This is a genomic window from Variovorax sp. Root473, assembly GCF_001426505.1.
GTDB lineage: Bacteria > Pseudomonadota > Gammaproteobacteria > Burkholderiales > Burkholderiaceae_C > Variovorax.
This window is the reverse complement of sequence record NZ_LMEV01000001.1, coordinates 264,994-378,492: the sequence shown is the minus strand read 5'-3', so window position 1 is coordinate 378,492 and position 113,499 is coordinate 264,994. Positions and strand designations below refer to the sequence as shown.

104 protein-coding genes (1 of these 104 only partly in view) are annotated in these 113,499 nt (G+C 67.9%); 49 read left to right on the top strand and 55 right to left on the bottom strand.

Annotated features, from left to right (window positions below):
* The 8 genes from ASD34_RS01785 to ASD34_RS01750 form a co-directional block, all read right to left on the bottom strand.
* Nucleotides 1–706 carry the 5' portion of an NADP-dependent isocitrate dehydrogenase gene (locus ASD34_RS01785; RefSeq protein WP_056572189.1) on the bottom strand. 1,529 nt of this gene lie to the left of the window's left edge, so the window shows 706 of its 2,235 coding nt (coding positions 1–706); its start codon is at nt 704–706; its stop codon lies beyond the left edge, outside the window.
* Between the two features lie 239 nt (nt 707–945).
* On the bottom strand, nt 946–2,268 hold the full coding sequence (locus tag ASD34_RS01780; RefSeq protein ID WP_056572188.1) for a CynX/NimT family MFS transporter: 1,323 nt from the start codon (nt 2,266–2,268) through the stop codon (nt 946–948).
* A complete protein-coding gene (locus ASD34_RS01775; protein ID WP_056572185.1) occupies nt 2,265–2,945 on the bottom strand; it encodes a FadR/GntR family transcriptional regulator in 681 nt (226 codons plus the stop codon). Before ASD34_RS01775 ends, ASD34_RS01780 begins: the two co-directional genes overlap by 4 nt.
* A 170-nt stretch (nt 2,946–3,115) precedes the next feature.
* A partial coding sequence (locus ASD34_RS01770) for a TPM domain-containing protein (RefSeq protein ID WP_235509939.1) occupies nt 3,116–4,528 on the bottom strand: 1,413 nt, incomplete at its 3' end.
* Between the two features lie 14 nt (nt 4,529–4,542).
* Nucleotides 4,543–6,807 (bottom strand): penicillin-binding protein 1C, encoded by a 2,265-nt coding sequence (gene pbpC, locus ASD34_RS01765; protein WP_056572464.1) that lies wholly within the window; start codon nt 6,805–6,807, stop codon nt 4,543–4,545.
* 88 nt (nt 6,808–6,895) lie between these two features.
* Nucleotides 6,896–9,325, bottom strand: coding sequence for an ATP-binding cassette domain-containing protein (locus ASD34_RS01760; RefSeq protein ID WP_056572181.1), 2,430 nt, complete (start codon nt 9,323–9,325; stop codon nt 6,896–6,898).
* Nucleotides 9,326–9,408: 83 nt separating this feature from the next.
* A complete protein-coding gene (locus tag ASD34_RS01755; protein ID WP_056572179.1) occupies nt 9,409–9,819 on the bottom strand; it encodes a VOC family protein in 411 nt (136 codons plus the stop codon).
* Nucleotides 9,820–9,850: 31 nt separating this feature from the next.
* Nucleotides 9,851–10,309, bottom strand: a complete 459-nt coding sequence (locus ASD34_RS01750) for a helix-turn-helix transcriptional regulator (RefSeq protein WP_056572177.1) — start codon at nt 10,307–10,309, stop codon at nt 9,851–9,853.
* Nucleotides 10,310–10,491: 182 nt separating this feature from the next.
* Here ASD34_RS01750 and ASD34_RS01745 point away from each other — a divergent pair, with 182 nt between their 5' ends.
* Complete coding sequence (locus ASD34_RS01745; protein WP_056572175.1) at nt 10,492–10,698, top strand: hypothetical protein; 207 nt, start codon at nt 10,492–10,494, stop codon at nt 10,696–10,698.
* Between the two features lie 180 nt (nt 10,699–10,878).
* Here the strand turns inward: ASD34_RS01745 and ASD34_RS01740 are convergent, their stop codons facing one another.
* From ASD34_RS01740 to ASD34_RS01720, 5 genes are all read right to left on the bottom strand, one after another.
* Nucleotides 10,879–11,169, bottom strand: coding sequence for a DUF2277 domain-containing protein (locus ASD34_RS01740; protein WP_056572172.1), 291 nt, complete (start codon nt 11,167–11,169; stop codon nt 10,879–10,881).
* A gap of 110 nt (nt 11,170–11,279) precedes the next feature.
* Nucleotides 11,280–11,645 (bottom strand): nuclear transport factor 2 family protein, encoded by a 366-nt coding sequence (locus ASD34_RS01735; protein ID WP_056572170.1) that lies wholly within the window; start codon nt 11,643–11,645, stop codon nt 11,280–11,282.
* 92 nt (nt 11,646–11,737) lie between these two features.
* Nucleotides 11,738–11,962 (bottom strand): hypothetical protein, encoded by a 225-nt coding sequence (locus ASD34_RS01730; RefSeq protein ID WP_056572168.1) that lies wholly within the window; start codon nt 11,960–11,962, stop codon nt 11,738–11,740.
* A 20-nt stretch (nt 11,963–11,982) separates the two neighbouring features.
* A complete protein-coding gene (locus tag ASD34_RS01725; protein ID WP_235509938.1) occupies nt 11,983–12,681 on the bottom strand; it encodes a hypothetical protein in 699 nt (232 codons plus the stop codon).
* 25 nt (nt 12,682–12,706) lie between these two features.
* Nucleotides 12,707–18,700 (bottom strand): alpha-2-macroglobulin family protein, encoded by a 5,994-nt coding sequence (locus ASD34_RS01720; protein ID WP_056572462.1) that lies wholly within the window; start codon nt 18,698–18,700, stop codon nt 12,707–12,709.
* A 183-nt stretch (nt 18,701–18,883) separates the two neighbouring features.
* Here ASD34_RS01720 and opgC point away from each other — a divergent pair, with 183 nt between their 5' ends.
* Entirely contained in the window at nt 18,884–20,026 is a 1,143-nt protein-coding gene (opgC, locus tag ASD34_RS01715; protein WP_056572165.1) for an OpgC domain-containing protein, read from the top strand.
* A gap of 124 nt (nt 20,027–20,150) precedes the next feature.
* Here opgC and ASD34_RS01710 read toward each other — a convergent pair whose 3' ends face one another.
* From ASD34_RS01710 to ASD34_RS01700, 3 genes are read right to left on the bottom strand one after another with little or no spacing between them, the layout of a single operon-like run.
* Nucleotides 20,151–20,912 carry an SGNH/GDSL hydrolase family protein gene (locus tag ASD34_RS01710; RefSeq protein ID WP_056572460.1) on the bottom strand — a complete coding sequence of 254 codons (762 nt, stop codon included), beginning with the start codon at nt 20,910–20,912 and terminating at the stop codon, nt 20,151–20,153.
* Nucleotides 20,913–20,957: 45 nt separating this feature from the next.
* Entirely contained in the window at nt 20,958–21,719 is a 762-nt protein-coding gene (locus tag ASD34_RS01705; RefSeq protein WP_056572163.1) for an anti-sigma factor domain-containing protein, read from the bottom strand.
* Nucleotides 21,720–21,735: 16 nt separating this feature from the next.
* Nucleotides 21,736–22,311: an RNA polymerase sigma factor gene (locus tag ASD34_RS01700; RefSeq protein WP_235509937.1), complete on the bottom strand. Its 576-nt coding sequence runs from the start codon at nt 22,309–22,311 to the stop codon at nt 21,736–21,738.
* A gap of 191 nt (nt 22,312–22,502) precedes the next feature.
* Here ASD34_RS01700 and ASD34_RS01695 point away from each other — a divergent pair, with 191 nt between their 5' ends.
* From ASD34_RS01695 to ASD34_RS01670, 6 genes are all read left to right on the top strand, one after another.
* Nucleotides 22,503–23,063: a DUF3455 domain-containing protein gene (locus ASD34_RS01695; protein ID WP_056572159.1), complete on the top strand. Its 561-nt coding sequence runs from the start codon at nt 22,503–22,505 to the stop codon at nt 23,061–23,063.
* A 97-nt stretch (nt 23,064–23,160) separates the two neighbouring features.
* Nucleotides 23,161–23,700 (top strand): hypothetical protein, encoded by a 540-nt coding sequence (locus tag ASD34_RS01690; protein WP_056572157.1) that lies wholly within the window; start codon nt 23,161–23,163, stop codon nt 23,698–23,700.
* A 25-nt stretch (nt 23,701–23,725) separates the two neighbouring features.
* Complete coding sequence (locus tag ASD34_RS01685; protein ID WP_056572155.1) at nt 23,726–25,027, top strand: hypothetical protein; 1,302 nt, start codon at nt 23,726–23,728, stop codon at nt 25,025–25,027.
* A 71-nt stretch (nt 25,028–25,098) separates the two neighbouring features.
* Nucleotides 25,099–27,291 (top strand): sensor histidine kinase, encoded by a 2,193-nt coding sequence (locus tag ASD34_RS01680; RefSeq protein WP_157609602.1) that lies wholly within the window; start codon nt 25,099–25,101, stop codon nt 27,289–27,291.
* Nucleotides 27,288–27,908 carry a response regulator transcription factor gene (locus ASD34_RS01675; RefSeq protein ID WP_056572153.1) on the top strand — a complete coding sequence of 207 codons (621 nt, stop codon included), beginning with the start codon at nt 27,288–27,290 and terminating at the stop codon, nt 27,906–27,908. Before ASD34_RS01680 ends, ASD34_RS01675 begins: the two co-directional genes overlap by 4 nt.
* 143 nt (nt 27,909–28,051) lie before the next feature.
* Nucleotides 28,052–29,398, top strand: coding sequence for an MFS family transporter (locus tag ASD34_RS01670; RefSeq protein ID WP_056572151.1), 1,347 nt, complete (start codon nt 28,052–28,054; stop codon nt 29,396–29,398).
* A gap of 53 nt (nt 29,399–29,451) precedes the next feature.
* On the opposite strand, the gene ASD34_RS01665 is transcribed toward ASD34_RS01670, so the two are convergent.
* Entirely contained in the window at nt 29,452–30,930 is a 1,479-nt protein-coding gene (locus tag ASD34_RS01665) for a rhomboid family intramembrane serine protease (RefSeq protein ID WP_056572149.1), read from the bottom strand.
* A 33-nt stretch (nt 30,931–30,963) separates the two neighbouring features.
* Entirely contained in the window at nt 30,964–32,361 is a 1,398-nt protein-coding gene (gene argH / locus ASD34_RS01660) for an argininosuccinate lyase (protein WP_056572148.1), read from the bottom strand.
* A 57-nt stretch (nt 32,362–32,418) separates the two neighbouring features.
* Between argH and ASD34_RS01655 the strand changes: the two genes are divergently transcribed.
* The 3 genes from ASD34_RS01655 to ASD34_RS01645 are packed head-to-tail and all read left to right on the top strand — an operon-like array spanning nt 32,419 to nt 35,503.
* Entirely contained in the window at nt 32,419–33,495 is a 1,077-nt protein-coding gene (locus tag ASD34_RS01655; protein ID WP_056572455.1) for a sensor histidine kinase, read from the top strand.
* Complete coding sequence (locus tag ASD34_RS01650) at nt 33,492–34,244, top strand: LytR/AlgR family response regulator transcription factor (RefSeq protein ID WP_056572145.1); 753 nt, start codon at nt 33,492–33,494, stop codon at nt 34,242–34,244. The genes ASD34_RS01655 and ASD34_RS01650 overlap by 4 nt, the downstream gene beginning before the upstream one ends.
* Nucleotides 34,241–35,503 carry an AI-2E family transporter gene (locus tag ASD34_RS01645; protein ID WP_056572143.1) on the top strand — a complete coding sequence of 421 codons (1,263 nt, stop codon included), beginning with the start codon at nt 34,241–34,243 and terminating at the stop codon, nt 35,501–35,503. Before ASD34_RS01650 ends, ASD34_RS01645 begins: the two co-directional genes overlap by 4 nt.
* A gap of 6 nt (nt 35,504–35,509) precedes the next feature.
* Here the strand turns inward: ASD34_RS01645 and ASD34_RS01640 are convergent, their stop codons facing one another.
* Nucleotides 35,510–35,968 carry a winged helix-turn-helix transcriptional regulator gene (locus ASD34_RS01640; protein ID WP_056572140.1) on the bottom strand — a complete coding sequence of 153 codons (459 nt, stop codon included), beginning with the start codon at nt 35,966–35,968 and terminating at the stop codon, nt 35,510–35,512.
* 114 nt (nt 35,969–36,082) lie between these two features.
* Between ASD34_RS01640 and ASD34_RS01635 the strand changes: the two genes are divergently transcribed.
* Nucleotides 36,083–37,012 carry a nitrilase family protein gene (locus ASD34_RS01635; protein ID WP_056572138.1) on the top strand — a complete coding sequence of 310 codons (930 nt, stop codon included), beginning with the start codon at nt 36,083–36,085 and terminating at the stop codon, nt 37,010–37,012.
* On the opposite strand, the gene ASD34_RS01630 is transcribed toward ASD34_RS01635, so the two are convergent.
* From ASD34_RS01630 to ppc, 5 genes are all read right to left on the bottom strand, one after another.
* Complete coding sequence (locus ASD34_RS01630) at nt 36,982–37,170, bottom strand: GNAT family N-acetyltransferase (RefSeq protein ID WP_056572135.1); 189 nt, start codon at nt 37,168–37,170, stop codon at nt 36,982–36,984. The two genes, ASD34_RS01635 and ASD34_RS01630, sit on opposite strands and share 31 nt — an antisense overlap.
* Nucleotides 37,171–37,242: 72 nt before the next feature.
* Nucleotides 37,243–38,502: an MFS transporter gene (locus tag ASD34_RS01625; protein ID WP_082548459.1), complete on the bottom strand. Its 1,260-nt coding sequence runs from the start codon at nt 38,500–38,502 to the stop codon at nt 37,243–37,245.
* Nucleotides 38,503–38,712: 210 nt separating this feature from the next.
* Nucleotides 38,713–39,258, bottom strand: a complete 546-nt coding sequence (locus tag ASD34_RS01620; RefSeq protein WP_056572134.1) for a hypothetical protein — start codon at nt 39,256–39,258, stop codon at nt 38,713–38,715.
* Nucleotides 39,255–39,656: a GFA family protein gene (locus ASD34_RS01615; protein ID WP_056572133.1), complete on the bottom strand. Its 402-nt coding sequence runs from the start codon at nt 39,654–39,656 to the stop codon at nt 39,255–39,257. Before ASD34_RS01615 ends, ASD34_RS01620 begins: the two co-directional genes overlap by 4 nt.
* Nucleotides 39,657–39,779: 123 nt before the next feature.
* Nucleotides 39,780–42,626 carry a phosphoenolpyruvate carboxylase gene (gene ppc / locus ASD34_RS01610; protein WP_056572131.1) on the bottom strand — a complete coding sequence of 949 codons (2,847 nt, stop codon included), beginning with the start codon at nt 42,624–42,626 and terminating at the stop codon, nt 39,780–39,782.
* 106 nt (nt 42,627–42,732) lie between these two features.
* Between ppc and hemC the strand changes: the two genes are divergently transcribed.
* Genes hemC through ASD34_RS01590 form a run of 4 tightly spaced genes read left to right on the top strand, consistent with a single transcriptional unit; the run spans nt 42,733 to nt 46,825 of the window.
* Nucleotides 42,733–43,638, top strand: a complete 906-nt coding sequence (gene hemC, locus ASD34_RS01605) for a hydroxymethylbilane synthase (RefSeq protein WP_235509935.1) — start codon at nt 42,733–42,735, stop codon at nt 43,636–43,638.
* 19 nt (nt 43,639–43,657) lie between these two features.
* A complete protein-coding gene (locus tag ASD34_RS01600; protein ID WP_056572127.1) occupies nt 43,658–44,428 on the top strand; it encodes a uroporphyrinogen-III synthase in 771 nt (256 codons plus the stop codon).
* Complete coding sequence (locus ASD34_RS01595) at nt 44,425–45,531, top strand: uroporphyrinogen-III C-methyltransferase (protein WP_056572125.1); 1,107 nt, start codon at nt 44,425–44,427, stop codon at nt 45,529–45,531. Before ASD34_RS01600 ends, ASD34_RS01595 begins: the two co-directional genes overlap by 4 nt.
* Nucleotides 45,532–45,538: 7 nt before the next feature.
* On the top strand, nt 45,539–46,825 hold the full coding sequence (locus ASD34_RS01590) for a heme biosynthesis protein HemY (protein WP_056572123.1): 1,287 nt from the start codon (nt 45,539–45,541) through the stop codon (nt 46,823–46,825).
* 394 nt (nt 46,826–47,219) lie between these two features.
* Here the strand turns inward: ASD34_RS01590 and ASD34_RS01585 are convergent, their stop codons facing one another.
* Nucleotides 47,220–50,438 (bottom strand): Rne/Rng family ribonuclease, encoded by a 3,219-nt coding sequence (locus tag ASD34_RS01585; protein WP_056572121.1) that lies wholly within the window; start codon nt 50,436–50,438, stop codon nt 47,220–47,222.
* 548 nt (nt 50,439–50,986) lie between these two features.
* Between ASD34_RS01585 and ASD34_RS01580 the strand changes: the two genes are divergently transcribed.
* From ASD34_RS01580 to ASD34_RS01565, 4 genes are read left to right on the top strand one after another with little or no spacing between them, the layout of a single operon-like run.
* Entirely contained in the window at nt 50,987–52,087 is a 1,101-nt protein-coding gene (locus tag ASD34_RS01580) for an RluA family pseudouridine synthase (protein ID WP_056572120.1), read from the top strand.
* Nucleotides 52,080–52,763, top strand: coding sequence for an HAD family hydrolase (locus tag ASD34_RS01575; protein WP_056572118.1), 684 nt, complete (start codon nt 52,080–52,082; stop codon nt 52,761–52,763). The genes ASD34_RS01580 and ASD34_RS01575 overlap by 8 nt, the downstream gene beginning before the upstream one ends.
* 10 nt (nt 52,764–52,773) lie before the next feature.
* The gene (locus tag ASD34_RS01570; RefSeq protein ID WP_056572116.1) at nt 52,774–53,142 is read left to right on the top strand and encodes a Rieske (2Fe-2S) protein; all 369 of its coding nucleotides are present in this window, start codon (nt 52,774–52,776) and stop codon (nt 53,140–53,142) included.
* A 1-nt stretch (nt 53,143) separates the two neighbouring features.
* A complete protein-coding gene (locus ASD34_RS01565; protein WP_056572114.1) occupies nt 53,144–54,184 on the top strand; it encodes a S49 family peptidase in 1,041 nt (346 codons plus the stop codon).
* Nucleotides 54,185–54,196: 12 nt separating this feature from the next.
* On the opposite strand, the gene ASD34_RS01560 is transcribed toward ASD34_RS01565, so the two are convergent.
* The 3 genes from ASD34_RS01560 to ASD34_RS01550 are packed head-to-tail and all read right to left on the bottom strand — an operon-like array spanning nt 54,197 to nt 56,711.
* On the bottom strand, nt 54,197–55,363 hold the full coding sequence (locus ASD34_RS01560; RefSeq protein ID WP_056572112.1) for an MFS transporter: 1,167 nt from the start codon (nt 55,361–55,363) through the stop codon (nt 54,197–54,199).
* Between the two features lie 2 nt (nt 55,364–55,365).
* Nucleotides 55,366–56,133 carry an SAM-dependent methyltransferase gene (locus tag ASD34_RS01555; protein ID WP_056572110.1) on the bottom strand — a complete coding sequence of 256 codons (768 nt, stop codon included), beginning with the start codon at nt 56,131–56,133 and terminating at the stop codon, nt 55,366–55,368.
* Nucleotides 56,130–56,711, bottom strand: coding sequence for a Maf family protein (locus tag ASD34_RS01550; RefSeq protein ID WP_056572108.1), 582 nt, complete (start codon nt 56,709–56,711; stop codon nt 56,130–56,132). The genes ASD34_RS01555 and ASD34_RS01550 overlap by 4 nt, the downstream gene beginning before the upstream one ends.
* Nucleotides 56,712–56,797: 86 nt before the next feature.
* Here ASD34_RS01550 and ASD34_RS01545 point away from each other — a divergent pair, with 86 nt between their 5' ends.
* The 22 genes from ASD34_RS01545 (at nt 56,798) to nagZ (ending at nt 76,339) form a co-directional block, all read left to right on the top strand.
* Nucleotides 56,798–57,355, top strand: coding sequence for a YceD family protein (locus ASD34_RS01545; protein WP_056572106.1), 558 nt, complete (start codon nt 56,798–56,800; stop codon nt 57,353–57,355).
* Nucleotides 57,356–57,528: 173 nt separating this feature from the next.
* Complete coding sequence (gene rpmF, locus ASD34_RS01540) at nt 57,529–57,711, top strand: 50S ribosomal protein L32 (protein ID WP_007830466.1); 183 nt, start codon at nt 57,529–57,531, stop codon at nt 57,709–57,711.
* 61 nt (nt 57,712–57,772) lie between these two features.
* Entirely contained in the window at nt 57,773–58,870 is a 1,098-nt protein-coding gene (plsX, locus tag ASD34_RS01535; RefSeq protein WP_082548458.1) for a phosphate acyltransferase PlsX, read from the top strand.
* Entirely contained in the window at nt 58,870–59,847 is a 978-nt protein-coding gene (locus tag ASD34_RS01530; protein WP_056572105.1) for a beta-ketoacyl-ACP synthase III, read from the top strand. The genes plsX and ASD34_RS01530 overlap by 1 nt, the downstream gene beginning before the upstream one ends.
* Before the next feature lie 51 nt (nt 59,848–59,898).
* Nucleotides 59,899–60,852, top strand: a complete 954-nt coding sequence (gene fabD, locus ASD34_RS01525; RefSeq protein ID WP_056572102.1) for an ACP S-malonyltransferase — start codon at nt 59,899–59,901, stop codon at nt 60,850–60,852.
* 32 nt (nt 60,853–60,884) lie between these two features.
* On the top strand, nt 60,885–61,628 hold the full coding sequence (gene fabG, locus ASD34_RS01520; protein WP_056572099.1) for a 3-oxoacyl-ACP reductase FabG: 744 nt from the start codon (nt 60,885–60,887) through the stop codon (nt 61,626–61,628).
* Nucleotides 61,629–61,728: 100 nt separating this feature from the next.
* Nucleotides 61,729–61,968, top strand: a complete 240-nt coding sequence (gene acpP, locus ASD34_RS01515; RefSeq protein ID WP_007830471.1) for an acyl carrier protein — start codon at nt 61,729–61,731, stop codon at nt 61,966–61,968.
* 96 nt (nt 61,969–62,064) lie between these two features.
* Nucleotides 62,065–63,309, top strand: a complete 1,245-nt coding sequence (fabF, locus tag ASD34_RS01510; RefSeq protein ID WP_056572097.1) for a beta-ketoacyl-ACP synthase II — start codon at nt 62,065–62,067, stop codon at nt 63,307–63,309.
* Nucleotides 63,310–63,340: 31 nt separating this feature from the next.
* Nucleotides 63,341–63,805, top strand: a complete 465-nt coding sequence (locus ASD34_RS01505; RefSeq protein ID WP_235509934.1) for a hypothetical protein — start codon at nt 63,341–63,343, stop codon at nt 63,803–63,805.
* A 9-nt stretch (nt 63,806–63,814) separates the two neighbouring features.
* Nucleotides 63,815–64,489, top strand: a complete 675-nt coding sequence (gene rpoE / locus ASD34_RS01500; protein WP_235509933.1) for an RNA polymerase sigma factor RpoE — start codon at nt 63,815–63,817, stop codon at nt 64,487–64,489.
* Between the two features lie 17 nt (nt 64,490–64,506).
* Nucleotides 64,507–65,175: a sigma-E factor negative regulatory protein gene (locus ASD34_RS01495; RefSeq protein ID WP_056572093.1), complete on the top strand. Its 669-nt coding sequence runs from the start codon at nt 64,507–64,509 to the stop codon at nt 65,173–65,175.
* A 23-nt stretch (nt 65,176–65,198) separates the two neighbouring features.
* Nucleotides 65,199–66,278 (top strand): MucB/RseB C-terminal domain-containing protein, encoded by a 1,080-nt coding sequence (locus ASD34_RS01490; protein ID WP_056572091.1) that lies wholly within the window; start codon nt 65,199–65,201, stop codon nt 66,276–66,278.
* Between the two features lie 108 nt (nt 66,279–66,386).
* Nucleotides 66,387–67,865, top strand: a complete 1,479-nt coding sequence (locus ASD34_RS01485; protein WP_056572089.1) for a DegQ family serine endoprotease — start codon at nt 66,387–66,389, stop codon at nt 67,863–67,865.
* 522 nt (nt 67,866–68,387) lie between these two features.
* Entirely contained in the window at nt 68,388–70,199 is a 1,812-nt protein-coding gene (lepA, locus tag ASD34_RS01480; RefSeq protein ID WP_056572087.1) for a translation elongation factor 4, read from the top strand.
* An 11-nt stretch (nt 70,200–70,210) separates the two neighbouring features.
* On the top strand, nt 70,211–71,176 hold the full coding sequence (gene lepB / locus ASD34_RS01475) for a signal peptidase I (RefSeq protein WP_056572085.1): 966 nt from the start codon (nt 70,211–70,213) through the stop codon (nt 71,174–71,176).
* Between the two features lie 41 nt (nt 71,177–71,217).
* Nucleotides 71,218–71,589 carry a DUF4845 domain-containing protein gene (locus tag ASD34_RS01470; protein WP_056572082.1) on the top strand — a complete coding sequence of 124 codons (372 nt, stop codon included), beginning with the start codon at nt 71,218–71,220 and terminating at the stop codon, nt 71,587–71,589.
* 20 nt (nt 71,590–71,609) lie between these two features.
* Nucleotides 71,610–72,296 carry a ribonuclease III gene (rnc, locus tag ASD34_RS01465; protein WP_056572447.1) on the top strand — a complete coding sequence of 229 codons (687 nt, stop codon included), beginning with the start codon at nt 71,610–71,612 and terminating at the stop codon, nt 72,294–72,296.
* A 7-nt stretch (nt 72,297–72,303) separates the two neighbouring features.
* The gene (gene era / locus ASD34_RS01460) at nt 72,304–73,269 is read left to right on the top strand and encodes a GTPase Era (protein ID WP_056572080.1); all 966 of its coding nucleotides are present in this window, start codon (nt 72,304–72,306) and stop codon (nt 73,267–73,269) included.
* 1 nt (nt 73,270) lies between these two features.
* Nucleotides 73,271–74,044, top strand: a complete 774-nt coding sequence (gene recO / locus ASD34_RS01455) for a DNA repair protein RecO (protein WP_056572078.1) — start codon at nt 73,271–73,273, stop codon at nt 74,042–74,044.
* Complete coding sequence (locus ASD34_RS01450) at nt 74,041–74,808, top strand: pyridoxine 5'-phosphate synthase (RefSeq protein ID WP_056572076.1); 768 nt, start codon at nt 74,041–74,043, stop codon at nt 74,806–74,808. The genes recO and ASD34_RS01450 overlap by 4 nt, the downstream gene beginning before the upstream one ends.
* Entirely contained in the window at nt 74,805–75,197 is a 393-nt protein-coding gene (gene acpS, locus ASD34_RS01445; protein WP_056572075.1) for a holo-ACP synthase, read from the top strand. The genes ASD34_RS01450 and acpS overlap by 4 nt, the downstream gene beginning before the upstream one ends.
* A gap of 44 nt (nt 75,198–75,241) precedes the next feature.
* Nucleotides 75,242–76,339 carry a beta-N-acetylhexosaminidase gene (gene nagZ, locus ASD34_RS01440; protein WP_056572072.1) on the top strand — a complete coding sequence of 366 codons (1,098 nt, stop codon included), beginning with the start codon at nt 75,242–75,244 and terminating at the stop codon, nt 76,337–76,339.
* Here nagZ and ASD34_RS01435 read toward each other — a convergent pair.
* The 6 genes from ASD34_RS01435 to ASD34_RS01410 all read right to left on the bottom strand — a co-directional run bounded on the left by ASD34_RS01435 (nt 76,309) and on the right by ASD34_RS01410 (nt 83,230).
* On the bottom strand, nt 76,309–78,201 hold the full coding sequence (locus ASD34_RS01435; RefSeq protein ID WP_056572070.1) for a glycosyltransferase family A protein: 1,893 nt from the start codon (nt 78,199–78,201) through the stop codon (nt 76,309–76,311). The genes nagZ and ASD34_RS01435 overlap by 31 nt on opposite strands.
* A complete protein-coding gene (locus ASD34_RS01430) occupies nt 78,198–78,752 on the bottom strand; it encodes a YgjP-like metallopeptidase domain-containing protein (RefSeq protein WP_056572068.1) in 555 nt (184 codons plus the stop codon). Before ASD34_RS01430 ends, ASD34_RS01435 begins: the two co-directional genes overlap by 4 nt.
* 7 nt (nt 78,753–78,759) lie before the next feature.
* Nucleotides 78,760–80,025, bottom strand: coding sequence for an Hsp70 family protein (locus ASD34_RS01425; protein ID WP_056572066.1), 1,266 nt, complete (start codon nt 80,023–80,025; stop codon nt 78,760–78,762).
* 222 nt (nt 80,026–80,247) lie between these two features.
* Entirely contained in the window at nt 80,248–80,874 is a 627-nt protein-coding gene (locus ASD34_RS01420) for a class I SAM-dependent methyltransferase (protein ID WP_157609601.1), read from the bottom strand.
* 47 nt (nt 80,875–80,921) lie between these two features.
* Nucleotides 80,922–82,460, bottom strand: a complete 1,539-nt coding sequence (gene lysS, locus ASD34_RS01415) for a lysine--tRNA ligase (protein ID WP_056572064.1) — start codon at nt 82,458–82,460, stop codon at nt 80,922–80,924.
* Between the two features lie 125 nt (nt 82,461–82,585).
* Nucleotides 82,586–83,230 carry an LON peptidase substrate-binding domain-containing protein gene (locus ASD34_RS01410; RefSeq protein ID WP_235509931.1) on the bottom strand — a complete coding sequence of 215 codons (645 nt, stop codon included), beginning with the start codon at nt 83,228–83,230 and terminating at the stop codon, nt 82,586–82,588.
* A 49-nt stretch (nt 83,231–83,279) separates the two neighbouring features.
* Between ASD34_RS01410 and ASD34_RS01405 the strand changes: the two genes are divergently transcribed.
* Nucleotides 83,280–83,840, top strand: a complete 561-nt coding sequence (locus tag ASD34_RS01405; RefSeq protein ID WP_056572059.1) for a YggT family protein — start codon at nt 83,280–83,282, stop codon at nt 83,838–83,840.
* A 76-nt stretch (nt 83,841–83,916) separates the two neighbouring features.
* Here ASD34_RS01405 and accD read toward each other — a convergent pair whose 3' ends face one another.
* The 18 genes from accD to ASD34_RS01315 all read right to left on the bottom strand — a co-directional run bounded on the left by accD (nt 83,917) and on the right by ASD34_RS01315 (nt 103,171).
* Nucleotides 83,917–84,789 (bottom strand): acetyl-CoA carboxylase, carboxyltransferase subunit beta, encoded by an 873-nt coding sequence (accD, locus tag ASD34_RS01400; RefSeq protein WP_056572057.1) that lies wholly within the window; start codon nt 84,787–84,789, stop codon nt 83,917–83,919.
* A gap of 24 nt (nt 84,790–84,813) precedes the next feature.
* Nucleotides 84,814–85,659, bottom strand: a complete 846-nt coding sequence (gene trpA / locus ASD34_RS01395; protein WP_056572055.1) for a tryptophan synthase subunit alpha — start codon at nt 85,657–85,659, stop codon at nt 84,814–84,816.
* Nucleotides 85,659–86,945 (bottom strand): tryptophan synthase subunit beta, encoded by a 1,287-nt coding sequence (trpB, locus tag ASD34_RS01390; RefSeq protein WP_056572053.1) that lies wholly within the window; start codon nt 86,943–86,945, stop codon nt 85,659–85,661. The genes trpA and trpB overlap by 1 nt, the downstream gene beginning before the upstream one ends.
* 47 nt (nt 86,946–86,992) lie before the next feature.
* Nucleotides 86,993–87,736, bottom strand: coding sequence for a phosphoribosylanthranilate isomerase (locus ASD34_RS01385; RefSeq protein ID WP_056572052.1), 744 nt, complete (start codon nt 87,734–87,736; stop codon nt 86,993–86,995).
* Entirely contained in the window at nt 87,733–88,557 is an 825-nt protein-coding gene (gene truA, locus ASD34_RS01380; protein ID WP_056572050.1) for a tRNA pseudouridine(38-40) synthase TruA, read from the bottom strand. The genes ASD34_RS01385 and truA overlap by 4 nt, the downstream gene beginning before the upstream one ends.
* 31 nt (nt 88,558–88,588) lie before the next feature.
* On the bottom strand, nt 88,589–91,348 hold the full coding sequence (locus ASD34_RS01375; protein ID WP_056572048.1) for a FimV/HubP family polar landmark protein: 2,760 nt from the start codon (nt 91,346–91,348) through the stop codon (nt 88,589–88,591).
* A 167-nt stretch (nt 91,349–91,515) separates the two neighbouring features.
* On the bottom strand, nt 91,516–92,661 hold the full coding sequence (asd, locus tag ASD34_RS01370; protein ID WP_056572045.1) for an aspartate-semialdehyde dehydrogenase: 1,146 nt from the start codon (nt 92,659–92,661) through the stop codon (nt 91,516–91,518).
* A 90-nt stretch (nt 92,662–92,751) separates the two neighbouring features.
* On the bottom strand, nt 92,752–93,840 hold the full coding sequence (leuB, locus tag ASD34_RS01365) for a 3-isopropylmalate dehydrogenase (protein ID WP_056572043.1): 1,089 nt from the start codon (nt 93,838–93,840) through the stop codon (nt 92,752–92,754).
* Between the two features lie 43 nt (nt 93,841–93,883).
* Complete coding sequence (gene leuD / locus ASD34_RS01360; protein WP_056572042.1) at nt 93,884–94,534, bottom strand: 3-isopropylmalate dehydratase small subunit; 651 nt, start codon at nt 94,532–94,534, stop codon at nt 93,884–93,886.
* A gap of 16 nt (nt 94,535–94,550) precedes the next feature.
* The gene (gene leuC / locus ASD34_RS01355) at nt 94,551–95,972 is read right to left on the bottom strand and encodes a 3-isopropylmalate dehydratase large subunit (protein ID WP_056572039.1); all 1,422 of its coding nucleotides are present in this window, start codon (nt 95,970–95,972) and stop codon (nt 94,551–94,553) included.
* Between the two features lie 46 nt (nt 95,973–96,018).
* Nucleotides 96,019–96,963, bottom strand: coding sequence for a LysR substrate-binding domain-containing protein (locus ASD34_RS01350; protein ID WP_056572037.1), 945 nt, complete (start codon nt 96,961–96,963; stop codon nt 96,019–96,021).
* A 180-nt stretch (nt 96,964–97,143) separates the two neighbouring features.
* Nucleotides 97,144–98,454, bottom strand: coding sequence for a citrate synthase (gene gltA, locus ASD34_RS01345; protein WP_056572035.1), 1,311 nt, complete (start codon nt 98,452–98,454; stop codon nt 97,144–97,146).
* 24 nt (nt 98,455–98,478) lie between these two features.
* Nucleotides 98,479–98,793, bottom strand: a complete 315-nt coding sequence (locus ASD34_RS01340) for a succinate dehydrogenase assembly factor 2 (protein WP_056572033.1) — start codon at nt 98,791–98,793, stop codon at nt 98,479–98,481.
* A gap of 20 nt (nt 98,794–98,813) precedes the next feature.
* Nucleotides 98,814–99,515 carry a succinate dehydrogenase iron-sulfur subunit gene (locus tag ASD34_RS01335; RefSeq protein WP_056572030.1) on the bottom strand — a complete coding sequence of 234 codons (702 nt, stop codon included), beginning with the start codon at nt 99,513–99,515 and terminating at the stop codon, nt 98,814–98,816.
* A 22-nt stretch (nt 99,516–99,537) separates the two neighbouring features.
* On the bottom strand, nt 99,538–101,346 hold the full coding sequence (gene sdhA, locus ASD34_RS01330) for a succinate dehydrogenase flavoprotein subunit (RefSeq protein ID WP_056572028.1): 1,809 nt from the start codon (nt 101,344–101,346) through the stop codon (nt 99,538–99,540).
* 6 nt (nt 101,347–101,352) lie between these two features.
* Entirely contained in the window at nt 101,353–101,718 is a 366-nt protein-coding gene (gene sdhD, locus ASD34_RS01325) for a succinate dehydrogenase, hydrophobic membrane anchor protein (RefSeq protein WP_056572026.1), read from the bottom strand.
* 13 nt (nt 101,719–101,731) lie between these two features.
* A complete protein-coding gene (sdhC, locus tag ASD34_RS01320; protein WP_056572024.1) occupies nt 101,732–102,178 on the bottom strand; it encodes a succinate dehydrogenase, cytochrome b556 subunit in 447 nt (148 codons plus the stop codon).
* Between the two features lie 234 nt (nt 102,179–102,412).
* A complete protein-coding gene (locus ASD34_RS01315) occupies nt 102,413–103,171 on the bottom strand; it encodes a GntR family transcriptional regulator (RefSeq protein WP_056572023.1) in 759 nt (252 codons plus the stop codon).
* 182 nt (nt 103,172–103,353) lie between these two features.
* On the opposite strand from ASD34_RS01315, the gene ASD34_RS01310 reads away from it, so the two are divergent.
* From ASD34_RS01310 to ASD34_RS01290, 5 genes are all read left to right on the top strand, one after another.
* A complete protein-coding gene (locus ASD34_RS01310) occupies nt 103,354–104,340 on the top strand; it encodes a malate dehydrogenase (RefSeq protein WP_042578072.1) in 987 nt (328 codons plus the stop codon).
* 15 nt (nt 104,341–104,355) lie between these two features.
* Nucleotides 104,356–105,144: a trans-aconitate 2-methyltransferase gene (tam, locus tag ASD34_RS01305; RefSeq protein ID WP_056572021.1), complete on the top strand. Its 789-nt coding sequence runs from the start codon at nt 104,356–104,358 to the stop codon at nt 105,142–105,144.
* A complete protein-coding gene (locus ASD34_RS01300; RefSeq protein WP_056572019.1) occupies nt 105,141–106,160 on the top strand; it encodes an HpcH/HpaI aldolase/citrate lyase family protein in 1,020 nt (339 codons plus the stop codon). Before tam ends, ASD34_RS01300 begins: the two co-directional genes overlap by 4 nt.
* A gap of 24 nt (nt 106,161–106,184) precedes the next feature.
* A complete protein-coding gene (locus ASD34_RS01295) occupies nt 106,185–106,730 on the top strand; it encodes a hypothetical protein (RefSeq protein ID WP_056572017.1) in 546 nt (181 codons plus the stop codon).
* A gap of 93 nt (nt 106,731–106,823) precedes the next feature.
* Nucleotides 106,824–109,409, top strand: a complete 2,586-nt coding sequence (locus ASD34_RS01290; RefSeq protein WP_056572015.1) for a bifunctional aconitate hydratase 2/2-methylisocitrate dehydratase — start codon at nt 106,824–106,826, stop codon at nt 109,407–109,409.
* An 85-nt stretch (nt 109,410–109,494) separates the two neighbouring features.
* On the opposite strand, the gene ASD34_RS01285 is transcribed toward ASD34_RS01290, so the two are convergent.
* From ASD34_RS01285 to ASD34_RS01275, 3 genes are read right to left on the bottom strand one after another with little or no spacing between them, the layout of a single operon-like run.
* On the bottom strand, nt 109,495–110,355 hold the full coding sequence (locus ASD34_RS01285; protein WP_056572013.1) for a hypothetical protein: 861 nt from the start codon (nt 110,353–110,355) through the stop codon (nt 109,495–109,497).
* Between the two features lie 36 nt (nt 110,356–110,391).
* Complete coding sequence (locus ASD34_RS01280; RefSeq protein WP_056572011.1) at nt 110,392–111,534, bottom strand: DUF2827 domain-containing protein; 1,143 nt, start codon at nt 111,532–111,534, stop codon at nt 110,392–110,394.
* Complete coding sequence (locus ASD34_RS01275) at nt 111,531–111,971, bottom strand: DUF4019 domain-containing protein (RefSeq protein WP_056572009.1); 441 nt, start codon at nt 111,969–111,971, stop codon at nt 111,531–111,533. Before ASD34_RS01275 ends, ASD34_RS01280 begins: the two co-directional genes overlap by 4 nt.
* A 306-nt stretch (nt 111,972–112,277) precedes the next feature.
* Between ASD34_RS01275 and ASD34_RS28020 the strand changes: the two genes are divergently transcribed.
* Nucleotides 112,278–113,499 (top strand): ESPR-type extended signal peptide-containing protein (locus ASD34_RS28020; RefSeq protein WP_268810565.1); only part of this gene is annotated, 1,222 nt, incomplete at its 3' end.

The window sequence follows — 113,499 nt, the reverse complement described above, 5'->3', positions numbered from 1 at the left end:
CCAGCAGGGCCTTCTTGCTCATGAACATGGAGTCGATGATCTCGCGGTCGAGCAGGGCGACCTTGGGCTTGAGCACGATGGTCTTGCCGCTCTTGGTCAGCAGTTCCATCTTGACGTTGCGCGCGCGGTCCAGGGTCATGGACTTTTCGCCGTGATAGAAGTCGCCGCCGTGCATGTGCGAGACGTGCGAGCGCGAGGCCTGGCTCCACTCGGCCATGCTGTGCGGGTTCTTGCGGGCGTATTCCTTCACGGCGCGGGGCGCGCGGCGGTCGGAGTTGCCTTCGCGCAGCACGGGGTTCACGGCGCTGCCGGTGCACTTGTTGTAGCGCGCGCGGATGTCCTTGTCTTCGTCCGAGGTCGGGTTCTCGGGGTAGTCGGGGATCTTGTAGCCCTTGCCCTGCAGTTCCTTGATGGCCGACTTGAGTTGCGACACCGAGGCGCTGATGTTGGGCAGCTTGATGATGTTGGCTTCGGGCTTGAGCGTGAGCTTGCCCAGTTCGGCCAGGTTGTCGGGCACCTTCTGGTCGTCGCTCAGGAACTCGGGGAACTCGCCCAGGATGCGGGCGGCCACGGAGATGTCGCTGGTCGTCACGTTGATGCCGGCCGGCGCGGTGAAGGCACGCACGATGGGCAGGAAGGCGTAGGTCGCCAGCAGCGGCGCCTCGTCGGTGAGGGTGTAGACGATGGTGGGTTGCTTCGTGCTCATGCGCTTGCTTCCGTAGGTTCTGGGTTGTCGAGGGGGTGAAATTTCACTGGGCGAAAGGGATTTTCGCCGAAACCCCCCATTGTCACCGCCCCGAGCCGGGGTCGGCTGCGAAGGCCCTGATGACCCCGCGGCTGTGGCTTCGAGCGATGGCGACCATGCCGCCGATCAGGAAACAGTTCCTCGCCGGGCTTCCCGTCAGGTTGCCCTGCAACGGAGCCCTGTACCGCTGAGGAAAGCCGTCAGTGGCGCGGCACCGTCACCGCGCCCACATGCAGCGTGCGCCCGGCGCCCAGTCCCGCGATGACCAGCACCACGCCCAGGCCGACGAACAGCCACGCCGAGGCGCCGAAGCTGCCGGTCCAGCCGTGCAGCAAGCCCGCCAGCAGCGGGCCGAAGGCCGCCACCATGTAGCCCACGCCCTGCGCCATGCCCGACAGGTGCGCGGCAATGTGCGAATCGGGCGAGCGCAGCACGATCATGGTGAGCGCCAACGCAAAGGTGCCGCCCTGAGAAATGCCGAGCACCACGGCCCAGGTCCACATGCCGCCGGGGGCGCCGAGCGGCGCGAACAGCATGGCCAGCATGGCCGCCACCGTCATCGCCGACAGCACCACCGCCAGCGCGCGCTGGTTGCGCAGCTTCACGGCCAGCGCGGGCACCACGAGACAGGTCACGACCTGCGTCATGACCGACAGCGACACGACGTAACCGGCCGTTTCGCCGCTGAGCCCGCGCTCGCGCAGGATCGGCGCGAGCCAGCCCATCACGATGTACGCCAGGGCCGATTGCAGCCCCATGAAGAAGGTCACCTGCCAGGCCAGCCGGTCGCGCCACAGGCCGCGCACGGTGAAGCCCGACTCGCTCGCCACCGGCTTGAGCGGCAGCGCCTGAGGTGCCCAGATGAACGTGACCAGCGCGGCCGGAGCGGCCCACATCGCGAGCGCCAGCGTCCAGCCGCCGCCCAGCGCGTGCTCCAGCGGCACGGTGAGGCCGGCGGCGCTGGCGGCGCCGCCGCACACGGCCATGGTGTACAGGCCCATCATCAGCGCGGCCTGCTTGGCGAAGTCGCGCTTCACCAGGCCCGAGAGCAGCACGTTCGACACCGCGATGCCGCTGCCCGCGATGGCCGAGGCCAGGAACAGCAGCGGGATGTTGCCGGTGCCGCGCAGCACCGTGCCCACGCCAATCAGCACCATGCAGCCCAGCAGCGTGCGCTCGGTGCCGAAGCGGCGCCCGAGCCAGGGCGCCATCGGCGCGAACACGCCCAGGCAGACGATCGGCAGCGTGGTCAACAGGCTCGCGGCCGTGGCCGACAGGCCGGTGGCACGGATGATTTCCGGCAGCACCACCGACAGGCTGGCGAACACCGGCCGCAGGTTGAAGGCGATGAGCACCACCGTCAGGCCCAGCAGCAGCTGGCGGCCCCGGCTGGGCGCGGGTGTGGGGCGCGGCGCGGGCAGGCTGTCGACCTCGGCGTCGATCAGCAGTTCTTCGGCGCCCGATGGCGCCGCCTGGGTGCGCGCGGCGGTGGCAGCACCCGGGGGCAAAGTGATCGAGTTCATGCCGTGCCCAATGCGAGCGCGTTGAGCGTCGGCGCCATCAGCTCGCGCACGGCGGCGGCGGCGCGCTCGGGGTCGCGGCTGGCAATGCCTTCGACGATGGCGCGGTGCGCCGCCTCGTCGGGCTCGGGCAGGCTGGCGCTCAGCGTGCTGGCGATGGTTTCCTTGATGTAGCCCGTGATGAAGCGGCAGGTCTCGACCAGCGCCAGGTTGCCCGACACATCGACGATGGCCAGGTGAAAGGCCAGGTCGCGCTCGATGAAGGCCGCGCCGTCGTCGGCCATGTCGGGCTGGCCGCGCTTGTCGAGCAGGGCGTGGAGCCGGCGCAGGTCTTTCGCGGTGTGGCGCACGGCGGCGAGCCGGGCGGCCTCGACCTCGAGCGCGCGGCGCACCTCGAACTGGTCGCGCAGGCTCGCCAGGCGCAGCTTCTGCAGGCTGGCCGAGGGGTCGAAGCCCGAGCGCACGTAGGTGCCCGAACCCTGCCGCACCTCGAGCAGTCCGCGCGACACCAGCGTCTTCACCGCCTCGCGCACCGTGCCGCGGCTCACGCCCAGCAATTGCGCCAGCTGGGGCTCGATGGGAATGCGCGAGCCGATGGGCCAGCGGCCCGCGGCGATCTCGGTGCGGATGCTGTTCGCAGCGGCGTCGGCCAGGGAGGTGCGGGGAGGTTGGACGAGCATGGTTCCGGTCGGCTTATTCATTGAATGATTGGATGAATTTAATCACGCGCGAAAAGCCGCGGTCGGTGGAAGGGGCATGTGGCCGAGACGCCTGGCGGCCGACCGAATCACCAACTGCCCGAGGCGCCGCCGCCGCTGCTCGAACCGCCGCTGTCCGAGGAAGATGAANNCGATGACGATGACGATGACGATGACGATGACGATGACGATGACGATGACGATGACGATGACGAACTGCTGCTGCTCCAGCCACTGTCGCCATCGCCATCGTCGTCGCCCGATTCCCAGACGCCGGGCGGCAGGAAGCCCAGCAGCATCGAGAAGAATGCGGCCAGCGCAATGGGAATCCACGAGGTGTCCGGCACCGGGCCGGGCGAGGTTTCATGGACCACGTAGCCGCAGATGCCTGCCACGATGACCAGGCGGACGAAGAAGCTGACCACGCTGCGCTGGAAGGTGCTGACCATGCAGCGCAGGATGATCACCGTGAACAGCGTCGCGCCGCCGATGCACAGCGCCCACAGGAAGCCCCACCAGAAGCGATCGGCGCCGACGGTGAACGCGATGGCGACCAGCGACGCGATCACGAGCACGAGGCCGCCCATGAAGATGGCGGCCGTGCGCGACATGCCGCAGAGAAAGCCCAGGCCGTAGCCAAAGATCGCCGGCATCGCCAGCACCAGTGCGATGGGCGGGTTCAGCAGCGCCGCGCCCGCGGCCAGCGGGCCGGCCCCGAGCAGGCCGAGCACCAGGCGCAGGTCGCGCGGGGCAGGGCGCGCACGCGTGGGTTCGGGCTTCATTGCCGCCAGCGCGTCGGCCCAGGGTTCCGGGCCCGCGCTGGCGTTGCGCCGGCCCTTGCCTTTTTTCTCCTGGGCGCGTCGCGAGGCCGAGGTGCCGCGCGGCGGGTCGCGCTCGATGCCGCGGCCGTGGTAGATGCCCAGGCCCAGGCCCCACAGCAGCACGCCCAGCAGGCCCCAGCCTTCAGGCGTGACGCGGCCGCCGCTCGTCAGGCTGGTGGTTTTCTCGTCGTCGGGTGCGCCGGCGTGATCCACGACGATCTGCTGCGACTCGGGTTCGATGACGCCCACCTCGCCCTGGAGCAACCGCGCAAGCGCGCCCACGGCCGACTGCACGCCGCCGGCGAAGTCGCCCTCGCGAAAACGCGGCGTCATCTCGCGGTCGATGATGTGGGCCGCCTGGATGTCGGTCACCGTGCCTTCGAGCCCGGTGCCGACCTCGATGCGCATGCGCCGGTCTTTCCGCGCCACGAGCAGCAGGATGCCGTCGTCGGCCTCGCTGCGGCCCAGCCGCCATTTCGCGAAGACGCGCGTGGCGTAGGCCTCGATGCTGTCCTCGCCCGTGGTCGGCACGATGAGCACCGCGAGCTGGGCCTCGGTGCGGCTCTGGATGTCGGCGATCTGTTGGCGCAGCGCGTCGGCCTCGCGGGGTGGCAGCGCCTGTGCGAGGTCGACCACGCGCGAGCTCATCGGCGGCACCGGCACGGGCTTGGCCTGCACGGCGCGCGGGCCGGCGAGGCACAGCACGAACAGCAAGGCGAAGCACAGCGACAGCCAGCGGGGCATCAACGTCCGTCTGTTCATCGGCGCGCCCCCCTTGCTGCCACGACGCCCGCACCGCGCACTTCGACGCGGCGCTGGTCGACGACCTTGCCGCTGGCGTCCACCAGCTCGATCAGGTGCCGGCCGGGCCACGGCAGCCATTGCGCGCTGTTGCCGCGTGCGTGGAACTTGCCGTCGATGCGCCACTGCACGCCGCGCCCTTCGGATTCGAAGCGCACGCGCTGGCGCTGTGGCGGAATGTCGGGGTCGAGCGCGAGGATCGTGCCGTCGGCCGGCGCGGTGATGCGCGCGGAGGCCGCATCGGTCGCCATGCCGGTGTCGAGCGCGAACAGCGGCTGCTCGGTGCCCTGCAGGAACCATTCGCTGCGCGCCGCTTCGAGCGGGCTGCCGTCGGCGCCGGGGCCGAAGCTCACGCGCGCCTCGACCAGGCCGGCGGGCGGCGTGGGCGCGCGGCTGGGTTCGCGGGCGTGCAGGAAGCGCATCACCTCGGCCCACACCGGCGCGGCGCCGCTGGTGCCGCTCACGTCCCACATCGAGGCGCCGCTCGCGTTGCCGACCCACACGCCGACCGTGTAGCGCTGCGACCAGCCCACGGCCCAGTTGTCGCGCATGTCCTTGCTGGTGCCGGTCTTCACGGCGGTCCAGAAGCGGGTGGACAGGATGCTGTCCAGCCCGAAGGTGCGCGTGCGCGCGTTCGGGTCGGACAGGATGTCGCCGACGATGAAGGCGGCGCGCGGGTCGAGCAGCGGCGCTGCTTCTGCCGGCTTGGCTTTGGTGGCCGGGGCTGGGCGCGGTGCGAGTGGCGTGAGCGTCGTCGCCCCCAAGCGTCCGCCGTTGGCCACCATGCGGTAGGCATTGGCCAGCGACAGCAGCGACACCTCGGCGCTGCCCAGCGCCAGGCTGTAGCCGTAGTAGTCGCCGCTTTCGCGCAGCGGCAGGCCGGCGGCGCGCAGCTCGCGCGCGAAGGCCTCGGGCGACACCATCACCAGCGTGCGCACGGCCGGCACGTTGAGCGAGGCGGCCAGCGCGGTGCGCGCCGACACCGGTCCCTTGAAGCGGCGGTCGTAGTTCTGCGGAATGTAGAGGCCGCTGGCGGTGCTGATCTGCGCCGACGAGTCCTCGATGAGCGAGGCCGCCGTGATGCGCTTCTCGGCGATGGCCTGCGCGTACAGCAGCGGCTTGAGCGTGGAGCCGGGCTGGCGCAGCGCGGTCACGCCGTCGACCTCGGCGGCCTGGCTCAGCGGGCCCGAGGAGCCGACCCAGGCCAGCACCTCGCCGCTCGCGTTGTCGAGCACCACGAGCGCGCCGTCTTCGACGTGGCGATCGCGCAGCTCGCGCAGGTGGCGCTGCAGGCTGTCCAGCGCGTAGCGCTGCAGCGGCGCGCGCAGCGTGGTGCGGACGCTTGCGGGGGCGGCGGCCCTGGTGGTGTCGCCCGCCGTGCCCGTGGCCTCACGCAGTTCGCGCAGCACCCGCCGCGCGGCATGTGGCGCGATGCCTTCGTTGGGCTCGAACGCGCGCCGCTGCACCACCGCGCTGGCGAACATGTCGAGCGCCTCGCAGTCGGCCTTGGCGCCGGGCTCCATCACGCGCAGCACCTCGCAGGCGCGCTGCGCCACCAGCGCGGGCCGGGCGTTGGGCGCGCGCACCAGCGCGGCGGCCACCGCGGCCTCGCGCGCGTCCAGGCCGCTGGGGGCCTTGCCGAAGAGCGTGCGCGAGAGCGCATCGATGCCGACGATCTCGCCCCGGAAGGGCACCGTGTTCAGGTAGGCCTCCAGGATCTGGTCCTTGCGCCAGCGGCGTTCCAGCTGCGTGGCCGCCACGGTCTGGCCGATCTTCTGCGTGAAGCTGCGCCCGCCTGCTGCGCGGCGCAGGTCGTCGTCGAGCAGGCCCGCCAGCTGCATGGTGATGGTCGAGGCGCCGCGCGTGCGCGTGTTCCACAGGTTGCCCCAGGCCGCGGCCGAGGCGGCGCGCCAGTCGACGCCGCTGTGTTCGTAGAAGCGCTTGTCTTCGCTCAGCAGCATGGCCGCGCGCAGCGCGGGCGACACGTCGGCCAGCGCGGTCCACTGGCCGCGCCGCACCGTGGGGTCGGTGCGCACGCGCTGCAGCAGTTCGCCGTGGCGGTCGAGCACCGCGGTTTCGGAGGAGCGGAAGTCGCGCTTCACTTCCTCGAAGCTGGCCAGCGCCCAGGCCGCCGGCGCGCTGGCCGCCGCGAGCAGGACCACGGCCAGGGTCAGCGTGCGGCGGGCGGTGGAAGGAAACGAAGACGAAGACGCAGGAGGCATCGCAGCGGACGGGGCCGCAGCGCGGCCGGCAAAGCGGAGACAGCCCATTCTCCGCCATGCCTTCGGCGGCCCTTCACACGCGGGCGCGTCAGGCGTCGACGTAGGCCGCGAGGTGCTGGCCGGTGAGCGTGGCGCGCTGGGCGACAAGGTCGGCCGGGGTGCCCTCGAAGACCACGCGCCCGCCGTTGTGGCCGGCGCCGGGGCCCAGGTCGATGAGCCAGTCGGCGTGCGCCATCACCGCCTGGTGGTGCTCGATGACGATGACCGACTTGCCCGCATCCACCAGCCGGTCGAGCAGGGCCAGCAGCTGTGCCACGTCGGCCAGGTGCAGGCCGGTGGTCGGCTCGTCGAGCACGTACACGCCGCCTTTCTCGGCCATGTGCGTGGCCAGCTTGAGCCGCTGGCGCTCGCCGCCCGACAGCGTGGTGAGCGGCTGGCCCAGGCTCAGGTAGCCCAGGCCCACGTCGGCCAGCCGTTGCAGGATGGCGTGCGCCGCCGGCGTGCGCGCCGGGCCCTCGCCGAAGAAGGCGGCAGCCTCGGTCACCGGCATCGCGAGCACCTCGCTGATGTCGCGCCCGCCGAAGCGGTGCTCGAGCACCGAGGCGTGGAAGCGCTTGCCCTCGCACTCCTCGCAGACCGTGGCCACGCCGGCCATCATCGCCAGGTCGGTGTAGATCACGCCTGCACCGTTGCAGGTGGGGCAGGCGCCTTCCGAGTTGGCGCTGAACAGGGCCGGCTTCACGCCGTTGGCCTTGGCGAAGGCATTGCGGATCGGGTCCAGCAGCCCGGTGTAGGTGGCGGGGTTGCTGCGCCGCGAGCCGCGGATCGCGCCCTGGTCGACCGACACCACGCCTGCGCCGGCGGGTATCGATCCGTGCACCAGCGAGCTCTTGCCCGAACCCGCCACGCCGGTCACGACCACCAGCACACCGAGCGGAATGTCGACATCGACGTTGCGCAGGTTGTGCGCCTTGGCACCGCGGATCGGCAGCGCGCCCGTGGGCTGGCGCACCTTCTTCTTGAGCGCGGCCCGGTCGTCCAGGTGCCGGCCCGTGAGCGTGCCGCTGGCCCGCAGCGCCTCGACGCTGCCTTCGAAGCAGACCGTGCCGCCCGCCGCGCCCGCGCCGGGGCCGAGGTCGACGACGTGGTCGGCGATGGCGATGGCCTCGGGCTTGTGCTCCACCACCAGCACCGTGTTGCCCTTGTCGCGCAGCCGCAGCAGCAGCTCGTTCATGCGCTGGATGTCGTGCGGGTGCAGGCCGATGGTCGGCTCGTCGAACACGTAGGTCACGTCGGTGAGCGAGGAGCCCAGGTGGCGGATCATCTTCACGCGCTGCGCCTCGCCGCCCGAGAGCGTGCCCGAGGGACGGTCCAGGCTGAGGTACCCGAGGCCGATTTCGACGAACGAGTCGAGCGTGTGCGCCAGCTTGGCGAGCAGCGGCGCCACCGAGGGTTCGTTCAGGCCGCGCACCCACACGGCCAGGTCGCTGATCTGCATCGCGCAAGCCTCGGCGATGTTGAGCTTCCTGATGCGCGACGAACGCGCCGCTTCGCTCAGCCGCGTGCCGCCGCAGTCGGGACAGGTGGTGAAGGTCACGGCGCGTTCCACGAAGGCGCGGATGTGCGGCTGCATCGCCTCGACGTCCTTGGCCAGGAACGACTTCTGCACCTGCGGAATGAGGCCCAGGTAGGTGAGGTTGATGCCGTCGACCTTGATCTTCGTTGGCTCCTTGTGCAGCAGGGCGTCGAGTTCTTTCTTCGTGAACTTGCGGATTGGCTTGTCGGGGTCGAAGAAGCCGCAGCCGTTGAAGATGCGCCCGTACCAGCCTTCCATGCTGAAGCCGGGAATCGTGAGCGCGCCTTCGTTGAGCGACTTGCTGTCGTCGTAGAACGCGCTCAGGTCGAAGTCGGTCACGGCGCCCCGGCCTTCGCAGCGCGGGCACATGCCGCCCGTGCGGCTGAAGGTCTGCTTCACCGTCCTGGCATTGCCGCGCTCCACGGTGATGGCGCCGGTGGCTTTCACCGAAGGCACGTTGAAGGCGAAGGCGCTGGGCGAGCCGATGTGTGGCTTGCCCAGGCGGCTGAACAGGATGCGCAGCATCGCGTTGGCGTCGGTGGCGGTGCCGACGGTAGCGCGCGGGTCGCCGCCCATGCGCTCCTGGTCCACGATGATCGCGGTGGTCAGGCCCTCGAGCACGTCGACCTCGGGCCGCGCCAGCGTCGGCATGAAGCCCTGCACGAACGCGCTGTAGGTTTCGTTGAGGAGCCGCTGCGACTCCGCCGCGATGGTGCCGAACACCAGCGAGCTCTTGCCCGATCCCGAGACGCCCGTGAACACCGTGAGCCGCCGCTTGGGCAACTCGACGCTGATGTCCTTGAGGTTGTTCACGCGCGCGCCCTGCACGCGGATGAGGTCGTGGTGGTCGGCGGCGTACCGGCCGCCGGTGTCCCTGGCGTCCTTCGTGCTGTTCGTGCGCCTGGTGGCTTTTGCGTCCTTCTTCGGGGCCTTGCTGCTCATCGGATCTTTCGTCTCTGGAAGGGGGCACGGGGCCGCCACGGCGGCGGCGCCCGTGCAGGTCAGTCAGGGGGCGGGGCGCCGGCTCAGCGCGTCTGCTGGATGCGGATCAGGTTGCCCGCCGGGTCGCGCACCGCGCAGTCGCGCACGCCGTAGGGCTGATCGGTGGGCTCCTGCACGATCTCGGTGCTGCGGGCCTGCAGCCGCTCGAAGGTGCCTTCGAGGTCGGGCGTGGCCAGCAGCAGCGAGGCAAAAGTGCCCTTGGCCATCATCTCGGCGATGGTGCGGCGTTCGTCGTCGGTGAGCCCGGGCGTGGCGGCCGGCGGGTACAGCACGATGGAGGTGCCGGGCTGGCCGGCCGGGCCGACCGTGATCCAGTGCATGCCGCCATAGGCGACGTCGTTGCGCACCTCGAAGCCCAGGGTGTCGCGGTAGAAGGCCAGCGAGGCCTGCGCGTCGGTGTGCGGGAGAAAGCTCGAATGGATGCTGAGATTCATGATGGCGAGGGTCCGTGGTTGTGTCGGGCCGTCATGCTAGGTGCGAGGCGGGGTTTCGCGCTTCTCGATTCCTGATCGGGCGCGTCACCTGTTTGGCGATGCACGCCGGCATGCCCTGCGTGGCCTGCGCCGCCTCGCGCCGGTAGACGCCGGGCGACACGCCGACCAACTCGGTGAAGCGCGTGGTGAAGGTGCCCAGCGAGGCGCAACCGACCTCGAAGCAGACCTCGGTCACGCTGAGGTCGCCGCGGCGCAGCAGCGCCATCGCGCGCTCGATGCGCCGCGTCATCAGGTAGGCGTAGGGTGACTCGCCATACGCGAGCCGGAACTGGCGGCTGAGGTGCCCGCCCGACATGTTCGCGTCGCGCGCGAGCGCTTCCACGTCGAGCGGCTGTGCGTATTCGCGGTCGATGCGGTCGCGCACGCGGCGCAGCCGTGCAAGGTCGGACAAGGAGGGCTGGGGCTGCGCGACAGAGGGGCTGCGGGTCATCGGCCGGATCGTGCCATGTCCTATAGGCGTGCTCAAGCGCACACGAAGGTTCCACATCCGGTAACGAACTTCACACAAGCCAGCGCATCTGGAAACCCGATGCGCACCCAGGTGGTCTTCAATACGGTACGGGCTCGCAGCAGGCGCGCCCGACCGTACCGCTCACCCAAGGAGAACTCCGCATGACAAAAACACTCGCGCTTCTGCTGGCCGCCTCGGCCATCCTGGCTGGTTGCGTGGTCGCCCCCTACGACCGCGGGCCGCCTCCGCGCGGCCATGGCTACGACCGCGACCGTGACGGCGTGCCCAACCGCTACGACCGCGATCGCGACAACGATGGCGTGCCCAATCGCTACGACCGCCGTCCGAACAATCCGTATCGCAACTGATACCGGAACTCAAACCCCAAAAAGAAAGACCGCGAGGCTGTGTGCCTCGCGGTCTTTGTTCTTGTGCGCTGCAGGTGTGCTCGGGCAGCGCGGCGAAGCGAGCAGTCGGCCGTCGAGCTCGCGAACATGGCATAGAGCGTGGCGTTGGGCGCGCCGTTCAGCGCGGCAACGAAGTCTTCTTCATGCGTTCGACGTCGATGTCGGCGTGCCGAAACGCAGCGCGGACCGCGCCTTGGCGCGCTCCGCCTCGACGGCACGGTCGCGCGGCTCGGCCGTGGTGACCAGCGAGTCGATCAGCCGCGCGGCGGTGGTGGCCACCTCGTCGACGGCGCGTTCGAAGGCCTGCTCGTTGGCGCGCGAGGGCACGCTGAAACCGCTGAGCTTGCGCACGAACTGCAGGGCGGCAGCGCGGATTTCCTGCTCGGTGGCAGGGGGCTCGAAGTTGTAGAGGGTTTTGATGCTGCGGCACATGGCCAATGCTCCGGTCAGGCGCGGCGCGGGGGCCGCGCGGGCCAGTCTAGCGAAACAGCATCTTTTTCGCAGCGCCCGTTGAAAGGCCTCCCGGAGGCCCCGGGCCAGGCTCAACTGCCTTCGTAGAAGAACTCTTCCCGAACGATCTTGCCGTCCTTGACGGTGTACAGCGTCATCTCTTCCATCGTGAAGCGCTGGCCGGTGGGCTTCATGGTCACGTCGAAGCGGAAGCCGACGATGAAGCGGTCGTCGTGCGGCCAGGGGCCGGCCACCTGGAACGCGTGCACCTCGTGGTTGGCGACCCACCATTCGCCCTTGGCGCGGATCGCCGACAGGCCCATCGATTCGCGCGACATGCCGGGCGGCGCACTCGCCTCGACGCTGACGGCCTCGGGCGCGTACAGCGCCAGCGCTTCGTCGAAGGTCCCTGCCTTGCACAGCGTCACGAGCTTCGCGGCGATTTCCTGGGTGTTCATGCATGCTCCTTTGAAAGGGAGGGGAGAAGACGGAGGCGGGAGTTTAGACCCGGGGCGGAGCGCGGGCCAGTGGGCGCAGGCTCGCGCACAAGCTACGAATAGAGAAACGTAACCACTGTGAAATACAGAATCAGGAGGCACGCCAGGATGCCCTTGGCGTTCTTCGCGACGACGTCAACGTAGCGCGAGATGGCCTCGTCAGTGAGCCGTGCCTGCAGCGCATGTTCCGCAGGCAGAACGGCGCGCAGGAGATAGCCGCCGAAGAGGACGACCGCCACGAGGACGACCATGAGCAACAGTGGCAGAAGAAGGACCATGCGGGCTCGTGCGCAACCGCTCAGCTGAAAACGATCGCCGTCCCGTGCGCAATGCTCAGCCGCGCCGATTCATACAGAAGCAGCCACGACTCGATCTCGCGGTAGAGGCCTTCGTCCTCGCCCATGTTGTCGGCGAGCCGCGCGGCTTCTTCGTTCGACAGCTCGCCGTCCGTGAGCGTGATGCCGAGTGCGGGCGCGACCAGCACCAGTTCTTCGCGCAGGCGGTATGAGGAGCCGAGCATGCCGCCGGGCAGGTCGGTCTCGTCTTCGTGGGCAAAGATCACGTCCTCGAAGTCGATCGGCAGGTAGAAACCCTCCGCGTCGGAGTGGCACAGCAGGTGGCTTTCGAACATGCCGGCCACGTCTTCGAGCGTCTCGTCTTCGGTGGGGTCGGTGTCTTCCGGCAGCGGGGTGGCGATCCATCCGGGCGACGTCACGCGGTGCGCGTAGGCGCGGCGCAGGTAGTGGATGAACGAATAGGGCAGGCCGTCGAGCGGCGCACGGGATTCGAGCGGTGGCAAGGTACGAGGCTCCACGTGCGGCGGCAGGCCGGCTTCGGTGAGCTTACGGTTTGCGGCGGCGAAATCCGCCTCGAAGTGTTCCGCGCTCTCTGGATCGTTCTCGATCAGGTCGGCGAGGATGCCGACGGAAATGGACAGGCCCATAGGGTCCTCCTTGTTGCAATGCGCCGGACAGCGAACGTGGCGCAGTTGCGGCACGCGCGTTCGCTGTGCGGGCTGATGGTTACTTCGCCGCCTCCACCTTCACCCGCGCATTCGGCGTCTCTCCGAACATCTCGGGTGCGTACAGCGCTTCCACGCGGCTGGGCGGCAGCGCGAAGTCGCCGACGTTGTTCAGGCGCACCGTGTACTCCAGCTTCATCACGCCCTTGGCCATGTACGCGTAGTAGCTGCGGAAGGCCTCGAAGCTGCGTTCTTCGAACGCCGGCAAGGAGCCGCTCCGCTTCTCGCCCTGCGAGGCGATCTCCGAGTCGCGGCCCAGGCCGCTGCCCAGGATGGTGGCGCCGCCCGGGACCGGGTCGCTGATGACGACCCAGGTCATGTCGGTGCTGGCGTTGACCTCGATGCTCACGCGCAGCACGTCGCCGCGCGTGTACTTGCCGGCCACGGCCTGCTCGACCGGCGTGATGGTCTTCTTGAGCGCGTAGCCCGCCGCGAATGGCGCCTTCAGCTGCACGGCAGCCAGCGACTGCAGCGTGAGCCACGGCTTGCCGGTGCCCTGCTGCGTCACCAGCAGCGTGTCGCGCACCGGTGCACCGGAAGGCGATGCCGCCCACGGCAGGAACATCGTGTTGTTGCGCAGGTTGCCCGGCGAGGCGGGCGCGCCGAACATGGTGGTCTGGTTCGGGGCTCCGGACGGGTCGCTGGCCTTCACGCGCTCGACCTTGCTCCAGTCGACCTGCGCCTTCACCGCGCCGAGCGTGGCGGCCGTGACGCCGGCCACCGGGGTGCTTTCGAACACCTTGCTGAACTTCTCCAGCGCCAGTCCGCCCCACAGGTTGGCGGTGGTGGTGTGCCAGGCGCCGTTCTGCTGGCGGCCGATGAAGCCGTTGGCGAGCTTGCCGATGTCGTCCTTCCAGCTCGGGTCGTCCATCACGCTGAGCAGCAGGCGCGCGGTGTTGACGTCGCCGTTCGTCATGAGCCACCACCAGTAGTCGTCCTGCTCGGTGCTGAAGATGAGCTTGGTGCCCTGGTAGGACAGGCGCGCCTTCAGCACGTTGTTGGCTTCGTCCAGGCGCTGCTGGCGCTGCGGCACGTCGTTCACGCGCTTCAGGATATTGAGCCAGTCGATCACCGCGCTGGTGGGCCACTGGTTCGGCGCGATGGTGATGCTGCCGAGCATGCTGCCCCTGGCCTTGCCGTAGCGCGACAAGGCTTCGAGCGCGGCGAGCTTGCGCACGTCCAGGTCCTTGCGCGGGCTCCAGAACTCGCGCGTGACACGGCCTTCGACGAACGCGATCAGGCCCGATTCCATCGGTGCGCGCGCGTCGTCGGCGAGCGCGAAGGCCGGGTTGAGCTGGGCCGCCTCGTGCGTGGCCGCGAGCAGGTACGACGTGAGGATGTCGCTGCCGCGGTTGGCTTCGCCGTCGCGCGGCGGGAAATAGCTGGCCAGGCCGTCGCCGTCCAGGTAGGTCGGCAACGTGGCCAGCACGCCTTGCCACATCTTCGCGTCGCGCAGGCCGACCGCTTTGCTGGTCTTCTGCTCGAGGCAGCTGAAGGGGTAGTTGGCGAACCAGTCGCGCACGCCCGGCAGGCCTTCGGCCAGCTTGGGCTGCACCGACATCTTCAGGCCGCCGCGGCCGGGCAGGGCGTCGGCGGGCGGTGCCACGTCGAGCGTGAACGGCCCGTCGACCTGCACCAGCGTGGCTTGCTGCACGGTGAGCGGCACGGCGGGCACGATGCGCTGGCGCACCTTGAGTGCGTCGCGCGCGCCACCGACCGTGTCTTTCGCCTCGATCTCCCACAGGATGGCTTCGGCACGCGTCTGCGCGAGCTGCGCGGGCGCGGTCACGTTCCAGGCCACTTCGCGCGATTCGCCGGCCGGGATGTCGACGGTCTGCGTTTCGAGCGTGAGCAGCGTGGCGCGCGGCGTGGCTTCCACCTTCATCGGCTTTTGCGTGGTGTTGCGCAAGGTGATCTGCGCGCGGAACTGGTCGTCCTCGCGCACCAGCGGCGGCAGGCCGCTGATGATCTGCAAATCTTGCGTGGCCTGGATGCTGGCCTGGCCGGTGCCGAACAGGCTGGTGCCCGCATCGGCCACGGCCACGATCTTGAAGGTGGTGAGCGCGTCGTTCAGCGGCACCGTCACCACGGCCTGGCCGTTGGCGTCGAGCACGATCTTCGGGTTCCACACGAGCAGGGTGTCGAGCAGTTCGCGCGTCTGGCCCTTGCCGCCGCCACCGCCGGCGGGCACGGCCTTGCGACCGTAGTGGCGCCGGCCGACGATTTCCATCTGCGCGGTGGAGGTGCTCACGCCCCAGCTGCGTCGCTGCAGCATCGCGTTGAGCAGGTTCCAGCTGTCGTTGGGCATGAGCTCCAGCAGGGCCTGGTCGACCGCGGCCAGTGCCACTTCGGCGCCGGCGGCCGGCTTGCCGTCGGGCAGCTTGGCGCTGATGGTCACCTGCGCCTTGCTGCGGATCGGGTAGCTGGGTTTGTCGCTGGTGACGGTCACGTCGATCTGGTGCGCGCGCGTGCCGACGCGGATCTCGGCCATGCCCAGGCGGTAGGCCGGCTTGCTCAGGTCGACCATGGCGGTGGGCGCGACGTATTCCTTGCCTTCGTACCAGAAGGCGGTCCACCACTCGCGCGGCGCCTTGAAGCCCCAGGTGAAGAAGCTGTACCACGGCACTTCGCGCAGGCGCCCGCGCAGCGCGAGCACGCTCACGTAGGCGTTCGGGCCCCACTCGGGCTTGACCTGCAGCGAGACCGTCGGGTCCTTGCCGTCGAGCTGCACCACGTGCGTCTCGATGATGCCTTCGCGCTCCACGGCCACCAGCGCGGTGGCAAAGCGGAACGGGCTGCGCACCTGGAACTTGGCGACCTCGCCGGGCTGGTAGCTCTTCTTCTCGGGCAGCACGTCGATGCGGTCGTTGTCCTCGCCGCCGAACCACAGTTCGCCCTGCCTGGTCACGTAGACCGAGCTCACGGCGCTGGCGCTGCGGCCGTCGCTGTCGGTGGCGCTGGCAATGAGTTCGACCTCACCCGCCTCCTTCAACTCCGACTCGCACAGCAGCAGGCCGCGCGAGTCGCTCTTGCCGGTGCAGACGGTGCCGATGTCTTTTGTCTCGGTCTTGTTGTCGTAGGTGTAGAAGCCGCCCACCATGCGCTTGCGGCTGGTGGTGGTGATGCGCGCCACGGCGCGCACGTTGAGCGTCACGCCGGCCTGGGGCTTGCCCGTCAGGTCGAGCGCGAGCGCCTGGAACTTGAGCTTCTGGCTGGTCGAGACCCAGCCCTCGGTCTTGATGCCGGCAATGACCGACGCGGGCCACAGCGTCTGTGTGCTGCGAATGGTCTGCACCTCGCCGTTCGGGTCGGCGTAGGTGGCTTCGAGCAGCAGCTCGCGCGCGGCCTTCACCTTGGGCACCTTGTCGATCGTGACCTTGCCGGCGCCGTCCTTGTTCAGCGTGAGCGGCAGCTTGTCGGCGATCACGCGGGTGTCGTTCACGCTGTTGAGGTCTTCCTCGCCGGCGCCCGTGTCGGCGGCCGTGGCGGCTTCGCTGCCGTCGGAAGCGCGCGGCGGGTTGAAGCTGAAGGCGTCGTAGTCGGAAAAACTCAGGCCCTTGCCGCGCACCATGGCCGACACGCGCACCGGCAGGTTGGCGGCGCCGCCGCCGGCCACGTAGTTGATCTGCACGTCGGTGGGCACGCTCGTGGCGGCCACCAGCGGCTTCTTCTCGGTGGGCGCGATGCGGCCTTCGAGCACGGGCAGGCGGAACTCCTCGACGCGGAAGATGCCGGTGGAGAAGCTGCGGTTGTAGCCCTCGTCGCTGCTCTCACCGTCCTTGTCGCCGCTGCGCAGTTCGACCTGGTACACGCCGAGCTTGGCGGCCGGCGGAATGGCAAAGCTGTTCTCGGCGCTCAGGCCGCCGGTGGCGGTCTTGCGCCAGGCCAGCGGCTGGGTGAAGCGCTGGCCGCTGCCCATGTGGGTCACGACGAGCGTGTCGGGCCGGTTCTCCGGCAGGCCGAAGCCCTTGCTGGTCTGCGTGCGCAGCAGGCTCTTCATCGACACCGTCTCGCCGGCGCGCAGCAGCGTGCGGTCGAAGATGGTGTGGGCGATGCCGTCGGGGCGCACGTCCAGGCTGGTGGGCACGTTGAAGCGCCAGGGCTCGATGCCGCGCTGCCAGTCGCTCCAGGTGAAGGCGAGGTCTTCCACGCCCTTGTCGTCCTTGGCGCGCGCGCTCACGAACCAGGCGCTGGTCTCGTACTCGTTCGGGCCGTTGCAGCTCGGTGCATCGGGCGACACGCCGTTGAGCATCACGATGCCGCTGGCGTCGGTGGTGCCGGTGGCCACGGCCTTGCCGTCGCAGCTGGACACGCGCACCTCGGCGCCCGCCACCACCTTGCCCTTGTCGAGCGTGGTGACCCAGGCCATCGAGTTCTCGCGGCCCAGCTTGAAGTGCACGGCCAGGTTGGTGGCCAGCGCGGTGGTGCGCACGTACATCGTGCGGCCGGCGTTGTAGCGCTCGTCGAGCAGGGCCTCGCCGAGCTTCTGCGACGCGATCTCCAGCACGTGGAAGCCCGGCGTCAGCGGAATGCCGATGACCTCGAACGGCCGCGGATCGCCGCTTTCGGCCTTGGGCATGTCCAGCGCCTTCACGCCCGGCTGGCCGCCGAGAAGCGACACCATGCGGGTCTGCACGTGCGTGCGTTCGTTCCTGTCGATGACCGGGGGCAGGGCGCCCTTCACGTCGCGGCGCGCGGTGTCGCGGCTGACCGTGTAGCTGTCGTAGCGGCGCACCTTGCGGTACCACGCGATGATCTCGGCGTCGGTCTTGGGGTTGAGGTCGCTCACCTTGCCGGGCGTGAGCGCCTGCACCATGAGCTGCGGCTCCACGCGGCGCACCGTGACCGGCATCATGGCCGGGGTGTCGGGCTCGGCCAGCCGCTCGATCACGCCGAAGGGCGAGGCCGCGAACTTGGCCAGCGGCGGCATGGCGCCAGTCGCGACCTTCAGCGGGAAACTGCCGGGCGAACCCAGCGCGCGACCCGAGGCGTCCTGGAAGCCGGAAGGCAGCTCGACGGTGAACTGCGAGCTCTCGGCCAGCGGCGGGCCGAAGCTCGCGCTGTTGACCACGTCGTCGTCGCTCTGCGAGCCGCCGTCGTTCTCCAGCGTGGCCTTGATCGTCTTGCCGTCGCCCTTGAGCACGATCTGCGAGGCCACCTTGCGCGTGACCGGGGCATTGAACTGCAGCTGCATCGGGCGCAGCGGCAGGCAGGCGGCCTGTGCGTTCTCGCGCTCGCAGCTGAACGACACCGCAAAGGGCTCGCGCACCTGGTAATCGAAACGGCGTTCCGTGGCATTGGCCACGCCCGACGGCGTGGCCACGCCCTTGCCGTAGACGACCTGCACCTTGGCGCCCGGCGTGAGCGTGCGGTTGCACTGCATCGTGATGAAGCGCAGCGGGTCTTTCGCGGCCTCCTTCTCGCGGTGGAAGGCCTTCAGCAATCCGGTGCGCGCCTCGCCCTCGAGCAGCCTGGCCGGAATGCGCTCGCCGACACCGTCGGCCGCGCACCAGACGTTCTGGCGCACGCTGTCGAGCGCGGCCGCGCCGTTGAGTTCGAGCACGAACATCTGCTGCTCGTCGATGCGGGCGTAGGTGCCCGGCATGTAGTTGCGCACGAACGGGCCGCCGCTGTTGAATTGATAGCTCTCGGGTCCGGTCAGCTCACCGCCACCCGCGGGCTTGAAGGTGGGGATGCGGGTGACCGTGCAGCGCACGCCGGGCGGCAGGTCGTTCTCGAAGTCGTAGACCCAGGCCTTGGCGTCGGTCCAGCGGCCGGTGCCCTTGCCGGCCTGCGCGTTGGAGCAGCTCACGGTGAGCGGGGGCGGCGCCTTGGGGTCGCCGAAGTTGACCGCCGCCTGATCGAATTTGGCGACGACCTGGCGCACGCGCGCCACTTCGCCCTGCGGGGTCAGGCTGGTGATCTGAAGTGCAAAGCCCGGGCCTGCCGCGAGCGTGCCGGCGGCCAGAAGCAATGTCGGAATGAAACGGTTCACGGAGTTCTCCACCTTGAGGCAGCGCGCAGGGTAGCCGATTTGCATGGCGTTTCGGGAGTGCCAAGGGTCATAGGCCGTCCGTGTTTGAAGCGTGCGTTCGGTCGACGTACGCCGGTCTTCTTACAATCGCTGACGTCGTGCGTGCGCTGCGCAGACCGCCACCAAGACCTCGCCGCCGACCGAATGAAACGCTACTGGGAAATAGACGCCTTGCGCGGGCTGATGCTCGTGCTGATGACCGTCACCCACCTTCCCACGCGGCTGACCGATCCGCTGGGTCAACCTTTTGGCTTCGTCTCGGCCGCCGAGGGCTTCGTGCTGCTGTCGGCCTTCGTGGCCGGCCTGGTCTACAGCCGCATCGGCCACGTGCGCGGGGTCGACTCGATGCGCCAGGCCTTCTGGCGGCGCGTGGTCAAGGTCTACCTGTGCCAGGCGGCGATCCTGCTGTTCCTGTTCACGGTGATCGCGGCGCTCGGCGTGCACATCGACCAGCCGGCGGTCAAGAACCTCGTGTCGTACTACCTGGCGGAGCCGCGCGACGGCTTCCTGTTCGGGCTGCTGCTGGTCTACGAGCCGCCGCTGCTGGACATCCTGCCGATGTACATCTTCTTCATGCTCATGAGCCCCTGGGTGCTGGCCTTCGCCATGCGCCACGGCTGGACGCTCGTGATGGTGGCCAGCGCCACGGTCTGGGCGATGGCGCAGTTCGGGCTCAGCGAGTGGGTCTACGGGCTGGCGGTGCGCTACCTCGGCGTGCCGGTGCCGTTCCACGAGATGGGCGCCTTCAACACCTACGCCTGGCAGTTCCTCTGGTTCGCGGGCCTGTGCCTGGGCGCCAGCCGCCACGCGCCCGATGCCGGGCCGCTGCGATTTCCGGCCTGGCTGCTGGTGCTGGCGGCCGGCATCGCGCTCTACGGTTTCCATTGGCGCCACACCGGCATCAACGGCCAGGCGCCATTCGGTGGCGACGTGGAACTGAACCTGCTGTTCGACAAGTGGCAGCTCGGCCCGCTGCGCATCGTGAACCTGGTGGCGCTGGGCATCCTGGCGGTGCGCTTCGGGCCGTGGCTCATGCGCAGGATCCCGCGCCTGCACTGGCTCGAAGCCATGGGCTCGGCCTCGCTGCCGGTGTTCTGCGCGCACCTCGTGGCGGTGCTGCTGGTGCTGGCCTTCTACGGCGACAACCAGATGGCGCGGCCCTGGTGGGGCGACGGCCTGCTGCTGGCGGCGGTGTTCGCGGGGATGTATTTCGTGGCGCGTTTCACGCGCGGCGCCGACGTGCCGCCGCCGGCGGACGATGTGCCGTCGCAGCCTGCGCCGGCGTGAAAGAACTCGCCCCCAGGCTTCGCGCACTTCGTGTCGCTTCTCCTACCCCCTACCGGGGCGACACCTGCAGCCCGGCAAAGCCGGTTCCGCGGTGTCTCCCGAATGAATCGCGTCGGCTGTCGGCTCAGGGCTGTACCGCAGGCGGCATCGGAAGATGCGGCGCCACCACCGACTGCCACAGGCGGTAGCCCTCGTCCGTCAGGTGCAGCCGGTCGCCACGGAACAGCTCCGGGCGTGGCCGTCCATCCGCGCCGAGCATCGGCGTGTGGATGTCGATGTACTCGCTGTTGGGCAGCAGGTTCAGGTAGGCCGAGATCACGTGGTTGGTCTCGCGGATCTGCGGCATGAGCTGCTCGCGCGACGGGCTGGGCTTGACCGAGATGAAGCTGATGCGCGCGTCGGGCAGCTCGGCGCGCACCGCGTTGGCAAAGCGCGCGAAGCTGTCCAGCACCTGCAGCGGCGTGCGGCCTTCGGCCAGGTCGTTGTCGCCCGCATAGAGCACCACCTGCCGGGGCTTGTAGCGCACCACGAGGTCGCGTGCGAACAGGGCGCAGTCGGCCAGCGTCGAGCCGCCGAAGCCGCGGTTGACGATGCCGCCCGGCACGCGGGAAAAATCCTGCGACAGGCGGGTCCACATGCGCACCGTGGAGCTGCCCACGAACACCACGCCGCCCGGCGCCGGAAAGCGCTCCTGGTCGGCGCGCGCGAAGGCGGCCAGTTCGTTGTGCCAGCGGGCCTTGGCGGCGAGGTAGGCGGAGGTGGTGTCGGCGGCCGCGGTGCCGTCGGCTTCGTAGGGGAAGGCGGCGGCTGCGGTCTGGGCCTGGGCGGTGAAGGCAGCGGTTGCAAGAAGCAGCAAGGCGGCGGTGGCCGCCAGTGCGGATTTCATCGAAGGCATCGGAAAGAAGACGAAAGCGGAGAAATCAGGACAGGGTCAGAGCGTTTTTTCGATCAGCGGGCCATGGAACAGCACCGGCCCGGTCGGGCCGCCCGCGCTGGGCACGCCGCCCTTGGGCTCCAGGCTGATCGCCAGCGCCGGCACGCGCACATCGGATTCCGAGGCGGCCAGCCGCAGCGCCGGTGCATTGTCGAGCACGCCGAGCGAGCGCGGCGCGCCGCCGGGCGGCAGGGCCCACAGCTGCAGCGACTTGTCGGTGCCTTCTCGGAAGTTGCCCACGCGCTGCAGCACGAGCTGCTTCTTCTTGGGATCGAAGGTCACGAGCATGGAGGCGGCGGCCTTGTCGTCGGACAGCACGGCCACGTACTGCACGGCGGGCGCGTTGATGAGTTGCTCGCGCAGGTTCACGCCCACGCCCACGGCCAGCACGGCCACGAGCGCGCCGGCCGCAGCCGCGCCGCGCCACAGCGCGAGGCTGCGCAGCCAGCCGCCAGTGGTGGTCGTCGACGGTGCGGTGAGGGGCATGGCGGCGTCGCGCTGCCGCGCAAGGGCCTGCTGCGCCTGCTCGGCGTCGATCAGGTTGCGGATGCGGGTCCAGACGGCCGGGTCGGGCGTGACGGGCTGCTGCAGTTCGGTCATGCTGGCCAGCCGGCCCTGCCAGACCAGCGCGGCGGCGCGCACGGGCGCCTGCTCGCGCGCCAGGGTTTCGAAGCGGCGGCGGGCGCCGCCGCGCAGTGTGCCGAGCGCATGGCTCGCGGCCAGCAGTTCGAGCAGCTCGGGATGGGCAAGGAGGTTCATGGGGCGGTCCTCGGGATCAGGCGAAACGGCCCATGCAGGTGCGCAGCTTGTCGAGCCCGCGCCGGATCCAGGTCTTCACGGTGCCCAGCGGCAGCTTGAGCTGTTCGGCCAGTTCGCTGTGGCTCAGCTCGCGCAGGTAGGCCAGGCTGACCACCTCGCGCTGGCGGCCCTCGAGCTGGCTCAGGCACTGGTGCAGCGCCCAGGCCTGTTCGCCCGCATCGGCCATGTCGGCCGGGTTGGGCGTGTCGGATTCGAAGGTGTCGGCCATGAGCTCGTCGAATTCCTGCGTGAGCTGGGCGCGGTCGGCGGTGCGTCGGCGCAGCAGGTCGAGCGAGCGGCTGCGCACGATGAGCCCCAGCCAGGCCATCGGCGGACTCAGCGAGGCGCGGTAGTCGGCGGCCACGCGCCAGACGGTGAGGAAGGATTCCTGCAGCACGTCTTCGGCCCATTCGCGCTGGCGCACCACGCGCATCGCCAGCCCCATGAGGCGGGGCGAGGTGCGGTCGTAGAGCTGCCGCAGGGCGGCTTCGTCGCGATGGCCGATCCGGTCGATCAGCGCCATCAGTTCGGCGTCGGGGCTGGGTGCGGTCATCGGCGGATTGTGGGGCATCGGTGCGCATGCCCAAGGTACGGCCCGACGGTGCGGGCGGATTCAATCGCACCCGGCGTGAATCCAACGGGCCTTGCGCTGCGTACAGGGGGACGGGGAGGCGTCGACATGCAGAACTCCAGACGGCGGCCCTTTCTTTTTTTCACCATCGATCAGACACCGAGGAAACGACCATGCACATCCGCACCCTGACCGTCCTGGCTTCCACCACCGCAGCGGCGCTTGGCCTGGCCGCCTGTTCCGGCATGGGCGCCAAGCCCCTGCCGATGTTCTCGCAGGCCAGCCTGCCCGACGCCGTGAAGGTGCCCGCTGGCCACCGCGTGGCCATGGAAACCGTGGGCGCGGGCGACATCACCTACGAATGCCGCGCCAAGGCCAACATGCCGGGCCAGCATGAATGGGTGTTCGTCGGCCCCGACGCCAGGCTGATGGACCGCGCCGGCAAGCAGGTCGGCAAATACTATGGCCCGCCCGCCACCTGGGAGAACGCCGACGGCTCGAAGGTCACGGCCACGCAGGTGGCGGTGGCGCCGAACGGCACCGGCAACATTCCCCACCAGTTGGTGAAGGCCAATCCCGCCACCGGCATGGGCGCCATGCAGGGCGTGAGCTACATCCAGCGCGTCGCCACGCAGGGTGGCGTGGCCCCCGCCGCCGCCTGTGGCGCCACGAACATGGGCCAGAAACAGGTCGTGAAGTACCAGGCCGACTACATCTTCTACCGCGCCGGCTGACGCGCCAAGAGCCCTCATCCCGCCGCCGTCTGGAAACATTCGGCAACGTATACTGCGCCGCAAAACGGAGCGGGACCGCGTGCGCGCGGGGGCGGGAATGAAGCAAATTGCGATCGTGATCGCGCTCTGCGTGGGCGCGTGGTTCTTCTTTGTCGGCGGCCGCAAGCTCGACGAGGCGATGGTGCGCGACTACTACCAGAAGGACGCCCACGCCATCTACTCGCGCGACGCCGACGCGATCTGCAAGAAGCTCAGCCGCAAGGCGGTGATCGAAAGCAAGGTCACGGCGATGGGCCGCACCGTCGAGACCACGCAGAACCGCGACGAAGCCTGCGACTCGGTGAAGGAAAACGTCGAGCTGTTTCGCACCGTCGGCGACCGCATGGGCGGCATCCTCACCATCGAGTACGACTACCACATCGACAGCATCGAGGTGGCGACCGACCGCAAGAGCGCGACCGTCACGGGCACCAGCGTGCTGAAGATGGGCGAGTCGGTGCTGCAGTACAAAAGCAATTTCACCCAGCGCCTGGAGCGCGAACTCGGCCAGATGCGCCTCGTGCATTCCAGCGGCGTCACCGTGGTGCGCCTGGGCGGCGCGGGCGCGATGAGCCAGAGCGATTTCTTCCGCAAGTAGCCGCAGCCGCAGAACAGGCCCCGCCATGATCGACCGCGACTCCCTGCCGCCGCCCCCGCCGTTCTGGCACCGCCTCAACAGTTTCTTCGCCTTTCCGCTCCAGCTGCGGCCGCTGGCCTACGGCCTGGTGCTGTCGTTCTGCAGCCTGCTGTTCGAGGCCGTGTTCTTCCTGCCCGATGCGCTGGCCTTCGTCGTCATCGAGGTCGGCATCATCCTGGCGGCCAGCCGCTACGGCTTCAAGGTCATTGCGCTGGGCGCGCGCGGCATCCGCGACTCGGCCGACTTCGGGCGCGAATCGAGCGACGAGTGGACCTACCTGCCGTGGAAGCTCTTCGCCATCTCGCTGGTGCAGACGATGCTCATCGGCTGGCTCGCCTGGTACGAGCCGGTGCTGGGCACGGTGGGCCTCTTCATCATGTCCTTCACCTTCCCGGCGGCGGTGATCGTGCTGGTGCAATCGGGCAGCTTCTTCCAGGCCATGAACCCGGGCTACGTGATGGACGCGATGCGCACCATCGGCTGGCCCTATGCGCTGCTGTGCTTCTTCCTGTTCCTGCTGAGCACGGGCGCGCAGGTGGCGATCTCGATGGTGCTGCCGGTGTTCGACGGGCGCATCGTGTTGCCGATCGTCAACTTCGCGTTCATCTACTTCGGCTGGGTGATGGCCAGCCTCCTGGGCTACGTGATGTACCAGCACCACGACGCCTTCGGCATCGACCTCGCGCCTGGTGCGGGCGCCGACGACGGCGCACCCGCCGACCGCCGCACGCCCGCACAGATCGCCGCGCAGCGCACCGACGCCGAGGTGGCGCAGTGCATCACCGACGGCGACCTGGCCGCCGCGCTGGGCATCGCCTACGAGGCGCAGCGCACCGCCGACGCCGACGACCTGGCCGCGCAGCGCCGCTACCACCGCGTGCTGGCGCTCATGCCCGACAAGAAGGACACGCTGTTCGACCATGCGCGCCGCTTCATTCCGCTGCTGATGCGGCGCGACCTCGCGTCGGACGCGCTGAAGGTCTTCAAGGCCTGCCGCGCCATCGACAAGAGCTTCGTGCTCGACGACCCGGCCATGGTCATCGCCATGGCCCGCGCCGAATGGCGCGGCGGCGACGCCCACGGCACGCTCGCGCTGCTGTCGGGCTTCGACAAGCGCTTCCGCGGCCACGCGGCGATTCCGCAGGCCTACGAACTCGCGGCCCGCGCGCTGGTGCAGGGGCTCGGCCGCACGGACATGGCGCAGCCGATCCTTACGACGCTCGAGGCGCGCTACCCCGAGAGCGAGCAGACACAGGAAGTGCGCTGGCTGCTGCGGCCGGCGGCCTGAGAGAGGGCCGGCCCGCGGATCAGGGCAAAATTCCGCACGCCGCGCCGGCCGGACCTGCGGACCTGCCTCCCATGCCGCCCCTTTCGCCCGAACCGTCTCTTCCTGCTTCCTCTTCGTCTGCATCGCCGGCGCGTTCCCGCCGCCGCGCGTTGGTGGCCTGGGCGGGCGCCGTAGCGCTGGCGCTGCTGCTGATCGCCGCGGCCGGCCAGTGGGCCGCGCGGCGCGAGGCGAACTTCCAGGCCGACTCGATCCGCCGCGCCATGGAAGTGCACGTGCTCGGCCTGCGCGACGCCGCCGGCAAGTACGGCTACCTGCCGTTCACCGCCGGCATGCATCCCGACGTGCTCGCCGTGCTGGCCCATCCGCAGGACCCCGCCGCGCGGCAGCGCGCCAACCACCACATCGAGGAAGTGAACCGCCTCGCGGGCTCCGACGCGCTGTACCTCACCGACCCGCAGGGCCTCACGCTGGCCGCGAGCAACTGGGCCACGCCGCAGAGCTTCGTGGGCGAGTCGTACGCCAACCGGCCGTATTTTCTCGACGCGCGCGCCGGGCGGCGCGGCCTGTTCTACGGCGTGGGCCAGACCACGGGCGAGCCGGGGCTGTTCATGTCGGCGCCGGTGCGCGCCGAGGGCGGAGGCGAGGTGCTGGGCGTGGTCACCGTCAAGGTCAGCCTGCGCCAGCTGCACGACGCCTGGGCCTTCGTGCGCGACCCGATCCTGCTGACCGACGCGCGCGGCATCGTGTTCCTGAGCTCGGTGCCGGGCTGGATGTACCAGGCCACGCGGCCGCTGAGCCCCGCCGACCTGGCCGGCATCGCGCACGACCAGCAGTACGGCACGCGCACCCGCTTCGCGCCGCTGCCATGGCGCGTCACGCACCTCGAAGATTCGCCGGGCTACCTGGTGCGCACGACGGTCGGCGGCAAGGCGCGCCGCTTCCTCGCGGTGGACGAGCCCTTGCCCGACCTGGGCTGGACCCTCACGGTGATGGCCGACCATGCCGAAGTCACCCGCGCGCGCGAGCGCACCTGGATGCTCGGCCTGCTGGGCGCCGGCGTGCTGCTGCTGGGCGCGCTGTACTGGCGGCTGCGCGAGCGCCGCTTCGCCGAGCAGCGCGACGCGCGGCGCGACCTGGAGCTGCGCGTGCGCGAGCGCACCCACGAGCTCGACCAGGCCCACGCCTTCCGCAAGGCGATGGAAGACTCGCTGCTCGTCGGCATGCGCGCGCGCGACCTGCAGGGCCGCATCATCTACGTCAACCCGGCCTTCTGCGAAATGACCGGCTACGGCGCCGACGAGCTGCTGGGCCGGCTACCGCCGTACCCCTACTGGCACCCCGACGACGTGACGCAACACTGGTTCCGCTACGAGGCCATGATGAGCGGGCAGCCCGCGCGCTCCGGCTTCGAGTCGCGCCTGCGGCATCGAGACGGACACGAGGTCATCACCATGGTCTACACCGCGCGGCTCATCGACGCCGACGGCCGCCACAGCGGCTGGATGAGCTCGGTGGTCGACATCACCGAGCAGAAGCGCGCCGAGCTGCGCCAGCGCCAGAACGACGAGCAGCTGCAGCACGCGCAGCGCCTGGCCAGCCTGGGCGAGATGGCGTCCACGCTGGCCCACGAACTCAACCAGCCGCTGATGGCGCTGAGCAATTTCGCCAGCGCCGCCAAGGCCTTCGCCGAGCAGGGCAACCAGCCGCTGCTGGCCAGCAGCCTCGACGAGACCGTCGCGCAGGCCAAGCGCAGCGCCGAGATCGTGCGGCGCATCCGCGGCTTCGTGCGCCAGCGCACCGCCGGCACCGAAGACTGCGCCGTGGCCGCGCTGGTGGCCAACGCGCTGGCGCTGCTGCAGGGCGAGATGCGCCAGCGGCAGGTGCGCGCCGAAGTGCGCGTGGCGCCCGCGCTACCGCCCGTGCGCGGCGACCGCGTGCTGCTCGAGCAGGTGCTGCTGAACCTGCTGTCGAACAGCCTGCAGGCGATGCAGCAAGGCACGCCGCCCGAGCGGCGCGTGGTCGAGGTCGAGGCCGAGCTGCGCGAAGGGCGCGTGCACATCCGCATCGCCGACCACGGCCCCGGCATCGACGCCGCGCTGGCCGAGCAGGTCTTCGCGCCCTTCTTCACCACCAAGGCCGGTGGCCTCGGGCTGGGCCTGAACATCTGCCGCACCATCGTGGAGGCCCACCGCGGCCGCTTGTCGTTCGCCGACCGACCCGGCGGCGGCACGGTCTTCACCCTCGAACTGGAGGCTTCCCCGTGAACGCACCCCTGCTTGCCAACCACCTGTGCGTCGTCGACGACGACGAGGCCGTGCGCCGCTCTTTGGGCCTGCTGCTGCTGTCGCGCGGCCACGCGGTGCAGGCCTTCGCCTCGGGCGAGGCCTTCCTGGCCGGCGCCGACCTGCAGCGCCCGGGCTGCGCCATCCTCGACCTGCGCATGGAAGGCATGAGCGGCCTGCAGGTGTTCGACGCGCTGCGCGCCCAGGACAGCCCGCTGGTCGTGATCTTCCTGTCCGGGCACGGCGACATCCCGATGGCGGTCGAGGCGGTGCAGAACGGCGCCTTCGGCTGGCTGGAGAAACCCTGCAACGACGAGCGCCTGCTCGACAGCATCGCCAAGGCGCTGCAGAAGGCCGAAGAAATCGCCGTGCGCCGCCAGGCCCGGCAGGCCGCGCAGGCGCTGTGGGCCAAGCTCACGCCGCGCGAGATGCAGGTCGCCCGGCTCGTCGCCGAAGGCCTGCCCAACAAGCGCATCGCCCAGGAGCTCGCGCCGCTGGAACTGCGCACCGTGGAAACGCACCGGGCCCACATGTTCGCGAAACTGGGTTTTTCGAGCAGCCTGGAGCTCGACCGCTTCCTGCGCGAGCATGGTCTCTAGAACTTAGGGTTTACCCCTGCGTACGGGTACGTAGCCCGGCGGCGGGGGCCTACGGACGACAGCGCGCCCCCGGCGGACCAGACTCCCCGGCACGGCTTTCCGCGGGCTTCGCGGGGGCTGCAGCCAGAGACAAGGACCCCCGCATGACCGCCATTGCCAGCAGCAGCACGAGCGCCGGCGCTTCCAGCCCGGACGCGACCCGCGACACCACCCCCTACACCTTCGAGGAAAAGCGCAAGCGCATCTTCGCGATCTTTGCCGCCTCGTCCGGCAACCTGGTGGAGTGGTTCGACTTCTACGTCTACGCCTTCTGCGCGATCTACTTCGCGCCCTCGTTCTTCCCCAAGTCGGACCCGACGGTCCAGCTGCTGAACACCGCCGGCGTGTTCGCCGCCGGTTTCCTGATGCGCCCGATCGGCGGCTGGCTGTTCGGCCGGCTGGCCGACCGCAAGGGCCGCAAGACGTCGATGGTGACCTCGGTCGTCATGATGTGCGTGGGCTCGCTGGTCATTGCCTGCCTGCCCACCTACGCGCAGATCGGCGCCTGGGCGCCCGCGCTGCTGCTGGCCGCGCGCCTGCTGCAGGGCCTGTCGGTCGGTGGCGAGTACGGCACCACTGCCACCTACATGAGCGAAGTGGCCATGCGCGGCCAGCGCGGCTTCTTCTCGTCGTTCCAGTACGTCACCCTGATCGGCGGCCAGCTGCTGGCCGTGGTGGTCGTGGTGGTGCTGCAGCAGGTACTCGACGAGGCCGAGCTCAAGGCCTGGGGCTGGCGCATTCCCTTCGTGCTGGGCGCTGTGGCCGCCATCGTGGCACTGATGCTGCGCCGCACGCTGACCGAAACCGCCAGCACGAAGACCCGCGCCGCCAAGGGCGCCGGCAGCGTCGCCGAACTGTTCAAGCACCACAAGCGCGCCTTTCTCGTGGTGCTGGGCTACACGGCCGGCGGCTCGCTGATCTTCTACACCTTCACCACCTACATGCAGAAGTACCTGGTGAACTCGGCCGGCATGTCGATCAAGACCGCCAGCAACGTGATGACGGCTTGCCTGTTCCTGTACATGTGCATGCAGCCGCTGTTCGGCGCGCTGTCGGACCGCATCGGTCGGCGCAGCAACATGCTGCTGTTCGGCGCCCTGGGCATGCTGATGACGGTGCCCGTGCTGAGCAACCTGCAAAGCGTGGGCAGCCCGCTGATGGCCGGCGTGCTGATCACGCTGGCGCTGGCGGTGGTGAGCTTCTACACCTCGATCAGCGGCATCGTGAAGGCCGAGATGTTCCCGCCCGAAGTGCGCGCGCTGGGCGTGGGCCTGTCGTACGCGGTGGGCAACGCCATCTTCGGCGGCAGCGCCGAGTACGTGGCGCTGGGCCTGAAGTCGATCGGCCACGAGTCGTACTTCTACTGGTACGTGACGGCGATGATGGGCGTGGCCTTCCTGGTCAGCCTGCTGCTGCCGAAGCAGGCGACGTACCTGCACAACGACAAGTAAGCGCAGCGCGCTTCACCCCCGAACCTGCGAACCCGGCCATGTGCCGGGTTTTTTCATGCGCGCTGCAGGGTGCGCGTGACCATGTCGTTGGGCGCCAGCCGCAGCAGGTGCGGCAGCAGGCCCAGGGCGCGATCGCGTTCGCCCGCATGCAGCAGGCCGTTGGCGCACACCGAGAGCGTGTCGGCCAGCTCGGGGTGGTCGGGCGCGGTCTTCAGCAGGATGCGGCAGAGCGTGTCGGCGTCGCCGAACTGGCGGATGCGCGCGAAGCGGCGCGCCAGCCGGGCCATGTCGTCGGGCTTCAGGCGCACGCCCGGCCTGGCCTGGTCGAGGTAGGTCGTGAAGCTGCTGTGCTGCAGTGCCAGCGTGTCGGCGTCGGTGGCGGGCAGGCGGAAGATGCGGCGCGCGGCCTGGTGGAAGTCGTCGCTGGCGGGCTGCAGGCGCGCGGTGTGGAACCAGGCGCGCAGCGTGTCGGTGTCGCCGGGGCGCAGGGCGGCGGCGGCGCGCCATTCGGCACACGCGGGCTCGAACTTCATTGCCGCCGACAGCTTGCGCGCGGCGGCCACGTGCTGCGCGAAGCGGTGGTCGTCGGTCACCATTTCCGACTTCACGGTCTCGGGCGTCTTCACGCGGCCCAGCCACATGGCGCCGGCCATCAGTGCGGCGCCTGTCAGCAGACCGCCCAGGTGGGCCATGTAGGCGATGCCCTGGCCGCCGATCCAGTGCTGCACCAGCTCGTTGGCGATCCAGGCCGGCAGCAAGAGCAGGGCGGGCGCCGTGACGTAGTTGAAATAGAAGAACAGCTGGTAGAAGAAGCGGATGCGCCGCAGCCGGTACATCACGGCGTACATGCCCATCAGCGCCGAGATCGCACCCGAGGCGCCCAGCCCGTAGCCGCCCTTGCCCGCGTAGGCCCAGCCGGCCAGCAGCGACGCGCCCACGGCGCCGAGCAGGTAGAAGCCCAGGTAGGTGCCGCGCCCCAGCGCCAGTTCGACCGAGAAGCCGAACAGGAAGAGGAACAGCATGTTGCCCAACAGGTGGCCGGTGCTGCCGTGCAGGAAGGCGGCGGTGAGCCAGGTCCAGGGCTTGAACTCGGCGTCCTTGCCGTAGTCCTGCGACCAGCGCGCAGTGAAAGGCGCGGGCAGCATCGCCTCGTACTGGCGCCGGTCGCGCTGCCACTCGGCGTACTGTGGGTTCGTGGGGGTGACGACCTCGTCGGCGCGCAGTTTCTTCAGGAAGGGCTTGTCGTTCTGCAGGCCTTCGAGCAGCTGCGGGTAGGCCTCTTCATGCCGCAACGCGCGGCGTGCCATCTTGCCGCGCTTGGGGTCCGTCTTTTCGAGCCATTCGACGAAGGGCGGCAGTTCCAGTTCGGGCAGCACGCTCTGCACATAGAACTGCGCAGCGCGCTCGCGCCCGTTCTCCTCGCTGCGCTGCGGCCCCCAGAACACGAGCATGTTCAGGAGGATCAGCAGCACCGTCATCCACGGCGGGTTGCGCCAGCTCGGCCTGTTTTCGAGCGGGATGGCGTAGAACATGAAGCGCGGCCCTCGGTGGTGCGGCCGCGGGCTTCAGCCGAGACGGGCGCGGTGGCGGGCGACCTGGGCCTTGACCTGCGCGGGCGCGGTACCGCCCAGCACGTTGCGCGCATTGAGCGAGCCGCGCAGGCTCAGCACGTCGTACACGTCCTTCTCGATGTTCGGGTTGAACTGCTGCAGCACCGACAGCGGCAGCTCCGACAGGTCGACCTGGTGCGAGGTGGCAGCCTTCACGGCGTGGGCCACGGTTTCGTGCGCGTCGCGGAAGGGCAGCCCCTTCTTCACGAGGTAGTCGGCCAGGTCGGTGGCGGTGGCGTAGCCGCGCAGCGCCGCGGCTTCCATGGCCTCGGGCTTGACGGTGATGCCGCCGATCATCTCGGCAAAGATGCGCAGGGTGTCCTTGAGCGTGTCGACGGTGTCGAACAGCGGCTCCTTGTCTTCCTGGTTGTCCTTGTTGTAGGCCAGCGGCTGGCCCTTCATGAGCGTGATCAGCGCCATCAGGTGGCCGACCACGCGGCCGGTCTTGCCGCGCGCCAGCTCGGGCACGTCGGGGTTCTTCTTCTGCGGCATGATCGACGAGCCCGTGGTGAAGCGGTCGGCGATGTTGATGAAGCTGAAGTTCTGGCTCATCCAGATGATGAGTTCTTCCGAGAGGCGGCTCACGTGCACCATGCACAGGCTGGCGGCGGCGGTGAACTCGATCGCGAAGTCGCGGTCGCTCACGGCGTCCAGGCTGTTCTGGCAGACGCTGTCCATCTTCAGGGTGCGCGCCACGAGCTCGCGGTCCAGCGGGTAGCTGGTGCCGGCCAGGGCGGCGGCGCCCAGCGGCAGGCGGTTGACGCGCTTGCGCACCTCGCCCATGCGCTCGGCGTCGCGGCTGAACATTTCCACGTAGGCCAGCATGTGGTGGCCGAAGCTCACGGGCTGCGCCACCTGCAGGTGGGTGAAGCCGGGCAGGATCACCTCGACGTTCTTCTCGGCGATGTCGACCAGCGCCTTCTGCAGGTCAACCAGCAGGTCGCCGATGAGGTCGATCTCGCCGCGCAGCCACAGGCGCACGTCGGTGGCGACCTGGTCGTTGCGACTGCGGCCGGTGTGCAGGCGCTTGCCGGCATCGCCCACGAGCTGGGTCAGGCGGGCCTCGATGTTCAGGTGCACGTCCTCGAGGTCGAGCTTCCACTCGAAGGCACCGGATTCGATCTCGCCGCGGATCTGCGCCATGCCGCGCTCGATGGCGGCGTGGTCCTGCACGCTGATGATGCCCTGGGCGGCGAGCATGCCGGCGTGCGCCAGCGAGCCCTCGATGTCGGCCTGCCACAGGCGCTTGTCGAAGAAGACGCTGGAGGTGTAGCGCTTCACCAGGTCGCTCATCGGTTCTGAGAACAGGGCCGACCAGGCTTCGGATTTCTTGTCGAGTTGGTTTTGGGTCATGGGAGCCGTCCAGGAAGGCAATAATGGGTTGGTCACCCGATGGATCTGATGTCTGCGATGCGCAACCCGGCGATTTTATCGGCCAGCTCTCCCTCCACGTCCGCTTCGTCGCCGGAACGCGCGCGCGCGTCCGTGCGCGGTGGCCCGGCGCTGTTCGACGCCTGCCAGATCGGCGTGGTGCTGCGCACCGTGGTGTTCGTCGAGGCGGTGGTGGCGGTGGCCACGTTGTTCGTGGTCGGCACGTTCGGCGAATGGCTGGTGCAGGCGGCCACGGTCACGGGCGGCGCGTTGCCCGCCACGCTGCTGTGGCTGGTGGCAGCCTGCGGCCTCAAGAAACAGTTGCGGCGCCTGCCGCCACCGGCCCAGTACGCCGCGGGCGCGGTGCTCGGCGCCGTGGCTTCGCTGTATGGTTGCGGCCTGCTGCGCCTCACCGGCGTGATCGCCAGCGCGCCGTGGCTGGCCAGTGCGCTGGCCGGCGCGCTGTTCGCGGGGCTGGTGATGGCTGCAATGGTGCTGCGCGCGCGCGGCCAGACGCCGGCCGCGACCACGGCCCGGCTCGAAGAGCTGCAGTCGCGCATCCGCCCGCACTTCCTTTTCAACACGCTCAACAGCGCCATCGCGCTGGTGCGCGAGGAGCCGGCCAAGGCCGAGACCATGCTCGAAGACCTGGCCGAGCTGTTCCGCCAGGCGCTCACCGTGCCCGGCGAATCGGGCACGCTGGCCGACGAGATCGCGCTGGCCGAGCGCTACCTGGCGATCGAGCAGGTGCGCTTCGGCGACCGCCTGCGCATCCGCTGGGACCTCGATGCCGCCGCGAGCGACGCGCGCCTGCCGCCGCTGCTGCTGCAGCCGCTGGTCGAGAACGCCATCAAGCACGGCGTGGAGCCCAGCCCCGACGGCGCCAAGCTGCGCATCCGCACCGAGCGGCGCGGCGGCATGGTCGTGATCGAGGTGGTCAACAGCCTGCCGCCCCTGCGCTGGGCCGACGAGCCGCTGCCGCGCGGCCACGGCATCGCGCTGGACAACGTGCGCGAGCGGCTGCGCCTGCTGCACGACATGCAGATGCAGTTCAGCGCCGGCATGGACCAGAAGAACTACCGCGTACGCATTGCCATTCCGGCCGAATCCCCATGAGCCTCAAGACCCTGATCGTTGACGACGAAGCCCTGGCCCGCTCGCGCCTGCGCACGCTGCTGCGCGACTGCACCTCGCCCGCCGCCGAGGTGACGGCCGAGGCGGCGCAGGGCGAAGAGGCGCTGGCGCACCTGGCCGCAATGGACCTCGACCTGGTGCTGCTTGATGTGCACATGCCGGGCGTCGACGGCATCGAGGTGGCGCGTGCGCTGCGCAGCCGGCCCGACGCGCCGGCCGTGGTGTTCGTGACGGCGCATGCCAGCCATGCGGTCACGGCGTTCGAGCTGGAGGCGGTCGACTACCTCACCAAGCCCGTGCGCGCCGAGCGGCTGCAGCAGGCGCTGCAGAAGGTCGAGCGCTTCCTGAAGGAACGCCGCGCCGCCGGGTCCGCCGCCGACGCCACGTCCGAGTGCGTGTTGATCCAGGACCGGGGCCGCGCCGAGCGCGTGCCGCTGTCCGAGGTGCTGTACCTCAAGTCCGAATACAAGTACCTCACGGTGCGCACCGCCACGCGCAGCCACATCCTCGATGGCTCGCTCAACGATTTCGAGGAGCGCTATCCGAACCGCTTCCTGCGCGTGCACCGCAACGCGCTGGTGGCGCGCGCGGCGATCCGCGCGCTCGAACGCTACGACGACGGCGAGGACGCCGACGGCTGGGCGCTGCGGCTGGACTCGGTGCCCGAGCCCGTGGCGGTGTCCCGCCGCCAGCTGGCCGCTGTGCGCGAGATGCTCAAGGAGTCGCGATGACCGATGAAACCCCGGCCGGCCCGAAGCCCGCACCCCCACGTCCCGCGGCCGCCGACGAACCGCCGCCTGCGCCCGCGCCGGTGTCGCCGGCTGCGCCGGTCGAACCTGTTGCGCCGGTCGCGCCGAAGGACGATGCGAACTCCGCGCTGCGCAAGCGCCTCGTGCTGCACATGCCGGTCGACGTGCGCAGCGCCTCGCTCGTGGTGCTGGCCGTGCTCGCCAGCGTGTTCGCGCTGCGCTGGGGCCAGGCCGTGTTCGTGCCGCTGATGCTGAGCCTGCTGCTGAACTACGCGCTGTCGCCGCTGGTCGAGCGCCTGCACCGCTGGTACCTGCCGCGCTGGATCGGCGCGGCGGTGATCCTGCTGGGCCTGTTCGGCGGGCTCGGGTGGACCGGCTATTCGCTGTCGGGCAGCGCCTCGCAACTGCTCGACTCGCTGCCGGTCGCGGCGCAGAAGCTCGGCCAGGCCATGCGCCGCAACAAGAACGCCAGCGCCACGCCACTGGACAGCGTGCAGCAGGCCGCCGCGCAACTCGAGAAAGCGGCCGAGGAAAACTCCGCGCGCGTCGCCTCGCGCAAGGGCGTGGCGCGCGTCGTCATCGAGCGGCCGGGCTTCAACGTGCGCGACTACCTGCTCAGTGGCACGGTCGGCCTGCTCAACGCCATGGGGCAGCTCACGCTGGTGGCCTTTCTCACCTATTTCGCGCTGTGCTCGGGCGACACCTTCCGGCGCAAGCTCATCAAGATCACCGGGCCCAGCCTGCAGAAGAAGAAGGTCACGGTGCACGTGCTGGACGACATCACGCGCAACATCGAACGCTACCTGCTGGTGCAGATCCTGGTGAGCGCGCTGGTGGGGCTGGCCACCGGCCTGGCCTTCTGGCTGCTCGGCGTGGAGAACGCGGCCGTGTGGGGAATCATCGCGGCCGTGACCAACCTCATTCCGTACATCGGCTCGGTGATCGTGCTGGTGGCGGCCGGGCTCATGGCCTTCCTGCAGTTCAGCAGCATCGAAATGGCGCTGCTCGTGGGCGGCGTCTCGCTGGCCATCCACACGGTGGTCGGCAACCTGCTGATGCCCTGGCTCACCAGCCGCACCAGCCGCATGAACCCTGTGGCGGTGTTCGTGGGCGTGATCTTCTGGGGTTGGCTGTGGGGCATCTGGGGGCTGCTGCTGGGCATCCCGATCACCATGGTCATCAAGGCCATCTGCGATCGCGTGGAAGACCTGCAGCCGATCGGCGAGTTGCTGGGCGAGTAGGGCCGATCAGGCGGCGGACGCGGGCAGCTTCTTCACGAAGGTCGCGCCGGGGTCGAGCGGCTGGCCGTCGCGCGTGCGCAGGTCGATCGGTGGCACGGGCTTGCCGCTTTCGCGCTCCAGCAGCACCGAATGCGGCTCGCCCGGCGCAAACAGGTTGGCTTCGCCCCAGTGACGCAGGCCGACCACCACGGGAAACAGGCCGCGGCCCTTGGCCGTCAGCACGTACTTCTGGTAGAGCGAACCATCCGACGCGGGCACGAGGTCGAACACGCCTTCCTGCACCAGCCACTTCAGCCGGTCGGCCAGGATGTTCTTCGCCACGCCCAGGCTCTGCTGGAACTCGCCGAAGCGCTGCATGCCGTCGAAGGCGTCGCGCACGATCAGCAGCGACCACTGGTCGCCGACGACCTCGAGGGCGCGCGCCATCGGGCAGGCGTCGAACCTCAGACTTTTTCTCCTGGCCATCGTGTGTTTCCTGTGCGTCCCCGGGATGGCGGGATTAGACCGTGGTGTTTGACGGGTTGCAAATTAAAACCAATAGGCCTAGCATCTGGTTTTAATTTGAAACCTAAAAAGACCATGACCGTCCCAGCCAACATCCCTTCCGGCGGCGACGCCGTGCCCGGCCTGCGCGCCAGCCCCCTGCGCGTGGCCGTCGTGCAGTTCGACCCGCAGGTGGGCGTCGAGAACCTTGCGCGCAATGCCGCCGCGGTGCGCGCACAACTCGAAGCGGCGGTGGCCGGCGGCGCGCAGCTCATCGTGCTGCCCGAGCTGGCGACCACCGGCTACTGCTTCAACGGCCGCGCCGAGGCCTTCGCCCATGCCGAGCCCGTGCCGCACGGCCCCACGGTGCAGGGCTGGGTCGCGTTCGCGGTGAAGCACGGCGTGTACCTCGTCGGCTGCCTGGCCGAGCAGGACGGCATGCAGCTGTTCGACACCGCCGTGCTCGTCGGCCCCGAGGGCTACATCGGCCGCTACCGCAAGACGCACCTGTGGAACAACGAGAAGCTGTGGTTCACGCCCGGCAACGAGGGCTACCCGGTGTTCGAGACGAAGATCGGCCGCATCGGTCTGCTCGTGTGCTGGGACATCTGGTTTCCCGAGACCGCGCGCATCGTGGCGCAGCAAGGCGCCGACATCATCTGCGTGCCGACGGGCTGGGTCTGGACGCCGCCGCCGCTGTACGACGCCAGCGGCGTCTGCATGGCGGCCTACCTGACGATGACGGCCGCGCACGCCAACAACGTCTTCATCGCCACCGCCGACCGCGTGGGCCAGGAGCGCGGCACGGGCTTCATGGGCAACTCGCTGATCGCGGGCACGAACGGCTGGCCGATGGGGCGCATTGCCGGGCCCGAGGAAGAAACCATCCTCTACGCCGACGTCGACCTGGGCGCCGCGCGCTCCGCGCCGATCTGGACGCCGCTCAACGACCTGCACCGCGACCGGCGAACCGATCTGTACGACGCGATGCTGGGCTATCGGGGCGCGCCGGCACTGCCGCGCTGACCGGCGCTGAGTAGTGCACGCTGCATCAGCACCGTGTCGACCCACTGGCCGAACTTGAAGCCGACGTTGCGCAGCACGCCGACGGTCTCGAAGCCCAGGTTCGCGTGCAGCCGCGGCGAGCCCACGTTGCCGCTGTGGCCGATGCCGTGGCCGTGCACGCCGGGCGCGACGTAGATCGAGTCTTCGCCGGTAGGCCGAGCGCGCGCGGTAGGGGCCGCCGTTGAAGGTTCTTACTCCGGAATGGCCGCCAGCGGCGCCGCACCGCCGCGTGCGCGGCCCAGCGTGCCGACGATGAGCGCGGCGATCAGCACCAGCACGCCGCTGAGCACCATCGTGGGGGAGATGCCTCGGCTGTCGACCATCAGGCCGCCGATCAGTGCGCCCGAGGCGATCGCCACCTGGAAGCCCGTCACCAGCAGGGCCTGGCCGGCTTCCTGCGCGTCGGGCACGGCTTCCATCATCCAGCCCGTGAGCGCCACCGGGATCAGGCCGAAGGCCACGCCCCAGATCACCACCACGACCGCGCCGGCCACCATGCCGGTGCCGATCACCGTGGTCAACAGCAAGGCCGTCGCGAGCATCAGCGCCGCCAGCAAGGTGGTGCCGCGCACACTGCGTGCCACCAGGCTGCCGCCCAGGAACGTGCCGATGAAGCCCACCGCGCCGTAGACCAGCAGCAGCGTCGAGACCGCATTGGCCTGCAGGCCGAACACCTGCTGCAGCAGCGGCTTCAGGTAGGTGTAGGCCGCGAAGTGGCCGGCGATGAAGAACAGCACCGCGAGCAGGCCGACCTGCGCCATGCGGCGCGTGAGCGGCGTGAGCAGGTCGCGCGCACCGATCGCGCGCTGCGGCGGAATGGCGGGCAGCAGCCACAGCTGCACCAGCAGCACCGCCGCGGCCAGCGCGCCGGTCACGGCGAACGAGGCGCGCCAGCCGAACATCGAGCCCAGCCACGAGCCCGCGGGCACGCCGAGCACCGTGGCGGCCGACACGCCGGCCAGCACCAGCGACATGGCGCGCGCCTTCGAGGCATCGGGCACCAGCTGCGTGGCGGCAGCGGGTGCGAAGGTCCAGAAGCCGCCCACGGCCAAGCCGAGCATCAGGCGCGCGACCAGCATGGTCGTGAAGTTGGGCGCGAACGCGGCCAGCAGGTTCGATCCGATCAGCAACAGCGTGAGCGCGATCAGCACCGTGCGCCGGTCGAGCCGGCCCGAGGCGACGATCAGCGCCGGCCCGGCGAAGGCAGCCAGCACGCCGGGCATCGTGATCATCAGCCCGGCCGTGCCGTCGGACACGTTCAGGCCGCGCGCGATGTCGGTGAGCAGGCCGATGGGCATGAACTCGGTCGACACCATCGCGAAGGTGCCGACGGCGATGGAGCCGACCGCGAGCCAGGCGGAGCGGGTGGGCGCGGCGTCAGAAGTGGCGGCCTCGCGCGCGGGCGCTGCCAGGTCGTCGATGCAGGGGTTGCTGCCGGAAGAATTCATCATGGAGATGCTGTCCTTGAACGCATCGGCGATGAAGGCGCCAATGCCGGTGAGGGGGCATTGGAGTGTGCGAGCGGGCCGCCTTGCGACCAAGGGGCGGTGGAGCAGTAGACAGTTTCCCTGAGGCGAACAATCGACCCCTTTGATGACTGGAACCGTCCAACGGCGCGGCGATGGCGCCTTTGACCCTCACCGTTTTTCGTGCCGACGAACTCAGGTGTGGGCGGGACGCAACTGCAGCGCCTGGCCGTCGGCCACGAACGACTCGTCGACCAGCACGCGGAAGGCCGTGCCCTGCGTGAACTTCGGTTGCGCGACGACCGGCGAGAGGAACTCGATGTCGAGCGCGACCGGCGTGCCGCGCGCGAGCGATGTGCCCGACGGCACGCGCCAGCGCGCCGAGAAGCCTTCGGTGCCGAGCACCAGCGCGCCCCGGTATTCGCCGGGGCCCAGCGGCACGTCCTGCGCGGGCACGGAAGGACGGCGGAAGGTGAGTGCCGCCTGCAGGTGCGGCGTGAACTCGGGCAGTGTGTCGAAGCCCGCGGGCGGGGCCGGCTTCGGCGTGCGCCGCGGGAGCTTGCCGATGAGCCACGCGATCACGTTGCCGATGATCGGCACCCACAGCACCATCAGCAGCGTGCCGATGTCGCGCGTGGTGGAGCCGGGCGCGGCGTAGTGGCGCACGAGGGCACCGCCGACGGCCACGCACAGCAGCACGGCGACGATGAGCTTGCGGCGGGACTGGATCTTGGTGCTCATGGCTTGGGCGCTGCCGCTTCGGGAAAGGAGGGAATGCCGGCGCCGTGGTCCAGCCAGGGCACCTCGTGCGAGGTCCAGATGTGCGCGCTCGGACGCGTGCCGGGATCGTCGTCGAGCGAGGCCACGCGCAGGATCACCTGCGGCTGCGTCACCCACTCGGCCACGAGGTGCGTGCCGCAGCGGGTGCAGAAGTGGCGCAGCTTGCCCGGCGTCGATTCGAAGGAGCCGAGGGCGTCTTCGCCCGCGGTCCAGCGGAACTCGGAACGGTCGGCGCGTGCGGTGCTCGTGAAGGCCGCGCTGTGGGCCTTGCGGCAGGTCTGGCAATGACAGTGGACGATGGGACCGGCGAGGCGCGTGGCCTCGTACCGGATGGTGCCGCAGAGGCAGGAGCCTTTCATGGCTTTTCCTTGTGGGGGTCGCGGGGGCGTGAGGCTGCGAGTCTATGCGCCTGTGTGCCTGTTCGCGCCGCGCATGAAAAACGGGCCCCGCAGGGCCCGTCGTCACGAATGCACGCCAGCGCATCAGCCCGTGTTGCGCAGGCCCGCCGCCACCCCGTTGATCGAGATGTGGATGCCGCGCTGCAGCCGTTCGCCGCCGTCGCCCGCGCGGTAACGCCGCATCAGCTCGACCTGCAGGTGGTGCAGCGGGTCGATGTACGGGAAGCGGTGGCGCACCGAGCGCTGCATTTCGGCATTGCCCTCGAGCCGCTGCTTGGCACCCGTGATGAGCGTGAGCGCGTCCGAAGTGCGCTGCCATTCGCTCTCGATCATCGAGAACACCTTCTGGCGCAGCTTGCGGTCGGTGACCAGCTCGGCGTAGCGCGAGGCCAGCGCGAGGTCGCTCTTGGCGAGCACCATGTCCATGTTCGACAGCAGCGTGCGAAAGAACGGCCACTGCGCGTACATGCGCTGCAGCAGCGCCTGTCGCTCCTTGCGGCCCGCGGCGTTGCCGGCGGCGGCCAGGAACTGCTCCACGCCCGAGCCGAAGCCGAACCAGCCCGGCAGCGTGAGGCGGCACTGGCCCCAGCTGAAGCTCCACGGCACTGCGCGCAGGTCGTCGATCTTGTGGCTCGGGTTGCGCGAGGCGGGGCGCGAGCCGATGTTGAGTTCGGCGATCTCGCGGATCGGCGTGGAGCCGAAGAAGTAGTCGCCGAAGCCCGGGGTCTCGTACACCAGCTTGCGGTACGCGGCCATGCTCGCGGTCGAGAGCTCGCCCGCGGCCGACAGGAAGGTGGCCGGCGCCGGCTTGCCCTGCGGCAGCAGCGTGGCTTCGAGGGTGGCGGCCACCAGCGTCTCGAGGTTGCGCCGGCCGATCTCGCGGTTGGCGTACTTCGAGCCGATGACTTCGCCCTGCTCGGTGAGGCGGATCTGGCCGCGCACCGTGCCGGGCGGCTGCGCCAGGATGGCCTGGTAGCTCGGGCCGCCGCCGCGTCCCACCGTGCCGCCGCGGCCGTGGAACATGCGCAGGCGGATCGGGTTCTTTTTCTTCTTGTTCAGCTCGTCGAACAGCGACACCAGCGCGATGCCCGCGCGGTACAGCTCCCAGTTGCTGGTGAAGATGCCGCCGTCCTTGTTGCTGTCGCTGTAGCCGAGCATCACGTCCTGCTCGCCGCCCGAGCGCTCGATGAGCGACTGGATGTTCGGCAGCGCGTAGAAGGCGCGCACGATGGGCGCGGCGTTGCGCAGGTCCTCGATGGTCTCGAACAGCGGCACCACGATGAGGTCGCAGGTCGCGTTGCTGTCCATCGCGCCGCGCAGAAGGCCCACTTCCTTCTGCAGCAGCAGCGCTTCGAGCAGGTCGCTCACCGTTTCGGTGTGGCTGATGATGTAGTGGCGGATGGCCGCCGCGCCGTAGCGCGCACGGGCCGTGCGCGCGGCGGCGAAGATGGCCAGCTCGCTCCGGGCGAGCGGCGAGTAGTCGGCGTCGGGCACGCGCAGCGGGCGCGCGTCGTCCAGCAGCTTGAGCAGCAGCGTCTGCTTGGCCTCTTCGGCCAGCGAGGCGTACGAGGGTTCGATGCGCGCGGTGGCCAGCAGTTCGGCGATCACGGCCTCGTGCTTGTCGGAACTCTGGCGCAGGTCGACCGTGGCCAGGTGGAAGCCGAACACTTCCACCGCGCGGATCAGCGGGCGCAGGCGCGGCGCTGCCAGCACGGTGCCGTGCTTCTCGACCAGCGATTCCTCGATGGTGCGCAGCTCGGCCAGGAACTCTTCGGCATTGGCATACGGGTTCTGCGGCGCGACCGCATGGCGCGCGGCCTCGCCGCCGCTGAGCTCGCGCAGCGTGGCGGCCAGGCGCGCGTACACGCCGGTGAGCGCGCGGCGGTAGGGCTCGTCCTTGCGGTGCTCGCTGGTGTCGGGCGAGCGCTCGGCCAGGGCCTGCATCTCGACCGACACGTCGACCAGCGTGGCCGACAGCGACAGTTCGCCGCCGAGATAGTGCACCTCCGTGAGGTAGTGGCGCAGCGCCAGTTCCGACTGGCGGCTCAGCGCGTAGTCGAGCGTGTCGGCCGTGACGTTGGGGTTGCCGTCGCGGTCGCCGCCGATCCACTGGCCCATGCGCAGGAAGGGCGCGACCGAGGGCGTGACGCCGCCCTGGACCAGCGCCTTCTCGAGGTCGGCGTACACGCGCGGAATTTCGCGCAGGAAGGTGGCTTCGTAGTAGCTCAGCGCGTTCTCGATCTCGTCGGCCACGGTGAGCTTGGAGAAGCGCAAGAGGCGCGTCTGCCAGATCTGCGTGACGCGGATGCGCATCTGGGTTTCGTTGTCGGCCAGCTCGATCGGCGAAAGTGCGTCTTTTCCGCCTGCATAGGCGTTCTGGCGCAGCTTGATCTCGTCGCGCGCCGTCAGCAGCAGGGCGATGGCGCGCTCGGCGTCGAGGATGCTCTTGCGCTGCACTTCGGTGGGGTGCGCGGTGAGCACGGGCGACACGTAGCTGTGGGCCAGCGAGGCGACGATGTCGTCGGGCTTCACGCCCGCCTTGCGGATGCGCACCAGGGCAGTCTGCAGGTCGCCCTCGGCCTGCACGCCTTCGCGTTCGGCTTCGGTGCGGCGGCGGATCTGGTGGCGGTCTTCGGCCAGGTTGGCCAGGTGGCTGAAGTAGGTGAACGCGCGGATCACGCGCACCGTTTCGGCAGCGCTCAGGCCCTTGAGCAGGTTCTTCAGCGCGCGGTCGGCGGCATGGTCGGCGTCGCGCCGGAACGACACCGACAGCGTGCGGATCTTCTCGACCAGCGCATAGGTTTCGTCACCCTCCTGCTCCCGGATCACGTCGCCGAGGATTCGGCCCAACAGCCGGATGTCGTCGATCAATGGCTGGTCTTCGGTCTGGCGACGCTTGGCGGGAGATGCAGGAGTCTTGCTGGCTTTCATTCGGTGTTGTTCCTGGGGACTTGAATGGACGCGCCGCCTCCGTTGCTGCGGCGCAACATGCTAGCATTCCGGAGGTCAGAAACCATGTACTTTTTTGGGAGCGATCTTGAGCAACATCGTGATCGCCACGCGCGAAAGCCGGCTGGCCCTGTGGCAGGCCGAACACGTGCAAACGCTTTTGCAAGAACGGGGCCACAGCGTCAGCCTGCTGGGCATGACGACCCGTGGTGACCAGATCCTGGACCGCACGTTGAGCAAGGTCGGCGGCAAGGGCCTCTTCGTCAAGGAACTCGAAGCCGCGCTCGAAGACGGGCGCGCCGACATCGCCGTGCATTCGCTCAAGGATGTGCCGATGGAACTGCCCGAGGGCTTCACGCTGGCCTGCGTGCTGGAGCGCGAAGACCCGCGCGACGCGCTGGTGTCGCCGCGCTACGCCTCGCTCGACGAACTGCCGCAAGGCGCGGTGATCGGCACCTCGAGCCTGCGCCGCGTGGTGCTGCTGCGCGCGCAGCGGCCCGACCTGCGCATCGAACCGCTGCGCGGCAACCTCGACACCCGCCTGCGCAAGCTCGACGAAGGCCACTACGATGCCATCGTGCTTGCGGCGGCCGGGCTCAAGCGGCTCGGTCTCGAAGACCGCATCCGCGTCGCCTTCGACCCCGACACCATGCTGCCGGCCGCCGGGCAGGGCGCCCTCGGCATCGAGGTGCGCGCCGACCGCCAGGACCTCATCGACCTGCTGGCCCCGCTGGCGCACCGCGGCGACTGGCTCTCGACCACCGCCGAGCGCGCCGTGAGCCGCGCGATGGGCGGCAGCTGCTCCATGCCGCTCGCCGCCCATGCGCGCCGGCAGGCCGACGGCACGCTGCGCATCGACGCCGCCTGGGGCGACCCGGAAGGCGATGCGCCCCTGGTGCGTGTGCAGGCCCAGGCCGAGGCCGCCGACTTCGCGACGGCCGACGCCCTCGGCCAGCACGCCGCCGGCCTGCTGCGCGACGCCGGTGCCCACTGACCCTCGGGGGCGCTGGGCGATGAGCGCAGGGCCCGTCATCGTCACGCGGCCAGCGCACGAAGCGGCGGCGTGGGTTCGCGATTTCCAGTCGGCCGGCCTTGAGGCCGTGGCGCTGCCGCTGATCGCCATTGCGCCGGCCCTCGATGTGGCACCGCTGCGAGCCGCGTGGGCGCGGCTCGCGGACTACGCGGCGCTGATGTTCGTGAGCGCCACCGCCGTCGACCACTTCTTCCAGCACCGGGGCACCTCGACCCTCGCCGGTTGCCGCTTCTGGGCCACCGGCCCCGGCACCGAGCGCGCGCTGCTGCGTGTCGGCGTGCCACCCGCCGCCATCGACGCGCCACCACCCGGCGCCACGCGCTTCGACTCCGAGGCGCTGTGGGCGCTTGCCCATGGGCAGGTGGCGCCCGGTGTGCGCGTGCTCATCGTGCGAGGCGGCGACGAGGCCGGCCAGCCCGCTGGCCGCCAATGGCTCGCCCAGGAGATCGATGCTGCCGGCGGCGTGCGCGACACCGTCGTGGCCTACCGGCGCCTCGCGCCCGCACTCGACGATGCGCAATGCCGCATCGCGACCAAGGCTGCTGCGGGGCACGGCATCTGGCTCTTCAGCAGCTCGGAAGCGATCGGCAACCTGCAGCGGGCACTGCCCGGCACCTCGTGGCAGGCCGCGCGCGCCATCGTCACGCACGCACGCATCGGCGAAGCCGCGCAGGCCGCGGGTTTCGGGGCGTTGCGTGTCTGCACACCCCTGCGGGAAGCACTGATCGCGTCGATAGAATCCTTTGCATGAGCGCCGCGTCCCCGTCCGACGACCTTTCTTCCCCTTCCGCCTCCACGGCGCACCCCACGGCGCATGTGCCCGCCACGGTGGCGCCGCACCAGACGCCCGCCGCACAAGCGGCCGCAGCCACCCTGCTGGCACGCATCGGCATGGGCCTCGTGGCTCTCGTGGCGCTGATCGCGTTGTTGTCGACGATCGCGCTGTGGCAGAAGGTCAGCGGCATGAAGGAACAGCTTGCGCGCCAGAGCGCCGAGGCCACCGCACAGTCGATGGAAGCGCGCACGCTGGCGCGCCAGGCCAGCGATACGGTGCGCGACGCCGCCGCCCGCGTGGCCCTCATCGAGACCCGGGTGGCCGAAGTCACGCTGCAGCGCTCGCAGCTGGAAGAACTCATCCAAAGCCTCTCGCGTTCGCGCGACGAGAACCTCGTCATCGACATCGAATCCGCCGTGCGCCTCGCGCTGCAGCAGGCACAGGTCACGGGCAGCCTCGAACCGCTGCTCGCCGCGCTCAAGGCAGGCGACCTGCGCATTGCACGCGCTGCGCAACCGCGGCTCGCGCCCGTGCAGCGCGCCATGCAGCGCGACGCCGACCGCCTGCGCAGCAGTGCCAGCACCGACAGCGCCGAAGCCCTGCAAAAGCTCGACGAGCTGGTGCGTAGCGTGGACGACCTGCCAACGCTCAACGCGGTGGCCGTGCGCGGCACGGGTGTCAACGCCTGGCGCCCCGAACCCATTCCTGCCGACGCGCCCTGGTGGCAGCGCCTGCTGCTCACCGTGCGCGGCGAGGCCCGCTCGCTGGTGCGCGTCGGCCGCATCGAGAGCCCCGAGGCGGTGCTGCTGGCGCCCGAGCAGTCGTACTTCCTGCGCGAGAACCTCAAGCTCAAGTTGCTCAACGCGCGTCTGTCGCTGCTGTCGCGCCAGATGGAGGCCGCACGCGGCGAGCTGGGCCAGGTGGCCACGTCGCTCAACCGCTATTTCGATCCGGCCTCGCGCCGCACGCAGGCCGCCGCCACGCAGTTGCAGCAACTGCAGCAGCTCGTGCGCAGCACCGAGCCATTGCGCATCGATGACACGCTCGCGGCCTTGACCACCGCGGCAGCCGGGCGCTGATCCGTTCATGCGCGCTGCAATCTGGCTCCTCGCGCTGTTCGCTGTCGCCGCGGCGGTGGCGCTGTTCGCCGGCAACAACCAGGGCACGATCACCGTGTTCTGGCCGCCGTGGCGGGTCGATCTCTCGCTGAACCTCGTGCTCGTGATCCTGCTGCTGACCTTCGTGCTGCTGCACGTGGCGTTGCGCGCGCTCGCGGCGCTGTTCTCGCTGCCCACGCAGGCGCGCCATTGGCGGCTGCAGCAGAAGGAACGCATGCTGCACTCGGCCTTGCTCGACGCGATGGTGCAGCTGATTGCCGGCCGTTTCTCGCGCGCCCGCAAGGCCGCGCAGGCCGCGCTCACCCAGGAAAAGACACTGGCCGCACTCGGTGCCGACCTGCCGCAGGCGCAGCAGGTCCGCGTGCTGTCGCACCTGCTGGCCGCCGAAAGCGCGCAGGCCCTGCAGGACAAGGCGGCGCGCGACGCCCATCTGCAGCAGGCCCTGAACGAAAGCGCCGACCGCACCGTGCTCGCGAGCCCGGAAACCCGCGAAGGCGTGCAATTGCGCGCCGCACGCTGGGCGCTCGACGACCGCGATCCCACGGCCGCGCTCGCACGCCTCGAAGAACTGCCGCAGGGCGCGCAGCGCCGCACGCTGGCGCTGCGGTTGCGGCTCAAGGCCGCGCGGCAGGACCGCCGCACGGTCGAGGCGCTCGACACCGCGCGCCTGCTGGCCAAGCACCGTGCCTTCTCCGACGCCGCGGCGCAAAGCATCGTGCGTGGTCTCGCGACCGAGCTGCTGACCGGCGCACACGACCCGGCGCAGCTGCTGCGTGCATGGTCCGAACTCGATGCCGCCGAGCGCCAGATGCCCGAGGTCGCCATCCACGCGGCGCAGCGGATGGTCGCGCTGCGCGGTGATCTGGCATTGGCACGCGGTTGGCTGCTGCCCGCCTGGGAGCGCATGGTGGCGAACCCGCGCGGCCTCGGCGATGCGCTGCGCGTGAAGCTCACGCGCGCGCTCGAAGCGGGGCTCGACTCGGTCGATGCCGACTGGCTCGCGCGCATCGAGAGCGCACAGCGCAACAACCCGCGCGACGCCAACCTGCAGTACCTCGCCGGCATGGCCTGCATGAAGCGCCAGCTGTGGGGCAAGGCCCAGCAACTGCTCACGCAGGCCGGACTCGGTCTGCAAGACCCCGACCTCTATCGGCGCGCCTGGCTCGCGCTGGCCCAGTTGGCCGAGGCGCGCGAAGACCACGCGCAAGCGGCCGACGCGTGGAAGCGCGCGGCGCAGATCGACAACACTCCCTGATTGCTTTTTGGATTCCCGGTGTGCCCTGGTTTCATCAGGGGCGCGCGGATTCCTTGGCAGCTGTCACGCCCTCGATCTGAATCGACGGCTTCCCGTTGCCGAAGATCAGCAGGCTGAAACTGCGGGGCCCGCAGTGACGGTGCTCACGCGAGAGGAAGGGCAAAGTCGGGCACGAAGATCGTTGATGGCCGCTGTGGCCTGCCGCCGTTGCCGGGCGTGAACTTTTCGCTGATCTGGCGCGAGAGCGGCAAGACGCTTTGCCGCTTCGGGCAGCTGATCCTGGAGCTGCCGGACCTGCCCGGCGTCGAGGCACTGCCGCAGCCGGCTTGAATTCGGAAGCAAATGAAAACGGCGCCACGAAGGCGCCGTTTTCATTTGCGAGGAAGCAGTGAACTCAGAGCGAGCGCTGCTGTTCCTGCGGCTGCTGCTGTTGCTCGAACGGCAGCGCCATCGAACCGAGGTCGCGGCGAGTTTCGACCAGCACCAGCGGACCTTCGTCCAGCACGATCACCGGCGGGCGTTCGCGCGGCACGTGCACCGGCTTCGGCTCGGCGGCGATCGCGGTGCGTGCCTGGGCGATGCGTTCGGCGTCCGAGTTGACCCACTGCAGGCCCGAGCTTTCGGCGATTTGCGCGAGTTCGTTCAGCGGCAGTTCGAAGGCCTGCACCTTGGGCAGTGCGCGGCCGTTGCCGGCGGGCGCTGCTGCTGCGGGCTTGGCTGCGGCTTCGACCACGATGGGCGCTGCGACGGGGGCCGGCGCGGGGGCGGCGGGGCGCTCGAAGCGCGGCTGCTCTTGCACCTGCGGTGCGGGTTCGCGCACTTCGACAGTGGTGGCCACCACCGCCACGGCAGCGGCTTCCGCCACCAGCGGCAGTTGCTGCTGGGGCTGGCGCTCGGCCTGGCCTTCGGCAGCAGCCACGGCGCCTTCGGCGACCGGTGCGGCTTCCGCGCCGTTGGCTTCGCTGCCACCGTTGCCGGCATCGTCACGCGGACCGCGTTCGCGGCGGTCACGGCCGTAACGGTCGCGCGAACGGCCGCGGCGCTCTTCGCCTTCGCGGCGCGGGGCTTGCTGCTCGTTGCCTTCGTTGTTGCCTTGCTCGGCATCGCCGGCGGCAGCCGATTCGGCCACGCGTGCGTCGCCTTCGTTGGCGGCAGGCGCGTCGTTGCGGCGCTCGCGGCGGCCGTCGTTGCGCTCACCGCGCGGGCCGCGCGACTCGTCGCCACGGCCGTTGCGGGGCTGGCGCTCGCCGTCGCCGGCGGTGGCTTCATCGCGCGGCTGTTGCTGCTGCGCGTCGCCGTTGCGCTCACCGCGCTCGTTGCGTTCGCCGCCACGTTCACCACGCTCGCCACGTTCACGGCGCTCGCCGCGAGCGCGCGGTGCGCGTTCGGCTGCGGCATTGCCGTTCTCGTCGCCGCCGGGTGCCGGCTGCTGTTGCTGCGCGTCGAGGTTCAGGTTGCCGTCGAGCAGGGCTTCGGCCGGCGCGTTGCGGCCTTCGCCACCTTCGCGGCGCTCGCCGCGACCGCCACGGCGTTGTTCGCCATCGCGCGGTGCGCGTGCTTCGCGGGGCTCACGTTGCTCGCGTGCCGGGTTGGTGCTGTCGTTGCGCTGCTCGTTGTTGCGAGCCTCGCCGCGGCGTTCGCCACCGCCGCCTTCACGGCGCTCGCCGCCGCGTCCGCCACGGCGGTCGCCGTCGCGTCCACCCGAACGGCCGCCGCCTTCGCCGCCGCGTCCGCCGCGGCGCTGTTCGCCGTCGGCGCCGCGCGCACCGCGCGCTTCGCCGTCACGGCCCGGGCGACCGCCTTCGCGGCGGGGCTTCGGTGCTTCGACCGGAATGGCGCTGGGGGCCGGTGCCGGTGCGGGCGCCGGCGAGGCGCCGCCGAAGAAGCTCTTGATCCAGGCCATGAAGCCGGTCTGTGCCGGGGCCGGAGCGACCACCGCGGGCGGGGCCACCGGTGCGGGAGCGGGCGCAGCGCGCACCGCTTCGGGCTTGGGCGGCACCACGGGCGCGGGTGCGTCGGGCAGCACGCCCTTGATGACCGGCGTCTGCTTGTTGGTGGGTTCTTGCGAACGGCGCGTGACCGAGGTCGGGTCCTCGATCTCGTCGGCCATCTTGTAGCTGGCTTCGATGTGATCGAGGCGCGGGTCGTCGTGCTTGAGGCGCTCGAGCTTGTAGTTCGGCGTTTCGAGCGTCTTGTTGGGCACCATCAGCACGGTGACGCGCTGCTTGAGCTCGATCTTGGCGATTTCGGGGCGCTTCTCGTTCAGCAGGAACGAGGCGACTTCCACGGGCACCTGCACATGCACGGCGGCCGTGTTGTCCTTCATGGACTCTTCCTGAATGATGCGCAGGATCTGCAGCGCGCTCGATTCGGTGTCGCGGATGTGGCCCGAGCCGCCGCAGCGGGGGCAGGGGATCGACGAGCCTTCGGACAGGGCCGGCTTCAGGCGCTGGCGGCTCATTTCCATCAGGCCGAACTTGCTGATCGAGCCGAACTGCACGCGGGCGCGGTCCTGGCGCAGCGCGTCGCGCAGGCGGCTTTCGACTTCGCGGCGGTTCTTCGACTCGTCCATGTCGATGAAGTCGATGACGATCAGGCCGCCCAGGTCGCGCAGGCGCATCTGGCGGGCCACTTCATCGGCAGCTTCGAGGTTGGTGCGGGTGGCGGTCTCTTCGATGTCGCCGCCCTTGATGGCGCGGGCCGAGTTCACGTCGACCGAGACCAGCGCTTCGGTGTGGTCGATCACGATGGCGCCACCCGAGGGCAGCTGCACGGTGCGGGCGTAGGCCGACTCGATCTGGTGCTCGATCTGGAAGCGGCTGAACAGCGCCGCGTCGTCGCGGTAGCGCTTCACGCGGGCGGCATGCTCGGGCATGACGTGCGCCATGAACTGTTGCGCCTGGTCGTAGATGTCGTCGGTGTCGATCAGGATGTCGCCGATGTCGTGATTGAAGTAATCACGGATGGCGCGGATGACCAGCGACGATTCCTGGTAGATCAGGAAGGCGCCCTTGCCGCCCTTGGCCGCCCCGTCGATGGCGGTCCACAGCTTGAGCAGGTAGTTCAGGTCCCACTGGAGTTCGGGCGCCGAGCGGCCGATGCCGGCGGTGCGCGCGATGATGCTCATGCCCTTCGGGTACTCGAGCTGGTCCATCGCCTCCTTGAGCTCGGCGCGGTCGTCACCCTCGATGCGGCGCGACACGCCACCACCCCGGGGGTTGTTGGGCATCAGCACAACGTAGCGGCCGGCCAGCGAGATGAAGGTGGTGAGGGCGGCGCCCTTGTTGCCGCGTTCTTCCTTTTCGACCTGGACGGTGAGTTCCTGGCCTTCACGGATCACGTCCTGGATGCGGGCCTGGCTGGCCGACACGCCTTCGGCGAAGTACTGCTTGGAGATTTCCTTGAACGGCAGGAAGCCGTGGCGGTCTTCGCCGTAGTCGACGAAACAGGCTTCGAGCGACGGCTCGACGCGGGTCACGACCGCCTTGTAGATGTTGCCCTTGCGCTGTTCGCGCCCTTCGATTTCGATTTCGTAGTCGAGCAGTTTCTGCCCGTCGACGATGGCCAGGCGGCGTTCTTCGGCCTGCGTGGCATTGATCAGCATCCGCTTCATGATGCGTTGTCCTTCTATGTATCGTTCTACCGGCTCATGACGAGCCAACGATGCACGGACGACGCCCGCGAAACCAGGGAATTGCCGCTTGGCCCCGGATGCTGTGACTGCCGCGCCAGGCGCGAGCAGGCCTCTCGAGCGCTAGCTCAAGAAGACAGCCGGGGTGGGGGCGCGTGGATGGGCGCGAGCCAGATTCGGTGTTGGGTGGCTGCCTTTTTGACAGCCGGTTGCGCAAGGGTGGCGCGCACTGCGGGCGATTCAATGCCTGAGGCGACTGGTCGAAACCAGGTCGACCAGCGCAGGCATATTTGAATCAGCAGCATCAACACAACAAGGGACTCGCTTCGATCCGCCTGCAGCTTGGAAGCTGCAGGCTGGGTATTCCGTATCGGTGTTTCGTGGGTGTCGGCTTGACTTGGGTGCCTGGCCTGCCACTTTGCGCGATTGCGCGGGGTTTGCGGGCTGGACGCCAAAGCGGCATCGACCTCACAGCATGGTCGTCAGTGCTCTAAACTTCTGTCTAATCAAGCACTTACACGACCGCGCTGGTGAAAAACATTATAGGTGCGAAGAAATACCCCGCGGGGGCTCCAAATCCCGCGGATCGGCCCGCAGAAGTCGACGCCGGCTCGCCGCACGCTGCCATCCACTTCCTGGCCGTCGACGCCGAATCGGCAGGGCAGCGGCTCGACAATTTCCTGTTTCGCCATCTGAAAGGCGTGCCGAAGACGCATGTCTACCGGATCATCCGGTCGGGCGAGGTGCGCATCAACAAGGGCCGCGCCCAGGCCGACACCCGCATCGAAGACGGCGACCTGGTCCGGATTCCGCCCGTGCGGATCTCGCCACGCGCCGAAGAGGGCGCCACGCCGCCCGCGCCGGCGCGCGAGTTTCCGGTGTTGCTCGAAGACGAGGCCGTGCTGGCCATCGACAAGCCGGCCGGTGTCGCGGTGCACGGCGGCAGCGGCGTGAGCTTCGGCGTGATCGAGCAATTGCGCACCGCGCGCCCGGGCGCCAAGTTCCTGGAGCTGGTGCACCGGCTCGACCGAGAAACCTCCGGCATCCTGCTGGTCGCCAAGAAACGCAGCGCGCTGGTGGCATTGCAGGACCAGTTTCGCGAGCGCGAAACCGGCAAGACCTACCTGGCGCTGGTCGAAGGCGACTGGCCCGCCAACAAGAAGGTGCTCGACGCGCCGCTGGCCAAGTACCTGCTGCCCGATGGCTCGGGCGCCGGGGCCGGCGAACGCCGCGTGCGCGTGGTCGCCAAGGACCATCCCGACGCGATGCGCGCCATCACGCTGGTGCGCGTGCTGGCCCGCCTCAGCCTGCCGAGCGACGCCACGCCGCTGTCATTGCTGGCGGTGACCATCAAGACCGGGCGCACCCACCAGATCCGCGTGCATCTGGCCTCGGCCGGGCATCCGATTGCCGGCGACGACAAGTACGGCGAGTCCGACCGTCAGCGCGCGCTTCACAAACTCGGCCTCAAGCGCATGTTCCTGCACGCGTGGCGGCTGCAATTCAACCACCCGGCCAGCGGCGAGCGCATCGCGCTGCAGGCCGGGCTGCCGCCCGAACTGCAGGCGCTGATGTCGCCTGCAGCGCTCGAGGCGATGGCGCAACACCCCACACCCACGGCCCATGACTGATTCTTCCGCCAGCCCTGCACGTTCCCCTCGCTTCGATCTGATCGCCTTCGACTGGGACGGCACGCTCTACGACTCCACCCGCCTGATCGTGCGCTGCATCCAGGCGGCCGTGGTCGATGTCGGCGGCGCCAAGCCCAGCGAGGACGATGCCGCCTGGGTGATTGGCCTGGGCCTGGCTGAGGCGCTCGCGCGCGCGGCGCCCGACGTGCCCAAGGAAAAGTACCCTGAGCTCGGCGCCCGCTACCGCTACCACTTCCTGCAGCACCAGGACGACCTCGTGCTGTTCGACGGCGTGCTGCCGATGCTCGATGCGCTGCGCGCGCGCGGCCACAAGCTGGCCGTGGCCACGGGCAAGTCGCGCCGCGGCCTCAACGAAGCCTTGAAGACGGTGGCGTTGCGCGACCGCTTCGACGCCTCGCGCACCGCCGACGAAACCTTCGGCAAGCCGCATCCGCGCATGCTGCGCGAACTGATGGAAGAGCTCGACGTGCCGGCCGAGCGCACGCTGATGATCGGCGACACCACGCACGACCTGCAGCTCGCGCAGAACGCCGGCTGCGCCAGCGTGGGCGTGGGCTTCGGGGCGCATGCGTCGTCGACCTTCGATGAATTCAAGCCGCTGTACGTGGCGCAGTCGATCGCCGAGCTGCAGGCCTGGCTGCTCGACAACGCCTGAGGACGGCAGCATGAGCAACCAGCGCATTCCGCTGTGCAACGCCTCGGACCTGGTCGAGGGCGGCAACGCCGTGCCTTTCGACGTGGTCCACGGCGGCGAAACCTGCCGCGCCTTCGCGGTGCGCTTCGAGGGCCTGCCGCATGCGTACCTCAACCGCTGCAGCCATGTGGCGATGGAGATGGACTTCCAGCCCGACCGCTTCTTCGACGACAGCGGCCAGTGGCTGCTGTGCGCCACCCACGGCGCCGTCTACAAGCCCGACACCGGTGAGTGCGCGGGCGGGCCCTGCCGCGGCGGGCTCGTGAAGATCGCGCTGAGCGAAGAAGACGGCGTGGTGCACTGGCATACTGACTGGAACCTCCAACCTCTTTCCTTCTGACATGACCGATCCGAACCGCAGGGAACCCCAGGGTTTCGAACCGCTGGAGCCGGCCGTCCCCCTCACGACATCCCAAGACAGCCCCCGCACCATGGCCCAAGACCCCACGCAGCGCCCCGGGTGGGAGCGCGCCACGCTCGAAAAACTCGCGTTCGCCTCCCTGAATGAGCAGAAGGCCACGCGCCGCTGGAAGACCTTCGTGCGCCTGGGCTGGCTGGCTTTCTTCGTGTTCCTGGCCTGGTTCGCGTTCTCGCGCAGCACGCCCAGCACCGCCAAGACCACCGCCCACACGGCCGTCGTCGAGATCAAGGGCGAGATCGCCAACGGCGGCGACGCCAGCGCCGAGTTCGTGATCGCCGCCATGAAGACGGCCTTCGAGGACGAGGGCGCCAAGGGCGTGGTGCTGCTGATCAACTCGCCCGGCGGCAGCCCGGTGCAGGCCGGCATCATCAACGACGAGATCAAGCGCCTGAAGGCCAAGCACAAGAAGCCGGTCTACGCGGTGGTCGAAGAGACCTGCGCCTCGGCGGCGTACTACATCGCCGCCGCCGCCGACAAGATCTTCGTCGACAAGGCCAGCATCGTCGGCAGCATCGGCGTGCTGATGGACGGCTTCGGCTTCACCGGCGTGATGGAAAAGGTCGGCGTCGAGCGCCGCCTGCTGACAGCCGGCGAGAACAAGGGCTTCCTCGATCCGTTCAGCCCGATGAACGACGCGCAGCGCGCGCATGCCCAGTCGATGCTCAACCAGATCCACACGCAGTTCATCAACGTAGTGAAGACCGGCCGCGGCGACCGCCTCAAGCTCGACACCCCGGGGCTGTTCAGCGGCCTCTTCTGGAGCGGCGAGCAGGCCGTCGAGTTCGGCCTGGCCGACCAGCTGGGCAACGTCGACTTCGTGGCACGCGAGGTGATCAAGGCCGAGGAAGTCATCGACTACACGCGCCGCGACAACGTGGCCGAGAAGCTGGCCAAGAAGTTCGGCGCCGCCATGGGCGCGGCCTCGGTGAGCGCGCTGAAGACTTCGCCGGCGCTGCGCTGAGCGCAGCCTTTTTCAGGCGGCGCTGCTGTCGCCGCTGCCGGTGAACCGGGCCGAGGCTGCCAGCGCAGCGGCAAAGGCCACCACCACATAGAGCGCGGCGGTCAGCGAGCTGACCCGCGCCAGCAGGCCGATCACCGCGGGCCCTGCCATGAACCCCAGGTACGCGATGGCCGACACGGCGGCGATGCCGTTGGCAGGCGCCACGCCCGGCACGCGGGCCGAGGCGCCGAACAGGATCGGCACCACGTTCGCAAAACCGACGCCGACGCCTGCAAAGCCGAGCAGTGCGAGCCAGGGTAGGTCGGTCAGCAATACCAGCGTCATCGCCCCCGCCGCAAGGAGGCCGCTGCCGCGCAGCAAGGCCGTGGGTGAGAAGCGGGCGCGCATCGCGTCGCCACCGAAACGCGCAGCCGCCATCGCGGCGGAGAAGCTCGCATAGGCCAGCGCGGCCTGCTGTTGCGGGCTGCCCAGTTCCTGCTGCATGTAGAGCACGCTCCAGTCGTAGATGGCGCCCTCGGCGATCAGCCCCAGCGCGGCCAGCACGCCGAGTACCGCGAGCACGCCGCGCGGGAGGCGAAAGCCGTGGTCTGCCGCGGCCGCGCCGTTGGCGGGGGCAGCCGGTGTGGGCAGCATGCGCGTTGCCGCAATCGCGACCACGCCGATCATCACCACGGCCACCATCCACAGGTGGGTCTGCGGCGCCATGCCGGCGGCGAGTGCCGCGCTGCCGCTCGCGGCGCCGACCATGCCGCCGAGGCTGAACATGCCGTGCATGCCGCTCATCAACGGCTGGCCGCCGCGCAACTCGAGCTGCGCGGCCTCGGTGTTGATCGCCACGTCGAACACGCTGGTGACCAGGCCGAACACTGCGAGCAGGCCCAGCAGCGCGGCATAGCCTGGCATCGCGATCAGGCCGGCGATCAGCAGTGCGTAGATGCAGCCGCACAGCGCGGCCATGCGGCGCGCGCCGTGGCGGCCGATCCAGCGCCCGGCGCTGGTCAGGCCGACCATCGCGCCGGCGCCCGCTGCGAGCATGGCGAGCCCGAGTTGCGCCTCGTCGATGGCGTAGTGCGCCTTGACCGTCGGCACATGCACGCCCCAGGTCGCGAAGATGAACCCCGACGCGAAGAACTGGGCGCGCGACGCCCAGCGCGTGCCAGTGGTGACGCCCGGCCCCACCGTCAGCGCCCGATCGCGAACACGGCGGGCAGGCGTTCGTCGGTGTTGGATTGCGGCTTGGCGGCGCGCCAGGCTTTCACCGTCTCGCTGCGCACCTGTGCGGTCGCCAGCGTCAGGCCGCGCGCGACGGCCAGCCGGGTGTTGTGCTGCAGCGTCTGCACCAGCGCCTGCAGCAGAGCGGCGTTGCGGTACGGCGTCTCGATGAAGAGCTGGGTCTGGCCGGTCTTGAGCGCGAGCGCCTCGAGTTCGCGGATGCTCGCCTGGCGCTCGCCGCCGTCCTGCGGCAGGTAGCCGACGAAGGCGAAGTTCTGCCCATTCAGGCCGCTCGCGGCCAGCGCCAGCAGCAGTGAGACCGGGCCGATAAGCGGCACGACGGTGATGCCCAGGTCGTGTGCGGCGCGGGCCACCGACGAGCCGGGATCAGCCACCGCAGGCATGCCGGCTTCGCTCAGCAGGCCGATGTCGTGGCCTTCGAGCGCGGCGGCCAGCAGCGGGCGGGCGTCGAACTGGCCGGCGTGGTCGCCTTTCTTGTGCACTTCGCGCGGCAGTTCCTGGATGTTCTGCGCCTGCAGCGGTGCGGCCAGCGGGGTGACTGCATCGATGCGCTTCAGGTAGGCGCGGGCCGATTTGGCGTTCTCGCAGATCCAGTGCGTGATGCCGGCGGCCGTCTGCAGCGTGCCCATCGGCAGGGCGTCCTGCAGCGGTGCCTGGAGATCGCAGCCGAAATCGAGCGGCGCGGGGACGAGGTAGAGCTTGCCTGGGGTGGTCACAGCAGGTCGACCCCCGCGGCGCGCAGCATCCGGCAGGTGCGGATCAGGGGCAGGCCGATCAGCGCGGTCGGGTCGTCGCTGTCGATGGCGTCGAGCAGTGCGATGCCGAAACCTTCGCTCTTGGCGCTGCCGGCGCAGTCGTAGGGCTGCTCTGCTAATAGGTAGCGCTCGATGGCGGCGTCGGAAAGGTCGCGGAACACCACGCGCACGGGGGCGATGTCGCGCTGGACGAAGCCCGTCACATGGCAGACGACGGCCACGGCGGTCTGGAAGATCAGCGTCTGGCCACGCATCCGGCGCAATTGGGCGGTCGCCCGTGCGTGGTCCCCGGGCTTGCCGAGCGCTTCGCCCGCCAGGTCGGCGACCTGGTCGGAGCCGATTACCACGGCGTCGGGAAAGCGCGCGGCCACGGCGTTGGCTTTTTCCAGCGCCAGGCGCTCGGCCAGCGCACGGGGCGTTTCGCCTGCGTGCGCGGTCTCGTCGACGTCGGGAGCGTGCACTTCGAAGGGCAGATGGAGGCGGGTGAGCAGTTCGCGGCGGTAGCGCGAGGTCGAGGCGAGGATCACGGTGCGTTGCATGAAGCGATTGTGCGTGAGCGACCGGACTCGACCCGTCCGGTGGGTTGCTCGGCAGGGAAGCCGGCCGGCGCGCTAGACTGGGGCGGATGAAGAGAGAATTTGCCCCCGAAAGGCTCAATGTGCCCGCGTTCACCGCGGCGGCCGCCACCCTGGAAGGCGACGATCCAGTCCCGGGCTTTGCACGCCTCGTCGCCGAACTGGCCACGCCGGCCACCGACGCCGTGGTCCGTTGGGAAGCGACCGGCGAGGAGCGCCCCGGCGCCGACGGCAAGGCGGCGCCCTGGCTGCACCTGAACGTCGAAGCCATCGTGCCGCTCGTGTGCCAGCGCTGCCTGTCGCCGGTCGACACCGAACTGTTCGTGGACCGCTGGTTCCGCTTCGTGGCCGACGAGGCCACTGCCGAGGCGCAAGACGAGGAATCCGACGAAGACCTGCTGGTGATCAGCCGCGATTTCGATCTGCGCGGGCTCATCGAGGACGAATTGCTGATGGAAATCCCCGTCATGCCCGTCCACGACGTGTGTCCGACGCCGGTGCGCCTGTCTTCGAGCGACGACGATTTCCAGGCGGCCGAGGAGGCCAAGCCGAACCCCTTTGCCGTGCTCGGCGCGTTGCGTCCGCGCAAGCCCGAAGAGGGCAAGTAGCCCTTTCTCTTCGGCTGGGCTATAATCATGGGCTTCGCGCGCGCCGCCGTGAGCAGCAATGCATACAAGGCAAAGGCAGAACGTGGCATTCCATGCATGCCGCCGGAGCTTTCGCCTCATTGCCACCGCTTGAGCCCGCATCCAGTCACCCACCTAACCGTCCAGGAGCCATCATGGCCGTCCAGCAAAACAAAAAGTCGCCTTCCAAGCGCGGCATGCATCGTTCACACAACGCTCTGGTTGTTCCCGGCATCGCCGTGGAGCCGACCACTGGCGAAACGCACCTGCGCCATCACATCAGCCCCAACGGTTTCTACCGTGGTCGTCAGGTGCTCAAGAACAAGTCCGAAGCCTGATCTCCAACCCCAAGGCCAAGGCCCGAAGCTACTTTTGCTGTAGCGTCGGGCCTTTGTTTTGATGGCTGCGCCTTTTTCTCCCGAACTCACTGCTGCGCCCGCCGCAATCACGCTCGCCGTGGATTGCATGGGGGGTGACCATGGGCCGCGTGTCACGCTCGCGGCCTGCCGCGCTTTTCTCGAGCGGCACAGCGACGCGTCGTTGCTGCTTGTCGGTGCGCCGGCCGCGCTGGCGGCGTTTGCCAATCATCCGCGCGCGCGCATCGTGCCGGCCAGCGAAGTGGTCGGCATGGACGATCCTATTGAAATCGCCCTGCGCAAGAAGAAGGACTCTTCGATGCGCGTTGCGATCCAGCAGGTCAAGGATGGCACTGCGCAGGGGGCCGTATCTGCCGGCAACACGGGCGCGTTGATGGCAATTGCACGCTATCTGCTCAAAACGCTCGATGGCATCGACCGTCCTGCCATTGCGCCCCAGTTGCCCAATGTGAAAGGTGGGGCGACCACCGTGCTCGATCTCGGTGCGAATGTCGACTGTGATGCGGAAGACCTGCTCCAGTTCGCGGTGCTCGGCTCGGCGCTGGTGTCGGCGCTGACCGGCAATGAATCGCCTTCGGTCGGCCTGCTTAATATTGGTGAAGAAGCCATCAAGGGCAGCGAAACCATCAAAAAGGCGAGTCAACTGCTGCGTACGGCTGCCAACTCCAAGGATCTGAACTTCTACGGCAACGTGGAAGGCAATGACATCTTCAAAGGCACGACCGATATCGTCGTGTGTGACGGATTTGTTGGCAACGTGGCCCTGAAGGCCAGCGAAGGCGTGGCCTCGATGATCGGCGAGTTTATTCGCGTCGAGTTTTCGCGGAACATCTTCACCAAACTGGTTGCAGTTGTTGCCTATCCGGTCCTAAAAGCCTTCAAAGGTCGCCTGGATCACCGCCGCTACAACGGCGCAGCGCTGCTGGGCCTGCGTGGGCTGGTATTCAAGAGCCATGGCTCGGCCGATGAAGTGGCTTTCGGTCATGCGTTGGATCGCGCTTATGATGCCGCTCGCAACAACCTGCTCGATCGCGTGCGGGCCCGCATTGCCCACGCCGCGCCTTTGCTCGCTCGGCAGGAGTCGGCGGTGCCGGCCGACGCGACAGCCCTTCACGCTTGATGACCCCTTTTTCGCGCATCACCGGCACCGGCAGCTACCTGCCCCCGCGCCGCGTCACCAATGACGACCTTGCCAAGGAACTGGCGACACGCGGCATCGAAACCTCCGATCAGTGGATCGTCGAGCGCACCGGCATTCACGCGCGCCACTTTGCGGCGCCCGATGTCAGCAGCAGCGACCTCGGCCTCGAAGCCGCGAAGCATGCGCTGGAAGCCGCCGGCCGCAAGGCCAGCGATGTCGACCTGATCATCGTCGCGACGTCGACGCCCGACATGGTGTTCCCGTCGTCGGCCGCGATCCTCCAGCACAAGCTCGGCATCGCCGGCTGCCCGGCCTTCGACGTCCAGGCGGTCTGCAGCGGTTTCGTCTACGCACTGACGGTGGCCGACGCGATGATCCGTACCGGCACCGCGCGCTGCGCGCTGGTGATCGGCGCCGAAGTGTTCTCCCGCATCCTCGACTTCAACGACCGCACCACCTGTGTGCTGTTCGGTGACGGCGCGGGCGCGGTGGTGCTCGAGGCCTCCGACGAGCCCGGCATCCTGGCCAGCGACCTGCATGCCGACGGCAAGCATGTCGGCATCCTGTGCGTACCCGGCCACGTGTCGGGCGGCAACGTGCTCGGCACGCCGCTGCTGCACATGGACGGCCAGGCCGTCTTCAAGCTGGCGGTTCGCGTGCTCGAAGACGCGGCGCGCGCGACGCTGGCCAAAGCCGGCAAGACCGAGGCCGACATCGACTGGCTGATTCCGCACCAGGCCAACATCCGCATCATGGAAGGCACGGCCAAGAAGCTGAAGCTGCCGCGCGAGAAACTGGTCGTCACGGTCCACGAGCACGGCAACACCTCGGCCGCCTCGATCCCGCTGGCGCTCGACGAAGCCGTGCGCTCGGGCAAGGTGAAGAAGGGCGAGACCCTCATGCTGGAAGGCGTGGGCGGTGGTTTCACCTGGGGCGCGGTGCTATTGAATCTGTAGTGCGTCGCGGCGCTCCGGAGCGGGCGTCGGCGCGGTGACGAAGAAACAACAATGAAATTCTTTGCTTTTGTCTTTCCGGGTCAGGGCTCGCAGGCGGTCGGCATGCTCGACGCCTGGGGCGATCACCCGGCCGTGGCCGAAACCCTGCGCGAAGCCTCCGAAGCGCTGGGCGAAGACATCGGCGCGCTGATCAAGAACGGTCCCAAGGAAGAGCTGGCGCTCACCACGAACACGCAGCCCGTGATGCTGGTGGCTGGCGTGGCTGCCTGGCGTGCCTGGCTGGCTGAAGGCGGCGCCACGCCGTCCGTCGTCGCCGGCCATTCGCTGGGCGAGTATTCGGCGCTGGTGGCCTCGGGCGTGCTGACGCTCGCGCAGGCCGCGCCGCTGGTGCGTTTCCGCGCGCAGGCCATGCAGCAGGCCGTGCCGGTCGGCGTCGGTGCGATGGCGGCGATCCTCGGCATGGTGTCCGACAAGGTGGTCGCCGGCTGCACCGAAGCCACCGCCACGTTCGGCCCCGGCAGCGCCGAAGTGGTCGAGGCCGTGAACTTCAACGATCCGATGCAGACCGTGATCGCCGGCAGCAAGGCCGCGGTGGACAAGGCCTGCGAGCTGCTGAAGGCCAACGGCGCCAAGCGTGCATTGCCGCTGCCGGTGTCGGCGCCGTTCCATTCGAGCCTGATGAAGCCAGCGGCCGAAGCCCTGCGCGAGAAGCTTGCGAGTGTGACGCTGGCTGCGCCGCAGATTCCGGTGCTCAACAACATCGACGTGGCGGTCGAGACCGATGCCGACCGCATCCGCGACGCTCTGGTGCGCCAGGCCGCCGGTCCGGTGCGCTGGGTTGAGAGCGTTCAGGCCTTGAAACTGCGCGGTGCAACCGCCATCATCGAGTGCGGTCCCGGCAAGGTGCTGGCTGGCATGGTGAAGCGCATCGCCCCCGAACTGGAAGCCGCGTCGGTGTACGACCCGGCCACCCTCGCGGACGTCCGACAATCGCTCGCCGGCTGAACGCCGCCAGGTCCCGATACTTTTTCTCTTTTATGAGCACTCCCAAATTCGAAGGCCAGGTGGCCCTGGTCACCGGCGCAACGCGCGGCATCGGCGCTGCCATTGCGCTCGAACTGGCGCAACGCGGCCTCAAGGTTGTGGGCACCGGCACCACCGATGACGGCGCCGCCAAGATCACGCAGGCCCTGAGCGCGTTTGACGGGCGCGGCCGTGCGCTCGACGTGAACGACGGCGCGGCTGTCGAAGCCCTCATCGACGAGATCGTCAAGGCTTACGGCGCGATCCACGTGCTGGTCAACAACGCCGGCATCACGCGCGACACGCTCGCCATGCGCATGAAGGACGACGACTGGGACGCGGTGCTCGACACCAACCTCAAGGCCGTGTTCCGCCTCTCGCGCGCGGTGATCCGCCCGATGATGAAGCAGCGCTACGGCCGCATCATCAGCATCACCAGCGTGGTGGGCGCGTCCGGCAATGCCGGCCAGGCCAACTACGCGGCCGCCAAGGCCGGCGTGTCGGGCATGACCCGTGCATTGGCCCGTGAACTCGGCAGCCGCAACATCACGGTCAACTGCGTCGCGCCGGGCTTCATCGAAACCGACATGACGGCCAGCCTGCCGGAAGCCCAGCAACAGGCGCTGCTTTCGCAGATCCCGCTGGGCCACCTGGGCAAGCCGGCGGACATCGCGCATGCGGTGGCCTACCTCGCATCGCCGCAGGCCTCGTACGTGACGGGGCAGGAACTGCACGTCAACGGCGGCATGCACATGTAGCCGAAAGGCGCAATCTTTTTCCGTACCGGAGCGCGGGGCAAATGCCTCGGGCCGCCCGGCTAAAATCCACCAGTTACCTACAACCCTTAGAGGGAATCAAATGAGCGATATCGAAGCACGTGTCAAGAAAATCATCGCCGAGCAGCTCGGCGTGGAAGAGTCCCAAGTGACGAACGAAAAGGCTTTCGTGGCCGACCTCGGCGCTGACTCGCTCGACACGGTCGAACTCGTGATGGCACTCGAAGACGAGTTCGGCATCGAGATCCCGGACGAAGACGCAGAGAAGATCACGACGGTGCAAAACGCCGTCGACTACGCCACCAAGAATCAAAAGGCCTGATCGGCCAGCTGACACTGCAACGACGGCCGGCGGCTCCTTTTTCAACCGCCCGCGCCGATCGGCAGCTGTCCAGCGCTTCCAGAAAGGTTTGCCGGCATGACCAAACGCCGCGTCGTCGTGACCGGACTCGGTTGCATCGCTCCTGTCGGAAACACTGCCACCGAATCCTGGACCAACCTGTTGGCCGGGAAGTCGGGCATTGCGAACATCACCGCGTTCGATGCAAGCGCCTTCGCCTGCAAGTTCGCCGGTGAGGTCAAGGGTTTCGACATCACCCAATACATCTCGGAGAAAGAAGCGCGTCACATGGACCGCTTCATTCATCTGGGACTCGCCGCCGCCATCCAGGCGGTGCAGGACAGTGGACTGCCGACCGGCGACGCACTGTCCTATGAAAAGGCCGTGCGCATCGGCTGCAACATCGGCTCCGGCATCGGCGGTCTGCCGATGATCGAGGAAACGCACGGCGAATACGCGAGCCGCGGCCCGCGCCGCATTTCGCCGTTCTTCGTGCCGGCGTCGATCATCAACATGATCTCGGGCCACGTCTCGATCAAGTACGGCTTCAAGGGTCCGAACATCGCTGTCGTGACCGCCTGCACCACTGGGTTGCATGCCATCGGCACGTCGGCGCGCATGATCGAGTACGGCGACGCCGACGTCATGATCGCGGGCGGTGCTGAGTCGACCATTTCTCCGCTCGGCATCGGTGGCTTTACCGCGCCTCGGGCGCTGAGCACGCGCAACGACGATCCCGCCACCGCCTCGCGCCCGTGGGACAAGGACCGCGATGGCTTCGTGCTGGGCGAGGGCTCCGGCGTGCTGGTGCTCGAAGAGTACGAACACGCCAAGGCGCGCGGCGCCAAAATCTACGCCGAAGTTTCCGGCTTCGGCATGACCGGCGACGCGTACCACATGACCGCGCCCGACGTCGACGGCCCGCGCCGTTCGATGGCGATGGCGCTGGCCAACGCAGGTGTCAACGCCGACGAGGTTCAGTACCTGAACGCGCACGGGACCTCGACGCTGATCGGTGACCTCAACGAAACCAACGCGGTCAAGCTCGCCTTCGGCGATCACGCGAAGAAGCTCGTCGTGAATTCGACCAAGTCCATGACCGGCCACCTGCTGGGCGGCGCGGGCGGCATCGAATCGGTGTTCACGGTGCTGGCGCTGCATCACCAGAAGAGTCCCCCGACGATCAACATCTTCAACCAGGATCCGGAGTGCGATCTCGACTACTGCGCCAACGAGGCGCGCGATCTGAAGATCGATGTCGCGGTCAAGAACAATTTCGGCTTCGGCGGTACCAACGGTACGCTGGTGTTCAAGCGCGCTTGAGCGTCGCTCTCTCATGCACGGCGCACCGTCGGTGACCTATCCGGTGGGGCGCACCCGCGGCGCGACCCGGATTCTTCTGGCCCTTTGGACCTTGGGCGTTTGCTGTGCTGGCGCGGCGTGCTATCTTTTTGATGGCAACGGCTGGCGCCAGTTGCTGCTGCTCCTCAGCGTGGTCTTTTCTGGTGTCGCTGCAGGTTTCGGCTTGCGGCGGGACGGCGCGGCGACGCTGCATTTCGACGGATTGCACTGGTCGCTGACCGGTACCGATCCTTCGCGCGGCGTGCTTGCTGCACGGGCCATCGTGGCGCTCGATTTCCAGTCATTGCTGCTGATCCGCCTGGCCGAAACCGGCCGTGCGGCGCGCTGGGTCTGGCTCGAGCAGCGGGCCATGCCCGAACGCTGGCGCGACGTGCGCCGTGCGGTCTATGCGCGGCCCCCGGCGGCCGAACCGGCCGGTGACCCCTGGCGCGCGACCGCTCCGGCCGACGCGCCCTGACCCGTTTCGATGACCACTTCCTTGCCGCCCGTGCCCCCGGAGTCCGTGCTGCCCGACGGGGCGGCGCAGGCGCCGCGCCCGGGTGAGGTCGACTTCCAGTTGGTCCAGCGCACCGTCGCGGGCGACCAGAAGGCGTTCGAGCTGCTGGTCATCAAGTACCAGCGCCGCATCGAACGGCTGATCGGGCGGATGGTGCGCGATGTCGACCTGGTCGAGGACATCGCCCAGGAAACCTTCATCCGTGCCTACCGCGCGCTGCACCAGTTCCGCGGCGAGGCGCAGTTCTACACCTGGCTCTACCGGATCGCGGTGAACACCGCCAAGAAGGCGCTGGTGGACATGAAGCGCGATCCGACCGTCTCCGAAAGCGCATTGCGTTCGTCCTCGGACGACGAGGATGAAACTTACCGCCCCGGAAACGAACCAACCACCGATGAAACCCCCGAATCGGTCATGGCAGCGAACGAAATCGCCAGCGCCGTCGAGGCTGCCATGGAAGCACTGCCTACCGAGTTGCGCCAGGCAGTCACGTTGCGCGAGATCGACGGGATGAGTTACGAAGAGATTGCCGAGGTCATGGATTGTCCGATCGGCACGGTGCGCTCGCGTATTTTCCGGGCGCGTGAGGCCATTTCGGCCCGGGTCAAGCCGCTGCTGGACAACCAGTCCGGCAAGCGTTGGTAGATCAGCAGGTGAATGACATGAATCAGACGATGACGGTTCGGGAACAGGTGTCCGCGCTCGCGGATGGCCAATTGCAGGGCGAGGCGTTCGCGCGTGCGATCGAATCCGTCTGCGCTGAAGACGACTCGCGCGACGCCTGGCACGCCTACCACGTGGTGGGCGACGTGCTGCGCTCGTCGGCGCATGCGCGCTGCACCGACACCTCGGCTTTTCTGGCGCGCTTCCAGCAGCGGCTTGCACAAGAACCCGTCGTGATCGCGCCGTCCGTGACCGTGGCGCCGCTGGCCGCCGTGCCGGTCGCGATGCCTGTGCGGCAACGCGCCGAAGCGGCCAACGAGCCTGTGTTCCGCTGGAAGCTGGTGGCCGGCGCCGCGTCGCTGATGGCCGTGGCGGCCATCAGCTGGACGCTCGTCGGCAATGGCGCCGCAGTGCCGAGCGGCGGCGCACAACTGGCCGTGGTGCAACCGTCCGTGGCGAATTCGGTTCTCGCAGCGGGTGGCAGCGCGTTGGCGGGCAACGGCGCCTTGACGCCGTCCCGTGTGCTGGTCGGCAACGGCAATCCGCAAGTCATGCTGCGCGATCCGCGCCTTGACCAGCTGCTCGAAGCTCACCAGCAGGCGGGCGGCGCATCGCAAATGCCGTCCGGTTTCCTGCGCAACGCCACCTTCGAGGGCCCCACGCGCTGATTGCGCGCCCGTCGCCGCCTGCAATGACCGTTCAAATGCCGATTTCCGCACGTACCTTCGTGCTCGTGCTCGCTGTTCTTTGCCTGGGACAGATGGCCGTCGCGCAAACCCGCTACGGTGCGGCGAACACGAAGAGCGTGCCCTCGGCGCAGAACGACGAGCCGCCGGCCATGGGCGTCACAGAGTGGCTGCAGCGCATGCATGCGGGCGCGCGGCAGCGCAGCTACGTGGGCACCTTCGTGGTGTCGGCCCCGGGCGGCGACCTGTCGAGCGCGCGCATCTGGCATGTGCGCGACGGCGAGCACCAGCTGGAGCGCATCGAAGCGCTGTCGGGCCCGCCGCGCTCGACCTTCCGGCGCAACCGCAACGTGATGACCTTCCTGCCCGAGGCAAAGCTCGTGAAGGTCGAAAAACGCGAGAACCTCGACCTGTTCCCCAACCTGCCCGACAAGCCCGATTCGTCGGTGGGCGACTACTACGACGTGCGCGCCATCGGCAAGGACCGCGTCGCGGGCTTCGATGCCGACGTGGTGCAACTGGTGCCGCGCGACGGCCTGCGCTTTGGCTACCGCATCTGGAGCGAACGCCGCTCCGGCCTCGTGGTGAAACTCCAGACCGTCGACAGCGACACCCGCGTGGTCGAGCAGTCGGCGTTCTCCGAGCTGCAGCTCGACGCGCCCGTGAAGGCTCAGGCACTGGCGCAGATGATGGCCAACACCAGCGGCTACCGCATCGAGAAGCTTGAACTCGAACGCAGCACCGCGCAGGACGAAGGCTGGATGCTGCGCACACCCGTGGCCGGATTCAAGCCCCGAAGCTTCTTCCGGCGCCCCGCGCTGCCCGCCGGCGACGGCAAGCCGTCCAAGCCCGAGGCGACCACCGTCCAGTGGACCTTCTCCGATGGCCTGGCGACGGTCTCGCTCTTCATCGAACGCTACGATCCCACGCGCACGCCGGGCGACGGCGTGCTGACCATCGGCGCCACCAACGCGATCCGCCGGCGACTGCCCGCACCGGCCAGCGACTGGTGGCTGACCGCGGTCGGCGAGGTGCCGCAGCAGACGCTCAATGCCTTTGCCCAGAGCCTCGCGCGCACGCGCTGACGGGCGATGGGCTGACGCCGTGCAGGCGTTCGGGCTGAACCAAGCCGGCGCCGGAAACTCATAACCTCTGTCGTTATTTGCAGCTCTGTTCTTTTGGAAAGACAACCGATGATGTTCAAAGTCGAGGGACACAAGCTTCGTTCCGGTCTGCTGGCCTTTGCGCTGGCGCTGACGGCCGGCGCCACTTTCCTGCCGGTCGAGTCGGTGCATGCGCAAACGCGCACGCTACCCGACTTCACCGACCTGGTCGACCAGGTCGGTCCGTCCGTGGTCAACATCCGCACCGTCGAGAAGGTCGCGCAACGCGGCGGCGGCAACGGCGAGATGGACGAGGAAATGCAGGAGTTCTTCCGTCGCTTCTTCGGCCAGCCGCTGCCGGGAACGCCACGCCAGGGGCCGCGTCCGAACCGTCCGCAGCAGGAGGAAGAGCGTCCGCGCGGCGTGGGCTCGGGCTTCATCCTGACGGGCGACGGCTACGTCATGACCAACGCGCACGTGGTGGAAGACGCCTCCGAGGTGCTGGTCACGCTGCCTGACAAGCGCGAGTTCAAGGCCAAGATCATCGGCGCCGACAAGCGCACCGACGTGGCCGTGGTGAAGATCGAAGCCACGGGCCTGCCCGCGGTGAAGGTGGGCGACATCTCCAAGCTGCGCGTGGGCGAGTGGGTGATGGCGATCGGCTCGCCCTTCGGCCTGGAGAACACCGTCACGGCCGGCATCGTGAGCGCCAAGCAGCGCGACACGGGCGAGTACCTGCCGTTCATCCAGACCGACGTGGCCATCAATCCCGGCAACTCGGGCGGTCCGCTGATCAACATGCGCGGCGAAGTGGTGGGCATCAACAGCCAGATCTATTCGCGCTCGGGCGGCTTCATGGGCATCTCGTTCTCGATCCCGATCGACGAGGCCATCCGCGTCAGCGAGCAGCTGCGCACCTCGGGGCGCGTGTCGCGTGGGCGCATCGGCGTGCAGATCGATCAGGTCACCAAGGACGTGGCTGAAGCCATCGGTCTGGGCAAGGCGCAGGGCGCGCTGGTGCGCGGCGTCGAAGCCGGGTCGCCGGGCGAGAAGGCCGGCGTGGAGCCGGGCGACGTCATTACCAAGTTCGACGGCAAGGCGATCGAAAAGCCGAGCGACCTGCCGCGCCTCGTGGGCAACACCAAGCCGGGCACCAAGAGCACGCTCACCGTGTTCCGCCGCGGCAACTCGCGCGACCTGAGCGTGACCATCGCCGAAATCGAGCCGGACAAGCCCGCCAAGCGCGCGACCGACCGCGACGAGCCGGCTGCGAAGCCGTCTGCTTCCGCGGCACTCAAGTCGCTCGGCCTCGCGGTGAGCGATCTCACCGACGCGCAGAAGAAGGAACTCAAGCTGAAGGGCGGCGTGAAGGTCGATGCCGCCAACGACGCCGCGGCGCGAGCCGGCCTGCGCGAGGGCGACGTCATCCTCGCAGTGGGCAATCTCGAGGTGGCGAATGCCCGCGAATTCGAGGCGGCGGTCGCCAAGGCGGACAAGGCCAAGTCGTTGAGCGTGCTCTACCGCCGGGGCGACTGGGCGCAGTACGCCCTGATCCGACCCGCACGCTGATACGGCGTCGGCGTCAAGTGGCCCCACCCGGCAGTCGGGTTTGGGGCCATTTTTTCGAGGTGTTTACGACGCTTCGGCGCCGGCCTCTAAAAAAATCCGGGGCCTTGAAAACGCGAAGATTTGTTTGCAATCACTAACTTATAAAAGGGCTAAGGACGAATTTCGGTAGAATAGACAGCTCCTGGCGGCCAGTCAGCGCATAAAGAGGGCGAAGGCCTTCACGATGCGAGATGTCAGACAGCCGTCCACCGGTGCTCCACAGATCGCCCACAAGTTGTTCAGCTACTGCTCCACCGATCCTGTTGATAAGTTGTGAGTATCTTTGATGTTGTGGACCTGCAACGAGCCCTTTGGACCCTGTTCCCGGATGTACGTGCCTCCCTTTTTGCCTACAATGAAGTTCCAACTACTGCAGTTGCCATTGCTTGTTGGTTCAGGGCGCGTCTCCAGAAGACGCGCCCTTTTTTCTTGGCCGCGCCCCTCGGCGCCCGAGCCAATTCAAGTACTTAAGCGTTCCCGTTGATGAATCACATCAGAAATTTTTCGATCATTGCGCACATCGACCATGGCAAGTCGACGCTCGCAGACCGTTTGATCCAGCGTTGCGGCGGTCTCGCTGAACGGGAGATGGAAGCGCAGGTGCTCGACTCGATGGACATCGAAAAAGAGCGTGGGATAACCATCAAGGCACAGACCGCTGCGCTGCACTACAAGGCACGCGATGGACAGGTCTACAACCTCAATCTGATCGATACGCCGGGCCACGTCGACTTCTCGTACGAGGTGAGCCGCTCGCTGTCGGCATGCGAAGGCGCATTGCTCGTCGTCGACGCATCGCAAGGCGTCGAAGCGCAGACGGTGGCCAACTGCTACACCGCGCTCGACCTTGGCGTCGAAGTGGTGCCGGTGCTCAACAAGATCGACCTGCCGAACGCGGACCTCGACAACGCGCGCACCGAAATCGAAGACGTGATCGGCATCGACGCGACCGACGCGATTCCGTGCTCCGCAAAAACCGGTGTCGGCATCGACGACATCCTCGAGACCATCGTCGCGCGCATGCCCGCGCCGCGCGGCAATCCCGACGGCCCGCTGCGCGCGATGATCATCGACAGCTGGTTCGACCCGTACGTCGGCGTCGTGATGCTGGTGCGCGTGGTCGATGGTCGCCTCGTGAAGGGTGAGCGCATCAAGATGATGGCCTCGGGCGCCATGTACAACGCCGACAGCATCGGCGTCTTCACGCCCGCCAACGAAGCGCGCGCGTCGCTCGAAGCCGGCGAGGTGGGCTACATCATCGCGGGAATCAAGGAGCTGCAGGCGGCCAAGGTCGGCGACACGGTCACGCTGATCCGGCCCGGCACCGGCGGCGCGGCCGCCACGGCCACCGAGGCGCTGCCCGGCTTCAAGGAAATCCAGCCGCAGGTGTTCGCGGGGCTGTACCCGACCGAAGCCAGCGAGTACGACTCGCTGCGCGACGCGCTCGAGAAGCTCAAGCTCAACGATTCGTCGCTGCGCTACGAACCCGAAGTGAGCCAGGCGCTGGGCTTCGGCTTCCGCTGCGGCTTCCTGGGCCTGCTGCACATGGAGATCGTGCAGGAGCGCCTGGAGCGCGAGTTCGACCAGGACCTGATCACGACCGCGCCGAGCGTGGTCTACCAGGTGGTGCGCAACGACGGCGAAGTCATCATGGTCGAGAACCCGTCCAAGATGCCCGACGTCGGCAAGATGGCGGAAATTCGCGAGCCCATCGTCACCGTGCACCTGTACATGCCGCAGGAATACGTCGGCTCCGTCATGACGCTGGCCAACCAGAAGCGCGGCGTGCAGCTGAACATGGCCTACCACGGCCGCCAGGTCATGCTGACCTACGAGATGCCGCTCGGCGAAATCGTGCTCGACTTCTTCGACAAGCTGAAGTCGGTGAGCCGCGGCTACGCCTCCATGGACTACGAATTCAAGGAATACCGCGCCTCCGACGTGGTGAAGGTCGACATCCTGCTCAACGGCGACAAGGTCGATGCGCTGTCGATCATCGTGCACCGCAGCCAGTCGCAGTACCGCGGCCGGGCGGTGGTCTCGAAGATGCGCGAGATCATTTCGCGCCAGATGTACGACGTGGCGATCCAGGCGGCCATCGGGGTCACGATCATTGCGCGTGAGACAATCAAGGCACTTCGCAAGAACGTGCTCGCCAAGTGCTACGGCGGCGACATCTCCCGCAAGAAGAAGCTGCTCGAGAAGCAGAAGGCGGGCAAGAAAAGAATGAAGCAGATCGGTTCCGTCGAAGTCCCGCAAGAGGCCTTCCTCGCGATTCTGCAGGTCGAAGACTGATCACCACGAACATGGCATACCTCACCACCCTGGTTCTCGCGGCGTTCGCCAGCTACGTCGGCGCCTGGTATTTCGGCGCGCTCGAAGGCAACTTTGCGCTGCTGCTGTTCGTGGCCACGGTGGTCACCGGGGTCTACTGGCTGGCCGAGCGCTTCTACTTCCTGCCGCAGCGCGAACGCGCCGCCGCCACGCTCGAGAGCTCCATCGCCGAACGCAACACGCGGCTGGCGGGGCAGGGCATCACCCAGGTCGACACCACCGACGCCAAGGCCAGCGAGCGCCTGCTGATGCAGCCCTGGTGGCTCGACTGGACCGCGGGCCTGTTCCCCGTGATCCTGGTGGTGTTCCTGCTGCGCTCGTTCCTGTACGAGCCCTTCAAGATTCCCTCGGGCTCGATGATGCCCACGCTGCTGACCGGCGACCTCATCCTGGTCAACAAGTTCACCTACGGCCTGCGCCTGCCGGTCGTCAACACCAAGATCACCGACGGCACGCCACTGGCGCGCGGCGACGTGGTGGTGTTCCGATACCCGCCCAAGCCCAGCATGGACTACATCAAGCGCGTGGTCGGCATTCCGGGCGACGAGGTGGCCTACCTGAACAAGAAGCTCACGATCAACGGCCAGCCGGTGGGCAAGGCCCCGATCGCCGACTACCTCGACGGCGAGTCGATGCGCATCCTGAAGCAGTTCGACGAAGACCTCGGCGGCAAGCAGCACAAGATCCTCAACGACGAGAACGCCCCCGCCTTCGTGCCGGGCGCCAGCGATTTCCCGTTCCGCGAGAACTGCCGCTACTCGGTCGAAGGCGTGGTCTGCAAGGTGCCCGAAGGCAACTACTTCATGATGGGCGACAACCGCGATAATTCGGCCGATTCCCGTTTCTGGGGATTCGTACCGGACAAGAACATCGTGGGCAGGGCCTTCTTTGTCTGGATGAATTTCGGCGATCTCGGTCGCATCGGTCCGTTTCAATAATTAATCAGCAGTCAACGACACTGTTCGAGGGGTAAGAGGGCATGAGAACCAACAGTCGGTCCGTCCGTGGCAGCGCTGCGCGCCAGCGCGGTATCTCGTTCATCGGCCTGGTGTTCGTCGCGGCGGTGCTGGGCTGCCTCGGCGTTGTCGTCGCGCAGGTCATTCCGACGCTGATCGAATGGCAGGCCATCGACAAGGCCGCCAACAAGGCCAAGGAAGGCACGACAGTGCCCGAGATCCGCGCGATCTTCGACCGCGCCCAGGCCATCGACGACTTCAAGTCGGTCAGCGGCCGGGACCTCGAGATCAAGAAGGTGGGCGACAAGGTCGTCGTGGGGTATGCGTACGAGCGCGAGATTCCGCTGTTCGGGCCGGCCTACCTGACGCTCAAATACAAGGGCGAGTCCCGCTGACCGCGGTGTCGAACAAGAAGGTGGACGGCAGCCTCGTCGCGCTGCAGGCGCGCCTTCAGTACACGTTCTCGGACCCGCGGCTGCTCCAGCTCGCGCTCACGCACCGCAGTTTCTCGGCCGACCACAACGAGCGCCTCGAGTTTCTCGGCGACTCGGTGCTGAACCTGGCCGTCTCGCACCTGCTGTACATCCGTCTCTCGGAACTGCCGGAGGGCGACCTGTCGCGCGTGCGGGCCAACCTGGTCAAGCAGGACACGCTGCACCGGCTCGCGCTGGGGCTGGCGCTGTCGCCGCTGCTGCGCCTGGGTGAAGGCGAGGCCCGCTCGGGCGGCCCGAACCGCCCCTCCATCCTGGCCGACGCGCTCGAGGCGCTGATCGGCGCGGTCTACCTGGACGCCGGCTTTGCCGCCGCACAGGCGCTGGTGCACCGGCTCTACGAGGCGGTCGAGATCAATCCGCGCATGGAAGCCGCAGCCAAGGACCCGAAGACCGAATTGCAGGAATGGCTGCAGGGCCACAAAATGAAGCTACCGGTGTACCGCGTGGCAGCGACGCTGGGTGCAGCGCACAAGCAGACCTTCGATGTCGAGTGCGAGGTGCCCGAGCTGGGCCTTCGTGAGCGCGGCATCGGCGGCTCGCGCCGCGCCGGCGAGCAAGCTGCCGCGGCCGCCATGTTGATCCGGCTCAAGGCACGCGGCGCCGCGTGAAATCAGAATGAACGATGTAACCAATCCCGCAGCGGGACCCGAAGACACCGCAGGCGACACGCCTGCCACCGGGCCGCAGCACTGCGGCCTGATCGCCATCGTCGGCAAGCCCAATGTGGGCAAGTCGACGCTGCTCAATGCGCTGGTCGGCCAGAAGATCAGCATCACCTCGCGCAAGGCGCAGACCACGCGCCACCGCATCACCGGCATGCGCACGCTGGGCGCCACGCAGTTCGTGTTCGTCGACACGCCGGGTTTCCAGACCCTGCATGCCAACGCACTGAACAAGTCGCTCAACAAGACCGTGCAGGGCGCGGTCGGCGATGTGGACCTGATTCTTTTCGTGGTCGAGGCCGGCAGCTTCACGCCGGCCGACGAGCGCGTGCTCAAGCTGCTGGGCAAGGGCATCCCCACGGTGCTGCTGGCCAACAAGCTGGACAACGTGCACCGCCGCGGCGACATCGCGCCCTGGCTGCAGACGATGCAGGCCAAGCACAGCTTCGCCGAGTTCGTGCCCATGTCGGCCAAGAACGCGAAGGACGTCGAGCGCCTGTTCGGCATCTGCGAGAAGTACCTGCCCGAGCAGCCCTGGTTCTACGACGAAGACGAACTCACCGACCGCAGCGAGAAATTCCTCGCCGGCGAGCTGGTGCGCGAAAAGCTCTTCCGCCTCACGGGCGACGAGCTGCCCTACACCTCGACCGTCATCATCGACAAGTTCGAGGAAGAGCCGCCCCAGAAGAAGGGGCAGAAGCGCCTGCTGCGCATCGCCGCCACCATCGTGGTCGAGCGCGACGGCCACAAGGCCATGGTGATCGGCGACAAGGGCGAGCGCATCAAGCGCATCGGCATGGAAACCCGCGTGGAGCTCGAGAAACTGGCCGACGCCAAGGTGTTCCTCGAGTTGTGGGTGAAGGTGCGCTCGGGCTGGGCCGACGACGAGGCGCGCGTGCGCTCCTTCGGCTACGAATGAAGTGGCTGCCGCTCATCGCGTTTCGCATGAACCGGCCTACGTGCTCCATCGCTACGACTGGAGCGAGTCGAGCCTGATCCTCGAGGTCTTCACCCGCCACCACGGGCGCATCGCGCTCGTGGCCAAGGGGGCGAAGCGGCCGAGTTCCAATTTCCGTCCCGTGCTGCTGCCGCTGCAGCCGCTGCAGCTGAACTACGGCGGCGACGCCGAGATCCGCACGCTCAAGGGCGCCGAATGGATGGGCGGCCACGTCATGCCGACCGGCGAGGCGCTGCTCTCGGGCTACTACGTCAACGAACTCCTGCTGCGCCTGCTGGCACGCGACGACGCGCACGAGGCGCTGTTCGACGCCTACGCCGGCGTGGTGCAGGTGCTGGCCGGCGACCATGCGGGCGCCCAGGCCGCGACGCAGGCTGCCGCGCTGCGTGCCTTCGAGCTGCTGCTGCTGCGTTCGGTCGGCCTGCTGCCCTCGCTCGACGTGCAGACGCTCACCCTGGAGCCGCTGGCGGCCCGCACGCGCTACACCCTCGTGCCCGAAGCCGGCCTGCGCCAGGCGACCAAGGACGAGGCCGCGCTGGCCGGCGCCGACTGGCGCGCGCTGCAGGATGTGCTCGACGACCGCACCCCGTTCACCGCCACGCTGCGCGAAGTCGCGACCATGAACGCGGGCAGCAACAGTGCCCTGCGCAACCAGCTGCGCACTTTGCTCAACTACCATTGCGGCGTGACCACGCTGCGCACGCGGCAAATGATGAGAGATCTGCAAGCACTATGAGCACTTCTTCGGGCGAAGCCGGTACCACGGCCCTGTCAGTCAATCTCAACAAGGTGGCCCTGGTGCGCAACACGCGCCACCTCGGCATCCCGAGCGTGGTGGGCGCTGCCCAGGCCTGCCTGGCGGCGGGCGCGCAGGGCATCACCGTGCACCCGCGGCCCGACGCGCGCCACATCCGCGCACACGACGTGAGCGACCTGTCGGAACTGCTCGCCAAGGACTGGCCGGCCATCGAGTTCAACATCGAAGGCAACCCCTTCCACAACCTGATGGACTTCGTGCGCGACCTGAAGCCGCACCAGGCCACCTTCGTGCCCGACAGCGAAACCCAGTCGACCAGCGACCACGGCTGGAGCTTTCCGGAAGACGCCGAGCGCCTGCGCCCGCTGGTCGCCGAAGCCAAGGCACTGGGCGTGCGCGTGAGCCTGTTCATGGACCCGATTCCCGAGATGATGGCCGCCGCCCGGGCCGTGGGCGCCGACCGCGTCGAGCTCTACACCGAAGGCTACGCCGCCGCGCGCGGCACGCCGCAGGAAGCCGCCGTGCTCGCGCGCTACGTGGCCGCGGCGCAGGCTGCCCACGCGGCGGGCCTGGGCGTCAACGCCGGCCACGACCTGAGCCGCGACAACCTCACGCCGTTCCTGCGCGCGGTGCGCGGCGTGCACGAGGTGTCGATCGGCCATGCCTTCGTCGCCGATGCGCTTGAACTCGGGTACGCCGCGACCACGCGCGACTACCTGCGCTGCATCGCCGACGCCGCATGATCTACGGCATCGGGACCGACATCTGCGACGTGCGCCGCATCGCGGCCACCTTCGAGCGCCAGGGCGAGCGCTTCGCCCGCCGGGTGCTGAGCGACGCCGAGTTCGCCATCTGGCAGGCCCGCGCCGCGCGCTGGCCCAAGCGCGGCCTGAGTTACCTCGCCACGCGTTTTTCCGCCAAGGAAGCCTTCAGCAAGGCCATCGGCCTGGGCATGCGCATGCCGATGAGCTGGCGCCTGTGCGAGATCGCCAACCTGCGCAGCGGCAAGCCGGTGATCGTGCTGCACGGCGAGCTCAAAGACTGGTTCGAGGCGCAGGGCCTGACGGCGCACGTGACCGTCACCGACGAAACCGAGTACGCCGCCAGCTTCGTGGTGGTGGAAAAGGCCTGAACGAATCCCCGGCGCCGCTGCGCCTTGCCGACCGATCGACCGACATGACCGAACTGAACCACGCGCCGCTCCTCATCGATGTGGCCGGCACCGAACTCACCGCCGCCGACCGCCGTCGCCTCGCCAACCCGCACGTGGGCGGCGTGATCCACTTCACCCGCAACTGGCAGGACCGCGCGCAGATGACCGCGCTGAACGCCGAGATCAAGGCGATCCGGCCCGACCTGCTGATCTGCGTCGACCACGAAGGCGGCCGGGTGCAGCGCTTTCGCACCGACGGCTTCACCCGCCTGCCTTCGATGCGCAGCCTGGGCGAACTGTGGATGCGCGATGCCCTGCGCGCCACGCAGGTCGCCACCGCCGCCGGGCAGGTGCTGGCCGGCGAGCTGCGCGCCTGCGGCGTCGACTTCAGCTTCGCGCCGGTGCTCGACCTGGACTACGGTGGCAGCAGCGTGATCGGCGACCGCAGCTTTCACCGCGACCCTCGCGTGGTCGCGCTGCTCGCCAAGAGCGTGATGCACGGCATGCTGCAGATGGGCATGCGCAACTGCGGCAAGCACTTTCCGGGGCATGGCTTCGTGCAGGCCGATTCGCACGTCGAGATCCCGGTCGACCGGCGCAGCCTGAAAGCCATCCTGGCCGACGACGCACGGCCCTACGACTGGCTGAGCGGCACGCTCGCGGCCGTGATGCCGGCGCACGTGATCTACCCGAAGGTCGACAAGCGCCCGGCGGGTTTCTCCGAGAAATGGCTGAAGGACATCCTGCGCCAGCGCTTCGCCTTTGGCGGCGCGGTGTTCAGCGACGACCTGAGCATGGAGGCGGGGCGCTACATCGACGGCGAGCTGCTGAGCTTCACCGACGCCGTGTTGGCGGCGCTTGCGGCAGGCTGCGACCTGGCGCTGCTGTGCAACCAGAGCATCGGCGAAGGCCGGCCGCTGGACGAGATGCTCGACGGCTTCACCGCCGCGGCGGCCGACGGCCGCTGGCAGGGCGATGCGGCCAGCGAAGCGAGGCGCCGGTCGCTGCTGCCGGGCGAGGAGGCGCTGGACTGGCCGGCGCTCACGGCCTCGCCGCGCTACGTGCAGGCGCAACGCCTGCTGGCTGGCGCTCAGTCCCGGAAGGGCCGCACCGGCAGCTGATTCGCCGCGGGGCCGAGCCAGGCGGCCACCTCGGGCGTTTCGAACAGCGATTCCAGCCAGGGCTTGTCGGCCAGGCCGGCCTGGAAGAACACTTGCAGCACCCGCAGGGATTCCTTGCGCAGCGCGCGCGTCAGCATTTCCGCGTCGATCCGCGGCGTGCTGTCAGGCGCGAGCGCGGCGCACGCGTGCGCCACGGTGCGCAGCAGCTGTTCGGCAAAGTCGCGCTGCGGCGGCCACAGATGGGCGTAGAGCTGGGCGATCCGATCGATGTCTTCCACGCGGCTGCGTGGCAGCAGGTGGCGCAGCACCGCGCGCCGCGCGCGCATCGCGAGCGAGGCGGCGTGCGCGGGATTTGCGGGCGGCTCGACCGGTACCGCGCGGTGCAGCAGCTCCGGAATGACCGCGAAGCGCGCGCCGGCCACGATGCAGCGGCAGAGCATCTGCAGGCCGTCATGCACCGCGAACTCGGGGTCATGACGCACGCCGGTGCGGTCCAGGAAGCTGCGACGGACGAGGCAGGCCGACAGCCGCAGCGGCTCGGAACCCAGCGCCTCCGCCACGATCTCGTCGTGCCGCTGGGCATAAGTCAGCAGCCCAGCGGGTGTCTCGCTCCAGCAACCGACGATGTCCAGATCCGGGCGGGCAGCAAGCAGCGCGGCTTGCCACTGCAGGCGGCCGGGCAGGGCACGGTCGCCCGCATCGGGGAAGACGACGTGGTCGCCGGTGGCCTGCGCGAGCGCGAGGTTGCGCAAGGTCGCGCGGTCGCAGGCCACGGGCAGTGCGATCCAGCGCAGGTTTGGAGCGATGGCGCGCGCCTCGTCCTCAGCGGCTGCAGACAGGCCTGCCGCAACCACGACCAGTTCCAGCGCCACATCGGCCTGCAGGGTCCAGTCGCGCAGGTCCTGCAGCCAGTCGTCACGGGTGCCGTCCGGTGCCAGGCAGACCGTCACGCGCGGCATGGCCACGGATGGCACGCGGTCGGGTTGCTGGGCGCGCCAGGCGAAATAGCGATCGAGCGCGGGACCGATGTCCGGCGGCGCGAAGGTCCGCTGGAGCGTGTCGAGCCCGTCGCGTTCGAGTTGCGCGCGGCGCGGTGCATCGGCGAGCAGCGCGACCACGGTGTCGACCAGCTGGTTGTAGGGCACGCCCACCACGGCATCGCGAAAGGCGGGGTCGATCTCGCTGTCGGGGTAGAGCTCGCAGACCACGGCCTTGCGGTGGCGCAGCAGGATCGACAGGCGTGGCGTCTCGACCACGCGGGACTCTTCCCAGTTGTGCAGGTTCAGCATGACCTTGGCACGGCGGATGCGGTCTTCGCGCTCGGCCTGCGTCCAGGACCTCCCGCGCGTCACTTCGACGCGCAGGCCGCGCGCCATCAGCGCCTCGAGAATGTCGATCCGTCGCCGCGTGAGCGAGCCGAAGAAGCAGACGTCGATGTCACGCGCCTCTTCGGGCAGGACTTCCGGCAACGGCAGGATGCGCGCCGCGTCGGGTTCCCAGCCGAGCGGCACGTAGTCTGCGTTCTGGTAGCCCAGCTCGCGGTGGCGCTGGAAGTTGGTCTTGCTGTACTCCCACAGGTAGCAGCGCGGGATCAGGTCGCGGTAGTTGGCGTTCCAGGCATGCGTGCCTTCAACCATCGGCTCGTAGTTGACGACGATGCAGTTCGGATGGAGCGATGCGAGGCTCTCCCAGGGAACGTCCCAGAAGAAGAACAGGATATTGATCGCACTCGAATCGATGGCGGCCGGTGCGTAGGTCGTCGGGTAACCGAGTCGTTCGGCTGCCAGCCGGTAGGTACGCACGATGTCGCCGCAGACCGCGTCTTCGGACAGTGACGTGAAGTGCAGCCGTGGCAAGGTCATGGCGACGACTGTAGCGGGTCGGGTCCGTCCGAGCCTGGTGCGCCCACCGCCGCGGGCCACAGCGGCGCGCCGCCTGCTTCCAGGTGCGTCAGGTACAGGCGCAGCTCGAACTCGAAGCGGTGGTACTCGGGCTCCATGTGCGTGCACAGGGCGTAGAAGGGCTTGTCGTGGTTCTTCTCGCGGCTGTGGGCCAGTTCGTGCACGACGATCATGCGCAGCCATTCGAGCGGCACGGTCTTGAACAGGCTGGCCACGCGGATCTCGCGCTTGGTCTTGAGCTTGCTGCCCTGCACGCGCGCAATGGTGGTGTGGGTGCCCAGCGCATGGCGCACCACGTGCAGCTTGTTGTCGAACACCGCCTTGGCCAGCGGCTCGGCCTTGCGCATGTACTCGCCCTTGAGCTCGCAGGCGTAGTCGTACAGCGCGCGGTCGGTGCGGATGTCGTGCAGGCCGGCGTAGCGTCCACGCAGCAGGGCGCCGAGCTTGTCGGCCGCCATCAGCTCGCTCACCTGCGCCAGCAGCGCGGGCGGGTACGCGGACAGGTACTTCATCTCTTTCCTATCCCGACGTGCGCGCAGCGTAGGCGAGTCCCGCAGCCACGCCGCCGAGCAGGTCGCCTTCGATCAGCGGCACGCCCGCGAAGCTTGCGCGCAGCGCGCGCTGGAACGGGCGCAGCGCTGACGAGCCGCCGGTGAGATAGATGGCGTCGAGGTCGCCGCTGCGCAGGCCGGCGCGCTTCACGCAGGCGTGGGCGCAGGCCACCACGTTCTCCAGTGGCGCCGCGAGTTGCTGCGCCATGTCGGTAGGCGTCAGCGCGGAAACCAGCCCCGGTTCGATGTACGACAGGTCGATGCTCACCTCGGCGTCGCTGACCGAGCCGTTGATCTTGGCCTGTTCGACTTCGCTGGCGATGCGGTGGCCGTCGCGCTCCTCGAGCACCGTCATCAGGCGGTCGTGCAGCTGCCGGTCGCTGTAGCTGGTGCGCAGCTCGCGCGCCTGGCGCACGGCCTTCGGAGCGTAGAGCCAATTGATCAGGTGCCAGGACGACAGTTCGAAGAACACCTTGCTGGGCACCTCGCGCCCGCTCGGGCCGAGGTGGCGCAGCCCTAGCAGCGGCATCACGCGCTCCAGGTTCAGGCGCTGGTCGAAGTCGGTGCCGCCGATGTGCACGCCGCTGGTGGCCAGCACGTCGTCGGCGCGGTCGGCGCGCGCCATGCGCTCGGGGCCCAGGCGCACCACGGTGAAGTCGGAGGTGCCGCCGCCGATGTCGACGATCAGGATCAGTGACTCGCGCGTGACGCGCTGTTCGTAGTCGAAGGCCGCGGCAATGGGCTCGTACTGGAACGACACGTCGCGCAGGCCGGCCGCGCGCGCGGCGTGGCGCATGCTTTCTTCGGCGCGCTGGTCGCGCTTGGCGTCGTCGTCGACGAAATGCACCGGGCGACCGATGACCACGCGCTCGGGGCGCTGGCCCAGCTCGCGTTCGGCGCGCGTCACCAGCTCGTGCAGGAAGCGCGCGATGATGTCCTCGAAGCTGACCAGGCCGTCATAGACGGCGGTCTTCTCCTGCATCAGCGGACTGCCGAGCAGGCTCTTGAGCGAGCGCATGAGCCGGCCCTCGACGCCGGACAGGTACAGCGCGATGGCGTCGCGACCGAAGTGCGTGCTGCGGTCCTCGGCATTGAAGAAGAGGGCAGTCGGCAGGGTGGTGGCGCTGCCCTCGATGGGAAGCAGGCGCGCGGCCTCGCTGGGGGAGGCAAAGGAAACCGCGGAATTCGAAGTGCCGAAATCGATGCCGATGGCCGGGGTGCGTAGGGGATTCATTCAAGCAGGAAATCGGAGGGCCCAAGAGTGTAGAGGGTCGGCCGGAGCGCGCGAGGGGCGGAACGCCGAGATCCCACGCCGCCTGCGGCGATCGTCGCCGACCTGCTGAGCACCCACACGTCGATGTGCGGCCTCAAGAAATCGCGCTCGCGCAGGCCTGGCCTTGCGCGCCGATGGGGTTGCAGACAGGGTCGACGCCGTCGAGGCAGCGACCCCTCCGGATCAATAGAGCCCCAGGACGTTCACGCGGTGGTAGTGGTCCTTGAAGGCGGATGCCAGGTGCCGCGCCTGCGCCTGAACTTCTTCGGACGCCTGCTTGCCCACGCCAAAAAAGTAGAGGTCGCGGCTGCTGAAATCCTGATAGAAGCCCCAGACCGAGAACCACGCATCGTGATTCACCAGAGCCTGGAAGTCGGCTGCGACCAGGTTCTGGTAGTGCTCCTGGCCTTGGCCCGTGGTGAGTGGGGAAGCCGTCGGATCGAACGCCGTGGTGCCGTGCTGGCGACGCCCCTCGGTGGCGCAGGTCATGATGAGCAGCCCGTCGGTTTTCACCAGGCGCAGCATGTTGAGCCATGTCTTTGGCCACTGCGGGTTGTGCTCCATGGCTTCGCAGGAGATGACCACGTCCACGCTGCTCGCTTCACCGCCGTAGTTCTCGCCGTGGCAGACGAGATCGACGCCCGGCCCCTCGCCCACGTCCAGTCCGAGGTAGGTGCAGTCGGTGAAGGTCTCGCGCACCGAGCCGTTGATGTTCAGGCTCCCGATCTCAAGGACCGACCGCTGATTGAAGTAGGCGGGCAGCAACTGCTTGACGCCGTTGACGAAGAAGGACTGCTGAGGATGAGCCATGCGATTTCTTGTGAACGGAGAACGGGCGGTCGCCAAGGAGCGGGATGTCAGCCTTCGCGGCGCAGTGCCGGGAAAAGAATTACGTCGCGGATGCTCGGCGAATCGGTCAGCAGCATCATGAGGCGGTCGATGCCGATGCCGCAGCCGCCGGTGGGCGGCATGCCGTATTCGAGCGCGCGCACGAAGTCGTGGTCGTAGAACATGGCTTCGTCGTCGCCGCTGTCCTTGGCGGCCACCTGTGCGTTGAAGCGCGCGGCCTGGTCTTCGGCGTCGTTCAGCTCGCTGAAGCCGTTGCCGAATTCGCGGCCGGTGATGTACAGCTCGAAGCGCTCGGTGACCTCGGGGCGCTCGTCGTTGGCGCGCGCCAGCGGCGAGATCTCGGTCGGGTGCTCCATGATGAAGGTCGGCTGCCAGAGCTTCTCTTCGACCGTCTCTTCGAAGTACATCACCTGCAGGCTGGCGAGGCTGCGCTGTGAGAGCTTGTCTTTTTCTTCGCTCAGGCCGAGCTTGCGCAGGGCGTTGATGAGCCAGGTGGTGTCATCGACCCCGTCACCGGCATCGGTGTGCTTGAGGATCGCTTCGCGGATCGTCAGGCGCTCGAAGGGCTGCGTCAGGTCGACCGGCTTGCCGCCGTAGGTGAGCTGCTGCGTGCCCACGGCCTTGTCGGCGATGGTGCGGATCAGCGTCTCGGTGAAGTCCATGAGGTCGCGGTAGTTCCAGTAGGCCGCGTAGAACTCCATCATCGTGAACTCGGGGTTGTGCCGCACCGAGATGCCTTCGTTGCGGTAGCTCCGGTTGATCTCGAACACGCGCTCGAAGCCGCCGACGATCAGGCGCTTGAGGTACAGCTCGGGCGCGATGCGCAGGAACATCTCCTGGTCGAGCGCGTTGTGGTGCGTCTTGAAGGGCTTGGCGTTCGCGCCACCCGGAATGGGGTGCAGCATGGGCGTCTCGACCTCGAGGAAGTCGTGCGACACCATGAACTCGCGCAGCGCGCTCACGGCCTTGCTGCGCGCGGTGAAGCGCACGCGGGCCGACTCGTCGGTGATCAGGTCGACATAGCGCTGGCGGTACTTCTGTTCCTGGTCGGCCATGCCGTGGAACTTGTCGGGCAGCGGGCGCAGGCTCTTGGTGAGCAGGCGAAGGCGGGTCACCTTGATCGACAGCTCGCCGGTCTTGGTCTTCATCAGCGTGCCTTCGGCGCCGAGGATGTCGCCGAGGTCCCAGCGCTTGAAGTCGGCATACGCTTCTTCGCCGATGGCGTCGCGCGTCACATAGAGCTGGATGCGGCCGGTGGCGTCCTGCACGGTCGCGAAGCTGGCCTTGCCCATCACGCGCTTGAGCATCATGCGGCCGGCGACGCTGACGGCCACGGCCTGCGCTTCGAGCGCCTCGGCCTCGGTGCCGTCGTGCTGCGCGACCAGCGCCGCAGCGCGGTGGCCGGGTTTGAAGTCGTTCGGGAACGCGACCCCCTTGCCTTCGGTTTGCGCCGTGCGCAGCAGCTTGAGCTTTTCGCGGCGTTCGACGATGAGCTGGTTGTCGTCGACGGCGGGCGTGGAAACGGGGGGGGTCTGTGGGTCGGACATGGGAGGCGGATGAGGCGCAACCGGGAGCGTGCGCGAGGGTTGGCATTTTAGCCGATAGGCCTTGCGCAAAAGCTGCAGCGAGCGCCCGTCAATCCTGCGCGAAACGCTATGAAAAAAGAAGCAAACTATTCGGTGATGCCGGTGCGCGCCAGCAGGTCGCTCACCAGTTCGAGGCGCATCAGCGGGCTGTCGAGTTCCATGAGGCGCTGTTTCAGCGCCAGCTGCATCGGCACCAGTTCGCACCAGCGATTGGCGACCCAGCCGCAGTCGTCGAAGCGGTAGGGCGCGCCGATCGGCAGGCGCACCGTGTCGCCCTGCGCGCGGCGGCGCGCTTCGAGGGTGTCGACGAGGCGGCGCAGCGCGGTGGCGGTGTGGTGCAGGTCGTCGGGAATGTCGAGCGCGACGTCGTCGGCGACGGCTTCGACTTCGGCGACCCAGAGGCCGTTCTTCTGCAGCGCGCTGTGGCGCACGCGAAAGCGCGTCGTGCCGACGCATTCGATCTGCAACAGGCCGCTTTGCGGGGCGTCGAACGCGTGGATGTCGGCGAGCGTGCCGACATTCGCAAAGCTCTCGGCTTGCGCGCCGGCCTTGCGCACCTCGGCGCCGCTGGTCAGGCTGACCACGCCGAAGGGGACGCCGGCCTTGCGGCATTTGCCGATCATGTCGAGGTAGCGGACCTCGAAGATGCGCAAGGGCAGCAGCCCGCCGGGGAAGAGCACCGTACCGAGCGGGAACAATGGCAGTGAATGCAGAAGGGGTTGTGTCGTCATCGAAGAACCTTGCGTGGCTATCATCGCATTCCGCTCACGGCTGCGACCCATGCTCTATCAGATTCCTTCGTTTCTTCTCGACGTGATCGTCGGCCTGCTTGGCGGCGCCTGCCTGCTGCGCCTGTACATGCAATACCACCGCGTGCCCTTCGGCAATCCGCTGGGGCGTTTCGTGTTTGCCATCACCGACTGGATCGTGCTGCCGCTGCGGCGCATCGTGCCCGCGGTGAAGCGTTGGGACCTCGCGAGCCTGATCGCGGCCTGGCTGCTGGTGATGCTCAAGTTTCTCGTGCTGTGGCTGCTGGCCGGCAGCCTGGCGCGGATCACGGCGCTGCCGCTGGTGTCGCTGGTCGGCCTGCTGCAACTGGCGGTGTCGGGCCTGACGGCACTGCTGGTGGTGTATGCGGTGCTGTCGTGGATTCCGGGTGCGTCGCCGATGCTGCTCGACCTGATCTCACGCCTGGCCGAGCCGCTGGTGCGGCCCTTCCGGCGCTTCATTCCGCTGATCGGTGGGGTCGACCTGTCGCCGCTGGCCGCCATCGTGGTGCTGCAGGTGGTGGCGATCGTGCTGGGCAACCTGCTGGTCTTCGCGTTCCGGCTCGGCGCCTGAGGGCGTTCACTCCAGACGGCAAAACGCCCGCACCGCCTTCGCGGCGTGCGGGCGTACAGGCCGAAGCCTGAAGCGGTCAGAGCACCGCGTCGGCTGGCTGGCGCAGCAGCATGGCCAGCGTGCTGGCGATGGTCTTGCGCAGTTCGCGGCGGTCGCTGATGAAGTCGATCGCGCCCTTGGTCTGCAGGAACTCGGCGCGCTGGAAGCCCTCGGGCAAGGTCACGCGCACGGTCGATTCGATCACGCGCGGGCCGGCAAAGCCGATCAGCGCCTTGGGTTCGGCGATCACCACGTCGCCCACGAAGGCGAAGCCGGCGCTCACGCCGCCCATGGTCGGGTCGGTCAGCACGCTGATGTAGGGCAGGCCCTTCTTCGCCAGGCGCGTGAGCGCGGCGTTGGTCTTGGCCATCTGCATCAGCGAGAGCAGGCCTTCCTGCATGCGCGCGCCGCCGGTGGCGGTGAAGCAGATGAACGGCACCTTCTGCTCGATGGCCGTTTCGACGCCGCGCACGAAGCGCTCGCCGACCACGCTGCCCATGGAGCCGCCCATGAACTCGAATTCGAAGCAGGCCACGACCACGCTGATGCTGTGGACGGAGCCGCCCATGACGACCAGCGCGTCGGTCTCGCCGGTGTTCTCCAGGGCTTCTTTCAGGCGCTCGGGGTACTTGCGGCTGTCCTTGAACTTCAGGGCATCGACCGGCAGCACTTCCTGGCCGACTTCGTAGCGGCCTTCGGCGTCGAGGAACGCATCCAGGCGCGCGCGGGCGCCGATGCGGTGGTGGTGGCTGCAGCTTGGGCAGACGTTCTGGTTGTGCTCGAGGTCGGTCTTGTACAGCACGGTCTCGCAGGCCGGGCATTTGATCCACAGGCCCTCGGGCACCTGGCGGCGCTCGGACGGGTCGGTTTGTGCGATCTTGGCGGGTAGCAGTTTTTCAAGCCAGCTCATGGGGGCTCCTTGTGAGGGCAGTGATTATCGACCAGCTGCGTTCTTGGCCGTGGCGGCCGGCAGGGCGTCGAGCGCCTCGCGGATGCCGGCCAGGAATTCGCGCACCGTGGGCACCACGTTGTCGCGGGGCTGGTCTTCGATGAGTTGAATGATCTTGGTGCCGATGACCACGGCGTCCGCCGCAGAGCCGATGGCCTGCGCCGTGCGCGCGTCGCGGATGCCGAAGCCCACGCCGACCGGAATGCTCACGTGCTCGCGGATGCGCGGGATCATGCGCCCGACCGCTTCGGTGTCGAGGTGGCCGGCACCCGTCACGCCCTTGAGCGACACGTAGTACACGTAGCCGCTCGCGATGCGCGCCACCTGCGCCATGCGCTCGGCGGTGCTGGTGGGGGCCAGCAGGAAGATCAGGTCGATGCCGGCGGCCTTCAGGTCGGCGGCGAAGTCCTCGCACTCCTCGGGCGGGTAGTCGACGACCAGCAGACCATCGACACCGGCCGCGGCCGCGTCGCGGATGAAGGCCTTCTTGCCGTGCACGAGGTCGTAGCGCTCGACCGGGTTGGCGTAGCCCATGAGCACGACCGGCGTGGTCGTGTCCTTCGTGCGGAAGGCGGCCACCATGGCGAGCACCTGCTTCATGCCGACGCCCACCGCCAGCGCGGCCTCGCCGGCCTTCTGGATCACGGGGCCGTCGGCCATCGGGTCGGAGAAGGGCACGCCCAGCTCGATCACATCGGCTCCGGCTTCGACCATGCCGTGCATGAGTTCGGGCGTGATGTCGGCGAAGGGGAAGCCGGCGGTGACGTAGGGGATCAGCGCGCGACGGCCTTGCGCCTGCAGGGCCCGGAACTTGGCAGCAATGCGGCTCATCACTTGCCTCCCTTCACGCTCAGACCGCGCATCGAGGGCCGGTCGTAGAAGTCGACGCCCGACAGGTCGGCGACGGTGCCGATGTCCTTGTCGCCGCGGCCCGAGAGATTCACGAGGATCGACTGGTCGGGGCGCATGGTCTTCGCGAGCTTCAGCGCGTAGGCCACGGCGTGGCTGGATTCGAGTGCGGGAATGATGCCCTCCGTGCGGCACAGGTAGTGGAAGGCTTCGAGCGCCTCGACGTCGGTGACACCGACGTATTCGGCGCGGCCGATGTCGGCCAGGTGCGCGTGCTCGGGGCCCACGCCCGGGTAGTCGAGGCCGGCGCTGATGCTGTGCGTCTCGGTGATCTGGCCGTCCTCGTTCTGCAGCAGGTAGGTGCGGTTGCCGTGCAGCACGCCGGGGCTGCCGCGCAGGATCGAGGCGGCGTGCTTGCCGCTGTCCAGGCCTTCGCCGGCCGCTTCCACGCCGATGAGACGCGTGCCTGCGAACGGAATGTAGGGGTGGAAGATGCCGATCGCGTTGCTGCCGCCGCCCACGCAGGCGACCACGACGTCGGGCTGCTTGCCCTCGGCTTCACCGGTGATGCCGTCGGCTGCCAGCATGGCGGGCATCTGGTCAATGCATTCCTTGCCGATCACGCTCTGGAAGTCGCGCACCATCGTCGGGTAGGGGTGCGGGCCCGCCACCGTGCCGATGATGTAGAAGGTGTTTTCGACGTTGGTGACCCAGTCGCGCATGGCCTCGTTGAGCGCGTCCTTCAGCGTCTTGCTGCCCGACTCGACGGGCACCACCGTGGCGCCCAGCAGGTTCATGCGGTAGACGTTGGGGCTCTGGCGCTTCACGTCCTGGCTGCCCATGTAGACCACGCATTCGAGCCCGTAGCGGGCGCAGATGGTGGCTGTGGCCACGCCATGCTGGCCGGCACCGGTCTCCGCAATGATGCGCGGCTTGCCCATGTGACGCGCGAGCATCGCCTGGCCGATCACGTTGTTGATCTTGTGCGCGCCGGTATGGTTCAGGTCTTCGCGCTTCAGGTAGATCTGCGCGCCGCCCATTTCTCGGCTGGTGCGCGCGGCGTGATAGATCGGCGAAGGCCGGCCGACGAAGTGCTTCAGCTCGTAGTGGAACTCGGCCAGGAAGGCCGGGTCGTCCTTGAACTTCGCATACGCGTCGCGCAGTTCGTTGATCGCGTGGGTGAGCGTCTCGCTCGCGAAGGTGCCGCCGTAGGGGCCGAAGTGCCCGCTGGCGTCGGGTTGCTGGTAGTCCTGGAATTGGCTTTGCATGGTTCTCGATCGATGGGCCGCAGCCCGAGTGCGATCGGGTGCGGCGGCTAACTGGAGAAGGACGAAGCGTCGGCAGCCGAGGCTTTGACAGTGTTCGCCGCATCTGCGGCTCTCACGGCGGCGACGAATGCCCGGATCTTTCCGGCGTCCTTGAGGCCCTTGTGCCCGGGACCGTCGATTTCGACGCCCGAGCTCACATCAACGGACAGCGTCTTGCAGCGCGTCCGCAGGCTGTGAATGCCATCGCTCACGTTTGCAGGTGTGAGCCCACCACTCAAGACGAGGTGAGCGTCGACGGCGGGTGGAAGAAGTGACCAATCGAAAGCCTTGCCGCCTCCGCCATAACCTTCGACATGGGCGTCGAGCAGGATGGCCTGGGCGTGGGAGTAATCGGACGCATATTTTACGAGGTCGAAGCCGGCCCCGGCCGCGCCGAGTGGAATGCGGGCGGCGCGCAGGTAGCGAAAGCGGCCATGGCCGGTGGATTCTTCGCACTGTGCGTGCGTCTCTTCGCCGTGGAACTGCGCCATGGCGCCCGGCACACGGGTCAGGGATGCTATGACTTCAGGAGCGGCCTCGTTCACGAACAGCAGCACCGGCGTGATGAAGGGCGGCAGGCGCGAAGCCAGTTCGGCGGCGCGCTCGGCGCTCACGGCGCGCGGGCTCTTCGGGTAAAGCACGAAACCGATCGCGTCGGCGCCGGCCTCGACCGCCGCGTCGACGTCGGCCTCACGCGTGAGGCCACAGATCTTGATGCGGGTGCGCGGCGTGAGGGGAGCAGGGGATGTCATGGCGGGCCATCATACGAAGCCCGCTCGCCCTGGAACGTGGCCTCGGCCGGCAGACCCCACTTGGCGTCGTACAACGGGCCGAGGAAATACAGGCCGTCGGCGGAAAAGGTGGGCGCCGCGACCTTGCGGCTGCGCGCCTCGAGCACCTTCGTGATCCATTCGGGCCGCTCGTCGCCGCGGCCGATGCGCACCAGGCTGCCCATCAGGTTGCGGATCATGTGGTGCAGGAAGGCGTCCGCCTCGAACTCGAAATGCCACCGGCAGCGTTCGCCGTCGCCCACGCGCGTGATCTCCAGGCGCCGCAGGTCCTTGACCGGCGAGAGGGCCTGGCAGGCCGAGGCGCGGAACGAGCTGAAATCGTGCCGGCCCACCAGCAGCGCCGCCGCGGCGCGCATCGCGTCGCCGTCGAGCGGGTACATCGACCAGCCGACCCGGCCCGCGTCGAGGCTCGGCCGCACGGGTGATTGGGAGAGCACGTAGACGTAGCGGCGTGCCAGGGCGCTGGCGCGGCAATGGAATTCGGCGGGCACCGGGTGCGCCCACTGCACCGCGATGTCGTCGGGCAGGTAGCGGTTGGTGCCGCGCATCCAGGAGAAAGGATCGCGCTCAATGGCGGTGTCGAAGTGCACCACCTGCATCAGCCCGTGCACGCCGGCGTCGGTGCGGCCGGCGCACAGCGTGCTGACCCTGCTGCCGGCGGGCAGGCCGGCGAACTTCGCGAGGGCGGCTTCGAGCTTGTCCTGCACCGTGCGGCCCGAGCGCTGGCTTTGCCAGCCCTCGTATGCCTGGCCGTTGTAGCGGATGCCGAGTGCCAGCCTCACGAAGCGATCAGAAGGGCAGTCGGCAACCGGCTCAGCGCAGTTCGGCGAGCAGTTGCTTGGCTTGCGATTTGAGGTCGCCGGCGCTTTCGGCTTCGACTTCCTCGACCAGCGAGCGCGCACCTTCGACGTCGCCGATGGCCTGCAGTTCACGGGCCAACGAGAGCTTCACGGCGTGCGGGTTGTCGTCGCCGTCGTCGTCCAGTGCGGACGGCGAGGTCGCCACGGCCGCGGAACGCGGTGCTTCAGCGGCAGCGGAGCGGGCCGGCAGGCCGGCGAGGGCGCTCATGTCGAACTCGATGAAGCCCGAATCGGCGGGCAGCGCATCGCGCAGCATGGCCGGACGGGTGTTGTGCTCGGCGTCGTTCAGCGACGAGGGGCGGGTGTTCGCGGTCAGCGCGCCGGGTGCCGTGTCGAAGTCGTTTTCGAGGTCGACAGGCGCTGCGGCGTGGCCGTTGCTCAGCGGGGCCGGTGCGGGCGCTGGGGCATAGACCGACTTCGGCAGGCTGGCACCCACCGGGGCGGGCGTCGGAGCTGGCGGCTGGGTCAGGTCGAGGTCGAAGTCCAGCGGTGCGACCGATGGCATGAAGGCCGGCGGGGCCGATGCGACGGGCGGTGCAGCCGGGGGCGGCGGCGCCACGACGGGTGCGGCGGCCGGCTTGGCGGCTGCTGCCAATACGCCAGCGAACGCGGCGGTTTCGGCCTGGCTCGCACCACGCGCAGTGCCCGTGCCCGATTCGTACAGCGGGTTGCCCGGGTCGAGGTCCTTGCCCATGTCGACCACACGGTTCCATTCGGAGCCGGCGCCGTTGGTCAGCTTGTGCACTTCGGTGGCCAGGCCGTCGAAGGCGCGCACGTCGCGGCGCTTGGCGTGGATTTCGAGCAGCTTGAGATGGATCGCGGTGCGGTCCGGGTTCAGGCGCAGCGCTTCACGCAGGATTTCCTCGGCCTGCAGGTCGCGGCCGTAGGCGAGGTACACGTCGGCTTCGGCGACCGGGTCGACGTCGCCCGCGTCGAGCTGGCTCGGCGAGTACGACAGCGACGACACGGTGGAGTCGCCGCGGTTCTTGGTGTCGACCGATTCGCCGCCACTGGCGCCGAAGAACGAGTCCTTCGGAATGCGGCTCTCGAGGAACACGCTTTCGCTCATCTCTTCACGGCGGCGGCCCAGCACGCGGTACAGCAGGAAGCCGATCAGCAGCGCGATCAGCGCGGCACCGGCAAGCATCAGCGGATTGTCCAGCAGCTCGTCGAGGAAGCTGCGCTCCGGCGGGGGCGGCGGCGGAGCGGCCTTGACCACTGGCTTGGGCGCGACGACAGGCGCGGCGGCGGCCGCAGCGCTGGCAGCGGCTGCCACGGGGAGGGCGGCCGCGTCGGTGGCGGAGGGGGCGGCTGCTGCGGCGGGTGCAACAGCGGCAGACGCGGCGGCGACAGGCGCGGTTGCAGCAGCCACCGGTGCAGCGGCGGGAGCCGGCGTTGCCGGTGCGGCGACGGGGGCAGGGCTGGCCGTGGTCGTCGGCGTCGGCGTCGTGGCACCCGTCAGCGGTGCAGGAACAGCAATGCCGGGTGTGGTGGCCGACGCTGCAGGCGCAGCAGCAGCGGACGATCCGGTGCCGGTGCCAGCACCGGCCTTGAGCTTGTTCAGCTCGTTGATGTTCTTCGTAAGTTCGGCGACGCGGTTGCTGCTGTCCTGCGCCTGGCGGGCCTGCGCGACCTTTTCATCGGCGGCGCGCGCTGCGGCGTTGCCTTGCGACACCGTGAGCTTGTCGGCCGCGCTGGCGGCGGCATTGCGGTCTTCCACGCTGGCCTGCAGCTTGCCCGAAGCCTGGCGGCTCGCGGCGGCCACATTGGTGGTTGGAGCGTTTTCCGCAAGGCGCTGTCGGTAGCTGCCGAAGTCGCGGCTTTGCGCGGTGATCGTGCGGCGCGCTTCGGCGGCCGGCACGGCGGCCGCTGCAGCGGCGTTCGGCAGGTCGAGCACGGCACCGGCCTTCATCCGGTTGACGTTGCCACCGATGAAGGCGTCGGGGTTGGCGTTCAGCAGCGCGACCAGCATCTGGTCGAGCGAGACATCGGCAGGCTTGTGGGCCGCGGCGATCCTGCCGGCGGTGTCGCCCCGGCGCACCGTGAGCTGTTCGCCACTGCCACCGCTCGGGGTGGCGACGGCAGCGCGTGCGGGCGCGGCAGCCGCAGGAGCTGGCGCAGCCGCAGCGGGCGTTGCCGCAACCGCGGGTGCGGGTTCACGGCGCACGCGGGGGGCGGGTGCGGGACGCTCGACCGGCGTCGCGATCTGCGGTGCGATGGGCGCCACCGGCGCAGTGGCCGCCTGGCGCGTGACCGGCGGATCGAGCAGAACGGTGTAGTCGCGCACGATACGGCCCGAGGCGCCATTGGCTTCGAGCAGCAGGTCGATGAAGGGGTCGTTGAGCGGGCGGTTGCCGGCCAGGCGCACGACATACTGGCCGCCAGCGCGGCGTTGCAGCGTGGCTTTCACGTCGCCAAGGGCTGCGTTGTACGGGATGCCCGCGTTCTTGAAGGCCTCGGCCGTGGCGATGTTGATCTTCAGGCCGTCCGCTTCATTGGCGGCGATTTCGGTGACATCGATCTCGGCGCGCAGCGGTTCGCCCAATGCGGACTGCACGCGCAGCGGTCCCAGTGTGAACGCGCTGGCGTTGGCGCTGGCAAGCCCCAGCGTCAGGGCCGCAGCGGCACCCAGGAGGGAGAGGCGCCAGCCATTCGACGGCAGGGCGGGGCGGGCGGCCGAAGGGCGGGCCGCGGGCAACAGATGTCTTGTCATGCTGATAGGGGCGGCTCAGGCCCTGAATTTGTAAGAGGACGTTAGCATCATCACCATGCACTGACAAGGCAATGCGCCTGATCTACCCAGTGCGCGCATACTTCCGATGACATCCTTCGTTGCCTTTCGGCAACATTTTTGTATTTCAAGGCCCTGAGCTGCCCGCATCAGGCTTCGAGCAGGATGCGCAGCATGCGGCGCAGCGGTTCGGCGGCGCCCCACAGCAGTTGGTCGCCAATGGTGAACGCGCCGACGTACTCGGGGCCCATCGCCAGCTTGCGGATGCGACCGACCGGGATGTCCATGGTGCCGGTCACGGCCACCGGCGTCAGGTCCTTGACCGTGGCTTCGCGCGTGTTCGGTACGACCTTCGCCCAGGGGTTGTCGGCGGCGATCATCGCTTCGATGTCGGCCAGCGGCACGTCCTTCTTGAGCTTGAAGGTCAGCGCCTGGCTGTGGCAGCGCATGGCGCCGATGCGCACGCAGAAGCCGTCCACCGGCGTGGCGGCGGTGCCGAAGCCCGCGCCCTGGCCGAGGATCTTGTTGGTCTCGGCGCCGCCCTTCCACTCTTCCTTGGACATGCCGTCGCCCAGGTCCTTGTCGATCCAGGGGATCAGCGAGCCGCCCAGCGGGGCACCGAAGTTGGCGATTTCGGAGGCGCTCAGGTTCTGTTGCTTGTGCAGCACCTTGCGGTCGATTTCGAGGATGGCCGACTTCGGGTCGTCGAGCAGGGCACGCACTTCGGCGTTCAGGGTGCCGAACTGGGTCAGCAGCTCGCGCATGTGCTGGGCGCCGCCGCCCGAGGCCGCCTGGTAGGTCATGCTGGTCATCCACTCGACCAGGCCGGCCTTGTAGAGGGCGCCCACGCCCATGAGCATGCAGCTCACGGTGCAGTTGCCGCCGACCCAGTTCTTGCCGCCCTTGGCGAGCGCGTTCTGGATCACGGGCAGGTTGACGGGGTCGAGCACGATGATCGCGTCATCGTTCATGCGCAGCGTGGAGGCCGCGTCGATCCAGTGGCCGTTCCAGCCGGCGGCGCGCAGCTTGGGGAACACCTCGCTGGTGTAGTCGCCGCCCTGGCAGGTGATGACGATGTCGCACTTCTTCAGTGCCTCGATGTCGTTCGCATCCTTCAGCGCGGTTTCGTTCTTGGCCATCGCCGGGGCCTTGCCGCCGGCGTTGGAGGTCGAGAAGAAGACCGGTTCGATGAGGCCGAAGTCGCCTTCGGCCTGCATGCGGTCCATGAGGACCGAGCCGACCATGCCGCGCCAGCCCACGAGGCCGACCAGAGGTTGCTTGGATGCGTTCGCCATTTCAGTTTGCCCTTAGTGAAGAAAGAAAAAATCAGTCTTTTTTGCCCCCGACTCGTCGGCCGGGGGAGGGCGTGACGAAGCGGGCTGCGGTTAGCCGGTAATCGTCTTTTTGGTGATGGCTGCTACGACCGCGTCGCCCATTTCGCGGGTGCCGACGCGCTTCGTGCCTTCGGACCAGATGTCGCCCGTGCGCAGCCCGGAGGCGAGCACGTGCTTGACCGCCGACTCGATACGGTCGGCAGCTTCGGGCTGGTTGAGGGAGAAGCGGAGCATCATGGCAGCGGACAGGATTGTAGCCAAAGGATTGGCAACCCCTTTGCCAGCAATGTCGGGGGCGCTGCCGTGGCTGGGCTCGTACAGGCCCTGGTTGCTCGCATTGAGCGAGGCCGAGGGCAGCATGCCGATCGAGCCGGTGAGCATCGCCGCCTCGTCCGAGAGGATGTCGCCGAACATGTTGCCGGTGACCACCACGTCGAATTTCTTGGGCGCCTTCACAAGCTGCATGGCCGCGTTGTCGACGTACATGTGGTCGAGTTCGACGTCCGGGTACTCCTTGCCGACCTCGGTCACGATGTCCTTCCAGAACTGGAAGGTCTCCAGCACGTTGGCCTTGTCCACGCTGGTCACGCGCTTGCTGCGCTTGCGGGCCGCCTCGAAGGCGACGCGGGCGATGCGCTCGACCTCGGGGCGCGAGTAGCGCATCGTGTCGAAGGCTTCCTCGGCGCCCGGGAAGTGCCCGTCCACTGCTGTGCGACGGCCGCGCGGCTGGCCAAAGTAGATGTCGCCGGTCAGCTCGCGGATGATCAGGATGTCCAGGCCCGCGATCAGCTCGGGCTTGAGGCTGGAGGCGCCCACCAGCTGCTCGTAGCAGATCGCCGGACGGAAGTTCGCGAACAGGCCCAGGTTCTTGCGCAGCCCCAGGATGGCCTGCTCGGGACGCAGCGGGCGGTCGAGCTTGTCGTACTTCCAGTCGCCCACCGCGCCGAACAGCACCGCGTCGGATTCCTTGGCGAGCTTGAGCGTCGACTCGGGCAGCGGGTGGCCGTGGGCCTCGTAGGCCGCACCGCCGACCAGGGCCGATTCCATCTCGAACTTCAGGTCGAGGACTTCGAGCACCCTGACGGCTTCCGCCACGATTTCGGTGCCGATGCCGTCACCCGGGAGAACTGCGATTTTCATAAGTTGGTCTGAGGTTTTTTCTTGAAAACGGAAATGCCGCCGATCACGAGATCATCGTGTGCGCGAGCCAGGGCTTCTGCGCCAGGCGCTCGGTCTCGAAGGCCTTGATCTTGTCCTTGTGGCGCAGCGTGAGGCCGATGTCGTCCAGCCCGTTGATCAGGCAGTACTTGCGGAAGGCCTGCACGTCGAACGCGAACTCCTGGCCGTCGGGCTTCACGACCACCTGGCGTTCCAGGTCGATGGTCAGTGTGTAGCCCGGGAAGGCGAAGGCTTCGTCGAACAGCTGCGAGACCTGCGCCTCGGGCAGCACGATCGGCAGCAGGCCGTTCTTGAAGCTGTTGTTGAAGAAGATGTCGGCGTAGCTCGGCGCAATGATCGCGCGAAAGCCGTACTGGTCGAGCGCCCACGGCGCGTGCTCGCGCGACGAGCCGCAGCCGAAGTTCTTGCGCGCCAGCAGCACCGAGGCGCCGGCGTAGCGCGCCTGGTTCAGCACGAAGTCGGGATTCGGCTTGCGGCTGGCCGGGTCCTGGCCGGGAAAGCCGGCGTCCAGGTAGCGCCACTCGTCGAACAGGTTCACGCCGAAGCCGGTTTTCTTGATCGACTTGAGGAACTGCTTGGGAATGATCGCGTCGGTGTCGACGTTCTCGCGGTCCATGGGGGCCACGAGGCCCTTGTGCACGGTGAATTTCTGCATGTGAATCTCTCTGGGTTCAGGCGAACGTACGGACGTCGACGAAGTGGCCGTGCACCGCGGCGGCGGCGGCCATGGCCGGGCTCACGAGGTGGGTGCGGCCACCCGCGCCCTGGCGGCCTTCGAAGTTGCGGTTGCTGGTCGATGCGCAGCGCTCGCCGGGCTCCAGCCGGTCGGCGTTCATCGCCAGGCACATCGAGCAGCCGGGCTCGCGCCATTCGAAGCCTGCGGCCTTGAAGATCTGGTCGAGGCCTTCGCGCTCGGCCTGTTCCTTCACCACGCCCGAGCCGGGCACGACCATCGCGAGCTTCACGTTCTTGGCGACCTTCTGGCCGAGCTTCTTCACCACCGCGGCGGCTTCGCGCATGTCCTCGATGCGGCTGTTGGTGCACGAGCCGATGAACACCTTGTCGATGAAGATGTCATTCATCGCCTTGTTCGGCTCCAGGCCCATGTAGACCAGCGCGCGCTCGATGGCGCTGCGCTTGCTGGCGTCCTTTTCCTTGTCGGGATCGGGCACGCGGCCGTTGATCTCGACCACCATTTCTGGCGACGTGCCCCAGGTGACCTGCGGCTGGATCTGCGTGGCATCGAGCTCGACCACGGCGTCGAAGGTCGCGCCGGGGTCGGACTGCAGCGTGCGCCAGTAGCTCACGGCCTGGTCCCATTCGACGCCGGTGGGCGCGAGCGGGCGGCCCTTCACATAGCTGATGGTCTTCTCGTCGACCGCCACCAACCCGGCGCGTGCGCCGGCTTCGATGGCCATGTTGCAGACCGTCATGCGGCCTTCCATGCTCAGGTCGCGGATGGCGGAGCCGGCGAATTCGATCGTGTAGCCCGTGCCGCCGGCGGTGCCGATCTTGCCGATGATGGCCAGCACGATGTCCTTGGCCGTGCAGCCCAGCGGCAGCTTGCCTTCGACCTTCACGAGCATGTTCCTGGCCTTCTTGCCCAGCAGCGTCTGCGTGGCCATCACGTGCTCGACCTCGCTGGTGCCGATGCCGTGCGCCAGCGCGCCGAACGCGCCGTGCGTGGAGGTGTGCGAGTCGCCGCAGACGACCGTCATGCCCGGCAGCGTCGCGCCGCTTTCCGGGCCGATCACGTGCACGATGCCCTGGCGCTTGCTCAGGAACGGGAAGAACGCGGCGGCGCCGAATTCGGCGATGTTGTGGTCGAGCGTGGTGACCTGCTCCTTGCTGGTCGGATCGGCGATGCCTTCATAGCCGCGTTCCCAGCCGGTGGTGGGTGTGTTGTGGTCGGCGGTGGCCACCACCGAGCTGATGCGCCACAGCTTGCGGCCGGCCTCGCGCAAGCCTTCGAAGGCCTGCGGGCTGGTCACTTCGTGCACCAGGTGGCGGTCGATGTAGAGGATCGCGGTGCCGTCTTCCTCGGTGTGGACGACGTGTTCGTCCCAGATCTTGTCGTAGAGCGTGCGTGCCATGTCGGTCTCTTCTTTCGTGGGGAAATGGATTGTCTGTCGGTGCGGTCTAGGCCGCGAGTCGTTCGGTGGCGTCGGCCGCTGCGTGCAGGTGGTTCACCAGCGTGCGCGCCGCCACCGGCAGGGTAGAAAAGTCGCGCGCCACCAGCTGGATCTCGCGCGCCGCCCAGGCGTCGTTGAGCGTCACGCTCACGAGGCCGCGGCCGATGCCGTTGTGCATGAGTTCGAAGGCGCGCTGCGGCATCACGCCGATGCCCAGGCCGTTGTCGATCATCCGGCACATGGCGTCCAGGCCCGTGACGTGGATGCGCAGCTTCACGCTGCGGCCGGCGCTCAGCGCCGCTTCGTGCATCGCCACGTAGATCGAGCTGTTGGTGTGCAGGCCCACATGGTCGAAGGCCAGCGAGTCGACGAAATCGATCGCTTCGTGCGCGGCCAGCGCGTGCCCTTCGGGAACGATCAGCGCGAGGCGGTCGTGTCGATAAGAAAGGCTCTGCAGCTCGCCCGCGCCGCCGGCGACGTGGCACACGCCGAGGTCGGCCGCGCCCTCCTGCACCGCGCGGATCACTTCGCTGCTCAGGTGCTCCTCGAGGTCGATCTTGATGGCCTCATGGGCTCGCGAGAACACGCCCAGGTCTTCTGGCAGGAACTGCACGATGGCCGAGATGTTGGCGTGCACCCGCACATGGCCGCGCACGCCGTCGGCGTACTCGCTGAGCTCGCCCTGCATCTTCTCGAGGCTGTAGAGCACTGAGCGGGCGTGGTGCAGCAGGCTTTCGCCGGCGGGCGTGAGGTCGACGCCGCGCGCATGGCGGTAGAGCAGGGCGGTGCCGAGCGTGGCCTCCAGGTCCGACAGCCGCTTGCTCACGGCCGAGGCCGCGATGAACTCGCGCTCCGCTGCGCGCCCGATGCTGCCCAACTCACACACGGCCACGAACAGCTGCAGCGACGTGAGGTCGATGCGGCGGGCGAAGTTGCGTTCGGACGTGCTCATGGGGTTTTGGCATCGCGATTGGCGATGAGTTGACTATTTTCTTCCTGTTTTTATGCCCTTGCCATCGCGATGCGCGATGACCTCGCTGCCGGCTGGCGAGGAGGGGCATGCCGAACGGCCAATAAAAAAGCTGCCCGGAGGCAGCTTTTTCAGGGGAGCGGAGGTTCCGCAGCCGGTCGATCAGCGGGCCGAGATCGGCTTCACGTCACGCTTGGGCGAGCCTTCGAACAGCTGGCGCGGGCGGCCGATCTTGTACTCGGGGTCGCCGATCATTTCGTTCAGCTGGGCGATCCAGCCGACCGTGCGGGCCAGCGCGAAGATCGCGGTGAACAGCGGCACCGGGATGCCGATGGCGCGCTGCACGATGCCCGAGTAGAAGTCGACGTTCGGGTAGAGCTTGCGCGACACGAAGTACTCGTCTTCCAGGGCGATCTTCTCGAGTTCCTTGGCGAGCTTGAACAGCGGGTCGTTTTCCAGGCCCAGCTCGGTCAGCACTTCGTTGCAGGTTTCCTGCATGAGCTTGGCGCGCGGGTCGTAGTTCTTGTACACGCGATGGCCGAAGCCCATCAGCTTGACGTTCGAGTTCTTGTCCTTGACCTTCTTGATGAACTCGCCGATCTTTTCCACGCCGCCTTCGCGCTGGATGTCGTACAGCATGTTCAGCGCCGCTTCGTTGGCGCCGCCGTGGGCCGGGCCCCACAGGCACGCCACGCCGGCTGCAATGGCCGCGAAGGGGTTGGTGCCCGACGAGCCGCACAGGCGCACGGTCGAGGTCGAGGCGTTCTGCTCGTGGTCTGCGTGCAGGATGAAGATGCGGTCGAGCGCGCGCTCGAGCACCGGGTTCACCTTGTACTCTTCGCACGGCGTGGCGAACATCATGTGCAGGAAGTTGCCTGCATAGCTCAGTTCGTTCTTCGGGTACATGTACGGCTGGCCGACGGTGTACTTGTAGGCCATGGCCACGAGCGTGGGCATCTTCGCGATCAGGCGGATCGCGGCGATCTCGCGGTGCTCGGGATTGTTGATGTCCGTGCTGTCGTGATAGAAGGCCGACAGGGCGCCCACGAGGCCGGTCATGATGGCCATCGGGTGGGCATCACGGCGGAAGCCGCGCAGGAAGAACTGCATCTGCTCGTTGACCATCGTGTGGTTGGTCACGAGCTTCGTGAAATTGGCCTTCTTGCCGGCGTCGGGCAGTTCGCCGTACAGCAGCAGGTGGCAGGTCTCGAGGAAGTCGCAGTTGGTGGCGAGTTGCTCGATGGGGTAGCCGCGGTACAGCAGCTCGCCCTTGTCACCGTCGATGTAGGTGATGGCCGACTGGCAGGCGGCGGTCGACATGAAGCCCGGGTCGTACGTGAACATGCCGGTCTGTGCATACAGCTTGCGGATGTCGATCACGTCGGGGCCGATGGTGCCCTTGTAGATCGGCAGTTCGACGTTGTCGCCGCCATTGCTGAACGACAGCGTGGCCTTGGTATCGGATGCTTTCATTTCGGTTTACTTTCAGAGGAGGATTCAGGACGAAGGAGAGATTGCGGGACGCTGCGCGCCATCGGTACGCATCAGATGCAGCAATGCGACCACCTCGGCGCCGGCCCATTCGGGCTCGGGCTCCTTTCTGCACAGCAAAAGGTCCAGGAGGTCGTTGTCCGACAGGTCCATCAATGTCTCCATCGCTCCCGCCTGACCGTTGGTCATGTGGGATTCGTGCCGCTCGAAGAAGCGGGCGATGAACAGGTCGTTCTCGAGCAGGCCGCGCCGGCAACGCCATTTCAGCTTGCTCAGCGCACGTTCGCTGAGCGGCTGCTGGAGTTCGTCGGCGGTTTGCATGATGGTGTCTTGAAAGAAGGTCAGATGGCGCGACGCACCATCAGTTCCTTGATCTTGCCGATGGCCTTGGTGGGGTTCAGGCTCTTCGGGCACACGTCGACGCAGTTCATGATCGTGTGGCAGCGGAACAGGCGGTACGGGTCTTCCAGGTTGTCCAGGCGCTCGGCGGTGGCTTCGTCGCGGCTGTCAGCGATGAAGCGGTAGGCCTGCAGCAGGCCGGCCGGGCCGACGAACTTGTCGGGGTTCCACCAGAAGCTCGGGCAGCTCGTGGAGCAGCTCGCGCACAGGATGCACTCGTACAGGCCGTCGAGTTCTTCACGCTCTTCGGGCGACTGCAGGCGTTCCTTCTCGGGCGGCACGTTGTCGTTCTGCAGGTACGGCTTGATCGAGTTGTACTGCTTGAAGAACTGGGTCATGTCGACGATCAGGTCGCGGATGACGGGCAGGCCCGGCAGCGGCTTGAGCACGACGGTGCCCTTGAGCGTGTTCATGTTGGTCAGGCAGGCCAGACCGTTCTTGCCGTTGATGTTCATCGCGTCGGAGCCGCAGACGCCTTCGCGGCACGAGCGGCGGAACGACAGCGTGGGATCCTGCGCCTTGAGCTTCATCAGGGCGTCCAGCAGCATGCGTTCGTGGCCGTCGAGTTCGACCTCGACCGTCTGCATGTAGGGCTTGGCGTCCTTGTCCGGGTCGTAGCGGTAGATCTGGAATGTGCGCTTCATCGTATGGACCTTGTAAATATTCTTAGAACGTGCGGACCTTGGGTGGCACCGAAGCCACCGTCAGCGGTTGCAGCTTGACGGGCTTGTACGAGAGGCGGTTGTCCGCGCTGTACCAGAGCGTGTGCTTCATCCAGTTGGCGTCGTCGCGGCCCAGCGGTGCGACCGGATCGTCCGCGGGACGCTCGTAGTCTTCCACCGTGTGGGCGCCGCGGCATTCCTTGCGGGCGGCGGCCGAGACCATGGTGGCCTGCGCCACTTCGATCAGGTTGTCGACTTCCAGCGCTTCGATGCGGGCGGTGTTGAACACCTTGGACTTGTCCTTCAGGCCGATCGACTTGACGCGCTCGCGCACGGCGGCGATCTTGACCACGCCTTCGTCCATCGAGGCCTGCTTGCGGAACACGGCGGCGTGCTGCTGCATGACGGCGCGGATCTCGCCGGCCACGTCCTGGGCGTACTCGCCGCCGGTGGAGGCTTCGAGTTCGTTCAGGCGCTGCAGGGTGCGGTCGGCCGCATCCTTGGGCAGTTCCTTGTGTTCCTTGAGCTTGTCGTTGAACTCGACGATGTGGTTGCCGGCCGCGCGGCCGAACACCAGCAGGTCGAGCAGCGAGTTGGTGCCCAGGCGGTTGGCGCCGTGCACGCTCACGCAGGAGCATTCGCCCACCGCGTACAGGCCGTTCACCACGGCGCTGTTGTCTTCACCCTTCTGGATGACGACCTGGCCGTTGATGTTCGTCGGGATGCCGCCCATCTGGTAGTGGATGGTGGGCACCACGGGAATCGGTTCCTTGGTGACGTCGACGTTGGCGAAGTTGATGCCGATCTCGTAGACCGACGGCAGCCGCTTGTGGATGGTGTCGGCGCCCAGGTGGTCCAGCTTCATGTGGATGTAGTCCTTGTTGGGACCACAGCCACGGCCTTCCTTGATTTCCTGGTCCATCGAGCGCGACACGAAGTCGCGCGGTGCCAGGTCCTTCAGCGTGGGCGCATAGCGCTCCATGAAGCGTTCGCCGTTGCTGTTCAGCAGGATGGCGCCTTCGCCGCGGCAGCCTTCGGTCAGCAGCACGCCCGCGCCGGCCACGCCGGTGGGGTGGAACTGCCAGAACTCCATGTCCTGCAGCGGGATGCCCGAACGTGCAGCCATGCCCAGGCCGTCGCCGGTGTTGATGAAGGCGTTGGTGGACGCACCGAAGATGCGGCCTGCGCCGCCGGTGGCCAGCAGCACGGTCTTGGCCTGCAGGATGTGCAGGTCGCCGGTTTCCATTTCGAGCGCAGTGACGCCGACGACGTCGCCTTCGTCGTCACGGATGAGGTCCAGCGCCATCCATTCGACGAAGAATTGCGTACGCGCTTCGACGTTCTTCTGGTAGAGCGTGTGCAGCATCGCGTGGCCGGTGCGGTCGGCCGCGGCGCAGGCGCGTTGCACGGCCTTCTCGCCGTAGTTGGCGGTGTGGCCACCGAACGGACGCTGGTAAATGGTGCCGTCGGGGTTGCGGTCGAACGGCATGCCGAAGTGCTCGAGCTCGTACACGACCTTCGGGGCTTCACGGCACATGAACTCGATCGCGTCCTGGTCGCCGAGCCAGTCGGAACCCTTGATCGTGTCGTAGAAGTGGTAGTGCCAGTTGTCTTCGCTCATGTTGCCGAGCGAGGCGCCCACGCCGCCCTGGGCAGCGACGGTGTGCGAGCGGGTCGGGAACACCTTGGAGAGCACGGCCACGTTGAGGCCGGCACGGGCGAGTTGCAGCGAGGCGCGCATGCCGGAGCCGCCGGCACCGACGATGACGACGTCGAACTTGCGCTTGGTGATGTTTTCTTTTGTGTAGGTCATGGTGGGTCAGATCTTCCAAAGCACTTGAATGGCCCAACCCGCACAACCGACAAGCCAGACGATGGTGAAAACTTGCAGCACGAGACGGATGGCGACAGGCTGGACGTAGTCCATCCACACGTCGCGCATGCCGACCCACACGTGATAGAGCAGGGCAACGATCACGGAGAAGGTCAGGACCTTCATCCACTGGGCGGCGAAGATGCCGGCCCACAGGTCGTAGCCGATGGGGCCGCGCGAGAAGATCACTTGCGCGAGCAGGATGATGGTGAAGAGCGCCATCAGGGCGCCGGTGATGCGCTGGCTGAGCCAGTCGCGCAGACCGTAGTGCGCGCCGACAACGATGCGCTTGGAGCCGTAATTCACAGACATGGGGAGCTCCTTCTCAGTACAGGCCGAACAGCTTGGCGCCGAGCACCAGCGTGAGGATGACGCTCGCGGCCAGCGTGAACATGGCCGAGCTGTGACCGAATTCCTTGGTCACGGCGGCGTGGCTCACGTCCATCCAGAGGTGACGCAGGCCGGCGATGAAGTGGTGCAGGTAGGCCCAGATGAGCGCCAGTGCCACGAGCTTGAAGAACCATCCCGGGGCAAAGCCGATGCCGGTGTTGAACGCGGCCTTGAATTTCGCGAACGAATAGTCAGATGACAGCGAGGTGTCGAACATCCAGATGATGAAGGGCATCAGCAGGAACATCAGCACGCCGCTCACGCGGTGCAGGATCGACACGATGCCGGCCGGCGGCAGCCGGTAGGTCGTGAGATCGGTGAAGGCATTGATGTTCCGGAATTCGCGACGCGGCGGCCGGGGAGGGGTTGCAAGCTCTGTCATGGGGAGGTGGCTTTCGTGGCTTTGTGACTTGTTGGCTTGTTCTGAGAGCGAACGCTTTTGTTTCTTCTGCGGAATGCAAACAACGCAAAATTCTATTGCAATGCACCATCGCGCACCGGACGCACAGGAGTCAACGCACTGCGGCAGTCGGATGCTCGTGATGCGGGGCTGCGTTGCGCGGGCTGAGTGTGCGCGTTTGTGCCCGCGCGGGCGAGGTTCTTCGGCGCCATCGGATCAGCCCAGCTGGTTGCGGTAGTGGTGGGTGTCGGTGCGGTACAGGCCGCGGCGCAGTTCCATCGGCATGTCGTGGTACGTGTGCGCCACGCGCTCCACGCTCAGCAGCGGCATCTGCAGCGGCACGTCGAGCAACTGGGCCTGTTCGGCATCGGGCAGCACGGCGCGGATCTTTTCTTCGGCGCGCACCATGCGCACGCCGAACTCGGTTTCGAACATGGCGTACATCGGGCCGGGCCAGGCGCGCAGCCGGTCGGCCGTGAGTCCCTTGAACGGCGCGCCGGGCAGCCAGAGGTCTTCGAGGATGGTCGGCACGCCCGCATAGGCGAGCACGCGGCGCACCTGCAGCACGGCGTCGCCGGTACGCAGGCTCAGCGTACGCGCCACGTCGGCCGAGGCGCGCAGGCGCCTGCAGTCGACGATGGTGCGTTCGGCCGGTCCTTCGGCACTGGGGCTGCCGGCATCGGGCACGAGTTTCAGGAAGCGGTACTGCACATGCTGCTCGGCATGCGTGGCGACGAAGGTGCCCTTGCCCTGGCGGCGCACCACCAGGTTTTCGGCCGCCAGCTCGTCGATCGCCTTGCGCACCGTGCCCTGGCTCACGCGGTACCGCACGGCCAGGTCCATCTCGCTGGGGATGGGCTCGCCCGGCTTCCACTCGCCGGCCTGCAGGCTCTGCAGGATCAGGGTCTTGATCTGCTGGTAGAGCGGACTGAAGGACGGCGTCGTGGGCTCGTCGAGGGTGGAGGGCGTGTTCATGGCAGCGGTGGGGTGCGCCGTGGCGGACCCCCAGAGGATATCTTATATAAGACATAAGACGGCCTTTGTCGATTCGGCTTAAAATGCGGGCCGGTCCCGCGCCGCGGGAAAGCTTCCCCCCGCAGGACCGCTGGCGCCGCACGAGAGCGCTGCCCCGTTTCACCACCTTCTGGAGTCTTCCCATGAGCAAAAAGCCTGTCCGCGTTGCCGTTACCGGTGCCGCCGGTCAAATCGGTTACGCCCTGTTGTTCCGTATCGCATCCGGCGAAATGCTCGGCAAAGACCAGCCGGTCATCCTGCAACTGCTCGAAATCCCCGACGAGAAGGCCCAGAAGGCGCTCAAGGGCGTGATGATGGAACTCGACGACTGCGCCTTCCCGCTGCTGGCCGGCATGGAAGCCCACGGCGATCCGATGACCGCCTTCAAGGACGCCGACTACGCCCTGCTGGTTGGCTCGCGCCCCCGTGGCCCCGGCATGGAACGTGCCGAACTGCTGGCCGTCAACGGCGCCATTTTCACGGCACAAGGCAAGGCGCTGAACGCCGTGGCCTCGCGCAACGTGAAGGTGCTGGTCGTCGGCAACCCCGCCAACACCAACGCCTACATCGCCATGAAGTCGGCACCGGACCTGCCGCGCAAGAACTTCACCGCCATGCTGCGCCTGGACCACAACCGTGCTGCCAGCCAGATCGCCGCCAAGACCGGCAAGGCCGTGGCCGACATCGAGAAGCTCACCGTCTGGGGCAACCACTCGCCCACGATGTACGCCGACTACCGCTTTGCGACCATCAACGGCGAAAGCGTCGCCAAGATGATCAACGACCAGGAATGGAACGCCAACACCTTCCTGCCGACCGTCGGCAAGCGCGGCGCGGCCATCATCGAAGCGCGCGGCCTGTCGTCGGCTGCCTCGGCCGCCAACGCCGCCATCGACCACATGCGCGACTGGGCCCTGGGCACCAACGGCAAGTGGGTCACGATGGGCATCCCGTCGGACGGCCAGTACGGCATTCCGAAGGACGTGATGTTCGGCTTCCCGGTCACCTGCGAAAACGGTGAGTACAAGCTGGTCGAAGGCCTCGAGATCGACGCATTCAGCCAGGAGCGCATCAACAAGACGCTCGAAGAGCTCGAAGGCGAACGCGCCGGCGTTGCCCACCTGCTGTAAAGCAAGCCCGCCCGCATGCTCGACTGGAACCCCGCGCTCTACCGTCGCTACGAGGACGAGCGCACCCGGCCCGCACAGGAACTCCTGGCGCGGGTCCCGCTTGCCGAGGCCGCCCGCGTGGTCGACCTCGGATGTGGCCCGGGCAATTCCACCGAGCTGCTGGCCCATCGGTTCCCGACGGCGCAGGTCACGGGCACCGACAACTCCGAAGCCATGCTGGTCAGCGCGCGCGAGCGCCTGCCGGCGGCGCGCTTCGAGTTGAGTGACATCGCGACCTGGGCGCCGCGTGAAAAAGAAGCGCCCGATCTCATCTATGCCAACGCGTCCCTGCAATGGGTGCCGGATCATGAAACACTGATCCCCCGCCTGTTCGATGCGCTGGCCCCGGGCGGCGTGCTCGCCGTCCAGATGCCCGACAACCGCCAGGAGCCCACGCACCGCCTGATGCGCGCGGTGGCGGCCGAAGCGCCCTGGGCCGAGCCCATCGGCGACGCCGACAAGCTGCGCACCTTGCTGCTGCCGCTCGGCGGCTACTACGACCTCTTGGCCGCGCGTGCGGCCCATGTCGATGTCTGGCACACCATCTACCAGCACCCGATGGCCAACGCCGCGGCCATCGTCGAATGGGTGCGCGGCACGGGCCTGAAGCCCTTCGTCGACCGGCTGCCGCCCGACCTGCAGGCGAGCTACCTCGCCGAATACGAACGCTGTGTGGACGAGGCCTATCCGGTGCGCACCGACGGCAAGCGCCTGCTTGCCTTCCCGCGCATGTTCATCGTGGCGCACAAGAAAAAAGACGCATGACCACCCAAATCGCCACCGCCGCCCATCCTGCGGACGTGCTGCTCGGCGCCCAGGCCGGCGCCGTGACCCTGCCGGTGTGCGACCACTACAGCGGCGTCGAAGCCCGCATGAAGAAGAGCCTCGCGCTCCAGGCCGAGATGGCGCAGGAGTTCGGCGCCTGCGTGTTCGACGTCACCCTCGACTGCGAAGACGGCGCCCCGGTCGGCGGCGAGGCGGAGCACGCCGCGCTCGTCACCGAACTCGCGCTGGCCGCGAAGCCCGGCATGCGCGTCGGCGTGCGCGTGCACCCGGTCGACCACCCGGCCTTTGCCGGCGACGTGGTCACCATCGCTGGCCGTGCGGGCGATCGCCTGAGCCACCTGATGGTGCCCAAGGTCGAATCCGTGGCCGATGTGTTGCAGGCTGTTGCGGCGCTCGACGCGGCCGATGCCGGGGCGCTGCCGCTGCATGTGCTCATCGAATCGCCCCTGGCGGTGCACAACGCCTTCGAAATCGCCGCGCATCCGCGCGTGCAGTCGCTGAGCTTCGGTCTCATGGACTTCGTGTCGGCGCATGCCGGCGCCATTCCCGCCGACGGCATGGGCGCGGTGGGGCAGTTCAGCCATCCGCTGGTCGTGCGCGCCAAGCTGGCGCTGGCCTCGGCCGCGCATGCCTACGGCAAGGTGCCTTCGCACTGCGTGGTCACCGAGTTCAACGACACCGATGCAATGCGCACCGCGGCCCGCAAGGCGGCCACCGAATTCGGCTACACCCGCATGTGGAGCATCCACCCGAACCAGATCCGGCCGATCCTCGAGGCCTTCGCGCCTGACGAGGCGCAGATTCAAATTGCCACAAAAATCATTACAAAAGCCGCCGACGCGGATTGGGCACCGACACAAATTGATGGCACATTGCACGACCGCGCGAGCTACCGCCATTTCTGGCAGGTTCTGACGCGTGCCCACGCAACAGGGCGCGCGTTGCCCTCCGAGGCGAAAGCCTGGTTTGCATCGCGGTCTCCTGAAACCCACTGAATCCAGCCTCAAGGAACCCCGCACATGAAGAAATTTGCACTGATCGCCGCCGTTGCGCTGGCCCTGCCGTTTGCCGCCGTGGCGCAGAGCGCCACCGCCGCCAAGTCCGAAGCCAAGAAGAAGGCCCCGCCGAAGCGCCAGGTCACCCGCAAGGCGGCCAAGGCCGTCGAAGAGGTCACGCCGATTGCCGACGACAGCAACATCGTGCTGTCCGAGGCCGACCTGGCCGTGGCGCAGCGCGTGTCCATCGGCAAGGCCCAGTGCGAACTCGGCGCCGACGTCACCGTCACGCCCGACGAGAAGAAGCCCGGCTTCTTCACCGTGACCACCAAGGGCCTGAAGTACCGCATGCACCCGGTCGAAAGCCGCACTGGCGCCATCCGCCTCGAAGACCCGCGTGCCGGCGCCATGTGGCTGCAGCTTGGCAACAAGTCGATGCTGATGAACCAGAAGGCCGGCCTGCGCATCGCCGACGAATGCCAGACCGCCGCCCAGGTCGCCTTTGCCGACGAGATGAAGAAGAACCCGCCGAAGGCCCTTTTCGAAGGTGCTGACGCAGCCAAGAAGTAAGAAGAGCACCGAACCCGGGGTGCGGCGCGGCTCTTGCATGGCCGCTAGAGACCGCTGCGCACGCCCGATAGCCTAGTTTCCGGAGAAAAGAAGATGTTGCAAGCCTACGTTGATCATGTTGCCGAACGCGCCGCGCTCGGTATCCCGCCGCTGCCCCTGAGCGCGAAGCAGACCGCCGAAGCGATCGAGCTCCTGAAGAGCGCGAATGCCAAGGACGGCGCCTTCCTGCTGGACCTGCTCACCTACCGTGTGCCCGCTGGCGTCGACGACGCCGCCAAGGTCAAGGCGAGCTACCTCGCGGCCGTGGCCCACGGCACCGAGAAGAATGCGTTCATCACGCGCGCCCGCGCGACCGAACTGCTCGGCACCATGCTCGGCGGCTACAACATCAGCCCCATGATCGACCTGCTGGACGACGCCGAAGTCGGCGCCGTGGCAGCCGAAGGCCTGAAGAAGACCCTGCTGATGTTCGACCAGTTCCACGACGTCAAGGAAAAGGCCGACAAGGGCAACGCCCACGCCAAGGGCGTGCTGCAAAGCTGGGCCGATGCCGAGTGGTTCACCAGCCGCCCCGAAGTGCCGCAAAGCATCACCGTCAGCATCTTCAAGGTGGCTGGCGAAATCAACACCGACGACCTGTCGCCCGCACCCGACGCCACCACGCGTCCCGACATTCCGATGCACGCCCTGGCGATGCACAAGAACGCCCGCCCCGGCATCGTTCCTGAGGAAGACGGCAAGCGCGGCCCGGTGAAGTTCATCGAAGACCTGCGCGCGCGCGGCCACCTCGTGGCCTACGCCGGCGACGTGGTTGGTACGGGTTCGTCGCGCAAGAGCGCCACCAACTCGGTGCTGTGGTTCACCGGCGAAGACATTCCCTTCGTGCCGAACAAGCGTTTCGGCGGCGTCTGCCTCGGCGGCAAGATCGCTCCCATCTTCTACAACACGATGGAAGACTCGGGCGCTCTGCCCATCGAGCTCGACGTGACCCAGATGAACATGGGCGACGTGGTCGAGTTGCGTCCCTACGAAGGCAAGGCCCTGAAGGACGGCAAGGTCATCGCCGAATTCCAGGTCAAGAGCGACGTGCTGTTCGACGAAGTGCGCGCCGGCGGCCGCATTCCGCTGATCATCGGCCGCGGCCTCACGGCCAAGGCGCGTGAAGCACTGGGCCTGCCCGTCTCGACGCTGTTCCGCCTGCCGACCAGCCCGGTCGACACCAAGAAGGGCTTCTCGCTCGCGCAGAAGATGGTCGGCCGCGCCTGTGGCCTGCCCGAAGGCCAGGGCGTGCGCCCGGGCACGTACTGCGAACCCAAGATGACCTCGGTCGGCTCGCAGGACACCACCGGCCCGATGACCCGCGACGAGCTGAAGGACCTGGCCTGCCTGGGCTTCTCGGCCGACCTCGTCATGCAGTCGTTCTGCCACACGGCGGCGTACCCGAAGAAGGTCGACGTCAAGATGCACCACGAACTGCCCGAGTTCATGGCCAACCGCGGCGGCGTGTCGCTGCGTCCGGGCGATGGCGTGATCCACAGCTGGCTCAACCGCCTGCTGACGCCCGACACCGTGGGCACGGGCGGCGACAGCCACACCCGCTTCCCGATCGGCATCAGCTTCCCCGCGGGCTCCGGCCTCGTGGCCTTCGCGGCCGCCACCGGCGTGATGCCGCTGGACATGCCCGAATCGGTGCTGGTGCGCTTCAAGGGCAAGATGCAGCCCGGCGTCACGCTGCGTGACCTGGTCAACGCCATTCCGCTGTACGCCATCAAGGCCGGTCTGCTGACCGTGGCCAAGCAGGGCAAGAAGAACATCTTCTCGGGCCGCATCCTCGAAATCGAAGGCCTGCCCGACCTGAAGGTGGAGCAAGCCTTCGAACTGAGCGATGCCTCGGCCGAGCGCTCGGCCGCCGGCTGCACGGTGCACCTGAACAAGGAACCGATCCAGGAGTACATCAACAGCAACATCACGCTGATGAAGTGGATGATTGCCGAAGGCTACGCCGACGCCCGCACGCTGGCACGCCGCATCGCCGCGCAGGAAGCCTGGCTCAAGGACCCGCAGCTGCTCAAGGGCGATGCCGACGCCGAGTACGCCGCTGTCATCGAGATCGACCTGGCCGAGATCCACGAACCCATCGTGGCCTGCCCGAACGACCCGGACGACGTGAAGACGCTGAGCGACGTGGCCGGTGCCACCATCGATGAAGTGTTCATCGGCTCGTGCATGACCAACATCGGTCACTTCCGCGCCGCGTCGAAGCTGCTCGAAGGCAAGCGCGACATCCCGGTCAAGCTGTGGATCGCACCGCCGACCAAGATGGACGCGCAGCAGCTCACCGAAGAAGGCCACTACGGCGTGTTCGGCAACGCCGGCGCGCGCACCGAAATGCCGGGCTGCTCGCTGTGCATGGGCAACCAGGCGCAGGTGCGCGAAGGCGCGACGGTGATGTCGACCAGCACCCGCAACTTCCCGAACCGCCTGGGCAAGAACACGAACGTGTACCTGGGCTCGGCCGAACTGGCCGCCATCTGCTCGCGTCTGGGCCGCATCCCGACGCGCGAGGAGTACATGGCCGCCACGGGCGTGATCGACGCGTCCAGCGCGCAGATCTACCAGTACCTGAACTTCGACAAGATCGAAGACTACAAGGGCGTGGCGGACACGGTCACGGCCTGAGGGTCGTTGCAGCCGGCGAGCGATTCGCCGGCCTCATGAAAAAGCCCCGCTTCGGCGGGGCTTTTTCATGGGCGTTCGTTCGGCGTCAGCCGTGCGACGGATTGGATTTCAGGTGCTCGTGGCCCTTCAGCACCATCGTCATCCCGGCCGTGCCGCCGACCGCGTTGGGCAGCGATGCCTGCAGCGAGTGGGCGAAATCCCCCCGGTACAGCTTGGCGCCCTGGTGGGTCAGGTTCGAGTTGGCGTCGATATGAATTGACTCGCCCAGCCCCGACCACAACCGGCAGAAACCGTAGTCTTCCGACAGGTAGCGCCGCGTGACCGGGTCGACCATCACGTCGAAGAAGCGGTAGTGCAGCCCCTGGTCGGTTTCGCCGATGCTGTCGGGCGTGTATTGCAAGTCGGGGTAGGCGGCCATGAGCCGTTCGAACACCTGGCGCCGGATCACCATGAAGCCCGTGGGCGCCTCGGTCATCTTCATGAAACCGTCGGGCTGCACCTCGAGCTCGATCTGCGCCGCGCCTTCTTCGGCATTGGCGTTGACCGTGTAGCGCGTGAAGGCAGCCTCGAATTGCTGCTGCGTGGTGCCTGCCGCCACGCCCTCCTGCGGCCAGTTCTCACGCTTCAGCGGGTAGACGCCCGCCGCGATGTCGTAGCCCGACAGCAGCAGGCGGAACGCCGCCTCGGCGGAAAAGCCGATGTCCGCGTCGATCCAGAACAGGTGGGTCCACTCCGGATTGGCCAGGAACTGGGCCACGCAGTTGTTGCGCGCACGCGTGACGAGGCTCTCACCCTGGTGCATCAGCACCTGCATCCGCATGCCGGCGCGCTCGGCGTGGATGGTGAAGTTCAGCAGCGAGGCCACGTAGTTCTGGAAGAACTTGCCGTCGTGGCTCGGCGTCACGATCACAGGATAGAAGTTCCGAAGTTCGGACGGGTCGAGCATGCGAGGGGCTCCGTGTGTCGGATGTCTAACTACTGACTATCGGGCAGGACGCTGCATCAGGCCCTGCAGCAGGCTGTTGTAGGTCTGCGTGGCCGCCACATCGCCGGGCAGGTAGCGCGCGATGAGCGCGCGCTGCCGTTGGCGATAAGCACCTGCCTGGGCGTCGTGCCCGTCGATGACCTCGAGCACGCGGGCACTGCCTGCGGCCACGTCGTTCTCGGGGTAGTAGTAGCCGATGTCCGTGCACAGGTGGGCGTTGTGCACCAGCGGATAGCCCTGCCAGCAGGTCTCGAGGTAGAAGTAATTGAGCGGGTTTTCCCACTGGTGGGACACCACGATGTCGGTGTTCTGCGCCAGGAACACCGGGGTTTCGTGCCGGCCCAGGAAGACCGCCTTGTGCTGGCGCACCAGGTCGAGCTGGTTCATCAGCGTGATGAACTCCATGCTGTCCTTGGCCATGCGCTCCGCGTTCGTGACCTGCAGTAGCGCAATGGCATCAGGCCGGGCACGGTAGGCCAGCTCGGCAATCAGGATCGGGTAGACGCAGAACTTCACCACGTTGATGTTGGGTTCCATCACGCTCAACCGCCTCGGGCCGCTGCGCGGCTGGTAGGCGCCGCCCTCGGGTAGCGCGCGGGAGCGCTCTTCGAGGAACACCGGGCTCCAGACGAAGGGCACGGCGCGCGCCTCGGCGCGGCGCAGCACCTCGAAGTACGACTGGCTGATGTGGGCCACCTGCGGAACCATCCAGATGTCGTCGTAGCGCTGGTTGACGAACAGGTTGCGCCCCCACAGCGGCTTGCCGAACAGCATCGACTCCATCGCGTGCACGTACTCGAAGCCGCAGCAGTACGACACCAGCCGCGCGCCGCGGCGCTTGAGGTGGTCGGTCTGGTCGCCGTCGATCTGGCCACCCAGCTCGATCAGCACGTCCACGCTGTCCTTGGCTGCCTCGAAGGTCACGGTCGGCCAGCGGGCCTGGTCCCAGGGCAGGGCGGGAGTGATGGGCGTGGCGGTGGTGTTGACCAGCACCACCGAGGCGACGCTCGGGCAGTGCTTTAGCGCCTCTGCCAGGAACACGGCGTTCTGCTTGATGCCGTTGTTCCAGAGGGTCTCGGCCTCGTGGTGAAGGCCGATCGTGATGCCGATGCGCAGGCCGGCACCCGAGGCGGTGGTCATTGGTTTTCGCGGGGGACGTAGCCCGTCAGGCGCCAGCCTTGGGGTTCGAGGCGGAAGCTGACTTTTTCGAAGACCGTCTTGTCGTTGGTCAGGCGGGTGGCGAAGTCGACGTTGGCGTACAGGCCTGCAGGGATGCCGGTGCTGTCGTCCAGGTAGCGGATGCGGGTCACGCTGGCCCAGTCACGGCGGGCCACGACGCCCACGGTCTGACGCGAGCGTTGCGTGTTGGCAACAAATTCGGCCTTAGGAAAGCGAGTCTTCACAAACGCCGACGCGGTGTCCCAGATCTCTCCTGCCCGGTTTTCGTCGATCTGCTTGAGGCTGCCAAGGCCCGCCTGGATGAGTTCGTCAGCGGAACTGCCGTCCTGCGCCAGGGCGCAGGAACCGGCCAGGGCCAGCGTGCATGCGGCCAGGAAATGGGGGAGGAACGGCTTCATTTGGGCAACCTTTGTGAGGAAAACCGCTGTGACAGACAGCGGCGGCGATTCTAGGCGGGGCGTTCGGATCGACGTTCCAGGGCGACATCGGCGGGCCACGATTTGTCTCCAAACGTGAAATTTTGTGAACTAAATCATCATTTCAAGATTTCCCGGGAGCCCGAAATGACTGTAAATGTAAACACCTAAGTACATTACCGCGTACTTTGTACTACGACCCTGGCTGGGGCGGCGACCCACGGGCGGTCGTTGTCCTTTCTCCGCCGTTGATGCCTCGCCCGCCTTTGTGAACCGAGCTCGAAGAATATGAACAAGTCTTACCGAAGTATTTGGAATGAAGCCCTGGGGGCCTGGGTCGCGGCGTCTGAAATTACGTCGGCGCGGGGGAAGAAGAGCGGTTCGAAGCTGGTGAGGGCGGCGGTCGCAGCAGCGTCGCTGATGGCAATTTCCTTCGGGGCTGGCGCCGCGTATCAAGTAGCAGGGGGATATGCGAACGGTACGAATGCGGTCGCGATCGGTGTCACTCAAAACGGCTCGGGCACGTCGAACAGCAACACTGCGTATGCCACCGCCGAATACGCAATCGCGATCGGGAACAACGCTCAGGCGAATTCCAACAGTGCAACGGCGATCGGCTCCGGTGCGCAAGCCTTTGCCAAGGGCGCCTATGCACTCGGTAACGATGCCAGGGCTACGGGAAACTCGGCGGTCGCGATCGGTGGTGGCGACGGCACTACGGCCGGGGGGTCTGTCGCTTCCGGAGCACAGGCCGTGGCTATCGGCCGAGCGACCAATGCCAGCGGTACGAACAGCGTGGCGATCGGCGGCAACTCGGCGGTCGACACTGGCGCAAGGAGCTCAGGCGCCAACGCGGTGGCAATTGGTTCGGGCGCCAATGCCAGCACAGACAACAGCGTTGCCCTGGGCAACAGCAGTTCAACCGCGGCAGCGACCAGCGTTTCCAGCGCGACGGTCAACGGCGTCACGCTGAGCGGTTTTGCCGGCACCTCACCGACCGGTGTCGTGAGCGTCGGTTCTGCCAATAGCGAGCGCCAAATCACCAACGTGGCGGCAGGTCGCGTGACTTCCACCTCGACCGATGCGATCAATGGCAGCCAGTTGTTCTCCGTCGCCGGGGCGGTGGGGTCGCTGTCGACGTCGACTTCCACGGGGTTGAGCACTGCGACCAGCGGGATTTCCAGCCTGTCGACGGGCCTGAGCACCACGAACAGCAACGTCGCCAGCCTGTCGACCTCCACATCGTCGGGCCTGAGCACGGCCAGCAGCCGCATCAACAGCCTGTCGACTTCGACGTCGTCGGGTCTGAGCACGGCCACGAGCGGCATCTCGAGCCTCTCGACCGGCCTGAGCACCACGAACAGCAACGTCGGCAGTCTTTCGACCTCCACGTCGACTGGCCTCAGCACGACCAACAGCCGCATCGACAGCCTGTCGACGTCGACGTCAAGCGGCCTGAGCACGACCAACAGCAACGTCAGCAGCCTGTCGACTTCGACGTCGTCTGGTT

Bases quoted from the DNA above. Each gene is read 5' to 3' on its own strand.
- ASD34_RS01780 (WP_056572188.1), bottom strand. From the start codon at position 2,268: ATGAACTCGATCACTTTGCCCCCGGGTGCTGCCACCGCCGCGCGCACC.
- ASD34_RS01775 (WP_056572185.1), bottom strand. From the start codon at position 2,945: ATGCTCGTCCAACCTCCCCGCACCTCCCTGGCCGACGCCGCTGCGAAC.
- pbpC (WP_056572464.1), bottom strand. From the start codon at position 6,807: ATGCCTCCTGCGTCTTCGTCTTCGTTTCCTTCCACCGCCCGCCGCACG.
- ASD34_RS01760 (WP_056572181.1), bottom strand. From the start codon at position 9,325: ATGAGCAGCAAGGCCCCGAAGAAGGACGCAAAAGCCACCAGGCGCACG.
- ASD34_RS01755 (WP_056572179.1), bottom strand. From the start codon at position 9,819: ATGAATCTCAGCATCCATTCGAGCTTTCTCCCGCACACCGACGCGCAG.
- ASD34_RS01750 (WP_056572177.1), bottom strand. From the start codon at position 10,309: ATGACCCGCAGCCCCTCTGTCGCGCAGCCCCAGCCCTCCTTGTCCGAC.
- ASD34_RS01745 (WP_056572175.1), top strand. From the start codon at position 10,492: ATGACAAAAACACTCGCGCTTCTGCTGGCCGCCTCGGCCATCCTGGCT.
- ASD34_RS01740 (WP_056572172.1), bottom strand. From the start codon at position 11,169: ATGTGCCGCAGCATCAAAACCCTCTACAACTTCGAGCCCCCTGCCACC.
- ASD34_RS01735 (WP_056572170.1), bottom strand. From the start codon at position 11,645: ATGAACACCCAGGAAATCGCCGCGAAGCTCGTGACGCTGTGCAAGGCA.
- ASD34_RS01730 (WP_056572168.1), bottom strand. From the start codon at position 11,962: ATGGTCCTTCTTCTGCCACTGTTGCTCATGGTCGTCCTCGTGGCGGTC.
- opgC (WP_056572165.1), top strand. From the start codon at position 18,884: ATGAAACGCTACTGGGAAATAGACGCCTTGCGCGGGCTGATGCTCGTG.
- ASD34_RS01710 (WP_056572460.1), bottom strand. From the start codon at position 20,912: ATGAAATCCGCACTGGCGGCCACCGCCGCCTTGCTGCTTCTTGCAACC.
- ASD34_RS01705 (WP_056572163.1), bottom strand. From the start codon at position 21,719: ATGAACCTCCTTGCCCATCCCGAGCTGCTCGAACTGCTGGCCGCGAGC.
- ASD34_RS01700 (WP_235509937.1), bottom strand. From the start codon at position 22,311: ATGACCGCACCCAGCCCCGACGCCGAACTGATGGCGCTGATCGACCGG.
- ASD34_RS01695 (WP_056572159.1), top strand. From the start codon at position 22,503: ATGCACATCCGCACCCTGACCGTCCTGGCTTCCACCACCGCAGCGGCG.
- ASD34_RS01690 (WP_056572157.1), top strand. From the start codon at position 23,161: ATGAAGCAAATTGCGATCGTGATCGCGCTCTGCGTGGGCGCGTGGTTC.
- ASD34_RS01685 (WP_056572155.1), top strand. From the start codon at position 23,726: ATGATCGACCGCGACTCCCTGCCGCCGCCCCCGCCGTTCTGGCACCGC.
- ASD34_RS01680 (WP_157609602.1), top strand. From the start codon at position 25,099: ATGCCGCCCCTTTCGCCCGAACCGTCTCTTCCTGCTTCCTCTTCGTCT.
- ASD34_RS01670 (WP_056572151.1), top strand. From the start codon at position 28,052: ATGACCGCCATTGCCAGCAGCAGCACGAGCGCCGGCGCTTCCAGCCCG.
- ASD34_RS01665 (WP_056572149.1), bottom strand. From the start codon at position 30,930: ATGTTCTACGCCATCCCGCTCGAAAACAGGCCGAGCTGGCGCAACCCG.
- argH (WP_056572148.1), bottom strand. From the start codon at position 32,361: ATGACCCAAAACCAACTCGACAAGAAATCCGAAGCCTGGTCGGCCCTG.
- ASD34_RS01655 (WP_056572455.1), top strand. From the start codon at position 32,419: ATGCGCAACCCGGCGATTTTATCGGCCAGCTCTCCCTCCACGTCCGCT.
- ASD34_RS01650 (WP_056572145.1), top strand. From the start codon at position 33,492: ATGAGCCTCAAGACCCTGATCGTTGACGACGAAGCCCTGGCCCGCTCG.
- ASD34_RS01645 (WP_056572143.1), top strand. From the start codon at position 34,241: ATGACCGATGAAACCCCGGCCGGCCCGAAGCCCGCACCCCCACGTCCC.
- ASD34_RS01640 (WP_056572140.1), bottom strand. From the start codon at position 35,968: ATGGCCAGGAGAAAAAGTCTGAGGTTCGACGCCTGCCCGATGGCGCGC.
- ASD34_RS01635 (WP_056572138.1), top strand. From the start codon at position 36,083: ATGACCGTCCCAGCCAACATCCCTTCCGGCGGCGACGCCGTGCCCGGC.
- ASD34_RS01625 (WP_082548459.1), bottom strand. From the start codon at position 38,502: ATGATGAATTCTTCCGGCAGCAACCCCTGCATCGACGACCTGGCAGCG.
- ASD34_RS01620 (WP_056572134.1), bottom strand. From the start codon at position 39,258: ATGAGCACCAAGATCCAGTCCCGCCGCAAGCTCATCGTCGCCGTGCTG.
- ASD34_RS01615 (WP_056572133.1), bottom strand. From the start codon at position 39,656: ATGAAAGGCTCCTGCCTCTGCGGCACCATCCGGTACGAGGCCACGCGC.
- ppc (WP_056572131.1), bottom strand. From the start codon at position 42,626: ATGAAAGCCAGCAAGACTCCTGCATCTCCCGCCAAGCGTCGCCAGACC.
- ASD34_RS01600 (WP_056572127.1), top strand. From the start codon at position 43,658: ATGAGCGCAGGGCCCGTCATCGTCACGCGGCCAGCGCACGAAGCGGCG.
- ASD34_RS01595 (WP_056572125.1), top strand. From the start codon at position 44,425: ATGAGCGCCGCGTCCCCGTCCGACGACCTTTCTTCCCCTTCCGCCTCC.
- ASD34_RS01590 (WP_056572123.1), top strand. From the start codon at position 45,539: ATGCGCGCTGCAATCTGGCTCCTCGCGCTGTTCGCTGTCGCCGCGGCG.
- ASD34_RS01585 (WP_056572121.1), bottom strand. From the start codon at position 50,438: ATGAAGCGGATGCTGATCAATGCCACGCAGGCCGAAGAACGCCGCCTG.
- ASD34_RS01575 (WP_056572118.1), top strand. From the start codon at position 52,080: ATGACTGATTCTTCCGCCAGCCCTGCACGTTCCCCTCGCTTCGATCTG.
- ASD34_RS01570 (WP_056572116.1), top strand. From the start codon at position 52,774: ATGAGCAACCAGCGCATTCCGCTGTGCAACGCCTCGGACCTGGTCGAG.
- ASD34_RS01565 (WP_056572114.1), top strand. From the start codon at position 53,144: ATGACCGATCCGAACCGCAGGGAACCCCAGGGTTTCGAACCGCTGGAG.
- ASD34_RS01550 (WP_056572108.1), bottom strand. From the start codon at position 56,711: ATGCAACGCACCGTGATCCTCGCCTCGACCTCGCGCTACCGCCGCGAA.
- ASD34_RS01545 (WP_056572106.1), top strand. From the start codon at position 56,798: ATGAAGAGAGAATTTGCCCCCGAAAGGCTCAATGTGCCCGCGTTCACC.
- rpmF (WP_007830466.1), top strand. From the start codon at position 57,529: ATGGCCGTCCAGCAAAACAAAAAGTCGCCTTCCAAGCGCGGCATGCAT.
- plsX (WP_082548458.1), top strand. From the start codon at position 57,773: ATGGCTGCGCCTTTTTCTCCCGAACTCACTGCTGCGCCCGCCGCAATC.
- ASD34_RS01530 (WP_056572105.1), top strand. From the start codon at position 58,870: ATGACCCCTTTTTCGCGCATCACCGGCACCGGCAGCTACCTGCCCCCG.
- fabD (WP_056572102.1), top strand. From the start codon at position 59,899: ATGAAATTCTTTGCTTTTGTCTTTCCGGGTCAGGGCTCGCAGGCGGTC.
- fabG (WP_056572099.1), top strand. From the start codon at position 60,885: ATGAGCACTCCCAAATTCGAAGGCCAGGTGGCCCTGGTCACCGGCGCA.
- acpP (WP_007830471.1), top strand. From the start codon at position 61,729: ATGAGCGATATCGAAGCACGTGTCAAGAAAATCATCGCCGAGCAGCTC.
- fabF (WP_056572097.1), top strand. From the start codon at position 62,065: ATGACCAAACGCCGCGTCGTCGTGACCGGACTCGGTTGCATCGCTCCT.
- rpoE (WP_235509933.1), top strand. From the start codon at position 63,815: ATGACCACTTCCTTGCCGCCCGTGCCCCCGGAGTCCGTGCTGCCCGAC.
- ASD34_RS01495 (WP_056572093.1), top strand. From the start codon at position 64,507: ATGAATCAGACGATGACGGTTCGGGAACAGGTGTCCGCGCTCGCGGAT.
- ASD34_RS01490 (WP_056572091.1), top strand. From the start codon at position 65,199: ATGACCGTTCAAATGCCGATTTCCGCACGTACCTTCGTGCTCGTGCTC.
- ASD34_RS01485 (WP_056572089.1), top strand. From the start codon at position 66,387: ATGATGTTCAAAGTCGAGGGACACAAGCTTCGTTCCGGTCTGCTGGCC.
- lepA (WP_056572087.1), top strand. From the start codon at position 68,388: ATGAATCACATCAGAAATTTTTCGATCATTGCGCACATCGACCATGGC.
- lepB (WP_056572085.1), top strand. From the start codon at position 70,211: ATGGCATACCTCACCACCCTGGTTCTCGCGGCGTTCGCCAGCTACGTC.
- ASD34_RS01470 (WP_056572082.1), top strand. From the start codon at position 71,218: ATGAGAACCAACAGTCGGTCCGTCCGTGGCAGCGCTGCGCGCCAGCGC.
- era (WP_056572080.1), top strand. From the start codon at position 72,304: ATGAACGATGTAACCAATCCCGCAGCGGGACCCGAAGACACCGCAGGC.
- ASD34_RS01450 (WP_056572076.1), top strand. From the start codon at position 74,041: ATGAGCACTTCTTCGGGCGAAGCCGGTACCACGGCCCTGTCAGTCAAT.
- acpS (WP_056572075.1), top strand. From the start codon at position 74,805: ATGATCTACGGCATCGGGACCGACATCTGCGACGTGCGCCGCATCGCG.
- nagZ (WP_056572072.1), top strand. From the start codon at position 75,242: ATGACCGAACTGAACCACGCGCCGCTCCTCATCGATGTGGCCGGCACC.
- ASD34_RS01435 (WP_056572070.1), bottom strand. From the start codon at position 78,201: ATGACCTTGCCACGGCTGCACTTCACGTCACTGTCCGAAGACGCGGTC.
- ASD34_RS01430 (WP_056572068.1), bottom strand. From the start codon at position 78,752: ATGAAGTACCTGTCCGCGTACCCGCCCGCGCTGCTGGCGCAGGTGAGC.
- ASD34_RS01425 (WP_056572066.1), bottom strand. From the start codon at position 80,025: ATGAATCCCCTACGCACCCCGGCCATCGGCATCGATTTCGGCACTTCG.
- ASD34_RS01420 (WP_157609601.1), bottom strand. From the start codon at position 80,874: ATGGCTCATCCTCAGCAGTCCTTCTTCGTCAACGGCGTCAAGCAGTTG.
- lysS (WP_056572064.1), bottom strand. From the start codon at position 82,460: ATGTCCGACCCACAGACCCCCCCCGTTTCCACGCCCGCCGTCGACGAC.
- ASD34_RS01410 (WP_235509931.1), bottom strand. From the start codon at position 83,230: ATGACGACACAACCCCTTCTGCATTCACTGCCATTGTTCCCGCTCGGT.
- ASD34_RS01405 (WP_056572059.1), top strand. From the start codon at position 83,280: ATGCTCTATCAGATTCCTTCGTTTCTTCTCGACGTGATCGTCGGCCTG.
- accD (WP_056572057.1), bottom strand. From the start codon at position 84,789: ATGAGCTGGCTTGAAAAACTGCTACCCGCCAAGATCGCACAAACCGAC.
- trpA (WP_056572055.1), bottom strand. From the start codon at position 85,659: ATGAGCCGCATTGCTGCCAAGTTCCGGGCCCTGCAGGCGCAAGGCCGT.
- trpB (WP_056572053.1), bottom strand. From the start codon at position 86,945: ATGCAAAGCCAATTCCAGGACTACCAGCAACCCGACGCCAGCGGGCAC.
- ASD34_RS01385 (WP_056572052.1), bottom strand. From the start codon at position 87,736: ATGACATCCCCTGCTCCCCTCACGCCGCGCACCCGCATCAAGATCTGT.
- ASD34_RS01375 (WP_056572048.1), bottom strand. From the start codon at position 91,348: ATGACAAGACATCTGTTGCCCGCGGCCCGCCCTTCGGCCGCCCGCCCC.
- asd (WP_056572045.1), bottom strand. From the start codon at position 92,661: ATGGCGAACGCATCCAAGCAACCTCTGGTCGGCCTCGTGGGCTGGCGC.
- leuB (WP_056572043.1), bottom strand. From the start codon at position 93,840: ATGAAAATCGCAGTTCTCCCGGGTGACGGCATCGGCACCGAAATCGTG.
- leuD (WP_056572042.1), bottom strand. From the start codon at position 94,534: ATGCAGAAATTCACCGTGCACAAGGGCCTCGTGGCCCCCATGGACCGC.
- leuC (WP_056572039.1), bottom strand. From the start codon at position 95,972: ATGGCACGCACGCTCTACGACAAGATCTGGGACGAACACGTCGTCCAC.
- ASD34_RS01350 (WP_056572037.1), bottom strand. From the start codon at position 96,963: ATGAGCACGTCCGAACGCAACTTCGCCCGCCGCATCGACCTCACGTCG.
- gltA (WP_056572035.1), bottom strand. From the start codon at position 98,454: ATGAAAGCATCCGATACCAAGGCCACGCTGTCGTTCAGCAATGGCGGC.
- ASD34_RS01340 (WP_056572033.1), bottom strand. From the start codon at position 98,793: ATGCAAACCGCCGACGAACTCCAGCAGCCGCTCAGCGAACGTGCGCTG.
- ASD34_RS01335 (WP_056572030.1), bottom strand. From the start codon at position 99,515: ATGAAGCGCACATTCCAGATCTACCGCTACGACCCGGACAAGGACGCC.
- sdhA (WP_056572028.1), bottom strand. From the start codon at position 101,346: ATGACCTACACAAAAGAAAACATCACCAAGCGCAAGTTCGACGTCGTC.
- sdhD (WP_056572026.1), bottom strand. From the start codon at position 101,718: ATGTCTGTGAATTACGGCTCCAAGCGCATCGTTGTCGGCGCGCACTAC.
- sdhC (WP_056572024.1), bottom strand. From the start codon at position 102,178: ATGACAGAGCTTGCAACCCCTCCCCGGCCGCCGCGTCGCGAATTCCGG.
- ASD34_RS01315 (WP_056572023.1), bottom strand. From the start codon at position 103,171: ATGAACACGCCCTCCACCCTCGACGAGCCCACGACGCCGTCCTTCAGT.
- ASD34_RS01310 (WP_042578072.1), top strand. From the start codon at position 103,354: ATGAGCAAAAAGCCTGTCCGCGTTGCCGTTACCGGTGCCGCCGGTCAA.
- tam (WP_056572021.1), top strand. From the start codon at position 104,356: ATGCTCGACTGGAACCCCGCGCTCTACCGTCGCTACGAGGACGAGCGC.
- ASD34_RS01300 (WP_056572019.1), top strand. From the start codon at position 105,141: ATGACCACCCAAATCGCCACCGCCGCCCATCCTGCGGACGTGCTGCTC.
- ASD34_RS01295 (WP_056572017.1), top strand. From the start codon at position 106,185: ATGAAGAAATTTGCACTGATCGCCGCCGTTGCGCTGGCCCTGCCGTTT.
- ASD34_RS01290 (WP_056572015.1), top strand. From the start codon at position 106,824: ATGTTGCAAGCCTACGTTGATCATGTTGCCGAACGCGCCGCGCTCGGT.
- ASD34_RS01285 (WP_056572013.1), bottom strand. From the start codon at position 110,355: ATGCTCGACCCGTCCGAACTTCGGAACTTCTATCCTGTGATCGTGACG.
- ASD34_RS01280 (WP_056572011.1), bottom strand. From the start codon at position 111,534: ATGACCACCGCCTCGGGTGCCGGCCTGCGCATCGGCATCACGATCGGC.
- ASD34_RS01275 (WP_056572009.1), bottom strand. From the start codon at position 111,971: ATGAAGCCGTTCCTCCCCCATTTCCTGGCCGCATGCACGCTGGCCCTG.